The sequence below is a fragment of the Asticcacaulis sp. genome (genome assembly GCA_024707255.1).
Lineage (GTDB): Bacteria > Pseudomonadota > Alphaproteobacteria > Caulobacterales > Caulobacteraceae > Asticcacaulis.
Genome location: JANQAC010000001.1, coordinates 570,745 through 686,087 on the forward strand (window position 1 = coordinate 570,745; position 115,343 = coordinate 686,087).

98 protein-coding genes, 1 other RNA gene and 8 pseudogenes (2 of these 107 only partly in view) are annotated in these 115,343 nt (G+C 61.2%); 47 read left to right on the forward strand and 60 right to left on the reverse strand.

Annotation, left to right across the window (positions count from 1 at the left end; genetic code table 11):
• Together NVV72_02785 and ilvC are read right to left on the reverse strand one after the other, a co-directional pair.
• Nucleotides 1-1,181 carry the 5' portion of an acyltransferase gene (locus tag NVV72_02785; protein MCR6658306.1) on the reverse strand. Its footprint begins 673 nt before the window's first position, so only the first 1,181 of its 1,854 coding nucleotides appear in the window; it begins with the start codon at nucleotides 1,179-1,181; its stop codon lies off the left edge, out of view.
• The gene (gene ilvC, locus NVV72_02790; protein ID MCR6658307.1) at nucleotides 1,171-2,172 is read right to left on the reverse strand and encodes a ketol-acid reductoisomerase; all 1,002 of its coding nucleotides are present in this window, start codon (nucleotides 2,170-2,172) and stop codon (nucleotides 1,171-1,173) included. Before ilvC ends, NVV72_02785 begins: the two co-directional genes overlap by 11 nt.
• A gap of 205 nt (nucleotides 2,173-2,377) precedes the next feature.
• Between ilvC and NVV72_02795 the strand changes: the two genes are divergently transcribed.
• Both NVV72_02795 and NVV72_02800 read left to right on the forward strand, forming a co-directional pair.
• The gene (locus tag NVV72_02795; GenBank protein ID MCR6658308.1) at nucleotides 2,378-3,184 is read left to right on the forward strand and encodes a thymidylate synthase; all 807 of its coding nucleotides are present in this window, start codon (nucleotides 2,378-2,380) and stop codon (nucleotides 3,182-3,184) included.
• Nucleotides 3,181-3,704, forward strand: a pseudogene (locus NVV72_02800) (dihydrofolate reductase). Before NVV72_02795 ends, NVV72_02800 begins: the two are co-directional and overlap by 4 nt.
• Nucleotides 3,705-3,865: 161 nt before the next feature.
• On the opposite strand, the gene NVV72_02805 reads toward NVV72_02800, so the two are convergent.
• The 4 genes and pseudogenes from NVV72_02805 to NVV72_02820 form a co-directional block, all read right to left on the reverse strand.
• Entirely contained in the window at nucleotides 3,866-5,068 is a 1,203-nt protein-coding gene (locus NVV72_02805; GenBank protein MCR6658309.1) for a hypothetical protein, read from the reverse strand.
• Between the two features lie 156 nt (nucleotides 5,069-5,224).
• Nucleotides 5,225-6,320, reverse strand: a pseudogene (locus tag NVV72_02810) (NADH:flavin oxidoreductase).
• Between the two features lie 93 nt (nucleotides 6,321-6,413).
• Nucleotides 6,414-6,770 (reverse strand): zinc ribbon domain-containing protein YjdM, encoded by a 357-nt coding sequence (locus NVV72_02815; GenBank protein ID MCR6658310.1) that lies wholly within the window; start codon nucleotides 6,768-6,770, stop codon nucleotides 6,414-6,416.
• Nucleotides 6,771-6,813: 43 nt separating this feature from the next.
• Nucleotides 6,814-7,917, reverse strand: coding sequence for an Mrp/NBP35 family ATP-binding protein (locus tag NVV72_02820; GenBank protein ID MCR6658311.1), 1,104 nt, complete (start codon nucleotides 7,915-7,917; stop codon nucleotides 6,814-6,816).
• Nucleotides 7,918-8,001: 84 nt separating this feature from the next.
• Here NVV72_02820 and miaA point away from each other — a divergent pair, with 84 nt between their 5' ends.
• From miaA to NVV72_02840, 4 genes are all read left to right on the forward strand, one after another.
• Nucleotides 8,002-8,871: a tRNA (adenosine(37)-N6)-dimethylallyltransferase MiaA gene (gene miaA, locus NVV72_02825; protein MCR6658312.1), complete on the forward strand. Its 870-nt coding sequence runs from the start codon at nucleotides 8,002-8,004 to the stop codon at nucleotides 8,869-8,871.
• A 72-nt stretch (nucleotides 8,872-8,943) separates the two neighbouring features.
• A complete protein-coding gene (locus NVV72_02830; GenBank protein ID MCR6658313.1) occupies nucleotides 8,944-10,674 on the forward strand; it encodes a prolyl oligopeptidase family serine peptidase in 1,731 nt (576 codons plus the stop codon).
• Complete coding sequence (locus NVV72_02835; protein ID MCR6658314.1) at nucleotides 10,658-10,927, forward strand: prolyl oligopeptidase family serine peptidase; 270 nt, start codon at nucleotides 10,658-10,660, stop codon at nucleotides 10,925-10,927. The genes NVV72_02830 and NVV72_02835 overlap by 17 nt, the downstream gene beginning before the upstream one ends.
• A 115-nt stretch (nucleotides 10,928-11,042) precedes the next feature.
• Nucleotides 11,043-13,025, forward strand: a complete 1,983-nt coding sequence (locus tag NVV72_02840) for a S9 family peptidase (protein ID MCR6658315.1) — start codon at nucleotides 11,043-11,045, stop codon at nucleotides 13,023-13,025.
• Between the two features lie 50 nt (nucleotides 13,026-13,075).
• Here the strand turns inward: NVV72_02840 and gguC are convergent, their stop codons facing one another.
• Nucleotides 13,076-14,071, reverse strand: coding sequence for a GguC family protein (gguC, locus tag NVV72_02845; protein MCR6658316.1), 996 nt, complete (start codon nucleotides 14,069-14,071; stop codon nucleotides 13,076-13,078).
• A 151-nt stretch (nucleotides 14,072-14,222) separates the two neighbouring features.
• On the opposite strand from gguC, the gene NVV72_02850 reads away from it, so the two are divergent.
• The 4 genes from NVV72_02850 (at nucleotide 14,223) to NVV72_02865 (ending at nucleotide 20,049) form a co-directional block, all read left to right on the forward strand.
• Entirely contained in the window at nucleotides 14,223-15,017 is a 795-nt protein-coding gene (locus NVV72_02850; protein ID MCR6658317.1) for a FadR family transcriptional regulator, read from the forward strand.
• A 224-nt stretch (nucleotides 15,018-15,241) separates the two neighbouring features.
• Complete coding sequence (locus NVV72_02855; protein MCR6658318.1) at nucleotides 15,242-16,441, forward strand: galactose mutarotase; 1,200 nt, start codon at nucleotides 15,242-15,244, stop codon at nucleotides 16,439-16,441.
• 18 nt (nucleotides 16,442-16,459) lie between these two features.
• Nucleotides 16,460-18,256 (forward strand): dihydroxy-acid dehydratase family protein, encoded by a 1,797-nt coding sequence (locus NVV72_02860; GenBank protein ID MCR6658319.1) that lies wholly within the window; start codon nucleotides 16,460-16,462, stop codon nucleotides 18,254-18,256.
• Between the two features lie 152 nt (nucleotides 18,257-18,408).
• Entirely contained in the window at nucleotides 18,409-20,049 is a 1,641-nt protein-coding gene (locus tag NVV72_02865) for a beta-xylosidase (GenBank protein ID MCR6658320.1), read from the forward strand.
• A 123-nt stretch (nucleotides 20,050-20,172) separates the two neighbouring features.
• Here NVV72_02865 and map read toward each other — a convergent pair whose 3' ends face one another.
• Nucleotides 20,173-20,934, reverse strand: a complete 762-nt coding sequence (gene map / locus NVV72_02870) for a type I methionyl aminopeptidase (GenBank protein MCR6658321.1) — start codon at nucleotides 20,932-20,934, stop codon at nucleotides 20,173-20,175.
• Nucleotides 20,918-21,148: a ParD-like family protein gene (locus NVV72_02875; protein MCR6658322.1), complete on the reverse strand. Its 231-nt coding sequence runs from the start codon at nucleotides 21,146-21,148 to the stop codon at nucleotides 20,918-20,920. Before NVV72_02875 ends, map begins: the two co-directional genes overlap by 17 nt.
• A 181-nt stretch (nucleotides 21,149-21,329) precedes the next feature.
• Here NVV72_02875 and NVV72_02880 point away from each other — a divergent pair, with 181 nt between their 5' ends.
• Both NVV72_02880 and NVV72_02885 read left to right on the forward strand, forming a co-directional pair.
• On the forward strand, nucleotides 21,330-22,670 hold the full coding sequence (locus NVV72_02880; protein ID MCR6658323.1) for an MFS transporter: 1,341 nt from the start codon (nucleotides 21,330-21,332) through the stop codon (nucleotides 22,668-22,670).
• 132 nt (nucleotides 22,671-22,802) lie between these two features.
• Complete coding sequence (locus tag NVV72_02885; GenBank protein ID MCR6658324.1) at nucleotides 22,803-23,645, forward strand: MCP four helix bundle domain-containing protein; 843 nt, start codon at nucleotides 22,803-22,805, stop codon at nucleotides 23,643-23,645.
• A 6-nt stretch (nucleotides 23,646-23,651) separates the two neighbouring features.
• Here the strand turns inward: NVV72_02885 and NVV72_02890 are convergent, their stop codons facing one another.
• The gene (locus NVV72_02890) at nucleotides 23,652-24,050 is read right to left on the reverse strand and encodes a YccF domain-containing protein (protein ID MCR6658325.1); all 399 of its coding nucleotides are present in this window, start codon (nucleotides 24,048-24,050) and stop codon (nucleotides 23,652-23,654) included.
• A gap of 370 nt (nucleotides 24,051-24,420) precedes the next feature.
• On the opposite strand from NVV72_02890, the gene NVV72_02895 reads away from it, so the two are divergent.
• The 6 genes from NVV72_02895 (at nucleotide 24,421) to NVV72_02920 (ending at nucleotide 30,059) form a co-directional block, all read left to right on the forward strand.
• Nucleotides 24,421-24,618, forward strand: a complete 198-nt coding sequence (locus tag NVV72_02895; protein ID MCR6658326.1) for a DUF4169 family protein — start codon at nucleotides 24,421-24,423, stop codon at nucleotides 24,616-24,618.
• A gap of 159 nt (nucleotides 24,619-24,777) precedes the next feature.
• On the forward strand, nucleotides 24,778-25,026 hold the full coding sequence (locus NVV72_02900; GenBank protein MCR6658327.1) for a ribbon-helix-helix domain-containing protein: 249 nt from the start codon (nucleotides 24,778-24,780) through the stop codon (nucleotides 25,024-25,026).
• Between the two features lie 260 nt (nucleotides 25,027-25,286).
• Nucleotides 25,287-27,563: a UvrD-helicase domain-containing protein gene (locus NVV72_02905; protein ID MCR6658328.1), complete on the forward strand. Its 2,277-nt coding sequence runs from the start codon at nucleotides 25,287-25,289 to the stop codon at nucleotides 27,561-27,563.
• 68 nt (nucleotides 27,564-27,631) lie between these two features.
• Nucleotides 27,632-28,897 (forward strand): cytochrome P450, encoded by a 1,266-nt coding sequence (locus NVV72_02910; protein MCR6658329.1) that lies wholly within the window; start codon nucleotides 27,632-27,634, stop codon nucleotides 28,895-28,897.
• Nucleotides 28,894-29,706, forward strand: coding sequence for a peptidylprolyl isomerase (locus NVV72_02915; GenBank protein MCR6658330.1), 813 nt, complete (start codon nucleotides 28,894-28,896; stop codon nucleotides 29,704-29,706). Before NVV72_02910 ends, NVV72_02915 begins: the two co-directional genes overlap by 4 nt.
• Nucleotides 29,707-29,765: 59 nt before the next feature.
• Nucleotides 29,766-30,059, forward strand: a complete 294-nt coding sequence (locus NVV72_02920; protein ID MCR6658331.1) for a RusA family crossover junction endodeoxyribonuclease — start codon at nucleotides 29,766-29,768, stop codon at nucleotides 30,057-30,059.
• Here the strand turns inward: NVV72_02920 and NVV72_02925 are convergent.
• From NVV72_02925 to NVV72_02940, 4 genes are all read right to left on the reverse strand, one after another.
• On the reverse strand, nucleotides 30,049-30,219 hold the full coding sequence (locus NVV72_02925; GenBank protein ID MCR6658332.1) for a DUF72 domain-containing protein: 171 nt from the start codon (nucleotides 30,217-30,219) through the stop codon (nucleotides 30,049-30,051). The genes NVV72_02920 and NVV72_02925 overlap by 11 nt on opposite strands.
• Complete coding sequence (locus NVV72_02930; protein MCR6658333.1) at nucleotides 30,191-30,934, reverse strand: DUF72 domain-containing protein; 744 nt, start codon at nucleotides 30,932-30,934, stop codon at nucleotides 30,191-30,193. Before NVV72_02930 ends, NVV72_02925 begins: the two co-directional genes overlap by 29 nt.
• A gap of 44 nt (nucleotides 30,935-30,978) precedes the next feature.
• Complete coding sequence (locus NVV72_02935; protein MCR6658334.1) at nucleotides 30,979-33,285, reverse strand: beta-lactamase family protein; 2,307 nt, start codon at nucleotides 33,283-33,285, stop codon at nucleotides 30,979-30,981.
• Between the two features lie 144 nt (nucleotides 33,286-33,429).
• Nucleotides 33,430-33,978 (reverse strand): ClpXP protease specificity-enhancing factor SspB, encoded by a 549-nt coding sequence (locus NVV72_02940; protein ID MCR6658335.1) that lies wholly within the window; start codon nucleotides 33,976-33,978, stop codon nucleotides 33,430-33,432.
• A gap of 224 nt (nucleotides 33,979-34,202) precedes the next feature.
• On the opposite strand from NVV72_02940, the gene NVV72_02945 reads away from it, so the two are divergent.
• Nucleotides 34,203-35,555 carry a globin-coupled sensor protein gene (locus tag NVV72_02945; GenBank protein ID MCR6658336.1) on the forward strand — a complete coding sequence of 451 codons (1,353 nt, stop codon included), beginning with the start codon at nucleotides 34,203-34,205 and terminating at the stop codon, nucleotides 35,553-35,555.
• Nucleotides 35,556-35,566: 11 nt separating this feature from the next.
• On the opposite strand, the gene NVV72_02950 is transcribed toward NVV72_02945, so the two are convergent.
• The gene (locus tag NVV72_02950; protein MCR6658337.1) at nucleotides 35,567-37,648 is read right to left on the reverse strand and encodes a family 43 glycosylhydrolase; all 2,082 of its coding nucleotides are present in this window, start codon (nucleotides 37,646-37,648) and stop codon (nucleotides 35,567-35,569) included.
• 212 nt (nucleotides 37,649-37,860) lie between these two features.
• Nucleotides 37,861-38,217, reverse strand: a transfer-messenger RNA (tmRNA) gene (gene ssrA, locus NVV72_02955).
• A 117-nt stretch (nucleotides 38,218-38,334) separates the two neighbouring features.
• Between ssrA and NVV72_02960 the strand changes: the two genes are divergently transcribed.
• The 4 genes from NVV72_02960 to NVV72_02975 all read left to right on the forward strand — a co-directional run bounded on the left by NVV72_02960 (nucleotide 38,335) and on the right by NVV72_02975 (nucleotide 41,903).
• Complete coding sequence (locus tag NVV72_02960) at nucleotides 38,335-38,934, forward strand: DUF4142 domain-containing protein (GenBank protein MCR6658338.1); 600 nt, start codon at nucleotides 38,335-38,337, stop codon at nucleotides 38,932-38,934.
• Between the two features lie 212 nt (nucleotides 38,935-39,146).
• Entirely contained in the window at nucleotides 39,147-39,854 is a 708-nt protein-coding gene (locus tag NVV72_02965) for a hypothetical protein (protein ID MCR6658339.1), read from the forward strand.
• Between the two features lie 118 nt (nucleotides 39,855-39,972).
• Nucleotides 39,973-41,286, forward strand: a complete 1,314-nt coding sequence (locus NVV72_02970; protein MCR6658340.1) for a M48 family metallopeptidase — start codon at nucleotides 39,973-39,975, stop codon at nucleotides 41,284-41,286.
• Nucleotides 41,283-41,903 carry a hypothetical protein gene (locus NVV72_02975; protein MCR6658341.1) on the forward strand — a complete coding sequence of 207 codons (621 nt, stop codon included), beginning with the start codon at nucleotides 41,283-41,285 and terminating at the stop codon, nucleotides 41,901-41,903. The genes NVV72_02970 and NVV72_02975 overlap by 4 nt, the downstream gene beginning before the upstream one ends.
• A 75-nt stretch (nucleotides 41,904-41,978) precedes the next feature.
• On the opposite strand, the pseudogene NVV72_02980 reads toward NVV72_02975, so the two are convergent.
• Nucleotides 41,979-43,494: pseudogene (locus NVV72_02980) on the reverse strand (aldehyde dehydrogenase family protein).
• A 272-nt stretch (nucleotides 43,495-43,766) separates the two neighbouring features.
• On the opposite strand from NVV72_02980, the gene NVV72_02985 reads away from it, so the two are divergent.
• The 5 genes from NVV72_02985 to NVV72_03005 all read left to right on the forward strand — a co-directional run bounded on the left by NVV72_02985 (nucleotide 43,767) and on the right by NVV72_03005 (nucleotide 48,548).
• Nucleotides 43,767-44,813, forward strand: coding sequence for a helix-turn-helix domain-containing protein (locus NVV72_02985; protein MCR6658342.1), 1,047 nt, complete (start codon nucleotides 43,767-43,769; stop codon nucleotides 44,811-44,813).
• A gap of 306 nt (nucleotides 44,814-45,119) precedes the next feature.
• Nucleotides 45,120-46,187, forward strand: a complete 1,068-nt coding sequence (locus NVV72_02990) for a DUF2807 domain-containing protein (GenBank protein ID MCR6658343.1) — start codon at nucleotides 45,120-45,122, stop codon at nucleotides 46,185-46,187.
• Nucleotides 46,188-46,506: 319 nt separating this feature from the next.
• Nucleotides 46,507-46,893 (forward strand): hypothetical protein, encoded by a 387-nt coding sequence (locus NVV72_02995; GenBank protein MCR6658344.1) that lies wholly within the window; start codon nucleotides 46,507-46,509, stop codon nucleotides 46,891-46,893.
• A gap of 368 nt (nucleotides 46,894-47,261) precedes the next feature.
• Nucleotides 47,262-47,387 (forward strand): hypothetical protein, encoded by a 126-nt coding sequence (locus NVV72_03000; protein ID MCR6658345.1) that lies wholly within the window; start codon nucleotides 47,262-47,264, stop codon nucleotides 47,385-47,387.
• 378 nt (nucleotides 47,388-47,765) lie between these two features.
• Complete coding sequence (locus tag NVV72_03005) at nucleotides 47,766-48,548, forward strand: EAL domain-containing protein (GenBank protein ID MCR6658346.1); 783 nt, start codon at nucleotides 47,766-47,768, stop codon at nucleotides 48,546-48,548.
• Nucleotides 48,549-48,606: 58 nt separating this feature from the next.
• Here the strand turns inward: NVV72_03005 and fumC are convergent, their stop codons facing one another.
• Nucleotides 48,607-50,001 carry a class II fumarate hydratase gene (gene fumC, locus NVV72_03010; protein ID MCR6658347.1) on the reverse strand — a complete coding sequence of 465 codons (1,395 nt, stop codon included), beginning with the start codon at nucleotides 49,999-50,001 and terminating at the stop codon, nucleotides 48,607-48,609.
• A 463-nt stretch (nucleotides 50,002-50,464) separates the two neighbouring features.
• On the opposite strand from fumC, the gene NVV72_03015 reads away from it, so the two are divergent.
• Entirely contained in the window at nucleotides 50,465-50,944 is a 480-nt protein-coding gene (locus NVV72_03015; protein MCR6658348.1) for a hypothetical protein, read from the forward strand.
• 40 nt (nucleotides 50,945-50,984) lie between these two features.
• Here the strand turns inward: NVV72_03015 and NVV72_03020 are convergent.
• Nucleotides 50,985-52,794, reverse strand: a pseudogene (locus NVV72_03020) (ABC transporter ATP-binding protein/permease).
• 364 nt (nucleotides 52,795-53,158) lie between these two features.
• Nucleotides 53,159-53,935, reverse strand: a complete 777-nt coding sequence (locus NVV72_03025) for a hypothetical protein (GenBank protein ID MCR6658349.1) — start codon at nucleotides 53,933-53,935, stop codon at nucleotides 53,159-53,161.
• Between the two features lie 117 nt (nucleotides 53,936-54,052).
• Between NVV72_03025 and NVV72_03030 the strand changes: the two are divergent.
• Both NVV72_03030 and NVV72_03035 read left to right on the forward strand, forming a co-directional pair.
• Nucleotides 54,053-54,918: pseudogene (locus tag NVV72_03030) on the forward strand (50S ribosomal protein L11 methyltransferase).
• 174 nt (nucleotides 54,919-55,092) lie between these two features.
• A complete protein-coding gene (locus tag NVV72_03035; protein ID MCR6658350.1) occupies nucleotides 55,093-55,605 on the forward strand; it encodes a hypothetical protein in 513 nt (170 codons plus the stop codon).
• Between the two features lie 3 nt (nucleotides 55,606-55,608).
• Here the strand turns inward: NVV72_03035 and NVV72_03040 are convergent, their stop codons facing one another.
• On the reverse strand, nucleotides 55,609-56,115 hold the full coding sequence (locus NVV72_03040) for a hypothetical protein (GenBank protein ID MCR6658351.1): 507 nt from the start codon (nucleotides 56,113-56,115) through the stop codon (nucleotides 55,609-55,611).
• A 122-nt stretch (nucleotides 56,116-56,237) separates the two neighbouring features.
• Between NVV72_03040 and NVV72_03045 the strand changes: the two genes are divergently transcribed.
• Nucleotides 56,238-58,067, forward strand: coding sequence for an aminopeptidase P family protein (locus tag NVV72_03045; protein MCR6658352.1), 1,830 nt, complete (start codon nucleotides 56,238-56,240; stop codon nucleotides 58,065-58,067).
• Nucleotides 58,052-58,648, forward strand: coding sequence for a hypothetical protein (locus NVV72_03050; GenBank protein MCR6658353.1), 597 nt, complete (start codon nucleotides 58,052-58,054; stop codon nucleotides 58,646-58,648). The genes NVV72_03045 and NVV72_03050 overlap by 16 nt, the downstream gene beginning before the upstream one ends.
• Here NVV72_03050 and NVV72_03055 read toward each other — a convergent pair.
• The 13 genes and pseudogenes from NVV72_03055 to NVV72_03115 form a co-directional block, all read right to left on the reverse strand.
• Nucleotides 58,642-58,869: pseudogene (locus NVV72_03055) on the reverse strand (NAD-dependent DNA ligase LigA). The gene NVV72_03050 and the pseudogene NVV72_03055 sit on opposite strands and share 7 nt — an antisense overlap.
• Nucleotides 58,870-59,133: 264 nt before the next feature.
• Nucleotides 59,134-59,901, reverse strand: a complete 768-nt coding sequence (locus tag NVV72_03060; protein MCR6658354.1) for a hypothetical protein — start codon at nucleotides 59,899-59,901, stop codon at nucleotides 59,134-59,136.
• 14 nt (nucleotides 59,902-59,915) lie between these two features.
• Nucleotides 59,916-60,644, reverse strand: a complete 729-nt coding sequence (locus NVV72_03065; GenBank protein ID MCR6658355.1) for a transporter — start codon at nucleotides 60,642-60,644, stop codon at nucleotides 59,916-59,918.
• Between the two features lie 53 nt (nucleotides 60,645-60,697).
• Nucleotides 60,698-62,017 carry an ATP-binding protein gene (locus NVV72_03070; protein MCR6658356.1) on the reverse strand — a complete coding sequence of 440 codons (1,320 nt, stop codon included), beginning with the start codon at nucleotides 62,015-62,017 and terminating at the stop codon, nucleotides 60,698-60,700.
• Nucleotides 62,014-62,667 carry a response regulator transcription factor gene (locus NVV72_03075; GenBank protein ID MCR6658357.1) on the reverse strand — a complete coding sequence of 218 codons (654 nt, stop codon included), beginning with the start codon at nucleotides 62,665-62,667 and terminating at the stop codon, nucleotides 62,014-62,016. The genes NVV72_03070 and NVV72_03075 overlap by 4 nt, the downstream gene beginning before the upstream one ends.
• Nucleotide 62,668: 1 nt before the next feature.
• Nucleotides 62,669-64,816 (reverse strand): NAD-dependent DNA ligase LigA, encoded by a 2,148-nt coding sequence (gene ligA, locus NVV72_03080; GenBank protein ID MCR6658358.1) that lies wholly within the window; start codon nucleotides 64,814-64,816, stop codon nucleotides 62,669-62,671.
• Nucleotides 64,817-64,968: 152 nt separating this feature from the next.
• Nucleotides 64,969-65,244 (reverse strand): hypothetical protein, encoded by a 276-nt coding sequence (locus tag NVV72_03085; protein MCR6658359.1) that lies wholly within the window; start codon nucleotides 65,242-65,244, stop codon nucleotides 64,969-64,971.
• A 37-nt stretch (nucleotides 65,245-65,281) separates the two neighbouring features.
• Nucleotides 65,282-67,000, reverse strand: a pseudogene (locus NVV72_03090) (DNA repair protein RecN).
• A gap of 95 nt (nucleotides 67,001-67,095) precedes the next feature.
• The gene (locus NVV72_03095; GenBank protein MCR6658360.1) at nucleotides 67,096-67,977 is read right to left on the reverse strand and encodes an outer membrane protein assembly factor BamD; all 882 of its coding nucleotides are present in this window, start codon (nucleotides 67,975-67,977) and stop codon (nucleotides 67,096-67,098) included.
• 97 nt (nucleotides 67,978-68,074) lie between these two features.
• Entirely contained in the window at nucleotides 68,075-68,968 is an 894-nt protein-coding gene (gene lpxC / locus NVV72_03100) for a UDP-3-O-acyl-N-acetylglucosamine deacetylase (protein ID MCR6658361.1), read from the reverse strand.
• Between the two features lie 149 nt (nucleotides 68,969-69,117).
• Entirely contained in the window at nucleotides 69,118-70,797 is a 1,680-nt protein-coding gene (ftsZ, locus tag NVV72_03105) for a cell division protein FtsZ (protein MCR6658362.1), read from the reverse strand.
• A gap of 410 nt (nucleotides 70,798-71,207) precedes the next feature.
• Nucleotides 71,208-72,595: pseudogene (gene ftsA, locus NVV72_03110) on the reverse strand (cell division protein FtsA).
• A gap of 20 nt (nucleotides 72,596-72,615) precedes the next feature.
• Nucleotides 72,616-73,554 carry a cell division protein FtsQ/DivIB gene (locus NVV72_03115; GenBank protein ID MCR6658363.1) on the reverse strand — a complete coding sequence of 313 codons (939 nt, stop codon included), beginning with the start codon at nucleotides 73,552-73,554 and terminating at the stop codon, nucleotides 72,616-72,618.
• Nucleotides 73,555-73,804: 250 nt separating this feature from the next.
• Between NVV72_03115 and NVV72_03120 the strand changes: the two genes are divergently transcribed.
• The gene (locus NVV72_03120) at nucleotides 73,805-75,235 is read left to right on the forward strand and encodes a hypothetical protein (protein MCR6658364.1); all 1,431 of its coding nucleotides are present in this window, start codon (nucleotides 73,805-73,807) and stop codon (nucleotides 75,233-75,235) included.
• Between the two features lie 9 nt (nucleotides 75,236-75,244).
• On the opposite strand, the gene NVV72_03125 is transcribed toward NVV72_03120, so the two are convergent.
• From NVV72_03125 to NVV72_03200, 16 genes are all read right to left on the reverse strand, one after another.
• Nucleotides 75,245-75,793, reverse strand: a complete 549-nt coding sequence (locus NVV72_03125) for a dihydrofolate reductase family protein (protein ID MCR6658365.1) — start codon at nucleotides 75,791-75,793, stop codon at nucleotides 75,245-75,247.
• Nucleotides 75,790-76,146 carry a DUF2200 domain-containing protein gene (locus NVV72_03130; GenBank protein ID MCR6658366.1) on the reverse strand — a complete coding sequence of 119 codons (357 nt, stop codon included), beginning with the start codon at nucleotides 76,144-76,146 and terminating at the stop codon, nucleotides 75,790-75,792. The genes NVV72_03125 and NVV72_03130 overlap by 4 nt, the downstream gene beginning before the upstream one ends.
• Nucleotides 76,147-76,268: 122 nt before the next feature.
• On the reverse strand, nucleotides 76,269-76,631 hold the full coding sequence (locus tag NVV72_03135; protein MCR6658367.1) for a ribonuclease E inhibitor RraB: 363 nt from the start codon (nucleotides 76,629-76,631) through the stop codon (nucleotides 76,269-76,271).
• A 73-nt stretch (nucleotides 76,632-76,704) separates the two neighbouring features.
• On the reverse strand, nucleotides 76,705-78,606 hold the full coding sequence (ftsH, locus tag NVV72_03140; GenBank protein ID MCR6658368.1) for an ATP-dependent zinc metalloprotease FtsH: 1,902 nt from the start codon (nucleotides 78,604-78,606) through the stop codon (nucleotides 76,705-76,707).
• Nucleotides 78,607-78,786: 180 nt separating this feature from the next.
• Nucleotides 78,787-80,085, reverse strand: a complete 1,299-nt coding sequence (gene tilS, locus NVV72_03145; protein ID MCR6658369.1) for a tRNA lysidine(34) synthetase TilS — start codon at nucleotides 80,083-80,085, stop codon at nucleotides 78,787-78,789.
• 230 nt (nucleotides 80,086-80,315) lie between these two features.
• Nucleotides 80,316-81,275, reverse strand: a complete 960-nt coding sequence (locus tag NVV72_03150; protein ID MCR6658370.1) for a tetratricopeptide repeat protein — start codon at nucleotides 81,273-81,275, stop codon at nucleotides 80,316-80,318.
• 156 nt (nucleotides 81,276-81,431) lie between these two features.
• A complete protein-coding gene (locus tag NVV72_03155; GenBank protein MCR6658371.1) occupies nucleotides 81,432-82,391 on the reverse strand; it encodes an SH3 domain-containing protein in 960 nt (319 codons plus the stop codon).
• Nucleotides 82,392-82,641: 250 nt separating this feature from the next.
• Complete coding sequence (gene pal / locus NVV72_03160) at nucleotides 82,642-83,190, reverse strand: peptidoglycan-associated lipoprotein Pal (GenBank protein MCR6658372.1); 549 nt, start codon at nucleotides 83,188-83,190, stop codon at nucleotides 82,642-82,644.
• A 281-nt stretch (nucleotides 83,191-83,471) separates the two neighbouring features.
• Nucleotides 83,472-84,797 (reverse strand): Tol-Pal system beta propeller repeat protein TolB, encoded by a 1,326-nt coding sequence (gene tolB, locus NVV72_03165; protein MCR6658373.1) that lies wholly within the window; start codon nucleotides 84,795-84,797, stop codon nucleotides 83,472-83,474.
• 33 nt (nucleotides 84,798-84,830) lie between these two features.
• Nucleotides 84,831-85,661, reverse strand: a complete 831-nt coding sequence (locus tag NVV72_03170) for a hypothetical protein (GenBank protein ID MCR6658374.1) — start codon at nucleotides 85,659-85,661, stop codon at nucleotides 84,831-84,833.
• A 4-nt stretch (nucleotides 85,662-85,665) separates the two neighbouring features.
• A complete protein-coding gene (locus tag NVV72_03175; protein MCR6658375.1) occupies nucleotides 85,666-86,154 on the reverse strand; it encodes a biopolymer transporter ExbD in 489 nt (162 codons plus the stop codon).
• Nucleotides 86,155-86,158: 4 nt separating this feature from the next.
• Nucleotides 86,159-86,884, reverse strand: coding sequence for a protein TolQ (gene tolQ / locus NVV72_03180; protein ID MCR6658376.1), 726 nt, complete (start codon nucleotides 86,882-86,884; stop codon nucleotides 86,159-86,161).
• Nucleotides 86,885-86,989: 105 nt separating this feature from the next.
• On the reverse strand, nucleotides 86,990-87,397 hold the full coding sequence (gene ybgC, locus NVV72_03185) for a tol-pal system-associated acyl-CoA thioesterase (protein MCR6658377.1): 408 nt from the start codon (nucleotides 87,395-87,397) through the stop codon (nucleotides 86,990-86,992).
• Nucleotides 87,398-87,656: 259 nt separating this feature from the next.
• Nucleotides 87,657-89,351, reverse strand: coding sequence for a carboxylesterase family protein (locus NVV72_03190; protein ID MCR6658378.1), 1,695 nt, complete (start codon nucleotides 89,349-89,351; stop codon nucleotides 87,657-87,659).
• Between the two features lies 1 nt (nucleotide 89,352).
• Nucleotides 89,353-90,273, reverse strand: a complete 921-nt coding sequence (locus NVV72_03195; GenBank protein MCR6658379.1) for an ROK family protein — start codon at nucleotides 90,271-90,273, stop codon at nucleotides 89,353-89,355.
• A 112-nt stretch (nucleotides 90,274-90,385) separates the two neighbouring features.
• On the reverse strand, nucleotides 90,386-91,762 hold the full coding sequence (locus tag NVV72_03200) for a sugar MFS transporter (GenBank protein ID MCR6658380.1): 1,377 nt from the start codon (nucleotides 91,760-91,762) through the stop codon (nucleotides 90,386-90,388).
• Between the two features lie 268 nt (nucleotides 91,763-92,030).
• Between NVV72_03200 and NVV72_03205 the strand changes: the two genes are divergently transcribed.
• Genes NVV72_03205 through NVV72_03220 form a run of 4 tightly spaced genes read left to right on the forward strand, consistent with a single transcriptional unit; the run spans nucleotide 92,031 to nucleotide 96,240 of the window.
• Nucleotides 92,031-92,234 (forward strand): hypothetical protein, encoded by a 204-nt coding sequence (locus NVV72_03205; protein ID MCR6658381.1) that lies wholly within the window; start codon nucleotides 92,031-92,033, stop codon nucleotides 92,232-92,234.
• Nucleotides 92,215-93,714: a pyruvate kinase gene (pyk, locus tag NVV72_03210; GenBank protein ID MCR6658382.1), complete on the forward strand. Its 1,500-nt coding sequence runs from the start codon at nucleotides 92,215-92,217 to the stop codon at nucleotides 93,712-93,714. Before NVV72_03205 ends, pyk begins: the two co-directional genes overlap by 20 nt.
• Before the next feature lie 58 nt (nucleotides 93,715-93,772).
• Nucleotides 93,773-95,035, forward strand: coding sequence for a DUF2029 domain-containing protein (locus NVV72_03215; protein MCR6658383.1), 1,263 nt, complete (start codon nucleotides 93,773-93,775; stop codon nucleotides 95,033-95,035).
• Nucleotides 95,035-96,240 (forward strand): DUF2029 domain-containing protein, encoded by a 1,206-nt coding sequence (locus tag NVV72_03220; protein MCR6658384.1) that lies wholly within the window; start codon nucleotides 95,035-95,037, stop codon nucleotides 96,238-96,240. Before NVV72_03215 ends, NVV72_03220 begins: the two co-directional genes overlap by 1 nt.
• Here NVV72_03220 and NVV72_03225 read toward each other — a convergent pair.
• The 3 genes from NVV72_03225 to NVV72_03235 form a co-directional block, all read right to left on the reverse strand.
• Nucleotides 96,237-96,800 (reverse strand): hypothetical protein, encoded by a 564-nt coding sequence (locus tag NVV72_03225; protein MCR6658385.1) that lies wholly within the window; start codon nucleotides 96,798-96,800, stop codon nucleotides 96,237-96,239. The two genes, NVV72_03220 and NVV72_03225, sit on opposite strands and share 4 nt — an antisense overlap.
• 50 nt (nucleotides 96,801-96,850) lie before the next feature.
• Nucleotides 96,851-97,795 (reverse strand): Gfo/Idh/MocA family oxidoreductase, encoded by a 945-nt coding sequence (locus NVV72_03230; GenBank protein MCR6658386.1) that lies wholly within the window; start codon nucleotides 97,793-97,795, stop codon nucleotides 96,851-96,853.
• A gap of 71 nt (nucleotides 97,796-97,866) precedes the next feature.
• Nucleotides 97,867-98,226 (reverse strand): L-rhamnose mutarotase, encoded by a 360-nt coding sequence (locus NVV72_03235; protein MCR6658387.1) that lies wholly within the window; start codon nucleotides 98,224-98,226, stop codon nucleotides 97,867-97,869.
• A 197-nt stretch (nucleotides 98,227-98,423) separates the two neighbouring features.
• On the opposite strand from NVV72_03235, the gene fucP reads away from it, so the two are divergent.
• The 8 genes from fucP to NVV72_03275 all read left to right on the forward strand — a co-directional run bounded on the left by fucP (nucleotide 98,424) and on the right by NVV72_03275 (nucleotide 104,644).
• The gene (gene fucP / locus NVV72_03240) at nucleotides 98,424-99,650 is read left to right on the forward strand and encodes an L-fucose:H+ symporter permease (protein ID MCR6658388.1); all 1,227 of its coding nucleotides are present in this window, start codon (nucleotides 98,424-98,426) and stop codon (nucleotides 99,648-99,650) included.
• On the forward strand, nucleotides 99,650-100,477 hold the full coding sequence (locus tag NVV72_03245; protein ID MCR6658389.1) for an amidohydrolase family protein: 828 nt from the start codon (nucleotides 99,650-99,652) through the stop codon (nucleotides 100,475-100,477). Before fucP ends, NVV72_03245 begins: the two co-directional genes overlap by 1 nt.
• A 9-nt stretch (nucleotides 100,478-100,486) precedes the next feature.
• Nucleotides 100,487-101,242 carry an IclR family transcriptional regulator gene (locus NVV72_03250; GenBank protein MCR6658390.1) on the forward strand — a complete coding sequence of 252 codons (756 nt, stop codon included), beginning with the start codon at nucleotides 100,487-100,489 and terminating at the stop codon, nucleotides 101,240-101,242.
• Nucleotides 101,243-101,328: 86 nt separating this feature from the next.
• Complete coding sequence (locus NVV72_03255; GenBank protein MCR6658391.1) at nucleotides 101,329-101,646, forward strand: aldo/keto reductase; 318 nt, start codon at nucleotides 101,329-101,331, stop codon at nucleotides 101,644-101,646.
• 64 nt (nucleotides 101,647-101,710) lie between these two features.
• Nucleotides 101,711-102,370, forward strand: a complete 660-nt coding sequence (locus tag NVV72_03260) for an aldo/keto reductase (GenBank protein MCR6658392.1) — start codon at nucleotides 101,711-101,713, stop codon at nucleotides 102,368-102,370.
• Complete coding sequence (locus tag NVV72_03265; protein ID MCR6658393.1) at nucleotides 102,367-102,669, forward strand: UxaA family hydrolase; 303 nt, start codon at nucleotides 102,367-102,369, stop codon at nucleotides 102,667-102,669. Before NVV72_03260 ends, NVV72_03265 begins: the two co-directional genes overlap by 4 nt.
• A complete protein-coding gene (locus tag NVV72_03270) occupies nucleotides 102,659-103,876 on the forward strand; it encodes a UxaA family hydrolase (protein ID MCR6658394.1) in 1,218 nt (405 codons plus the stop codon). Before NVV72_03265 ends, NVV72_03270 begins: the two co-directional genes overlap by 11 nt.
• Before the next feature lie 39 nt (nucleotides 103,877-103,915).
• Nucleotides 103,916-104,644: an SDR family oxidoreductase gene (locus NVV72_03275; GenBank protein ID MCR6658395.1), complete on the forward strand. Its 729-nt coding sequence runs from the start codon at nucleotides 103,916-103,918 to the stop codon at nucleotides 104,642-104,644.
• A gap of 99 nt (nucleotides 104,645-104,743) precedes the next feature.
• Here NVV72_03275 and NVV72_03280 read toward each other — a convergent pair whose 3' ends face one another.
• From NVV72_03280 to NVV72_03310, 7 genes are all read right to left on the reverse strand, one after another.
• Nucleotides 104,744-105,595 carry an aldose 1-epimerase gene (locus NVV72_03280; GenBank protein MCR6658396.1) on the reverse strand — a complete coding sequence of 284 codons (852 nt, stop codon included), beginning with the start codon at nucleotides 105,593-105,595 and terminating at the stop codon, nucleotides 104,744-104,746.
• 105 nt (nucleotides 105,596-105,700) lie between these two features.
• Nucleotides 105,701-107,131, reverse strand: a complete 1,431-nt coding sequence (locus NVV72_03285) for a sugar porter family MFS transporter (protein ID MCR6658397.1) — start codon at nucleotides 107,129-107,131, stop codon at nucleotides 105,701-105,703.
• A gap of 260 nt (nucleotides 107,132-107,391) precedes the next feature.
• Nucleotides 107,392-109,179: a dihydroxy-acid dehydratase family protein gene (locus tag NVV72_03290; protein ID MCR6658398.1), complete on the reverse strand. Its 1,788-nt coding sequence runs from the start codon at nucleotides 109,177-109,179 to the stop codon at nucleotides 107,392-107,394.
• Nucleotides 109,172-110,128 carry an SMP-30/gluconolactonase/LRE family protein gene (locus NVV72_03295; GenBank protein ID MCR6658399.1) on the reverse strand — a complete coding sequence of 319 codons (957 nt, stop codon included), beginning with the start codon at nucleotides 110,126-110,128 and terminating at the stop codon, nucleotides 109,172-109,174. The genes NVV72_03290 and NVV72_03295 overlap by 8 nt, the downstream gene beginning before the upstream one ends.
• A gap of 130 nt (nucleotides 110,129-110,258) precedes the next feature.
• Nucleotides 110,259-111,020 (reverse strand): SDR family oxidoreductase, encoded by a 762-nt coding sequence (locus NVV72_03300; protein MCR6658400.1) that lies wholly within the window; start codon nucleotides 111,018-111,020, stop codon nucleotides 110,259-110,261.
• Nucleotides 111,021-111,067: 47 nt separating this feature from the next.
• Nucleotides 111,068-112,261, reverse strand: a complete 1,194-nt coding sequence (locus tag NVV72_03305; protein ID MCR6658401.1) for a fumarylacetoacetate hydrolase family protein — start codon at nucleotides 112,259-112,261, stop codon at nucleotides 111,068-111,070.
• A 232-nt stretch (nucleotides 112,262-112,493) separates the two neighbouring features.
• On the reverse strand, nucleotides 112,494-113,510 hold the full coding sequence (locus tag NVV72_03310; GenBank protein MCR6658402.1) for a LacI family DNA-binding transcriptional regulator: 1,017 nt from the start codon (nucleotides 113,508-113,510) through the stop codon (nucleotides 112,494-112,496).
• A 243-nt stretch (nucleotides 113,511-113,753) separates the two neighbouring features.
• Here NVV72_03310 and NVV72_03315 point away from each other — a divergent pair, with 243 nt between their 5' ends.
• Nucleotides 113,754-115,343: the 5' portion of a sialate O-acetylesterase gene (locus NVV72_03315; protein MCR6658403.1), read on the forward strand. 390 nt of this gene lie beyond the right edge of the window; only the first 1,590 of its 1,980 coding nucleotides appear in the window; the start codon lies at nucleotides 113,754-113,756; the stop codon falls past the right edge of the window.

The following is a 115,343-nucleotide window of genomic DNA, read 5'->3' on the forward strand; positions in this document are numbered from 1 at the left end:
TTCTGGGCGATATGACAGCGCTTGCGATCCGGGCTGAAATCGTCGGTAGCGGCAAAAGCGGCCCGTTCGGCGGCATTGAAGCGCTGCGGCAACCCCTTGGCGCCGAAGACCAGAAGGGCGCTGACGATCGAAAGCGCCATGACGCCACCGGCCAGAAGCCACAGCCGGCGCGGGCGCCTTTCCAGAAACGGCTGTTCGATATAGCGGCGCGACAGGGCCGCGAGACCGAAGGCCGCGATCACCACCGCAAGCGCGATCCACCACGCCTCGCCAAGGACGAGCCGCGCAAAGACAAGCAATGGCCAGTGCCAGAGATAAAGCGAATAGGAGATATCGCCGGTCCAGACCAGCGGCGGCGCGCTGATCAGCTTATTGCCCCATCCATCTTTGCTGATCAGCAAAAGCGCTGCGCCAAGGCAAGGCGGCAAGGCCCAGAGGCTGGGAAACGGCACGCGATCACTCAAAATGATCAGGCTGGCAATCAGCAGACCGATGCCGAGCAAGGATAAGACTCGTCTGGTCTTTTCGCTAAGTGTAAGGCGGCCCTGCGCCCAAACGGTCAGCGCACCGATCAGCAGTTCAAACGCGCGTGTGGTTGGCAGGTAAAAGGCGGCTTCAGGTCGCGTCGTCATTTGCGCCACGATTAGCGACAGCAGGGCCATCCCGGCGAGAACCGGCCACAGAAAGCGTCTTGAAAACCGTCGCAAACCCAGCAGAAGCAGAGGAAAAACGAGATAAAACTGCTCTTCAACACCCAATGACCAGGTGTGCAGTAGCGGTTTCAGGCTGGCGGAAGCATCGAAATAATCCGCCAGCCGCGCAAAGGCGAAGTTGGACAGGAACAACGTCGTGAAAAACTGGCTGTAGACCAGTTCACTCAGCAGTTTCGGCGGCAGAATCGCCAATCCGCCCACCAGGGTAAACGCCAGCACCGTAAACAACGCCGGAAACAGCCGCCGCACGCGCCTTTGGTAGAAATCGCGTAGCCGAAAGGCGCCCACCTCCATATCCCGCAGCAGAATCTGCGTGATCAGATACCCCGAAATAACGAAGAAGATATCGACACCGGCAAACCCGCCGGGCAAGGCGTGATGGCTGACATGAAACAACACCACGGCCAGCACGGCGATGCCGCGCAGTCCCTGAATATCGGCGCGTTTTATGTGCGCGTCAGCCGTCATTCGCCGCCTTCGCCACGCCATCGAGATAGCGCTTGGTCGCATCCAGCCGGTTGTCTTTCAAGCTGGCACGACGGCCAAGCAAATCCGGGCTGCCGGCATTGTAGTCACGCATCAACTGGCGGACAAAATCGCCTGATTGCACGTCCTTCAGCACAGCCTGCATGGCCTGCTGGCTGGCGGCGTTGATGATGCGCGGACCTGTGAGATAAGCCCCATATTCGGCGGTATTGCTGATCTTCTCGAAGCCGCCGGACATGCCGAGTTCCCACAGCAGATCGACCACCAGCTTCAGTTCATAGCAGGTCTCGAACCACGCCACCTCCGGTGGATAACCAGCATCGACCAGGGTCTGGAAACCCTCGGTCACCAGATTGCGCGTACCGCCGCAAAGCACCACCTGCTCACCGAACAGATCGCTTTCGCATTCGTCCTTCATGGTCGTTTCCAGAATGCCCTTGCGGCCGCAACCCAGAGCAGCCGCAAACGACAGGCCCAGCGCCTTCGCGTTGCCGGTGGCGTCTTGCTGGACGGCGAAAAGGCAGAACACACCCTCGCCCGCCACATAGATATCGCGGATACGCGGGCCAATACCCTTGGGCGAGACCAGCAGCACATCGACATCAGCCGGCGGCGTCACCAGTCCGAAATTACAGGAAAGCCCATGCGCGAATATCAGAGCCTGACCGGCGCGCAGATGCGGATTGATCTCTTCGGCAAAGAGTTTCTGGTGCGCCTCGTCCGAGGTCAGGATGACCAGCACATCGGCCCACGGCACACCCTCCGCCACCGTCACCACCTCGAAGCCATCGGCCTCGGCCTTTGCACGGGTTTTCGATTCCGGTTTCAGCGCCACCCTGATCTGCGTCACGCCGGAATCGCGGGCATTCAGCGCCTGGGTGCGGCCCTGCGATCCATAGCCGATCACCAGTACCTTGCGCGCGCGAACGACGGAGAGATCACAATCGCGGTCGTGATAAACGGGCAGTGGCATGGGAAACTCGCAAAAGAATCGTACAAGGATGCTTGTTTTAGGCTATTAAGGTACGCCCCTCCACCACTTCGTGGTCCCCCTCCCCAAACCTGCGGTTTAGGGAGGAGAGGCAGGATCGTCACCCTCCTCCCTAGCGCGAAGCGATGGGGAGGTGGCACAGCGCGAAGCGGTGTGACGGAGGGGCGCTTCGCAGTCGGATGCCACCATGTTTGATCACCCCGAATACCAGTATCTCAATCTTGTCCGTGATATCATGGATAACGGCGTGGCGCGCTCAGACCGCACGGGCACCGGCACGCTGGGGCTTTTCGGTCGGCAGATTCGTTTCGACCTGTCGAAAGGCTTCCCGCTCCTGACCACCAAGAAGGTGCACTTCAAGTCGATCGCAGTCGAGTTGCTGTGGTTTCTGCGCGGCGATACCAATGTCAGATACCTGCACGATCACGGCGTCACCATCTGGGACGAATGGGCCGATGAAAACGGCGACTTAGGCCCGGTCTATGGCAAGCAATGGCGTTCCTGGGCAGCGCCGGATGGCCGCGTCATCGACCAGATGAAAAACCTCGTCGAGAACCTCAAGACCAATCCCTATTCGCGCCGTCACGTCATTTCCGCCTGGAACCCGGCCGAGGTCGATGACATGGCGCTGCCGCCCTGCCATTGCCTGTTCCAGTTCTTTGTGGCTGACGGCAAGCTGAGCTGCCAGCTCTATCAGCGTTCGGCGGATATCTTCTTAGGGGTTCCATTCAATATCGCCTCCTATGCCCTGCTGACCCATATGGTGGCGCAGGCCGTGGGCCTGGAGGCCGGTGATTTCGTCCATAGCTTCGGCGATGTCCACCTCTATACCAACCATATGGAACAGGCGAAGACCCAACTGGAACGCACGCCGTTCGCCTTCCCCAAGCTGGTGATGGCCCCAAAGACGGACCTGTTCGGCTTTGACTATGCCGATTTCGCCATCGATAACTATCAATCACATGGCGCGCTCAAGGCCAAGGTCGCGGTATGAGCCTGAAAGTGAGACTGGCCCTCGTCGTGGCCATGAGCGACAACGGCGTGATCGGCAAAGACGGTGGCCTGCCGTGGCATCTGCGTTCCGATCTCAAGCGCTTCAAGGAAATCACCCAGTTCAAGCCGATCATCATGGGCTCGACCACCGGGACTCGCTGCCGAAGAAACCCCTGCCCGGCCGGCTGAACATCGTCCTTAGCCGCGATCCGCGCATGGAGGCTGAGGGCGGCATTATCTGCACCAGCCTGATGGAAGCGCTCGATATCGCCCGCGAACACGCCGCCGATGACGGGGCAGACGAAATCTGCGTGATCGGCGGCGCCAATGTCTATGAACAGACCCTGCCGAAGGCCGACCGGCTCTATGTCAGCCATGTCCATGCCGATGTCGAGGGCGATGCGCATTTCCCGGCCATTGATCCGGCGGTGTGGCAGGTGACGTCGGAGGAGTCTTTCTCGAAAACCGAAAACGACGACCACGATTTTACCTTGTGTGTCTATGATCGGGTAAAAAAGTAAGACACCCCACCACCACGCCCGAAGCCGGGCGCGGTCCCCCTCCCCAGTAAACTGGGGAGGTATAAGTATGGAAATTTCTTATACCTCCCCGACTTGTCGGGGAGCCGGGCGGCCGGTGGCGGGGACCGCACGACGCTAGATGCGGTGGTGGGGTATCTTGCTTACGGAATCAGCCCGGCACCAGACTTGAGCATATCCCCCAGGCCGAAACCCTTTTTCTTCTTTTTCTTGTCACCGGCCGGCGCGCTGTTATCCCCCTGATTGCCCCCCATCATGCCGGCCATATCCTGGCCCAGCATCCCGCCGGTCGAGGTCTTGTAACGCACCTTGGTTTCCCAGGCGATGTTCCACGGCATCTTCGGATCGGCCGGGCGCGGCGGATAGCTGAAATTGGCTTCCCCGCCATAGGCCGTAATGCCGTAGATCGCGCCCTGCACGTTCTGCCCTACCTCGGCCGGCACGGTGCAGGTGGTCGTCTCGCCGGGCAACAGCGCCTTGTTGCCCAGCAGACGGTCGATATCACCTGGCGTCAGGTAATCCGGCGCCATGCCCATCCAGCCGGTCTGCACCTGGGCCGAGGTCCACATCACCATCACCGTCTCGCCGTTCTGCTGGCCGCCACCCATGGCCGTAGCGACAATGCCCTTCGCGCCGGGAATGGCGGTCCAGGTCAGGCGCGTGGCGCCGCTGGCATCGGTCGCATTGCCGGTGACATCGATCGGTTCCATGAAATCCTGCGCCTGAGACAGGGTGAAATCGATCTGCGGGCTGTAATTGCCCTTCACCGTATGGGCGCCGGCGAGTGATCCCTTTATGTCCTTCGCGCTCTGGCTGTTCGGCCATTCGCCATAGGTCTTGGCTGTCGTTGGCGATGGCGGATGCACGGCATCGAGGGCGATCGGCTTGAACATCGACAGTGCCATAGTCTGGCGCTGCGCCGGGTCGGTAATCTTCGCCAGGTCGATGATCAGCGGCTGGCCGGCCGGCGCATGGGCACCGCAGCCCCAGAAGATCAGGATCTTGCCCTTGGGCGTTTCATGATCGGTCGTCTCGCCCGGCGTATAGTCACGCTTGACCGGCGTACCCGGCGTATAACGCAGCGGCAGATTACCGGAGCCCAGGCCCGCCGGCGGCAGGTGATCGGCCGCCGCCTGTCCGCTGGCGGCCTGGCTGGAACCGAGACGCAGGTAAAGGCTGTGATGGACATTATCGCCGCCGCCCATCATACTCATCATCGAACTCATGGAGGGCTTGCCGCCGCCGAAGCTCATGCCGCTGGCGGTGGCGGTATCGACCCAGTAGCGCGCCACCGGCCCGGTGACCACCTGCTTGACGGGGGCCGCCGCCTCAACCGGTCTAAGCATCACGCTTGCCCCGGCAATTACGCATAAAACTGACAGACGCTTTACTGAACGCATAGCCACCTCCGCGCCGATCGGCATTTCCAGTTCGCAATTTAAGAGAAGAATTACAGACTGGATACGCCGGATCGGTGCGGCTGGCAATGTCAAAGAACGCCGTTAGACGAGCGAACCCAGGAGGGCGCGTTCAAAGCCCTTGGCTTCCGTACCACGGCCGGCGCGGATCTTTTTCCACCCATTCCGGATCGGCCAGAAGCGCACGACCCACCGCCACAAGGTCGAATTCGCCGGCATCGAGCCGCTTGAGCAGGCCGTCGATCGAGGCCGGTTGCGACACCTCGCCGCCGAACGCGGCAATGAATTCACCCGACAGCCCCACCGAACCGACGGTAATGGTCGGCGCGCCGGTGATCTTCTTGGCCCAGCCGGCGAAGTTCAGGTCCGAGCCTTCGAATTCCGGCTCCCAGAAACGACGCTGCGAGCAGTGCAGGATATCGACGCCGGCATCGAGCAGCGGCGTCAACCATTGTTCCATTTCGTCGGGCGTGCGCGCCACCTTGGCGTCGTAGACCGGCGACTTGAATTGCGACAGGCGGATGATGACCGGGAAATCCTGACCGACCGCGGCCCGCGCCGCCTTGACCACCTCGACGGCAAATCGCGTGCGTTCACCGATAGTGGCGCCGCCCCATTTATCGCTGCGCTTATTGGTGCCATCCCAGAAAAATTCGTCGATCAGGTAGCCATGCGCGCCATGCAGCTCGATGGCGTCGAAGCCGATCCGCTTCGCATCACCAGCCGCACGCCCGAAGGCGGCAATCGTATCGGCGATATCGGCCTCGCTCATCGGCGCACCGACCGTACCGCCATTCACCCCGATGCCGGAGGGCGAATCCATCGGCGTCGGGCGATAGTCCGGGTTATTGCCGAAGGCCGCGCCGGTATGCCAGATTTGCGGCGCGATCTTGCCGCCCTTGGCATGGACGGTCTCGACCACCTTTGCCCAGCCATTCAGGGCTTCGCCGTAGATATTGGGGATATTGGCTTCATTCTTGGAGGCCGGACGCTCGATGACCGTCCCCTCAGTCAGGATCAGCCCGACATTGTTTTCGGCCCGACGCTCATAATAATCGGCCACCGCCTGGTTGGGGATACCCCCCGGCGAGAAGTTCCGCGTCATCGGCGCCATGACGATGCGGTTTTGCAGGGTCAGGTTCTTCAGGGCAAAGGGCGAAAACAGGGTATTTAGTGACATGCAGCGACTCCGTAAGCGTATCAGTTGCTGATATGGTTACGGTATGCTGCGGTGCAAGGTCACATGGCACAAGAATGCGCGGCACCCTGCCCCCTAATCCGAGACCTTCTTTACGAATTCCGACTTCAGCCCCATCGCGCCAATGCCGGGCACCTTGCAGTCAATATTATGATCACTGTCGACCAGGCGGATATTCCTGACCTTGGTGCCAACCTTGACGACATCCGAAGAGCCCTTCAGCTTCAGATCCTTGATGAGCGTGACGGTATCGCCATCCTTCAGCACCGCGCCATTCGCATCGCGGACAATAAAGCCACCCTCATCCGTGGCTTCCGCCGAACCGGCAGCAGTCCGCGGCCACTCATGGGCACATTCGGGACAGATCAGAAGGGCCCCATCTTCGTATACATAGGTGGACTGGCACTTGGGGCAGGGCGGCATTTCACTCATAACAGCTCGCTATTCAGAGGATGAACAATTCAAGTGGGGTATCTTATGTCAAGGCTTTCAAAATCCGCTCGGCCATCGCCCTGAACCGCGCAGCCATATCGCTCTGCGGCGCCAGTGCCGTCACTGGCTTGCCTTCATCGCAGCCCTTGCGCATGGCGGGATCAAGCGGCACTTCGCCGAGGAACGCCACGTTCAGCGCCTCGGCCATCTGTTTCGCACCGCCACGACCGAAAATCTCCATTTCCGAGCCATCCGGCGCCACCAGATAGGCCATGTTCTCGACCACGCCGAGTACCGGAATCGCCGTCTTGCCAAACAGGGTGACGGCCCGGCGGGTATCGCTGAGCGCCATTTCCTGCGGCGTCGAGACCACCACCGCGCCGTCGATCAGCGTCTTCTGCGTCAGGGTCAGTTGCACATCGCCCGTGCCCGGCGGCAGGTCGACCACCAGCACATCGAGCGGGTCTTCCGCCGTGCCCCAGCGGCTTTGGGTCAACAATTGCGTCAGGGCCTGCGAAGCCATCGGCCCGCGCCAGATCATCGCCTGGTCGGGATCGACCAGAAAACCGACCGAATTGACCTTCAGGCCAAAGGCTTCCGGCGGCACCATCAGCTTGTCGGCCCCAAACTCAGGCGGATGACGCAGCCCCAGCATGACCGGGGCCGAGGGGCCATAGATATCAGCGTCGAGATAGCCGACACGCAGTCCGAGTTGCGACAGGCCGATGGCCAGACCAAGCGATACGGTCGATTTGCCGACCCCGCCCTTGCCGGAGCCGACCACGATCACCTTCTTCACATGATGCGGACGCACACTGGCCACCGGCGCCTTGGGGCGGCTATCTTCCACCGCGCGTTCGGAGAGCTTGGCGGAAGGCTGCTTTTGCGGCTGCGGATGGGGCGCCAGTTCGGCGGTCAGCACCACCTGCGCCTTGGTCACGCCCTCAAGCCCGGCCAGGCATTTTTCGGCCGCCAGACGCACCGGCCCGTATTGCGTCACCAGATCCTGCGGCACTTCCAGCATGAAACCGACGCGTTCCGGCGAGACGATCAGGGCGCGCACCAGTCCGGCATCGCTTAAGCCCTGGCCACTCACCGGATCGATGACGGTATTCAGCGCGGCCAGGACGGTTTCCTTATCAGTCATGGACTATCTTTCGGGAAGGCTTGGTTGTAGAAATCGCGTTCCACATAGGCTCTAAGCGCCGCCAGTTAAAGTCCAAAAGCCTGCATGATGCAAAATGACGCGCCTCTTTACCTGCTGGCCGGCCCGACCGCTTCGGGCAAGTCGGCAAGGGCGCTCGAATGGGCCCAAAAAACCGGCGGCACGATTCTCAATGCCGATTCGATGCAGCTCTATGGCGATGTGCCGACGCTCACCGCCCGGCCCGACGCGACCGATACCGCCCGCGCCCCGCACCGGCTTTACGGACATCTTGAAGGCCGCACCCTTTGGTCGACCGGCGACTGGCTGCGCGCCGCCCGCCCCTTTATCGCCGAGGCCCTTAATGGCGGCCCGCCCCTGTGCATCGTCGGCGGCACCGGTCTTTATTTCAACGCCCTGGTTCACGGCCTGGCGGAAATCCCCGATATCGAAGACACCGTGCGAGCTCAGGCGCGGGCGGCCTATGACGAGATGGGCGAAGAGGCCCTGCGCGCGCAATTAAAGCAGCACGATCCGGAAGCCGAGGCCCGCATCATGGCCAATGACCAGCAGCGCCTCTCGCGCGCCTACGAGGTCTGGCTGCAAACCGGCCGCGCCCTGACCTGGTGGCAGACCCATACCGTGCCGGAACTGGCGCCGGAGACCTACAGGTTCGACATCCTCCATCCCGATCGCGCCTGGCTTTACGACCGCTGCGACCGCCGCCTGCAGATAATGCTCGATCACGGCGCGCTCGATGAGGTCCGCGCCCTGATGGACAAGGGCCTTGAGCCAGACTGGCCGATCATGCGCGTCTTGGGTCTGAGCGAATTCGTCGCCTATCTGAAAGGCGAAACCCCGCTGGAAGACGCGCTGGCCCTGGCCCGGCAAAAAACGCGCAACTACGCCAAGAGGCAATCGACCTGGTTCCGTAATCAGTTCAAACAACCGGGATAAGTCTTCCGCCCCGCTTGCGCCCCTGACGGGAAAGAGATACCTTTTCCTTCTGTAAAACCTGTGGGGGGTTCCATGACATTGAAACTAGACCGCCGTTCCCTGTTGCGGCTTTCCGGCGCCGTATCCGCGCTCGGCTTTTTGCCTCAGGCCGCGCGGGCGGACGACAAGACCGCGCCGGCTTCCAGCACGCCGCCGCCGATCGAAATCTATGCCGCCACGCCGCAGGTTGATAACATCGCCCTGTCGCCCGATGGCAAGCGCGTCGCCGTCATCAGCCAGACCGGCGATGACAAGATGCTGATCTATTTCGATGTCGCCGAACCCACCGGCAAAAGCATTCGCCTGGGGCCGGCGAAGATCCGCAACCTGTTCTGGGGCAGTAACGACCACGTCGTCATCGTCGATTCGCAGACCACCTCCCTGCCCCAGTTCACCGGCAGCAAACAGGAACTAAGCCTGGCGCGTGTGCTCGACCTGCGCACGGTCAAGCTGCGCACCCTGTTTGACAAGGAGGATGATTTTTACGGCATCGTCATGGGGCCGGTCTATCGCGTCAAGATCGACGGCGCCTATCAACTGATGGCGGCGAATTACCGTATGCAGGGCGAATATAACTATTGCCTCTATCAGTTCCCGCTGGATAGCGGGCGTGGCAAGCTGGCCTTTGAGTCGTCACGCGATACCGAGGGTTTCGTTGTGGCGCCCGATGGCTATCTGGTTGCCTATTCTGAATTCGACGACACGCGCAAGGAATGGCGGCTCTATTACAATATGGCGCCGCGCGGCAAGATGGAGAATTTCAAGGTCATCCACCGGATGAAGGAGGCGCTCGATTATCCGTCGCTGGAGGGCCTCGGCCGCGACGGCGCCTCTGTGGTCGTCTATTTCAGCAAGGGCGAGGCCAAGGGCGAATATCATGAAATTTCCGCCGACGGGGTGCTGGGCCCCTCGCTTGATACCAGCGACTATATCAGCACCTCGCCCCTGTACCATCCGGTGACCCGCCGCCTGGCCGGCTTCTCCCATCATGACGACTGGGTGGGCTATGATTACACCGATCCGCTGCTGAAAAAGATCGCCGACGCCCTGCCGGAACTGATGGGCGCCGATTATCGCACGGCCATCGTTGAATTTGCCGAAGACCCGCGCAAGATGATCCTCTACGGCGAAAACGCCGAGGATGCCGGCACCTATTATTACGCCGACCTCTCCACCGGCGCGCTTCAGGTGCTGAGCCAGAATTACGAAAACCTGCCGGTTGAATGGATTACCGAAAAGACCGCCATCACCTACAAGGCGGCCGACGGGCTGGAAATCCCAGGCTACCTGACCCTGCCGCACGGTAAGCCGGCGAAAGACCTGCCGCTGATCGTCCTGCCGCATGGCGGTCCGCAGGCGCGCGACTATATCGGTTTCGACTGGCAGACCGAGGCGCTGGCCTCGCGCGGCTATGCGGTGCTGCAACCCAATTTCCGCGGCTCTGGCGGCTACAGCAGCGGCTTTGCTAATGCCGGACATGGCGAATTCGGCCGCAAGATGCAAACCGATCTGTCCGATGGCGTACGCTACCTGGTCAAAAAAGGCATGGTCGATCCGAAGCGCGTGGCGATCATGGGCGCCTCCTATGGCGGCTATGCGGCCCTGGCCGGCGCCACGCTTGATCCGGGCATCTATAATTGCGCCGTATCGATCGCCGGCGTCAGCGATCCGAAAAGCTTTATCAGCTTTGTGGCCGAAAAAGACCGACAGCCGCAGCAGTTCGGGCGTTCTCTACTGGAAACAGTTCATGGGCGATCCGGATAGCTATGACGAGATATCCCCGGTGAAGCAGGCCGCCAGGGCCTCCTGCCCGGTCCTGCTGATCCACGGCACGGACGATACGGTTGTGCCGATCACACAAAGCCGGAAGATGGAAAGCGCCCTGAAACAGGCCGGCAAGCCGGTTGAATTCGTCACCTACAAGGGCCAGGACCACTGGGAAACCGTCGGCTCGTCCCGCATCGAAATGATGAAGGTGGCATTGGCCTTTATCGAAAAGCATAATCCGGCGGTATAGCAGGGCGGCATGCTTCAGGATTCAGTCCGTCTTGCGAAAATAGTGAATTACGGTTAGCGTTCACCATATAATCGGGGGGATTAATCATGAATGGAAAACCAATCGCCGCGCCTTCATGGCGGCCAGCGCCGCCACATTCGCCGCCATAACCACTGGCAACGCCCGCGCCGCTGATGCGCTGGCCGCTTCCGGACCGCCCGCCATCGAGATTTATGCCGGCTCGCCACTCGTGGACAGGGTTGCCCTGTCGCCCAATGGGCAGCGCATCGCCATCATCACGCAAAAAGGCGATGACAAAAAGCTGCTGTACTACGATATAGCCAATCCGGCGCCCAGAACCATAGCCATCGGTCCGGACAAGGTGCGTGACCTGTTCTGGGGGGACAATGAACATGTGGTTCTTGTCGATTCACAGACCCGAGCCCTTGCCGGTTTCGCCGGCTACCGTCACGAATTCTTCCAGGCGCGCAGTATCAATGTCAACACGGCCCAGATAGCAACCCTGTTCAATAATATGGGCGGTTTTTACAATGTCGTACTCGGTGCCGTACAACGTATAAAAACGCCTGACGGTTATCGGGTCACCGCCTCAAATTACCGTCTCCAGACGGATGATGGTACAGTCTCAGTGCCAGACGGCAAGCTGTATCTGTATAGTTTCAGCCTGGACAAGGCGGCGGCCCACATGATCTGCGACGCCTCTGAAGACGCGACAGGCTTTCTCGTCGCACCGGACGGAACGCCTGTCGCCTACGTCGAGCACATCCCCCTGCATAACGAATGGCGCCTCTACATCAATGCCACGCCGGACGACAAGAACGAGCATTTCCAACTCGCCTACAGTCTTCAGGATCCGGCCGATTTGCCCAGCCTTCAAGGCATAGGCCGTGACGGGCGATCCGTCGTCGTATACTTCAACAAGGGCGACAACCAGGGCGAATTCCGCGAAATCTCGGCCAACGGAACCGTCGGCCCGGCGCTCGATCCTGACGCGAGGCTTGACCGATCACCGCTGTTCCATCCCGTCACGCAACGCCTGGCCGGCTTTCGATATGCCGATGACTGGCCGCGAGACGACTATTTCGATCCGGTGCTGAAAAAACTGGCTGAGGCCTTGCCGCAGGTCGTCGATCCCGGCGACCGTGTACGGATTGTCGATTTCGCCGAAGACCCGCGCAAAATGATTGTCTATATCGAGAACGCGCATAATGCCGGGAATTACATCTTTGTTGATTTCACGACCGGTGGCGGCGCAACTATCGCCACCAATTATCATGCCCTGCCGCCGGAATGGATCAGCGAGAAGCAACCGATCGATTACAAAGCGGCCGACGGGCTTAATATTCACGCCTACCTGACCCTGCCACCGGATGCCGCCCTGAATGGCCGGCCGGCGAAGAACCTGCCACTGGTCGTCCTGCCGCATGGCGGGCCGTGGTCGCGTGATTTCGTCGATTTCGACTGGCAGCCTCAGGTTATGGCCTCGCGCGGCTATGCGGTGTTGCAACCCAATTTCCGCGGCTCCAGCGGCAACGGACGCGCTTTTGAAGACGCGGGCAACGGCGAATTCGGCCGCAAGATGCAGACCGACCTCAGTGACGGCGTGCGCGAACTGGTGAAGCAGGGCCTTGTCGATCCGAAACGTGTGGCTATTCTGGGTGCTTCCTACGGCGGCTATGCGGCGCTGGCGGGCGCCACGCTCGATCCAGGTGTTTATAACTGTGCCGTTTCCATCGCCGGCCTGTCCGACCCACGCGCCTTCGTCAGCTACTTGCTGGAATCGACCAATAATATGGATACGCCCGGCATCGTGCATTGGCGTCAGATTCTGGGCGACAAGGCGCCCTGGGACGATATTGCTCCGGCCCGCCAAGCGGCGAAGGCGTCCTGCCCGATCCTGCTTATTCACGGCACCGATGATACGGTTGTGCCCATCTCGCAAAGCCGGAAGATGGAAAGCGCTTTGAAGCAAGCCGGCAAGCCGGTGGAATTCGTTACCTATACGGGCCAGGACCACAGGGAAACCGTCGGCTCCGCCCGCATCGAAATGATGAAGGCCGCCCTGGCCTTCATCGAAAAATACAATCCGGCAGGATAAAAAAAGCCGCCGGATCGCTCCGGCGGCTTTTTTGTTCCAGGTAACGCACCTTACAGTACGTTCACGGCGACCTTTTCTTCGGCGCGCGTGATCAGCGGGTTGCGCAAGCCATAAGCGTAAGGCGCGGCGGTGATTTCGAACACATCGCCGTCCCTCGTCTGGACGCCGTCGGCGAACGAGGCCGTGGCCGTGCCGAAGCAGTGGACATGGACATCGCCCGGCTGGCGGAACAGGTCGTACTTGAAGTGGTGATGCTCCAGGTTGGCGAAGGTGTGGGACATATTGTCCTCGCCCGAAATAAACGGCTTTTCCCAGATGATCTCATTGCCGCGCCAGATGCGCGAGGTGCCGCGCACGTCCTTCGGCAGTTCGCCGGTCAGGATTTCGACGCCGAGCGAGGCCGGACGCAGCTTGGAATGGGCCAGCCACAGATAGTTCTGCTTTTCGGTGACGTGGTCGGAAAATTCGTTGGCCAGGGCATAGCCGATGCGGTACGGCGCACCGTCATCGCCGATGACATAGATGCCGGCCATTTCCGGCTCCTCGCCGCCGTCTTCAGCGAAGGATGGCGACTGCAGTTCGGCGCCGGGGCCGACCAGTTGCGTGCCGTTGCCCTTGTAGAACCATTCCGGCTGCGCGCCGACCTTGCCCGCTTCCGGCTTGCCGTCCTTCACACCCATCAGGAACATGCGCATGGAGTCGGTCTGGGTTTCGGCGGCAGCCGCTGCCTTGTGCATCTTGTCACGCCCCTCGGCGGAACCCAGGTGGGTCAAGCCGGTGCCGGTGACGTGCAGGTGGGCGGCGTCCGGATGATCGATCGGCGCCAGCACACGGCCTTCGGAAAGCGCCAGGGCGACATCGACCTCTTCGCCAAGCCCCTGAACCGCGACCTGCGCATCGAGCGATGTTTTGGCGGCGATGGCCTTGCGCGCCAGTTCATAGGTGGAACTGACGCCATTGATGGCGCGCGCGGAACCATCGTCCTGGCCCGCCAGAACGCGGCGTTCGCCTTCCTGGGTAACAATCTGTATAAGGCGCAAGGTCATGACGGTTTTCCTCTTTTTGCAGGCATGGCTTCTTTCGCCCACCATTAACTCAGACAAATGGCTATAACAGCCGCTCTTTAACTTGTAAATTCACTTTGTCAAACAGACAATTCAATGTCATGTGTGGACTATGAGGAAACCTATATCGAATATGCCCCAGGACGAACGGTCTACAGGCAACCGGTTGAAGATCAGCAACCCCCGCCCCCTTCGCGGCGAAGCCCATAACGCCGCCACTCATGGCCATACCATGTATCAGGGCCGTCTGCACGGCGCCCTGGCGCATCGGCTGGGCGTCGATATCCTGCGCGGCACCTTCAAGTCCGGCGAGATCCTGCCCAATGAAATCGAATCGAGTTCCAAGCTCGATATCTCGCGTTCAGCCTACCGCGAGGCGATTCGCATCCTGGCCGCCAAGGGCATGGTGGAAAGCCGTCCCAAGACCGGCACCCGCGTCACCGAACGCGAGCGCTGGAACCTGCTCGACCCTGAAGTCCTCGGCTGGATGTTCGAGACCGAACCCAGCCAGGACTTTATCAAGGCCCTGTTCGAGTTACGCCTGATCACCGAGCCGGCCGCCGCGGAACTGGCCGCTATCCGCCGCACCGACGAACAGGTCGAGACCATGCGCTCGGCGCTGGAAATCATGAAGCGCGATACCCTGCAAACCGAAACCGGCCGCCGGGCCGATCTCGAATTCCACCATGCCCTTATCCAGGCCACCGGCAATGAGGCGCTGGCTTCGCTCTCAAGCTCGATAGAAGCCGCCGTTTCCTGGACCACACGCTACAAGGCCCGTCGTAACGCCCTGACCCGCGACCCTGTGCCCGATCATGAGCGCGTTTTCGAGGCGATCGAACGCCGTGATGCCGGCGGGGCGCGCTGGTGCATGGAATCACTGATCCGGATGGCGCACGAAGATACGCAAAAAACGTTTCACCCTTAAGAAGAGGGTGGCGACGCGCGCAATCCCTCTGTCCGCGCGGCGGCTTTGATTGTTTTTGCGCTTAATTTTGTACGATATATGCTTTTTTTATTGTCCGACTAATGTCCAGGCAGTATGACAGGGCACGATAATCATAAGCGCTCGTCCCAAAGGACGCTCGCCCTGCAGGAATGAACAACCGGCGCCCCAAGGCGTCACAAACGGTTTCAGAGAGGATGTCCCGAATGTCAGTTACGAAAAAGATGGTGCTGGTCGCCAGCCTGAGCGCCCTGAGCCTGGGCGCGATGCTCAGCCTGAACGCGTGCAGCAAGCCTGCCGCTACGGACAGCGCCGCCACGGCCACGGCCGGCGTCACCGCGGTCCGCGGCGATTTTGGCAAGCTGTCTGACGGCACGGCCATCGAAAGCGTCACCCTGAAGAACACCAAGGGCATCACCCTCAAGCTGATCACCTACGGCGCCGCCATGCAAAGCCTGATGGTGCCTGACAAGACCGGCACTCCCGCAGATATCATCATCGGCTATGATTCGATCGAGGGCTACGAAAAGACCCCGAACTACACCAATGTCACGGTCGGCCGTTACGCCAACCGCATCGCCGGCGGCAAGTTCACCCTCGACGGCAAGACCTACACCCTGCCGCTCAACGACAAGACCAACACCCTGCACGGCGGCCCCAAGGGCTGGGACAAGCACGTCTGGACCATCAAAGACGTGACGCAAGGGGCCGGTTCCGCCTCAGTCACCTTTACCCTGACCTCGCCGGACGGCGATGAAGGCTTCCCCGGCACCGTGGTCGCCGAAGTCACCTATACGCTGAACGAAAACAATGACGTCGCCATCTCCTACAAGGCGACGACCGACAAGCCGACCGTCATCAACCTGACCAACCACGGCCTGTATAATCTGGGCGGCATCCCGGCCACCCGCCCGGCAACTGATGCCGAACTGAAGATCGAATCCGACGCCATCCTGCCGGTTGACAAGGCGCTGATCCCGACGGGCAAGGAACTGCCGGTCAAGGGTACGCCGTTCGACTTCACCGCGCCGGCTCTGATCACCGACCGCGTCAAGATGTCCGATCCGCAGATCACCCTGGCCAATGGCGGCATCGACCACAATTACATCATCCGTGGCGGCGTGACGACGACACCGAAGCTGGCCGTCACCCTGGAAGACAAGATCTCCGGCCGCGGCATGACCATCTCGACCACCGAGCCGGGCATCCAGATGTATACGGGCAACTTCCTTGACGGCAAGATCGTTGGCAAGGGCGGTCAGTCGCTGGTGAAATATCAGGCCATCGCCTTCGAAGCCCAGCGCTACCCGGACAGCCCCAATCATCCGGCCTTCCCGACCACGCGTCTCGATCCGGGCCAGACCTATACCCAGACTACCGTTCAACACTTCTACACCCTGAAATAACCACAAAGTAAAATCCTGATGTCCGACTCCTCAAAACCCAAACTGCGTTCCCGTGCCTGGTTCGATAATCCGGAAAAGCCCGACATGACGGCGCTTTATGCCAGCTGGTATATGAATTACGGGCTGTCGCTCGATGAACTGCAGTCCGGCAAGCCGATCATCGGCATTGCCCAGACGGGGTCGGACCTCAGCCCCTGTAATCGCCAGCATATCCAGTTGGCCCAGCGCATCCGTGAAGGTATCCGGGAAGCCGGCGGTATCGCCATCGAGTTCCCGGTCCACCCGATCCAGGAAACCGGCAAGCGCCCGACAGCGGGCCTTGACCGCAACCTGGCCTATCTCAGCCTGGTCGAAACGCTGTACGGCTATCCGCTTGACGGCGTCGTGCTCACCATCGGCTGCGACAAGACCACCCCGGCCTGCCTGATGGCCGCCGCCACGGTCAACATTCCGGCCATCGCCCTCTCGGTCGGCCCCATGCTCAATGGCTGGTATAAGGGCGAGCGTACCGGTTCGGGCACCATCGTCTGGAAGGCCCGCGAAATGATGGCGGCCGGCGAGATCGACTACCAGGGCTTCATCAAGATGGTGGCCTCCTCGACCCCCTCGCCCGGCTTCTGCAACACCATGGGTACGGCCACGACCATGAACTCCCTGGCCGAAGCTCTTGGTATGCAACTACCCTACGCCGCTGCCATTCCCGCGCCGCACCGCGACCGTTCGGAATGTGCCCGGCGCACCGGCCTGCGCATCGTCGACATGGTCAAGGAGGACCTGAAGCCTTCGGACATCCTGACCAAGGAAGCCTTCATCAACGCCATCCGCGTCAACTCGGCCATCGGCGGCTCCACCAATGCGCCGATCCACCTCAATGCCCTGGCGCGCCATATCGGCGTCGATCTCAAGGTCGAGGAATGGCAGACCTATGGTGAAGAAGTGCCGCTGCTGGTCAATCTCCAGCCCGCCGGCGAGTATCTCGGCGAGGACTACCACCATGCCGGCGGCGTGCCGGCGGTCGTCAACCAGTTGATGAAGCACGGCCTCATCCATGAAAACGCCATGACCGCTAATGGCAAGACGATGGGCGAAAACTGCCGAAACGCGGTAATCGAAGATCCGAATGTCATCAAGACCTTCGAGCAGCCGCTGAAGGAACGCGCCGGCTTCCGCGTGCTGTCCGGTAACCTGTTCGATTCCGCCGTGATGAAGGTATCGGTCGTCAGCCAGGAATTCCGCGAGCGTTATCTGTCGAACCCCGCCGATCCGGAAGCCTTTGTCGGCCGAGCCGTCGTCTTTGACGGTCCGGAAGACTATCACCACCGCATCGACGACGAATCGGAAAACATCGACGAACACTGCATCCTGTTCATGCGTGGCGCCGGCCCGATCGGTTTTCCGGGCGCGGCCGAGGTCGTCAATATGCGGGCGCCGGATTACCTGATCAAAAAGGGCGTCCATAGCCTGGCCTGTATCGGCGACGGCCGCCAGTCGGGCACATCCGGTTCGCCTTCGATCCTAAACGCCTCTCCGGAAGCGGCGGCGGGCGGCAATCTCGCCCTGCTGCGCAACGGCGACATGGTCCGTGTCGACCTGCTGAAAGGCACTGTCAACGTCCAGATCAGCGACGAGGAACTGGCCGAGCGCCGCTCCGCCCTCGAAGCTGCGGGCGGTTACAAATACCCCGCCAGCCAGACCCCGTGGCAGGCCATCCAGCGCTCGATCGTCGGCCAGATGGGCACCGGCGCCTGCCTGGAAGACGCCGTCCCCTTCCAGCGCATTGCCCAGACCAAAGGCTTGCCGCGCGACAACCACTAGCCTAACGCGCCCCGCTGGTCTGCAAAGTCTCATCCGGCTGCGATACGTTCCTCACGTACAAGAGTACGCTGCGGTACGTTTCTCGCCGGCTAACACTTTTCGCCACAGCGGAACGCGTTATGCGCTGCGGCGCCCTATAAGGAGAAACGCCGATGTCGCTTTTCAAAACCGCCTTGCTGACGGTCGCGCTTTTCATGAGCGCGGCCGTTTCCGCATCCGCCGGCAGTTTTCCGGTAAAGATCGAGGTGGATGCCGCGAAGAGCGAAGGCCCGGTCGAGCCGATCTGGCGCTTTTTCGGCGCCGACGAGCCCAACTATGCCACCATGAAAGATGGCCGTTCGCTGCTGACATCACTCGGCGCGCTGGCTCCTGGCCATGTCTATTTCCGCGCTCATAATCTGCTGACCTCCGGCGATGGCACGCCGGCCCTGAAATGGGGCAGCACCAATGCCTATACCGAGGATGCAAAGGGCAATACGGTTTATGACTGGCATATCATCGATCATATTTTCGACACCTATCTGGCGCGCGGCGTCAAACCCTATGTCGAGATCGGCTTTATGCCCGAAGCCCTGTCCACAAATCCTGAACCCTACCAGCACAACTGGCGGCCAGGCAGCGGCGACCTGCGCACCGGCTGGGCGTATCCGCCGAAGGATTACGGCAAGTGGGAGGAACTGGTCTATCAGTGGGTGAAACACTGCGTCGAGCGCTATGGCCATGACGAGGTCGCGAGTTGGTACTGGGAAACCTGGAACGAGGCCAACCTGCCGCAATATTACTGGGGCGGCACCCGCGAGGAATTCTTCAAACTGCATGAGGTCAGCATAAAGGCGGTCCGCCGCGCCCTGCCTGAGGCCCGCGTCGGGGGGCCGGACATGGCCGGGGCCGACAAGAATTTCCTCACCGGCTTCATGGACCATATGGAGCAGACACAGACGCCCACCGACTTCCTGTCTTTCCATGCCAAGGGCGCGCCGGAGTTTGTGGATGGTCCAAATGGCGGTCATGTCCGCATGGGCATCGCCCAACAGCTAAAAGGGGCCGACGACGCCTTCGCCACTATCGCCGACCGGCCGGGTTTCAGGGACAAGCCTATCATCATCGGCGAATTCGATCCGGAAGGCTGTGCCGCCTGCCAGGGCCCGGCCAATGCCTACCGCAACGGCACCATGTATTCGAGCTATACCGCCGCCAGTTTCCCGCGCGTCGCCGAACTGGCACAAAGGCGCGGCGTGAAGCTGGAAGGCGCGCTCAGTTGGGCGTTTGAATTCGAGGACCAGCGCTATTTCGCCGGTTTCCGCCAACTGGCCAGCAATGGCATCGACATGCCGGTGCTCAATGTTTTTCGCCTGTTTGCCCAGATGAAGGGCCAGCATCTGGCGGCCACATCAGATCACGAAACCCCGCTCGACGCCGTTCTCTCCGGCGGTGTGCGCGGGGATGCTGATGTGGGCGTCACGGCAGCGCGTGATGGCGACACTATAACCGTGCTTGTCTGGCATTATCATGATGACGACGTCGCCGGCCCTGACGCGGCGGTCTCACTGGCGCTCGATCATCTGCCGGCGGCGTTCAAAAAGGGCGTCGTGACGACGCGCTACCGTGTCGATGCCGTCCACGCCAACAGCTTCGCCGCCTACCAGGCCATGGGCTCGCCGCTGGCGCCGGATAACGCGCAATATGCTGCTCTGAAAAGCGCCGCCGAACTCAAGCCAGACGCGCCTGTGGTCGTAAAGGACGGCCACCTGACCTTTGACCTGCCGCGCCAGGGGTCACCTTGCTGGTCCTGACGCCAGCGCCATAAAACATAAGCACCTCCCCTCCTGGAGGGGAGGTGGCGAGCAAGCGAGGCCGTCAGGCGAAGCACGTCGAGACGGAGGGGTAAGATCACCGCCGCCGGAAGCAATGGCGTCTTAAGCCGTCTCATCCTGCCGCAGGGTCAGCACCTGCACACCCGTGGCGGTCACGGCCACCGTATGCTCCCACTGCGCCGACAGCTTGCCATCGCGCGTCACCACCGTCCATTCGTCGTCCAGCGTCATCGTTTTGGCGGTGCCCTGGTTGAGCATGGGTTCGATCGTGAAGGTCATCCCCTCTTTCAGGGTCTGACCGGTGCCGGCGCGGCCAAAATGCAGGATGCTCGGTTCCTCGTGCATGTCCCGGCCGATGCCATGACCGCAAAAATCGCGCACCACGCTGTAGCCGTGCGCCTTGGCGTGTTTCTCGATGGCATGGCCGATATCGCCAAGCGTCGCGCCCGGACGCACGGCGCGGATGCCTTTCCACATGGCCTCCTGCGTCACGCGCACCAGCCGCTTCGCCGCCACAGACACATTGCCGATCAGGTAGGTCTTGCTGGAGTCAGCGATAAACCCGTCCTTTTCTAAGGTGATGTCGAGATTGACGATGTCGCCATCCTTCAGCACGTCCCTGGCCGACGGCACGCCATGGCAGATCACCTGGTTGATCGAGCTGTTGAGCACATAGGCAAAACCATACTGCCCCTTGCTGGCCGGCCGCGCCTTCAACTCATCAACAATGAAACGCTCAACCTGGTCATTGATATCGAGCGTCGACCGCCCGATCAGCACCTGCCGGTCGAGCATATGGAACACCTCGGCCAGCAGCTTCCCGCTTTGCGCCATCAGGCGCAGGTCATCAGGCGTCTTGATCATGCGCCAATCCTGCGACGTGAAGCCCATCTATGCGGACACCCGCGCTGCGAAACTGCTGGCGGACAATCTCATTGAAGGTCAGGCCGGGATTGGCCTCGGCGATCATGCCGATGCGCATCCAGAATTCCGCCTGCGCATTGATCGACCGGCACATGACGCTGCCAGCCTTGCGCACCTCCTCATGTAGGTCGTCATCGATCTTCAGAATGCCCATTACACGATCCGTATATGATTTATATATACATCATATAAATTTTTCCGCCTTTTCCGCAAGTCTGAGCCAACGAAGAAAAAGTCTTGAGCAACGGTTGCAACCTATTTTATTCGGCGCACATATTGACACCGGTGTCACATTCAAGCCTATTGGCGGGATAGATAGAATACAGGGATATGCCATGACGCCTGCCAGCGCTCCGCCATCATCCGGCGCTCAGAAACCCAGCCATTACCGCTGGACCATATGCGGCCTGCTGCTGGCAGCCATCGCCATCAACTATGTCCACCGCCAGATGATCGGCGTCCTGAAAGGACCGCTGTCCGCCGAAATGGGCTGGACCGAAGAAGGTTATGCCGACGTCGTTTTCTGGTTCCAGGCCGCCTATGCCCTGGGCTTCCTGGCCTGGGGACGCATTCTCGATAAAATTGGGGCGCGCATCGGCTATACCCTCGCCTTCTCGGTCTGGACCCTGGCCCATATGTTCACCGGCGCGGTGACCTCCGGCCTGCAATTCACCCTGGCGCGCGTCGCGCTTGGCATCGGGGAATCAGGCAGTTTCCCGTCCAGCCTCAAGGCGGTGACCGAATGGTTCCCGCAGCGTGAACGGGCCCTGGCCACCGGCATCTTCAATGCCGGCTCCAATATCGGCGCTATTATCGCGCCGCTGATCGTGCCGATGATTGCGCTCGGCGCCGTGAGCCTCAATTTCGGTTTCGGTCCCATCAATCTGCCGGGCCTCGACTGGGGCTGGCGCGGCGCCTTCTATGTCACCGGCGCCCTCAGCCTGATCTGGGCCGTGGTCTGGTGGATGATGTACCGCCGCCCGACCGAACATGCCCGTGTCAATGCCGCCGAGCTGGCCCTGATCCAGAGCGATCCCGCCGATCATGTCGATAAGGTGCCGTGGTTCAAACTGCTGTTCGTCAAGGAAACCTGGGTCTTTGCGCTCGGCAAGTTCTTCATCGATCCGATCTGGTGGTTGTGGCTGTTCTGGCTGCCCGATTTCTTCCAGAAAAACTACGGCCTCGACCTGAAATCCTTCGGCCCGCCGGTCATTGCCGTTTACCTGCTGTCCGATGTCGGCTCAGTGGCCGGCGGCTGGCTGTCCTCGACCCTGATCAAGCGCGGCATATCGGTCAATATGGCGCGCAAGGTAACGCTTCTGATCTGCGCCCTGTGCGTCCTCCCGGTCCTGCTGGCCCAGGGCACCAGCAATCTGTGGCTCGCGGTGCTGATCATCGGTGTGGCGGCGGCCGCCCACCAGGCCTTTTCAGCCAATCTCTATACCCTGCCGTCAGACCTGCTGCCGCGCTCCGCCGTTGCCTCCGTCATCGGCATCGGCGGAATGGCCGGCGCCGTGGGCGGCATGTTCATGTCGAAGTTCGTCGGCTACATCCTCGACAAGACGCACAACTATTCCATCATCTTCATGATTGCCGCCTTCACCTATCTGGTGGCTTTTGGCGTCATTCATCTGCTGAGCCCCAAGCTAAAGCGCAACCAAACAATTGGCCAATAGCACTTCTATAATAAGTAGCGCTTCTTTAAAATCTGTGTATTCCTTTAGGTTCAGGGGAGAGTCTCAGGCCGGCGGCGCCTGCGGCATCCCTGACAAGGCCGCGAAAAGCGGCAGATTACGGAGGGGTATGTCGTGTCTATTCGCGCGCGGATTCTGATCCTGGTCGGCTGTTTCGCCCTGATGGCGTTTACCGTTACCGGCCTTGGCCTCCTGACCATCAGCGATTACAATCGCATGATGAAGGACTACGACCACGCCTATGACAGCACCTGGCGCGGCGAACGCTTCAACCACCTGATCAGCAATGTCGTCATGGAAACGCGCGGCATATATATAGCGGTCGATGACAAGCAGCGCGACGGCTTCCTCGGCAATATGGCCGCCGATCTCAACGAGATGGAAAGCTTCATCCACCAATGGCAGATCGAAGCCACGCCGGCCGAAAAGCCACAGATTGATTCCCTGGCCGCCCAGGCCACGCGCTTTATCAGCCTGCGCCGCCACGTCATCGAACTGGCCAGGAGCGGCGATATCGCCGGCGCCGAAACCCTGAGCACCAGCAATCGGGATGACCGCATCGGCTTCCAGGTCCAGGTCGAGAACCTGGTGCAGAAGACCCGCAAGGATCTGGCCGCCGCAAAGGCCGAAGCCGACCATTTCAACAAGCGCCGCGCCAGCGATTTCCTGCTCACCGCCTTAATCGGCATTGCCATCATCATGGCGCTGTCTTTGTGGATCGTGTCGCATTTCATCACCGATCCGCTGCGCAACCTGGCTTCGGCCATCATCCGGACCTCCAAGGGCGAATACGATCAGGTCATAGAGGAAACGGACGGCCAGGACGAGGTCTCATCCGTCTGGCGCGCCCTGGCCGTGCTCAAGGAACGCGCCCAGGAGGCTGAGCGGTTGGCCGCTGCCAAGGCCGCCGAGGAACACGAGAAAGAACTCAAGCTTAGAGAAATCCTTCTCGACTAACGCAGACTAAGGCTTGTCGACCACCATCTTGCCGATCGGCGCCAGGGCCAGTTGCGCCAGTTGGATGTCCTTGAAGGCGAACGGAATGCCGATGATGGTCACGGCTTCGGCAATGGCCACCAGCACATGCGACAGGGCGATATACCAGCCGGCGAACACGAACCAGATGACATTCAGGAAAACGCCCAGGCAGCCCGTGCCGAGGTCGCTTTCGCCGGTATGAGCTTCCCGGTCCACAATCTGACGCCCGAAAGGCCAGAATACGAACCCGGCGATCCGCCAGGCGGCGAAAGCCCAGGGTAGCCCCACTACGGTGCAGGCCAGGACCAGCCCGCCGAACAGCCACAGGCAGCCCGATATAAAGCCACCGAAAATGAACCACAGGATGTTGAGCAGCAGCGTCACGAAAGCGCCTCCGGGCTGGAATGATAGCGGGTGCAGTATGCCCGTCCGGGCGCGAACGTCATCTTAATTTTCCGTCACTTAAGAGATTGCCGCAGCCAGCCATCCGCGCGCACCCGGTTACCTGTGATCACAGAACCGTGCGATGGACTCCGCCCCTCATGAAGCATATACTTAAACGAGACTGATAGCCTTCGCACCCGCAGTGCGAAAACCTTGAAAACGCTTCAAAATGCGCGCGAAGACTATGGCCCGCCCACCTCGTTTACTTGAGTTTGCGAATTAAAATCTCAAGTAACCGAACAGTACGGTACGGTAATTGGAGATATCCGAAAGCCGGATTTTAACATGTCTTTACCGGAGCCCCATGCCCATGGCCGACCTGATCAACCTCAACAAGGTTAGAAAAGCCAAGAAAAAACAAGACGAAAAAAGCAAAGCCGAGGAAAATCGTATTGTCTACGGCATTTCAACCACTGTTAGAAAACAGGAAAAGCTAAGGCAAAAAAGAGATGCGCAAAAACTTGGACAGAAACGCCTCACAACCGAGGCTGACAATAAAAAAGGTTGACGACATTCAATAAAAGACCCCAGATTAACTTCACTCACCAGTGTGAGGTTAAATAATACCAGAGGTCATCATGAATAAACTGACCCCAGTGAAAGCCGGAGGCCCATCAGGCGTTTCACACCAAGCGGAGGCATGTCTTCATGAAATCGGAGGAAAACAATGCCTGGTCTAAAAAAACGTTCCGTAAACCTCGCCGGCCATGCCACATCGGTCGCCCTGGAGCCCGAATTCTGGGCGGTTCTGGAGACGATCTCGAAGGACCGTCGAATCAGCCTGGCCGCCCTGATAGCCGAGCTTGACTCAAAACGCGGGGAGAGCCTGCTGGCCTCCTTCTGCCGTTTATCGGCCCTTGCCTATGTGCAAAACAAGGGCGGCGCGGCCCGGCGCAAAAAATCTTCCGAAGGCTGAGAAACCGCCGAACCTCACTTCCGTATCGCGGAAAAGTTGAGAACGGCGGTATTTTTAAACTCCGGGGAATAACGCAGTTACGCTAAATGAGGCATCCGCAGCCCGGATATGTCAGAGCCGGGACTTGGGATGCTGCACCCTCGTTCACTTTTTGTGCCAATTCCGGTGCTCACGGCCATTTCGGACTTGGCGCGGCCCGCAACTGCGATTAACTGAGGGCCATGACCACATCGCCCCAAAACGCACAAAGCATAAGCCAGATGGCTGCCGCCCGTCCCGACTTTTTCACCGGCCTCAACCCGGAGCAGGAGGCGGCTGTCCGCACCGTGCAGGGCCCCGTGCTGGTGCTGGCCGGCGCCGGCACCGGCAAGACGCGCGTGCTGACCACCCGCATCGCCCATATTCTGGCGCAGGGGCTGGCGCGGCCGTGGGAAATCCTGTGCGTCACCTTCACCAACAAGGCCGCCCGCGAAATGCGCGAACGGGCGCAGAAACTGATCGGCGCCTCGGCCGAGGGGTTGCAAAATCTTGGCACCTTCCACTCGATCGCCGCGCAAATATTGCGCCGCCACGCCGAACTGGTGGGGCTGAAATCGAGCTTCAATATCCTGGATGACGACGATCAGGTGCGCCTGCTGAAAGCGATCTTCGAGCAGGAAAACATCGACCAGAAGCGCTACACGCCCAAGTCCTTCGCCTGGCATATCGACCAGTGGAAGAACAAGGGCCTGACACCGGACAAGGTGCGCAATGATGAGGGCTCGGAATTCGCCGGCAATCGCGGCGTCAGGCTCTATCAGATGTACCAGGACCGCCTGCGCATCCTCAATGCCTGCGATTTCGGCGACCTGCTGCTGCACAATCTCGAAATCCTGACCAAATACCCGGACATTCTGGAAACCTATCACCGCAAGTTCAGATATGTGCTGGTCGACGAGTACCAAGACACCAATGTCGCCCAGTATCTCTGGCTGCGCCTCCTGACTAACGCCGACCGCAATCTGTGCTGCGTCGGCGACGACGACCAGTCGATCTATGGCTGGCGCGGCGCCGAGGTCGATAATATCCTCAAGTTCGAGCGCGATTATCCCGGCGCCAAGGTCATCCGGCTGGAGCGCAATTACCGCTCGACACGGCATATCCTGGCCGCCGCCGCCGGCCTGATCAAGGCCAATACGGCGCGCCTCGGCAAGACCCTGTTCACCGACCAGGAAGGCGGCGACAAGGTCCAGGTTCAGGGCCTGTGGGATGGCGCGGCCGAAGCCCAGTTCGTCGCCGAAGACATGGAGCGCCTGCATAAGGGCAGCCGCGACGCCAATCCGCGCAAGTGGTCGGACATGGCCGTTCTGGTGCGCGCCTCCTTCCAGATGCGCGCCTTCGAAGAACGCTTCGTCATGCTGCAAATCCCTTATACGGTGGTCGGCGGCCCGCGTTTCTTCGAACGTGCCGAAATCCGCGACGCCATCGCTTACCTGCGTCTGATCCAGTCGCCGGACGACGACCTGGCCTTCGAGCGCATCATCAATGTGCCCAAGCGCGGCATCGGCGACGCCACGGTGCAAAAGCTGCTGCAACAGGCCCGACTGGCCGGGGTTTCGGTTATGACCGCCGTGCGCGACCTGATCCAGACCGATGAACTGCCCGCCCGCGCCAAGACGCCGCTGGTCGGTTTCATGCGCGATTTTAACCGCTGGCTGGATTTGAGCAAGGACATGCAGGCCAATGTCCTGCTCGATACCATCCTGACCGACAGCGGTTATTACGACATGCAGCGGGCCGACAAGACTTCCGGCCAGACGCGTCTCGATAACCTGAAAGAACTGGGCGACTCAATGGCCGCCTTTGACGACCTGGCGGCCTTCCTGGAGCATGTCTCGCTGGTCATGGACCTGGAGCGCGACAATGGCGGCGACAGCGTCCGCCTGATGACCCTGCACGCCGCCAAGGGGCTGGAATTCCCGGTCGTCTACCTGCCGGGCTGGGAGGAAGGTATCTTCCCGTCGCAGCGCTCTATGGATGAAGGCGGCCTTAAATCGCTGGAGGAAGAACGCCGCCTCGCCTATGTCGGCATCACCCGCGCTCGTGAGCAGGCGCGCATCAGCTTCGTGGCCAACCGTCAGGTCTATGGCCGCTGGACCAACCAGATACCCTCGCGCTTCGTTGATGAGTTGCCGATCGAGAACGTCGAGGCCACCTCACAGACCGGCTATGCCTCGCAGGGCTGGCAATCGCAGCAAAGCCGCTGGGACCGCGCAGGTTACGAGCCGAACTATACCAAGAAAGCCGCTGCTCCCGCCTATGGCGGCGATCTCAGCGGCGTCGATATGAGCCGGCTGGAGACGAAGCCACGCCCGACCCCGCACCGCCAGCCCGCGCCCACCAAGCCCTCTGCCAAGAATTTCAAACTGGGCGAGCGCGTCTTCCATATGAAGTTCGGCTACGGCCTGATTGTCGAGATCGAGGGCAACAAGCTTATCGTTAATTTTGAGACCTCGGGTGATAAAAAGGTCATAGACAGCTTCGTTGAGCGGGCATAAGGAAGAGGTTTGCACCTGCGAAGACGGTACCGGGGGGTACGTCGCTCGCGGAGGCAACGGAGAACCTGATGCCCGATTCACAAGATCCTGGCGCGAGACAACCTGCCCCTCCCCGCTTCCTGCTGTTTGAATATTCCGAACTGAACCCGGCCATGCGCGCCGATCCGCATACGCTCTTCGATCCGCAGCGCCGTGAGCGCCCGGTCGAGCACGACGGCATGATTCCGGCCATGCTGATCAGCGCCTATGGCGTCGGCCGCGAAAGCCTGATGGACCGCTCGCTGTCGCGCAATTTCGACGATGCGGCGCCGGAAAATCCGGTCATCGCCAATGTCCGCCGGCTGAATGCCGCCATGGCCGCCGAATTCGGCAAGCACGATTCCATGCTGACCCTCGATGATCCCGATCATGGTCGAGTGCGCGGCATCGTCGCCGAAGCCTTCCTGAAACGGGCGGCGGGCGCGCAAGGTTTGGTGGCGCAGATCATCGATGCGCAGATAGATACCCTGGCCGGTCGTGATAGCTTCGATGCGGTCAATGACTATGCCGCCCGCATTCCGATCCAGGTGCTGGGCACGATCCTCGGCTCACCGCCGGAGATGTTCGAGTCGCTGAAGGTGTGGACCGAGGCCGGGCAACTGGCCTTCGACCCCACCAAATCCGCCGAACAGGAAAAGCTGGCCCTGGATGGCCGCCGCGGAATCCTGAGCCATTTCAAGGCCCTGATGGAGGCACGTCGCGCCGAACCGCGTAACGACCTGGTCAGCGACCTGCTGGCGGCGCAAGGCAATGGCGCACCGATCGATGACAATGAAATCTTGTTCAACCTGTTCGCCCTGCTGGTGGCCGGTCACCTGACTACGGCCGACCTGATCGGCAACGGCATCTACCTGTTGCTGACCCATGATGAGGCCCGTCGGGCCATTCTCGCTGATCCGAAGCTGATCACCAGCGCGGTCGAGGAAATCCTGCGCTACGAGCCGCCGATCTCATTCTCGGCGCGCTTCGCCAAGGCGGATGGCAAAGCCGGCGGCTGCCCCTATCACAAGGGCGATGCCCTGGTGGTCAGCCTGATTTCAGCCAACCGTGACGAGGACCGCATCGACGATCCGCATCGCTTCGACATTACGCGCCGGCCCAATCCGCACCTGTCGTTCGGCGCCGGCGCGCATATCTGCGTCGGCGCACCGCTGGCCCGCATCGAAGGCCAGACGGCGATCCTGAAGCTGCTGCAACGCTTCCCCAACCTGCGCAAGGCCGATGACAGCCCGCCCGACTGGCGCGTGGTTCCCGGCGTGCGCGGCCTGGCGAAGCTGGACGTCACGACCGTATGATCCGCACTGCACTTCTGCTGACGGCCACCCTGCTGGCATCCCCGCTTCAAGCGGCGGAATCCGACTGGCGGGCGGCCGATCCGCAGAATGTGCTGGTCATAGACACCGAAAAGGGCCGGCTGTACGTCGAACTGCACCCGGAAGTGGCGCCCAAGGCGGTGGAGCGCGTCAAGCTGCTGGCGCGGCGCGGCACCTATGATGGCCTCCTGTTCCACCGCGTCATTCCGGGCTTCGTGGCCCAGACCGGCAACCCGAACAACCACGACAGCGGCAAGACCGAACTGCCCAACCTCAAGCCGGAATTCCGCTTCCGGCTGAATGCCGCCGTGACGCATACCGTGGTCGCGCGGCCGGCGGGTCTTAATGAGGGCTTCATGAGCGCCTTGCCCTATATCTCGGTCGATGAAACCCGTATGTCCGCCAATCCGGATCACGCCGTACATGCCTGGGCGACGCACTGCACCGGCACGATGGGCATGGGCCGTGACGACACGCCGGTCGATTCCGCCAATTCCGAGACCTATTTCATGCTGGCGCCCACGCAACGCCTGGATCATGAATATACCCTGTTCGGCCAGGTGATCGCGGGTGGTGATGTCCTGCAATCCCTGGCCTCTGGCGAGCCGCCCGCGCATCCGGATTCGATGATCCATGTCCGGGTGCTGGCGGATATGGCCAGGGCGCCGCGCATCGAGATCCTGAAAACCGACAGTGCGGCCTTCAAATCCCTGTCGGATCAGGTCCGCGCGGCAAAAGGCGCCGATTTCTCGATCTGCGACCTCACTGTACCGGCGCGGGTGATCCCGTGACGGAGTGGATTACGTCAGGCAAGGTCCGGGCAAGGGAAACACCCGATGGCATCGAGATCATGATCGACGGTCTGACGACCCAGGCCAAATATTACAAGCCTCTGGTCTATGAGTTCTTCCGCAAGGAATGGCGCGGTTCACGCGCCGCCTGGGGCGATTACGCCGTCGAAATCCGTATGGAGCATATCGGTGATCCGCCGTGGATGGACCTCGACAACCTCGCCAAGGCCCTGCTCGACGCCATCAAGGGCTTCGTCTTCCATGATGACAGCCAGGTGGCCCGCCTGCTGGTCGAGCGTCATCCCGGCGAGCGCGAGCAGATACATATCCGCGTCTACGCGCTTAAACGCTAAGCAGTCGCCTCAGGGTTTCTGCATTGCGCACGGCATTGGCGCCGTAGTCGTTATTGAAATAGGCCCAGATGCGTTTGGCGCCGCTGGCCTTTATCCGCGCCGCCCAATCCGCCAGTTCGGCGTCGGAATAGTCATAGCGATACCATTTTTTCCGGGCCATGAAAGCGGATATAGACGTCATCGGCCGTGCGGATCATGTCATCCGGCAGTTTCGGCCCGCTGCACGAACAGAAGATGACGTCTTTGGCGCGAAAGGCGGCATAGACCTCCTCGTTCCACCAGCTTTCATGGCGGAACTCGACGACATTGCGCCGGCTGTGATCGAGCTGTAACACAATCCGCTCCAGCCTTTTCGGCGCATAGTGGAAACTGGCCGGAAACTGAAACAGGAAACAGCCCATGCGCTCGCCCAGGATGTCGGCGATATAGCCAAAGTCCTCCACCAGTTTTTTCACATCCTCGAATTGGCGGATATGGGTGATCAGTTCGCAGACCTTGACTGTGTAAACAAAATCCCGCCCCTCGGCCTGTTTGAGCCAGGTTTTCACCGTATTGACCGTCGGCCAAGAATAGAAGGGCGCGTTCAGCTCGACCGTGTCGAAGTGGTCCATATAGTATAGAAACCACTCTTTCGTCGGCATCTGCGTCGGGTAAAACTTGCCGCGCCAGTCCCAGTAAAACCAGCCGGAACAGGCGACATTCAGCGCCGGCGGATTGGAAATGACCGGCTTGGTCTCGGTATCAGTCAGCCGGGCCTTGTGCATCTTTTCCGCACGCAGGGCGTTGGCGGCGCGCTGCTTCGCCCGGCGTTCGGCTTTTCGTGACCGTCGTTCTTCCGGCGACCGTTTTGGTTTGTCTGTCGGGCTTCCGTCCATGCCGTCAGCATCGGACCACCACCATCAGATTTCAATTATGACTGCTACCAGCTCCAGGGTTCCAGCGCCCCCCAGATGGTCAGTATGAAGATATAGAACAGCCAGTAGAGCAGCATCAGGCCGTGCGCCACCTTCTGCCAGGTCGGCCAGTCGTCGCCGTAGCGCCCGCGGCCGCTGTAGACGAGATAATAGGTCGCCACCTGATAAAGGGTGCCGAGCATGGCCACGAAGGCCAGCGCCGAGGCCAGGCGCACCTGCCCCGCCGGCCAGTGGGTGAACAGGCTGCCGGGATTATCGGCCAGGGCCTCATGCCAGGTGTGGAAGATAAAGATGGCCGCCAGCCACAGCAGCGACAGGCAGGCCGAAATGACCGTGGCGCGGCCCTGTTCCTCGGTCGGGTGCTCATTGCGCCCCGGCCCCTTGGCCAGCATGATCCAGACAAAAATACAGGTGGCGATCATCAGTGCCGTCAGCAGGGTCACCACCGACGGATTATACCACCAGCCCACGCGCTCATAGCGCGCCACATTGCTGGCGGTCTCGAAACCATCTACGTTCGTGCCATTGGCATTGAACAGAAAATGCAGCCCGCCGGTGGCCGAAGCCGGACCAGAATCTTCCGCGTCCTGCGGCGTGAAAAACCCGGTAGCCGAGGCCGGCACGAAGGCCGACAGGCCGTTCGGCGTGGTCAGGATCAGGCGGCCATCGCTGTCGACCGTAATATCGACCGTATTGAGCAGGCGGGTGACGGCGCCTTCAAGGCCGCCATAGGCGCGGCGGGTCGAGACATACTGCCCGGCGATCGCCCGGTAATAGTCACGATGCTGGGCATAGGCATTGGCGGGTGATGGCATCAGCGGCGGCTTGACCGTATCGCCGCTCAGATGATCGAGCAGCAGGTTCGGATAGCTGGCAGTCAGGGCCGCGCCGGTCTGGGTATTGGCGCCGATAAAGATGCCGAGGTTCATTTCCGGCACGATGACCATATTGGCATTGAACCACAGGGTCGCGCCGCCGTGGCCATAGGTGGTGAAACCCGCCGGCGCCTGGCGTATCATCAGGCCCGATGCCCAGCCATTATAGCCTTCCGGCATTTTCAGCAGCGGCTGGCGGAAGGCACTGGCGGAATCGGCATTGAAAAGCTGGATGCCGTCGATCTGGCCATTGCCGAGCATCATCGCCATCAGCCGCGCCATGTCCTGGGCGGTCGAGGAGGCGCCAAGCGCACCGGAGAGCGGAATGGCGTGCTCGAAGGGCTGCGCCTCATAGGTGGCGCCATCCCAGACAAAACCGTCGGACAAGTCCTGCGTCAGTTCTGCCGAGAGCGGTGTCGGCAGGTCTTCCAGATCGAGCCCTTGCGGGCTGTAGGGTTCGCGCAAGGACGTATGGGTCATGCCAAGCGGCTGGAAGATGCGGGTTTCCATCAGGGTCGGCACATCCTTCGCCCGCGCCGTCTGCTGCAGCGCGCGCGCAGCCAGGGCCGCGCCGAAATTAGAATAGGCGGAAAATTCACCAGGTTGGCGCACGCGCTTCGGGCGGTGAACACGGAAATAGCTGTCCGCGCCGATCAGGCGGGAACCATTGAGCTGGAACAGATGCCCCAGACTGGTATCCTCATAGCCGCTGGTATGATCCATCAGCTCGCGCAGGGTAATCGGCTTGAACCGGCGGTCCTCGCTGTAGACATCGGCCGGCAGGTAATTACCGATCGATGAGTCCATCTGGATACGGCCGGCTTCCAGTTCCTGGCGGGCCACGATCCAGGTAAAGGTCTTGGTCACCGACCCTATGCGGAACAGCGAACTGTTGGGATCGACGCGGCGCAAGGGGGCCAGGCGGTCATAGCCATAGCCCTTGAGCAGCAGCGGCGTATTGCCCTGCACCACCGCGACCGTAGCGCCCAGCACATGATCGCGCTGCATCAGGGTGCGCACCACGGAGTCGGTGAAGGTTTCGATGTCCTCCGCGCTGATCGGAGTCGCGGCCGTGCGTGGCGGCAGGGCGGACGTCACCACCATCGGCATGGCCGGTTTAACGACGGCGCCGGGCAGGGTTGTCTGGTAACCAATCGGGCCGCTCGCCGGAACCGCCGGCGCGGGCACGGGCGAAGCCGCAGGCGTTACAGGCTTCGGTCTCAGGCGCGGCCTTACCGGCGCCGCGCTGGAAGAAGCTGCCTCGGAGGCCGGCGTCGGGATGTAGGGCTTGAGGTCAAGCTCCGGCGTGCTGGCCGACGTACTCGCTGGCGTTGGCACGGTTTCTGGTGCGGCAGGCTTCACATCGGCGGTGGGCGGCGTGGACTGGGTAACCGCCGGGCCGGCGGCGCCACAAACCAGACCCAAGGCCAGCAGCACAGCCGCCGCTTTGCTCTTTGGTCCAAATCTGTGAACGAAACCCCGAAAAGCCATCTTCGATTCAATCCCGGAACGCGCATTCGTCTGTTATGCGAATTTAGGCGATTCTGGTGACAGGCGTAGCGTCTTTTTCGGTTTGCCCGCTTATTTCTTGCGGAACTGATCCAGCGAAACGATCTTGGGGGCATCACCATCGGGTTCGGGGGCTGCGGCGTCCTTTTTGGGACGTTCCGCCGGCGGCGCCAGTTCGGTGACGATATCGCCTATTTCCTCGCCCGCGCCGAGATCCTGGTCCAGATCCTGAGACAGGGCCGCCGGATCATCGACCTCGAACTCCAGCATGAACTGGGCGTGCGGATCGTGGAAACGGGTGATGGCGTTATAGGGCACGGTCAGGATCTTGGGCGCGCCGCCGAAGGTGAGGGTGACGCGGAAGAAGTCGTCGGTGACGCGCAGGTCGCGGAACTGGTGCTGCAATACGATGGTGATGTCGTAGGGATAGCGCGCCAGCAGATCGGCCGGGATCGAAACGCCGGGCGCCTTGGTCAGGAAGGTGATGTAGAAATGATGCTCACCCGGCAGCCCTTCCACCGAGGCGGCCCGCAGCAGCCCCTGCTTGATGACGCCGCGCAGGGCGTTCTGGGTCAGGTTGGCGTAATCCATCTGGTCGATGATCATCTGATCTTCGGACATGCGTTCGGAGCCTCTGCAAAACTGGTATTGTGCGCTGCGTTCAGCCTTAGCATGACCGTCTGAAAACGAAACCGCAAATTGCCGTGAAGCGGCAAAAAAGCCATATCCACATATTTGATACGGATTTTGGTTCTTTCACAACATTTGGTTAACCATTGGTTGAGTAAATGCAACTCAGATATCAGCGTTTTTATAAAAAACGTAATAGTAAGGAGTGCCTCGAAATGGCTAACAGCGACACCTATCAGCATCGTCTTGATTTCGCTCGTATCACGCCTGAGGACACCGCCCTGCTGCGACAGGTCTGGCCGCGCATCGCGCCCGCCCTGCCCCGTATCCTGACCGCCTTCTATGCCCATATCATGCGCGAGCCACACCTGGCGGCGATGGTCGGCGCCCACGAAAGCCGCCTGCAGGGCGCGCAGAGCCGCCACTGGCACATGCTGTTCACCAGCGGTTTCAGCCAGGATTATTTCGACAACGCCCTGCGCATCGGCCAGACACATCACCGCATCGGTCTGGAGCCCAAATGGTACATTGCCGGCTACCAGTTCGTGCTCGATGAACTAACGGCCACCCTGACCGCCGCCTATCGTTTCAAGCCGAAAGCCCTGACCAGAGCGCTCATCGCCGTTAACAAGGCGGTATTTCTTGATCTCGATATCGCCATCTCCACCTACCAGGCGGCCAGCGAAGGCGCCATCATAGAAAAGGCGCGCAAAACGGAAACCGCGATCGATCAGTTCCGTGGTGAATTCGAAACCATTGTCGGTCAGGTCTCCGAGCGGTCCTCAAGCCTGCAATCGACCTCGCGCGACCTGGGCCAGGTGGCCGACAGCGCGCAATCGACCTCGGAGACCGTGGCCGATGTCGCCAGCCGCGCCTCGATGGACTCCCAGTCCGTGGCCGCCGCCGCCGAGGAACTGACCAAGTCGATCCAGGAAATCAGCAGCCAGATCAGCGGCGCCTCGACCGGCATTCGGTCCGTGGTCCATATGGCGGAAACCTCCAGCGCCGAGGTGGGCCAGCTCTCCGGCGCGGTCGATAAGATCGGCGACATTCTGGGCATGATCCAGGGCATTGCCGCCCAGACCAATCTGCTGGCGCTCAACGCCACCATAGAGGCCGCCCGCGCCGGGGACGCCGGCAAAGGCTTCGCCGTGGTCGCCACCGAGGTCAAGGCCCTGGCCGATCAGACCGCCCGCGCCACCACCGAAATCTCTCAGCACATCAAGGAGATCAGAGGCTCCACGGATCGCGCCGTCGCCTCGATCGGCGACATAGTCAATGCGATCACCGAGGTCGAAGCGTCAAATACCTCGATCGCTGCCGCCGTCGAGGAACAGAGCACGGCCACCAACGAGATCGCCGCCAGCATCCAACATGTGTCGGACGCTTCTTCCAGCCTGTCCGAGCACATTGTCAGCCTGAACAGCGCCGTGAAACAGACCCAGATGGCAACGGAATCGGTGGATGAGTCCGCGCAATCCCTCGGCGGCGCAATCCGGCGAACTGACCCGCCACGCCGAACAGTTCTTCATCAATCTGCGGGCGTCTTGATCCGCTTCATAGTGTAAGGACGCCCGCATTATTTCGACCAGGTAAAGCGCGCACCGTCGCTGTCGTCCGGCATCGGCCCCGGACTGTCGGCCCGGATATCCCCGGTCTGCGGATCGATGCGCAGGAAGCGGTTGGTGGCCAGTGACATCAGCACCAGTTCCCCCGTCGGCGTTTCAATCCACTGGAAGGTTTGCGCCGGGCCGGACTGGCCGGCCACAAGTGTCACCCCGCCATCCGCACCGACCGTGACATAGCGCCCGCCTGATCGCAGGGCTATGCGGCCTAATTTGCGATCAATGATCTCGAACCGCGTTGGAACAGCCGAAGTCACGCCCGCAGGGCTGGCCGCCAAGCCGGTTGAAGCGTGAAAAGAGGTCAGCCGGATCGATCGGCCATAGGGAATGGGTCGCATCAGGCCGTGGGTATGCGGCTGATAAACGTCGATACTGTCGAAATCGGCAAAACCGCCTTCGGCGCCGGTCGTATTGTAGCTGAACAATCCATAGCGAACCCCCTGGAAGGTGAAGGTCTGGTAGGTCAGCGCGACCTCATCACCGATAGGGGTAAAGGTGACTCCATCGAACGAATAGCTGAAGCGCGCCCGTTCGTTGAGAAAATCGCAGTCAGCCCGAAGCCAGATGCGCGTTCCAGTCATCTTCACCCGCACCGTCTTGTCGGGCAACTGGTCATAAAAGACGACATCGAGCCCGTCAGCGCTTTTTTCGACGCCCCCAGCACTTTTGTCGACGCCAAGGGTCGCATAGGGCAGATTGAGCAGCCCCAGGCCGGCCGTGTCGCCCGGTTTCAGGTTCGATACATCGAGCAAGACGGTCGGCGTCGACATCGGCCCGATCGCCCGCTGCGTCAGCGTATCGCGCGCCTCATAAAACGAGTTCGCCGGCAGGGCGTGAAGCCTCAGGAAGCCCGGCCGTTCCGACAACGACCACTTACCATCGACCGGGACATGGTTCCACTGCCACAGGGGCTGGAGCTGCGGCGCCGAAAAATCATCGCTGCGCCGATAAGGCACACTGATCGGTTGCGGCGTGGCGGTCTTCGGTTTCACCCAGGTTCGCGGGGTGCGCGTCAGGTTACCCGGCAGGCCGAACCAGGGCCAGCCGTCCTTCCAGGTGATCGGTGACAAGTCCGTCAGCCGGCCCACAGAATTGAAATCCATCATGGAAAAGCCCCACCATTCGCCCTCAGGCGTCTGGACGATGCCGCCCTGGTGCATCGCCAGGCCATGACTGGCAGCGGAGCCGGGCGCCCAGAACTTGAACGGTGGCTTGGGCGAACCCGTGCGCGGGCCTGCCGCCATGCCGAAGTCCTCATGCAGGCTGATCGCGCGATTGACCTCGTAAGGCCCCAGCACATGATCGGCCCGCGCCGCCGGCATACGAAAGCCGCCGGCATATTCGGCGCTGATGATGTAGTACTTGCCGTCGATCTTGTAGAAATGCGCCCCCTCGCCCATCCCGGCGTCATCGGTGAAGAGGATGCGCTCAGTGCCAGGCACGATGTCGGTCAGGTCGTCCGTAAGCTGGGCCAGGTGCATCCCCTGGTGCCCCCAGACGACATAAGCCTTGCCGTCGTCGTCGAACAGAACGGACAGGTCATGAAAGCTGCGTTTCATCGATGTGTGCGTCCACGGCCCCTTCGGATCGGCGGCCGTGAACATCTGGGTGTTCTGGCCGTTGACGTTCGAGAAGATGTAGAATTTGCCGTTGTGGTAACGGAAGCACGGCGCCCAGATGCCCTGGCCGTAGATATTTTCGCCGTCCTCCAGCCGGTAGGCCGGGCCCAGGTCGAGCTTGTCCATGGCATAGGCGACGAATTCCCAGTTGACCAGATCCTTAGAACGCAGAATTGGCAAGCCCGGCATGGTGTGCATAGTGGTGCCGGTCAGGTAGAACCAGTCGCCGACGCGGATCAGGTCCGGGTCTGAAAATTCATCATAAAATAAAGGGTTGGTGAATGTGCCGTCGCCGTTATCCGGCGTCCAGGTCGCGCTCGACAAGCTGTTGGACGCACTGACCATCGGAGCGTCACGAGTAAGCGCAGATGCCGGCAAACTCAGCGCCAACACCAGGCATGACGCCAGTCCGGACATGACCGCTCCGGAAAATTTCAACCCATGCCGCATGACGTCTTTTCCCTTTTTGCGCTGTGATACCATATCTGAGACAGCGTCAACAATAGGGACGCCAATATTTAGTCAGACAATTGATATCGCGGCCGTGGCATCCGAATAGCAAAAACGAGAGGGTGCTTTTTTAGGCCAGTTTTTCATTAAGATTGGAAGCGCCTTAACCGCCAGGCGTAGGTGGCAGCCTTCTGTTGCAAGGCGGCTGCCGGGCCCCGCCTGAGAGGCTTATTTCCCAGGAGTTGTAGGCTGGATTAACCAGGCCGCATTACGCAGCGATGGCTTGATCCGAAGCGAAGTTATCGTTCGCAGTTAAAAAATGAGGCGATCACAGAGCCTCACACTGAGGGAAAGCTTCACCTTTACACGCCTGTCGATGCTGATCGGCCCCATGATCTCTAAGCCTGAGATTGATGGTGGAGCCGCCGGGAATCGCACCCGGGTCCAGTTCGCTTATTACGTGGGCGTTTATCCCCATAGTCGAACCTAAGCCCGACATCTCCAATATAGGCGCTTCGCGTGGCCAGGGGAAGAGTGTGGCCAGGAAAATCGTCCTTATGGAATTTTTGTCACAGCCCCGTGAAGTCGCGGGGCAAATTTATGCGCCCTGCCCTAGCTTCCGGACATCCAAACCCACGCTGAGGAACTCCATCATGTCCAGATCAAGCCATCTTCGTGCCGCCGCCGCCTGTGGCGCCATCTTCGTCCTGTCCCTTGGTGGCCCGGCCGCCTGCAGCAAGACCACCACCGACAAGGTCGAGGAAACCACCACCAGTGTGGTCGCCGACGCCTCGGCGGCGGTCAGCAGCATCGGCGCCGATATGGACGCCAATAAGACGCAGGATTTCGTCACCAAGGCGGCGATTGCCAATATGTTCGAGATCAAGACCAGCGAACTGGCTGTCAAGACCTCGAAAAACGCCGATGTCCTGGCCTTCGCCAAAATGATGATCAAGGACCACACCGCCGCCGGCGACAAGTTCAAGACCGCCGTCGCCGCCACTTCCGGCCTGACCCCGCCGGCCGCGCTCGACGACGATCACCAGAAGAAGCTCGATGACCTGGCTACCAAGACCGGCACTGACTTCGACAAGGCCTATGTCGATATTCAGCAGAGCGCCCATGCCGAAGCGGTCAGCCTGTTCGACGACTATTCGAAGAACGGCAAGGATGCGGCCCTGCAAACCTTCGCCACCAATACCCTGCCAACCCTCCAGGCGCACAAGGATAAGATCGACGCTTTCAAGGAATAGGCGCCGGCAAGGAATAGCCGTGACAGGCCCGTCCCCGCTCAGGAGGCGGGCCTTGTCATGCCGGCATGGGAATCTCTGAAAACCGTTTGATTTGTTACGATTTTCAAACATTTCACCCTTGAAATTTATCTTGCGGCGGAACCGAAACCCATATAGTCTTACCTTACATGGCGCCGGGGGCGGTGCCTGATCTTTGAGGGGGAAATCCTGATATGCGTCGTTTGATGACCGCGGCAGTCCTGTCGCTCGGCCTTGCCATGACGGCTGCGCCAAATCTGGCCCAGGCGGCTGTTTATGCCAACCGTGTGGAAATCACCAAACCTGCCGAAGGCACGCCGGTCCTGGTTGTCATGCCTGAGGTCTCGCTGGGGATGCTGACCGCCGGCGGCACCGTCGAGCCAAAGGAAGAGTGGTCGCAGAATACGCGCAAATATCTGAATGACAGCCTGACCAAGGCGCTGCAGGGCAAAAAATTCGCAACGGCCTCGACCGATCTGGCGGCCTACGAGGATTCGCAGGATCAGCAGATGCTGAAGCTCAACGACGCCGTGACCGATTCGATCGCGCAGAATATCGGCCTCATGGCCCTGCCGACCAAGACCACCTTCGACTGGACACTTGGTGAAGGCGCGGCCGGACTGGTGCCGGCTGATTCCGCCACACCGCCCGCCTACGCCCTGTTCGTGCGCTGCAAGGGAAGCTGGTCCTCCGGCGGCCGGGGCGCGGCCTTTATTGCCGCCGCTGCCTTCGGCGCCTCCATTCCAATGGGCGGCCAGTTCATCACCGCCACCCTTGTGGACCTGAAAACCGGCCAGGTGGTGTGGTATCAGTTCAACATGGTGGGCATGGGCACCGATATCCGCACGCCGGAAGGCGCCGCCACCGCGGTCGATAACCTGTTCAAGACCCTGCCGCTGTAAGCGCGCGTCATGTTCATGTCCCCATCCCGCCGGCGCCCCTGGATAAACCGGGCCGCCACAGCCCTGGTCCAGGCCAGCCTCGGCCTCTGCCGCCCTTCCGGTCGGCACGCTTCCGGCCATGGCCCAGGAACAAACGGCCGCCAATCTCGACAGGGACATGCCCGAGCGCATTCCCGGCGCCAGACCCGATCCCAAATCGCTGGAAGGCGGCATCTGGGCCGACAGCGCCAAGGCCGAGCGGTTAGCCAAAACATCCGGCGAGCGTGACACCGATCCGGCTTTGGAAGCCTATATCTCCGGCGTCGAGGCCGGGGTCGCCGGGCCATTTGCCGGCGACATCCGCATGTATGTGATGGACCGGCCCTTCTTCAATGCCAGCGTCAGCCCCAATGGCTATGGCGAGGTATGGTCGGGCCTGCTGCTGCGCTGCGAGACCGAGGATGAACTGGCCTTTGTCCTTGGCCACGAAACCGGGCACTTTCGCCATTCGCACGGCCTGAAACGCTATCAGGAAGTCAAGTCAGGCTCGAACGCCGCCATGGTGGCCATGCTGGTGATCGGCGTCGCGGCGGCCGCCTCTGCCGCGGCCTCCACGCCTGCCGGGACCACCTATCGGCCGGTGGGCGGCTACTCAGGCACCCTGATCGACCTCACCTATCTCGGCACCATCGCCGTGCTGATGGGCTATTCGCGCGATACCGAGGCCCAGGCCGATGCCTATGGCCTGATCTATGAAAACAAGGCCGGTTACTTTACCGGTTCCGGCGCCGCCTTGTGGACACGCATGATCGAGGAAACCCAGGCATCGGACTACGAAAAGGTGCGCCGCCTGCCCACCCGCACCAATGTCTTCGGCAGTCACCCGCTGGAGAGCGACCGCATCACCCTGCTGAATGCGCTCGACAGGCAGCTTCATGGTGGTGCCCTGGCCTCCCAAGACGTGGCGGAAGCGAAAGCGGCGCGCGCCGCCTACCGCGCCCATGTCCGCCCCTATCTGGGCCGCTGGTTGAAGGACGACCTGCGTCGCCAGGATTACGGCCAGACCCTGTATCTGATCGACCATCTGAGCGTCGATGGCGAGGATGCCGGCCTGCTGAACTTCTATCGCGGCGAGGCCCTGCGCCTGCGCGGCCATACCGACGACCTGCCCCAGGCGCTGGCCGCCTATAAAGCGGCGCTCAAGAGCCCGGACGCGCCGGTCGAGACCTGGCGCCAACTGGGCGATGTCTACCGCCATGCCGGCCAGACGACTGAGGCGCAGGATGCCTACAGGGCGTATCTGGCCGCCGCGCCCACGGCCAGCGACGCCTGGATGATCCAGGACGAAATCGACACCATAGCCAAGACCACGCCGGCCGAAACGCCACCACCGGTATCTGGCGCAGCACCCGCGCCCGAAGCCGCACCATCCAACGGGGGAGCCACCACATGACCATCAACCCACTGATCAGACCGGCCCTGGCCGGCATCATCGCCGCCCTGAGCCTGACCGCCTGCACCACCGCGCCGGTCCCGGCACCCACCGGCGCCTATACGGTGGCGCCCAGCTATTCGGTCAAGCTGGACCGCAACTGGTCCGACCTCTCGCAGGCGACCCTCTTCAAGAGCAGCACGGCCCCCAAGGTCCGCCTGCTGAGCATTGACGGCCTGCAACTGAACCGCCTCTACATATCCGAGGGCCTGACGCCCGACGATCCGCTGATCGCCAATCCGGCACGCCCCGATACCAAAACGACGCCCACCCTGCGCGGCAAGAGCGACATGTCGCTCTCCGAACAGATGGAATTCGTCTCCCAATCCGTGGCGGCGCTCGATTATCACAAGGTCGAGACCCGCAATCCGCAGCCGATGTCTGTCGGCAGCGTCAAGGGGGTGCGCTTTGAACTGACCGCCAGCACGCCCGAGGGCCTGCACATGCACGGACTGGCCCAGGCGGCGGCGAAGGACGGCAAAAGCTACTACATCGTCTATCTGGCGCCGGAAGAGCACTATTACGCTGCCAGCCTGGCCAGCGTGACCGCCATTATGGACAGTGCCAAACTGCCGTAACCGGTATGGTCCGCCGCAAGAAAAACGCCTGCCTCCGGTATCAGAGGCAGGCGCTTTCGTTAAAGGCCGGCCTGATCAGAAGAAGCCAAGCTTGCCCGGCGCGTAGGAAACCAGCAGGTTCTTGGTCTGCTGATAGTGGTCCAGCATCATCTTGTGGGTTTCGCGGCCGATGCCCGACTGCTTGTAGCCGCCGAAGGCCGCGCCCGCTGGATAGGCGTGGTAGCAGTTGGTCCAGACGCGACCGGCCTGAATGCCGCGGCCGGCGCGATAGGCCATGTTCATATCACGCGACCAGACACCGGCACCCGGGCCATAGACCGTGTCATTGGCGATCTCGATGGCCTCTTCCACCGTCTTGAAGGTGGTGACCGAGACCACCGGCCCGAAGATTTCCTCCTGGAAGACGCGCATCTTGTTGTGGCCCTCGAAGACGGTCGGCTTGATATAGAAGCCGTTATCAAGGTCGCCACCCAGACGGCTGGCCTCGCCACCGGTCAGCACCTTCGCGCCTTCGTTGCGGCCGATCTCCAGATATTTCAGGATCTTTTCATATTGTGCCTGCGAGGCCTGCGCGCCGATCATGGTGCCGGTATCGAGCGGATCCCCCGGGCAATGGCCTCGACGCGCTTGATGGCGCGTTCCATGAAGCGGTCATAGATCGATTCCTGCACCAGGGCCCGCGACGGACAGGTGCAGACCTCGCCCTGATTCAGCGCGAAGAAGGCGAAGCCCTCCATGGCCTTGTCGAGGAAGGCGTCGTCCTCCGCCATCACGTCGGCGAAGAAGATGTTCGGCGACTTGCCGCCCAGTTCCAGTGTGATGTTGGTGACGTTATCGGCGGCATAGCGCATGATCTCCTTGCCCACGGCGGTCGAGCCGGTGAAGGCGATCTTGGCGATACGCGGGCTGCGGGCGAGCGGCGCGCCGGCTTCCAGCCCGGTGCCGGAGACGATATTGAGTACGCCCGGCGGCAGCAGGTCGTGGATCAGTTCCATGACGACGAGGATCGAGGCCGGGGTCTGTTCGGCGGGCTTCAGGATGACGCAGTTGCCGGCGGCGAGCGCCGGGGCCAGCTTCCAGGCCGCCATCAGGATCGGGAAGTTCCACGGAATGATCTGCCCGACCACGCCCAGGGGCTCATGGAAATGATAGGCCACGGTATCGTTATCCAGTTCGCCGATCGAGCCTTCCTGCGCCCGGATGCAGCCGGCGAAATAGCGGAAATGGTCGATGGCCAGCGGGATATCGGCGGCGGTGGTTTCACGCAGCGGCTTGCCATTGTCCAGGTCTCGGCCTCGGCGACCAGGGCGAGATTGTCCTCGATGCGCTGGGCGATCTGCAGCAGGATATTGGAGCGTTCGGTCACCGAGGTGCGGCCCCAGTTTTCGCGGGCGCGGTGCGCGGCATCAAGCGCCAGTTCGATATCCTCCGCCGAAGAGCGCGGCACTTCGCAGATCTTGCGGCCATTAACCGGCGAGGTGTTGTCCATGTAGCGGCCGTTCACCGGCTCGATCCACTGACCGCCGATATAGTTGCCGTAGCGTGTCTTGAAGGGGGCGCCGGCCTCGATGATGCGCTCGAATTTGGTCATGTTGGGTCTCCTTGCCTGTTTGGTTGTTGTGCCCCGAGGCTGCGCGCCTGTGCGGTGCAGCAACAAGCGTCAGGTGGCTGTATGAGGCGGTCTCGACCAGGTTTTGGAGCGCTTTTCAGACCGCCTGTCGCGGCGCACGACATGATATTTACGCCTGTCGCAGTTTGCGACACCGATGGCGGGTTTCGCATCAAAATGGGCGTGAAAACGGCGAATGCGCTTGCATCAGCAAGCCAAAGGGTTTTCTCTTTCCCTAAAGACAGGGAATAGAGTTGACCGCTGCCGAGCCATCGCAAATCCAGAAAGCCCGCGAGGTCTTCTTCGCGCGCAAGGGCCTGCCTGTGGATCAGATCGGTCATTCCATCCTGCGCTCATGGATACGCTGCGCCGACATGGGGCTGGATGAGCGAGCGCTCCCGGCCATAGACGCGCCCACGGCGTCCGAAATCCGCCTGCTGCATGAAAAGCACGAAGCTCTACGCCGCATTTCGCGCCCCGAACTGGACGCGCTTTATTCCGAAGCGCGCGAAATCTCCGGCATCGTTATCCTGACCAATGCCAAGGGGGAAATCCTTGATGCCGTGGGCGACCCCGGCTTCGCCGACAAGGCGGCCCAGGTGGCGCTCAGGCCCGGCATATTATGGAGCGAGGACGGCACCGGCACCAATGCCATAGGCACGGCCCTGGCCGAACGCCGCTCGGTCGTCGTCAATGGCGGCGAACACTATTTCCAGAGCCATCAGGTACTGACCTGTTCGGCCACGCCCATCATCGATCCGCGCGGCGCCACGCTTGGCGTGCTTGATATCTCGGTGCCGGCCACCCAGCAGAGCGGCCATGTGCTCGGCATGGTGCGCATGGCCGTGGAGCAGATCGAGCACCGCCTCTTCCGCAACGGTTTCGATGGCTGTCGCACCCTGCGCTTCCAGACCGACCCCAACCTGCTGGGCGCCGCCCGCGAGGGTATACTGGTGCTGAAGGACGGCATAGTGGTGGCCGCCAACCGGCGCGGCCTGTCTCTCGTCGGGCGCACCTGGGACGGCCTTGACCAGCTTCATGTCGAGGAGATTTTCGATACCCGCGTCGCCCATCTGGCTTCCGGCCGCCTGAGGGCGCAGGACGGCCGCGACTTCTTCGCCCAGTTCGAGGGTGAAAGCGCAGGCCCGACCTTGAGTACCGCCCCGCAGCAGAGTCTGGAAGACATAGAACTTTCCAGCATCCGCCAGGCACTGGAAGCCCACGGCGGCAATGTCAGCGCCGCCGCCCGCCACCTCGGCATCCACCGCAGCACGATTTACCGGCGGATACAGGGCATTTAACACAGGCTCTCCTGACAGGAACCTCCAAATTTCTCGTGAAATTTGGCAAGCGCGACTGCGCGCCCGAGCTGATGCGAGGTAAGCCCGCGCGGCACTTGAGCGCAAGAAATGTCGCTTCGACGGTTACATCTCATTCATGAACCCCTTTTAATTTGATTTCGGGGGGGGCTTCCTTCACTTTAGCGTCAAGTTCGATCGCTACAGATCGATGTTTTCCGGCTTCGGCTCAACGCAACAGCCCTGTTCTGGCGCTTCCTATACCGCGACAGTGAACAGGACAAATGCCGCAGCCTTTGGAGGTTTAGTATGCGTACCCAAATCATTTACCCGGCCATTGGCGCGGCCAGTCTCATGGCCCTGCTGGTCGCCACCGGCGCCGCCGCCCAGTTGCGCCTTCTGAGCGACGGCCCGCAAATCGAACTGCGCGACATGGTCGCCCGCGTCGTCGTCACGCCGGAAGACCGCAGCGATATCGATATCCGCGTCCGTTACGGCAGCGTGAAGGTGCCGACCCTGATGGTTTCGCAGCGCGGTTCCACCACCGTGCTCAATGGCCACCTCAGCTCGGGCCGCCAGCCGAATTTCAGCTTCCGCATCAATGTCAATGACGATGACCAGGTCTCGGCGCGCAATGGCAAGGTCCATATCGCCGGCATCGGCCTGGTCAATGTCTCCGACCTGCCGCTGGTCTTTGTCCGCGTGCCGGCCAATGCCGTGGTCAAGGATTCGGCCTATACCTTCGGCCGCGTCGCGCCCAGCAAGAGCCTGGACTTCATCATGAACGGCGGCGGCGAATGGGCCATCGAGCCCGTGGCCGGCCCGCTCAACATCATCAACAGCGGCTCGGGCCGGATCTCGGTGGCCAGCGCCGGCGACAGCATTGTCGACAATATGGGGTCCGGCGACATCAATCTCGGCACGGTGCGCAATCTCCAGGCCGTCCTGACCGGCTCCGGCAATTTCAATGTCGAGCAAAGCGGCACGACCGCCCTGCAAAACCAGGGCGCCGGCGATGTCAGCATCAAGCGCAGCGGCGCGCTGAAGGTCCAGCTCAATGGCTCCGGCGACCTGACGCTCGGCGATATCATGGGGGGCTTAAGCGTCGTCAATAACGGTTCCAGCGACATCGCCGTCCAGCGCGTCGGGGGACCGGTCAATCTCGATATTTCCGGCTCCGGTGATGTTTCGATCGCCGGCGGCCAGGTGCCCGCCTTCGTTCTGCGGGGATCGGGCTCCGGCGATGTCAGCTATGGCGGTATCACCAACACGGTCAATGTCGATACCAACGGTTCCGGCGATGTCAGCATCATGAAGGCGACCGGCGCGGTCGTTACCAAGGTGGTCGGCTCCGGCGAAATGCACATCGGGCATTGAATTTATCCCCGGCCGACGACTGGCAGTCTGTGGCAAGGTTTTATTTAAGAAGGGGAAGCCACAGATTGCACAGATGAACACAGATTAAGGAAGCCAGAATTTCCCCGGAAATCCGTGCCTATGCTCAGCCGATTAAAGAGCGCAAAGCGCTCAAACAGGCAGGCCCTGGCACATCCGGAAAACCAGGCACAAACCAATCGCCTTCCTTTCTTAATCTGTCTTCATCTGTGCAATCTGTGGCCTCCCTTTTTTCTTTAGGCCGCGGCCCCACACTCAGGCAACTTATCCCCATAATCCAGCCATGGGATAGGCTATGCCCATGACACAGATAGAGACACAGATACAGGCGCACCCTCACCGCCCCGACCTGCGCCGCCGCGCCGAACGCCTGATCGCCGCGCTGGACGCCACGCCCGCGCCGCAGACCCTGTCTGACATTATGCGCGCCGCCCGCACCCTGATGGTGATTGACCGCCTGCTCACCCAGCTATGGCCGACGCCAACCGCCAAATCCGGACGGCAGCCAATGGCCGAGCCCGTGGACGTGGCGCCAACCGTGCCGGATGACAACCGCACGCCTGACATAGCCACCCCACCACCGCTAAACCGCCACCAGCGACGGCTGCAGGCCGCACAGGAGCGCCACGTCCGCACGGATGCCCCCTTATCCGCGGTGAAACCGGTTCCTTTCCCCCTCTCCCCATGACGATGGGGAGAGGACGGGAGCCGAACGAAGTGAAGGCGACCGGGTGAGGGGCGTGTGCATCTGCCTGCGAAAATGCGTTCCAAAGGATGCGTCCGTCATATGTTGCGCCCCCGACCATAGGAAACCAGTCTCGTCGGTGCTCATAAACAGGCCAGGTGCGACAGCCTGCCGCACACATTTCATCCGAAATTACCGCTCGATTTTCGGAAATTTTCCCAACCCGCGCAACCACACGCATAACTCTTGTTGCGACGCACAAAGAATTTCAAATATTAACGTTTTGTAATTTTAACTTATTGAATTTGTTAGATTATTACATCTTATTCATGACATGGTATTAATTTGAACTATGCACGTTGAAGGCGCATATGAGGGTCATCGCAGCAAACACACAGGAGATTTTAGCGATGACTGCCCAGTTCTACACCGCCACCGCCCTTGCCGCCGGCACGCTTTTCATGATCGCCGCCCTGCTCACCATCGGCCAGTTCTAACCCTCCCCGAAAGGATCACTCCCATGACCAATACCTACGCCCCTCTCGCCGCCGTTTCCGCCCTCGCCGCCTTCACCCTGTTCATGGTGATCGCCCCGGCCACGGTCGGCCTGTAAGCCCCTCCCTCAGATAAGGAAACAGATCATGTCCCTCTCCATCCCCGCCGTCTCCGGCCTGGCCGCCTTTACCCTGTTCATGCTGGCCGCCCTCTTGAGCCTCGGCCACATCTAGGCCAATCAGTCCCCAGCCTCGCGTAAGCGTAAATAAGGCGCGGAGAGCCCAGACATTCTGGAACGCTCCCGCGCCTATTTCTTTGGCTTAACGCCGCCTTGAGCTTTTAAGCTAGGCTCCGAAGCGAACCCGCCGGAGCATGTGCTGATGAATACCAGAGTAACCTGTCAAGGCTGCCGTGATGGCGCCGAACTCCCCTTTGCCTTCACCATGGCCTTCCAGCCTATTCTCGATGTATCGCAGGGGCGCGTGTGGGGCTATGAGGCCTTGGTGCGCGGACCGGAGGGCCAGGGCGCCGGCACGGTGCTGAGCCAGGTCACGCCAGAGATCATGTACAAATTCGACCAGGCCTGCCGCGTGCGCGCCATAGAGCTGTTTGGCCGCCTGTCCCCCCAGGATGACACGCGCCTGTCGATCAATTTCATGCCCAATGCCGTCTATGAGCCCTCCGCCTGCATCCGGGCTTCGCTGGGCGCCGCGGCCCGCGTCGGCCTCAATCCCAAACGCCTGATGTTCGAATTTACCGAGCAGGAGCATGTCACCGATACGGCCCACATCTCAAAGATCGTCGCGGAATACAAGCGCCAGGGCTTCATGACCGCGCTCGATGATTTTGGCTCCGGCTATGCCGGTCTGAACCTGCTCGCCAATCTCCAGACCGACCTGATCAAGATCGATATGGACCTGATCCGCGATATCAACACGGACCGCGTGCGTCAGGCGATTGTGGCCGGGATTATGTCGATCGCCCGCGCCCTGGATATCCAGGTCATCGCCGAGGGTATCGAATCCGAAGCCGAACTGACCACCCTGCGCGCCGCCGGCGTGTCGCTGTTCCAAGGCTACCACTTCGCCAAGCCGCAGGTCGAGGCCCTGCCGATGGTGATCGGCTTTGAAGCAAGTCCTCGCACACAAGCCTTGCGGGCTTAATGAAAAAGCCCCGTTCAGCATTGAACGGGGCTTTTTTATATCTGTATCAGAGCTTTAATCAGCCCGGATGGACCATGTTTTCCGGGCGGACGAACTGGTCGAACTCCTCATTGGTCAGGTAACCGCCACCGACGGCTTCTTCACGCAAGGTAGTGCCATTCTTGTGGGCGGTCTTGGCGATCTTGGCACAGGCGTCATAGCCCAGCTTGCCATTGAGCGCCGTCACCAGCATCAGCGAGTTTTCCAGGCCGCGCTTGATATTGTCGAGGCGCGGCTCGATGCCGACCACGCAATTGTCGGTGAAGGAAACCGCCGCATCCGCCAGCAACCGCACGCTTTGCAGGAAGTTATAGGCCATGACCGGATTGAAGACGTTCAGCTCGAAATGGCCCTGCGAACCGGCAAAGGTCAGCGCGGCATTGTTGCCGAAAATCTGCACGCAGACCTGCGTCATCGCCTCGCACTGGGTCGGGTTGACCTTGCCCGGCATGATCGACGAACCTGGCTCATTTTCCGGCAGGGCCAGTTCGCCGAGGCCAGACCGCGGGCCGCTCCCTAAGAAGCGGATGTCGTTGGCGATCTTGAACAGCGACGCGGCCACCGTATTGATGGCGCCGTGGCTGAAGACCATGGCGTCATGCGCGGCCAGGGCCTCGAACTTGTTCGGCGCCGTGGTGAAGCCCATGCCGGTGATCGAGGCGATCTTTTCCGCCACGCCTTCTGCGAAACCGATCGGGGCGTTAAGGCCGGTGCCGACGGCGGTGCCGCCCTGCGCCAGTTGCATCAGCTTCGGCAGGGTCTGGTTGATGCGCTCGATGCCGTTGGTCAGTTGCTGGGTATAGCCGCCAAATTCCTGGCCGAGGGTGAGCGGCGTCGCATCCTGCGTATGGGTGCGGCCGATCTTGATGATGTCCTTCCAGGCTTCCGCCTTGTCGTTCAGGGCGTTGCGCAGGGTTTGCAGGGCCGGCAGCAGGCGGTGGACGATCTCCTCGGCACAGGCGACGTGCATGGCGGTCGGATAGGTGTCGTTCGACGATTGCGACATATTGACATGGTCATTGGGGTGGACGGGCTTTTTCGTGCCCATCTCGCCGCCCAAAATCTCGATGGCGCGGTTCGAGATGACCTCGTTGGCGTTCATGTTCGACTGGGTGCCGGAACCGGTCTGCCAGACGACCAGCGGGAAGTGGTCGTCGAGCTTGCCTTCCATGACCTCATTGGCGGCCGTGATGATCGCCTGGCCGATGGCCGGATCGAGCTTGCCGAGCGCCATATTGGTTTCGGCGGCGGCGCGCTTGACGATGCCAAGGGCGCGCACGATCGGCAAAGGCTGCTTTTCCCAGCCGATCTTGAAGTTGCCGAGCGAGCGCTGGGCCTGCGCGCCCCAATATTTGCCGTTATCGACCTCGATCGGGCCAAAGGTATCGGTCTCTAGGCGGGTGGTCTTGGTCATCTTGGGGGGCTCCGTGGGCGGTGTCGGATCGGATGGGCCGGCTTGAATGGTGGTGTTGCTTTCCAATTCCGGCGTGAAACTGGTGGCGGTGATCCGTCGCTTTTTCTTCGAACCGGACAACCAGTCTAACAACCCCATAAAGCCCTCCATAACCGGCAAAAAACGTGCGCCTATCCGTTATGTCCACAGGGCTTAAAGCGCAATGAATTTATGTAAAGCGGCGAATATTTTCCTCTTATACCTCCCCACCTTTGGTGGGGAGGGGGACCATGAGCGAAGCGAATGGTGGTGGGGTATCTTACTTTTTTGTAGAAGTAAGAAACCCCACCACCACGCCTCAAGAGAGGCGCGGTCCCCTCCCCGGCATAGCCGGGGAGGTATAAGACCGGCATTCTCTGGCAGTAGCGTGACGTTAGCCGGCAAATCTGTGTAATCTGGTGATTGTTCTCTTAAGGCAAAGTCAATGGGTCTAAAATTTAGTGCCGAAAAAAGGCGAGGCTGGGCCGGTCTCTATCTCAGTCTAGCTGACTGGCCGGATCGCATTCGCGAGTGTCATCGCTCATCCAACCGGATGCGGGATGAACTTACATTCTATCTATGCTTCTTCTCTCAGGCCTATGCGATCAGAGACTGGCTTGCCAAGCAAGGTATTATGAAGTCCCATGAAATCGACATGGCCATCGCCAGCAATGAAGCGATGAAAATTTGCCGCGATATATGCAACCGTTACAAGCACTACACTCTAACTAATCCAAGCATAGATGCAGATTGGTCCATTCAAAGACGAATTTCAGACCCTTTTCTTACCAACGAATGGGAATGGACAGTGATTGCCCATGACCACAATATAGCTTTATGGGATTTAATGTTAGACTGTATTGGTTTTTGGGAAGCGCTAGTTGCAGCTTACGGGTTAGAGCCAGATTTCGACACGATAAGCTGAAAACTTACAATTTTAATAAGTCACCGGCCACAAATCGTTATCACACACTCTCCGCCAGAAAACCACCGGTCTGCCTGGCCCACAGCCTCGCATAGAGACCGCCTGCCACAATCAATGCCTCATGCGTGCCGGTCTCGATAATGCGGCCGCCATCGATCACCACCAGCCGGTCCATGCGGGCGATGGTCGAGAGCCGGTGCGCAATGGCGATGACCGTCTTGCCCTGCATCAGATCGAGCAAGCTTTCCTGGATCGCCGCCTCGACCTCGGAATCAAGCGCCGAGGTCGCCTCATCGAGCACCAATATCGGGGCGTTTTTCAGCAGCACCCGCGCGATGGCGATGCGCTGCCGCTGGCCACCGGAGAGCTTGACGCCGCGTTCACCGACATGGGCGTCATAGCCGGTGCGCCCCTGACCGTCATTCAGATCGGGGATAAAGCCCGCCGCATGGGCCCGCGCCGCCGCCCGGTCGATCTCCGCCTGTGAGGCGCCCGGCGAACCATAGGCGATATTGTCGCGGATCGAGCGGTGCAGCAGCGAGGTATCCTGCGTCACCATGCCGATATGAGCACGCAAACTCTCCTGATTGACCCCGGCGATATCTTGGCCATCAATGCGGATATGCCCGCTTTTCAGATCGTACAGGCGCAGGAACAGGTTGACGAGCGTCGACTTGCCGGCGCCGGAAGGCCCGACCAGACCGATCTTCTCCCCCGGCGCAATGGTCAGGCTAAAATCCTGTATCGCCGGCAGGTCGCCGTAAGAAAACCCGACATACTCGAAGCGGATTTCGCCCTGGCGCACTTCCAGCGCCGGCGCCGCTGCCACATCCACCACCGTATGCGGACGCGAAATGGTTTCGATGCCGTTCTGCACCGAGCCGATATTCTCGAAAAGGCTGGTCACCTGGAACATCACCCAGTTCGACATGCTGATCAGCCGCTGCGTCAGCGCGCCGATCAGGGCGATAGCGCCGACCGTGATTAGCCCCTGGCTCCACAGCCAGATCGCCAGCGCCGCCATGATGATCAGGAGCAGGGCATTGATGACGGCGGTGCTGTTATCCAGCCCCGTGATCAGCCGTTCCTGCACCTGCCATTTGCGGCTGTTGGTCAGGAGCCCTTCGCGGACATAGTCATCCTCGTGGCGCGTGCCGGCGAAAAGCTTGACCGTCTGGATATTGGTGTAGGTATCGACAATGCGCCCGACAAGCGCCGAACGCGCCTCCGCCCCTTCGCTGGCGGCCACGCCAAGCTTCGGCACGAAAAAACGCGCAGACCAAACCATAGACGATGCTCCACACCACCAGCGGGATCACCAGCCGCCAGTCGGCCTGAAAGAACAGCACGATGGCGCTGCCGAAATAGATGACGACATACAGCAGGGTATCGCACAGGGTCGTCAGGGTATTGCGCACCGCCGAGGCGGTTTCGACGACCTTGGAGGCGACCCGCCCGGCATAGTCATTGGTGAAGAAACCGATCGATTGCCGCACCACATGGCGGTGCGATTGCCAGCGGATCAGATTGGGGAAGTTGCTGGTGATGGCCTGGCGCAGGAACAAAGAATGGATAAAACCGATCACCGGCCAGGCGATGCCGATGATCACCGCCATGCGGATGAAATCAGTGCCATGCGCGCGCCACAGATCGGCGGGCTTCGTGTGGGTCAGGTAATCGACAATATCCGCCATGAAGCGGAACACCGCAACCTCGGTAATCGTATAAAGAAAACCGGCGATCAGGATGGCCAGAAAGAGCGGCCAGGCCTGTTTGAGAAACTGCCAGAAGAAGGGCAGCAGCTTATCGGGCGGCGGGCCGTCTTCATGCGGGCCGAACGGATCGATCATCCGCTCGAAGCGGCTATAGAGGGCATTGATCAGGGACATGCCCTGCATATGCGCTTACCTCAGGCAAAAAGAAACCCGCTAATCAATGCGGATAAATGGCATATATGAGTTCTATGCCGAACGTAAATCCCCTCTCCCCACCTGTGGGGAGAGGGTTAGGGTGAGGGGCTTAAACGATCTGCCGCGCGTGATTTTGTTCGCTTTCATGCCCCTCACCCGGTCGCCTTCACTACGTTTGGCTCCCGTCCTCTCCCCATTGTCATGGGGAGAGGGGAAGGTTTGAACCACAAAAAGAAACCCCGCCGATGATACACCGACGGGGCAACTTCAAACTTGCAGGTGCAGGGACTTGTCCCTGCGAACCTTACTTTGCGCCGAAGAGGCGCGCCCAGAAACCGGGCTTCTTCTTGGCGGCGGTCGCCGTGCTGTTGGCAAAATCGCTGGCCTTTTGGGTCACCGAGGCGGTGACGTCATCGGCCTTCTTGGCGAGATCGTCGATCACCGGCTTGGCGGCTTCAACAGCATCATCGATCTTGTCCTTGGCGGCATCGACAGCGGCTTCGACCTTGGCGGCCGCGTCCTTAACGGCCGGGTCTGCGGCCGCCTTCAGATCGGCGACCTTTTCAGCCACATCGGCCTTGGCTTCGGCAGCCGCCGCTTTCACGGTTTCAACAGCCTTGGTCACCTTGGCCTTGGCTTCGGTCACGGCCTTTTTGGCAGCCGGCTTCTTGGCCGCAGCGGCCTTGGCGGCAGGCGCGGCAACCGCCTTGGTGGCCTTGGCCTTGGTGGTGGCGGCAGCGGTCTTCACGGCCTTGACGGCGGCTTCAGCCTTCTTCTCGACCTTCTTGGCTTCGGCAACGACGGGTTTCTTGATATCGGCAACCATCGACTTGCTGGCGGCAGCGGCCTTCTTCGGCGCGGCATTGACGGCGGCGGCGGTCTTGGTCGCCGCGCTCTTGGTGGCGGCAACGGCCTTGGCCGGCGCGGCTTTCGCCGTGGCAACGGCCTTCTTGGCAGCCGGCTTTGCAGCAGCTACAGCCTTTTCGACCGGCGCCTTGCGCGCCAGGGTCTTTTTCACGCCGGCGTCAGCCGGGATGTCTTTATTTTCACCAGTCGTTGATTTTGTGGTAGCTCTCGCCATCGTCTGTCCTTAAATGCCCCGTTCAGGAGTGCGCAACCACCGCGCATTGAAGTGAAGTTACCCGAATCGGCTGATCAAATCAAATAGAGCCTATTCTTAATCTTATCGCAGAGCAATATGACCTACAATCCGCAGCAAATCATCGCCCGTGGCCCCCGTCTAGTCTCGGAAAGCGCCGCCGAAGCCATTGATGGCGACGTTTTGCTGGAAGGCGCCACCTATTCGATCCTGGAAGAGGACGAAGACCGCAATATCTGGCGCATCGACGCCTTCCCGACCACCGAGGAAGAAGATACGCGGCTTCAGGAAATCCTCAGCGGTTTTCCGGAACTGACGGTCACCGCCGATCAACTGGCCGATGCCGACTGGCTGGCCATGGCGCTTTCGGGCCTGCCGCCGGTACGCGCCGGACGTTTCTTCGTCTACGGCATCCATGATCGCGGCCGCGCACCGGATAACACCGTCAACCTGCGCATCGAAGCGGGCGCCGCCTTCGGCACTGGCCACCACGGCACCACGGTTGGCTGCTTGATCGCCTATAACGACCTGCTGAAATCGAAACGTTTCAATCGCGTGCTCGATGTCGGCGCCGGCACCGGTGTGCTGGCCATCGCCGCCGCCAAGACCGGCACCAAAATCGCGGTCGGCACCGATATCGATCCGGTGAGCGTGCGCATCTCCAATGAAAATGCCAAGCTCAACAAATGCCACGCGCGCTTTGTCTATGCCAATGGCCTCGATCACCGCCTGGTGCGTTCCGATGCGCCCTATGACCTGGTCTTCGCCAACATCCTGGCGCGCCCGCTGGTCGGCCTGTCCATGGCCATCCGGGGGCGCTCAAGCCGAAGGGCCTGGTGATCCTCTCCGGCCTGCTGCGCACCCAGGAGCGCTTCGTGAAGGCGGCCTATCACAGCAAGGGCTTCCGAACCGTCCGCCGCATTCATCGTGATGCCTGGTGTACGCTCGTTATGCAGAAGGTCTGACTCTCTCCTCCCCTGCAAAGCGGGGGAGGATCAATTGCCAAAAAACCACAGCCCACGGATAATTTTGAACACCGTTTTCTGAACGCTTGAAATTGTATGATTTTCCGGCAAAATAAATAAATCAAATAAAAGAAACCCGCCAAATGGGTTTTCACCGGGAGAGCGCCAATGTTCATGCAAAAACTCATCACCGCCACACTTGCGTCCGCCGCCCTGCTGGCGGCCGTCCCCGCCATAGCCCAAGAGACCAAACAAGAGACCAAGCCGGCGCCCATGGTCATCTATGACGATGAGCTGAAAAACGACTGGCAGAACTGGAGTTGGGGCGTCACCCTGCAAATGTCCGTGCCCGCCGGACAGGTCAAGCCGATCAAGGTCGAAGGGACGCCGTGGTCGGCGCTGGACCTGCACCATTCGGCGATATCTACCAAGGGCTATACTAAGCTGACCTTCTATATCAACGGCGGCACCGACGGCGGCCAGCAACTGATGGTCAAGGTGAAAGCCCCCGGCGGCGTGGCGATCGAGTCCAACTATACTATCGCGCCCAAGGTGAAGACCTGGGAAGTCGCCGAGGTGCCGCTGAAGGATATCGGCGCCGACGACAAGATGATCGAGGACGTCTTCATTCAGGGCGGCGCCGATGCCTACAAGCCCTATTACATCACCAAGATTCAGCTTGAGTAGCCATTAAAGATGACGGTGACGCTTTTGCCAGCGCTTGTACGTAAGATCGCGCCACCAGTCCACAATACTATCAACCGATGACGGCCCACCGCCTTCGTCGTGGTATTCGCCATCCCACATCTCAGGTTTTAGAGCATATTGAAAGGGCCAGACGCGCTTGCGACTGCGCCCGCATATGTAGCACCACTCTGCATTTGGCCCGCCACGCCAGCGTCGATCTCGTATGGCAATGTGTGTCGTGCAGCGCGGACATCTCGCCGCAATGCCAATCAGCAACAGAAACGTGCCCGCAATGTGCAGCGCGGCTGCGACGACGTTGATGTCGCCCATGACCATACGTGCACCAAGCATACCGGCCGCCATAACCACCATCAGTCGCAATCTGCCTGATGCCGCAGGAAGCAGTATAGCCGGAAGAAGCAAAAACAACCAGGTAAGGCGGGAAGTTGAAAAAGCTACGAAAAGACCAAACATACCTGGAATGATGAAAAAAGCCGGATAGATGATCATGCTGCCCCCTCGTCCGCTTACGGCCCACGCCAGAATAGATCAGGTCATGACATATTGCCATTGAAAGCGATCGCCGCGCGCCTATAGTGCCGGGCGATAATTTCCATCGTTACGAGATTCCCATGACCGCCGATTCCGCACATTTCCAGCATTTCGATGTCACCACCCAGCCGTCGCAGGGCGTGACCAACGTGGCCGCCCTGCGCGGTGAGATGCGGAAACTGGGGCTCGATGGTTTCATCGTCCCCCACGAGGACGAGCACCAGAACGAATACCTGCCCGACGCCAATGAGCGCCTGGCCTGGGTTTCCGGCTTCACCGGCTCGGCCGGCGCGGCAATCATCTTCATGGACCGCGCCATTCTCTTCGCCGATGGCCGCTATACCCTGCAATCGCGCGAACAGACCGATCCGTCTGTCTTTACAGTTGAGGATTTCAACGCCGGTTCGCTGGCCGATACGGTGGCGAAAGCCCCGCGCGGATCGGTCATCGGCTATGATGCCGGTCTCATCAGCCCGTTCAGCCTCAATGCCCTGCAAACCGCCGCCGATGGTGCGGGCGTCACTCTGAAATCGGTCTCGCCCAATCCGCTGGATATCGCCTGGGGAAGTGCAAGGCCGGCCCAGCCCATGGCCCTGATCGTGCCGCAGCCGCTGGAATATGCCGGTGTCGCCTCGGCCGACAAGCGCGCGCACCTGGCCGCCACGCTGAAGGCGAACAACATCGCCGCCGCCCTGATCACCGCGCCGTCCTCTCTGGCTTGGCTGTTCAATATCCGTGGCGGCGATGTCATCCGCTCGCCGCTGCCGCTGGGCCAGGCGATCCTGAAAAGCGACGGCTCGGCAGACCTGTTCATCGAACCGGCCAAAATCAGCGATGGCCTGCTGGAATGGCTCGGCAATGAGGTCAGCGTCGCCGGTCCCGGCGATGTCGTCCCGGCGTTGAAAGCCTTCGCCGGCCAAAGCGTGCTGATCGACGCCAATCTCTCCTCGGCCTACTGGCTGGAGTCTATAAAGACGGCCGGCGCCACGCCGCTGACCGCCGATGACCCCTGCCTGCTGCCGCGCGCCTGCAAGAACGATGTCGAGATCGCCGGCACCACCACCGCCCATATCCGCGATGGCGCGCTCCTGACCACCTTCCTGCACTGGCTGGCCACCGAAGCGCAGGAGACCCTGCCGACCGAGATCGAGGTGGCGCGGAAACTGGAGAGCATCCGGAAGGCCGGAAGCGATACCCGCGACCTGTCGTTCGACACCATTTCCGGCTTCGGCCCGCATGGCGCCCTGCCGCATTACAAGGTCAATGTGTCGAGCGACCTGAAGACGGCGAAAGGCAATCTGCTGCTGGTCGATTCAGGCGGCCAGTTCCTTGACGGCACCACCGATGTGACGCGCACCGTGGCGATGGGTGAGCCGACCGCCGAACACAAACGCATGTTCACCCTGGTGCTGAAGGGCCATATCGCCCTGGCCACGGTGAAATTCCCCGCCGGCACCACCGGCACGCATCTCGATGCCCTGGCGCGGCAGTTCCTGTGGGCCGAGGGCTTTGACTACGACCACGGCACTGGTCATGGCGTCGGCGTCTATCTCGGCGTCCACGAAGGGCCGCAGCGCATCGCCAAGGCACTAAACCGCTATGCCCTTCAAACCGGCATGATCGTTTCCAATGAGCCGGGTTTCTATAAGGCCGGCGAATACGGCATCCGCATCGAGAACCTGCAATATGTCACCGAGGCGGAAATCCCCGCCGGCGGCGAACGGCCGATGCACCGCTTCGAGAACCTGACCTGGGCACCGATAGACCGCAAGCTGATCGACGTCGCCCTGCTCACCCCCGCCGAGCGCGCCTATATGGACAGCTACCATACTCGGGTTGTGGAACTGGTCGGCCCGCTGGTCTCCGATGAGGTACGCGGCTGGCTTATGGACGTGTGCGCGCCGTTGTAAAAATGACAGAGAGTTTTCAATCGGCCTGGCAACAATTTCACCCAAATAGTCAACCTATCACCCACCTTGTCAGAGATTCGGAAAACGACAATTGGTTGCGCTTCCATTCCTTACCAGAATCAAAGCGTTACGCCGAAAATGATGACGAGATGGCCATAATCCTCAACAGGCAGAATATTATTGCCGGTGAAATTATTGGAAATGGCAAAGCTTGTTGGATGGTAAGCTATCTCTACGTATACGACGAAGACGATAGCAGCGATCATTTTTGGCGGAACAACCACACGAGCCTCTTCGAGAAATACGCTTTGACTCCCGTATTTCGCATCTATGTTCCGGAAGACGAATGCCACTTTGATATATTCGCCAGGAAAACCGTTTGGCTAGCCGATACGTTTGACGAAGCGCTCCGTGACATTGCGAATGACGAGGTACGGGCTTTATGGATGTCCGATACAGACGGAGCTATATTTGCACCATATGACGGCGGAATGGACCTGATCCTGCCTGATCCCCTTAGTATCACAAATTTGAGTCTCAAATTCAGCGACTGGCTTTCAAGTTATCCGGGCGGCTACTGATCGATCATCGCCAGCCACTCGTCCTCGGTGAGCGTAGTGACGCCCAGTTCGGCGGCCTTTTTGAGCTTGGAACCGGCGCCCGGACCGGCCACCAGGTAATCTGTCTTGGCGGAAACCGAACCGGCCACCTTGGCGCCCAGACGTTCGGCCTGCGCCTTGGCCTCGTCGCGCGTGAAGCGTTCCAGTGAACCGGTGAAGACGACCGTCTTGCCGCTGACGGCATGATCGCCGGCCACGGCCTCGGCACCCTGCACGCGCACCTGCTCAAGAAAGCGCTCATAAATCTCGCGCTGGTAGGGATGGGCGAAATAGCTGACCAGGGCACCGGCCACCACCGGGCCGATCTGGTCCTGGTGCGAAATGCCCTCGCGCGCGGCCTCGTCACCGCCGGCGGCCGCCACCATGCGCGCTGCGTGGAGCTGCTCAGCCCGCTGGTCACCGATGAAGTACGTGGCTAGCTGGTTGAGGTCTGCGCCCCGCTCTGATCAGGCGCCGATGGCCTTACCGGGATGGCTACCGGCGCGCTGCGGCAGGAGGGCGATCAGGGCGATAATGGCCACCGCCAGAACCGCCGAAGCGATCGGCCGGCTGAGATTCAGGCCGCCGTGATCCAGCGGCTTGTCGAGGAAATCACCCACCGTGGCGCCCAGTGGCCGCGTCAGGATAAAGGCGGCCCAGAACAGCAGCACCCGTGACACCTGCGTGCGGAAATACAGCAAGGCCACCACAGCCAGGGCCGCGGCGAAGACCGCCGCACCGCCCAGGAAGCCCAGGCCGGTATCATCGGCCATCCAGTCGCCCAGGGCCGTCCCCAGGGTTTGCGAAAAGGTGATGGCCAGCCAGTAAAAGGCTTCGACCCGCGGCGTATTGACCGTATCGACCGAGATCGATTTTTCAACGGCATACCAGATAGCCAGAACCGCCACCACGCAGGCCAGAAGCACGGCCGAGCCGCCGGTATAGCCGATGCCCAGCGAACGATCGAAGAAATCGGCCATGGTGGTGCCGGCCGTGGTCGAGGCGATGATGGTCGCCCAGTAAAGCCAGGGATGGAACTTTTTCGCCACGATCTGCGCGATGACCAGCACGACCAGCAGCCCCAGGAAGATGAAGGTGCCGGTCAGGTAACCGAGGTTCATCGTCATGGTGACGGTATCGCCGCCGGTTTCGCCCAATGTGGTCGCCAGTATCTTGATAATCCAGAAGCCGAGCGTCACCGCCGGCACCTTGCTCAAAACCTCATCGCGGCTCATCTGTTCGCTCCTGATCAAAAGGTGGTCTGAAGGGTGGCGTACCAGTTGTAGCGCGCGGTTTCGCCCGTGTTCTGAAGATTTGGGCCGGCATAGGCCAGCAGGTGATAGTGGTCGTTCAGGTCGTAGGTCAGGCCGGCGCCCAGCGCGGTGGAGGCCCGTCCGCCTTTTGCATCCGCCGTCTCATGAATAATCTCGGCGCCGATGTGCAGGTAGGGCGCCAGATCACGCGTCACCACCCAGCCAACCTGGCAGAAGTTGCGGGCGTCGCCGCCGTGATTATAGAGGCAGCCGCCGCCGCCAAAGGTCGACCAGCCGTCGCCGCTGCGGCCGATCCACACCGGCAGGAAAAAGGCGGCGTGATCATCGCCGACCCTGTCGCTGGCGCTTTTCAGGACGACGCGCGGATAGACGGCCACGTCCCAGCCAGAGCTTTCCTGATGCAGGAAGCGGTACTTCGCTGCCAGTTCGATATTGCCGATTCCGCTGGCGGACCCACCGCCGTTCTGGTGCTCATATTCATACGGCACGGCGATATTGATATGCAGATCGCGCGCCAGGCCATAATTGAAATCGATGCCCGATGCACTGCCGAAGCCATCGCGCGTCGTCGAACCCGCCGTGAAATAGAAGGTCTCGAAATGATGCAGTTCGACCGGCACCGGATCATCGGTGATGAAGGGCGGACCGGCAAAGGCGGTGGCCGGCATGAACAACAGCGCAACGAGCAGGGAATGGTCTTTCATGACACCTTGTTAAAGCGGCAAGCTGAAGCCAGGATGAGCGAATTAAGGCGAAATCAAGGCAACCGAATATGTACGCCAAGGCCAATACTGCCTGACGGAGTGAACAGATCGACCTCGGCAGCCAGACTGTCCGCGATAGTGCGCACAATTGCCAGGCCAAGCCCGCTGCCCGGCTTGGCCGCATCCAGGCGATGGAAGGGCCGGAACGCATCCGCACGCCCCTGCGGTGGAATGCCTGGCCCCTGATCAATAAGCGTAATAAGGGCGGGAGCAGTCTCTATACGGATCTCACTGGCTGGCGGCGCGTATTTGATGGCGTTGTCGAGCAGGTTACGCAGCATAAGGAATAGCAGCACAGGCTGACATTTAACCATGCCGGCACCACTGCCCCCCACCTCAATCGTCATGCCCTTCCCGGCGGCCAGCGATGCGACATCGGTGATGACATCCGTTAAAACCCTGTCCACGTCGCAGGTTTCATCCTGATCAGTCGCCTGCCGGACCCGCGCCAGGGTCAGTAACTGGTCCAGCAGACGCGATACCCGGTTTATACCCTTCCCCATAGCATCCACGGCCTGCTTGCGCTCGGCGGCGGTGCGCGCACCGGCAATGACCTCGGCCTGAAGGCTGAGCGCCGCCAGCGGGGTACGCAGTTCGTGAGCCGCATTGTCGGTAAAGAGGCGCTCCTGCTTCGCGGCGAGGCTTAGTTTCGCCAACAGGGCATTGAGCGCGTCCGCCAGCGGCATCAGGTCGCGCGGCAAGCCGCTGGCCGAAACCGGCGACAGGTCACCGGGTGATCTCTGCGCCACGTCACTGGCGAAATGCTCAAGGCCGCGCAAGCCCCAGCGGCTGCCGCGCCAGATGACGAGCGCCGATACCGGCAGGGCCAGGAACAAGGGCAGCAGCAGGCCATACAGGACGCGCCTTACCACTTCATCGCGGGCACGCAGCTTTTCGCGCACCTCGACCACGCCGCGCCCTTCAGGCAGCACGCGCGTATAGACGCGCCAGGCGCCGCCCTCCATCATGACCGTATGAAACCCTTCCGGCAGGGGCACGCTCAGGGCCGCATTATCGGACGCCAGGGCCAGGCGTCCGTCACGCCAGACGCGGAAGCTGCGCCAACGCGCGTAATCGTCAAAGGCGGCGCGATCGGCGGCAGCAAGTCCCTGCCCCGTCACGGTAACTTTATTATCGGCTGACTGGCTAAGCAGCCACAGTTCGCTGGCCGAGGTAATCAGTTGTGAATCGTAGACCTCGTTGATTTCATCCCTGGCCGAAACAAAGGCGATGACGCCGATCAAAGCGATCACAAGGGCCAGTGGCGCGCCAATACCGATCAGCAGTTCGACGTGCAGCGGCCGCCGGGTCATGACCGCACCGTATAGCCGACGCCTCTAACGGTCTCGATCAGCCCGGCGCCCAGCTTGCGCCTTAGGGTATAGACGGCCGCCTCGATGGTGTTGCTTTCGGCGCCGGCCTCCCAGCCATAGATGCCGGCTTCGATATCGGCGCGGCCCACTACGCGGCCCGCCCGTTCCATCAGCAGGACCAGCACCTGGTATTCTCGCGCCGTCAACCGGACCAGATCGTCTGACTTTCGGACCGAACGCGCGGCGGTGTCGATCTCGATATCGCCACGCCGCAGGGTCGGTCTTGCCCGTCCGTGACTGCGGCGGCCGACGGCGCGCAGCCGCGCCATGAGTTCGGCCAGGGCAAACGGCTTGACGATATAATCATCGGCACCCAGATCGAGTCCTTCGATGCGCGCATCCAGGGCGTCGCGCGCGGTCATGATGATCACGGGCAGGTCTGCCTTCACCCGGACCGCGCGCAGGACATCAAGCCCCGACAGACCCGGCAGGTTTATATCGAGAAGGATGGCATCGAAGCCATCCGTGCGAACCGCCGCCAGGGCACTTTCGCCATCTCGCACCCAGTCCGGCATGTGTCCGGCCTGAGCCAAACCGGCCTTCAGCGCGGTCCCCAGCAGATCATCGTCCTCGACCACCAGAATGCGCATGTCAGGTCCCGATCATCGCCAGCCATTCGTCTTCGGTTAACACCGTCACCCCCAGTTCGGCGGCCTTTTTCAGCTTGGAACCGGCGCCGGGACCGGCCACCAGGTAATCGGTCTTGGCCGAGACCGAACCGGCCACCTTGGCGCCCAACCGCTCGGCCTGCGCCTTGGCCTCGTCGCGCGTGAAGCGTTCCAGCGAACCGGTAAAGACCACCGTCTTGCCGCTGACGGCGTGATCGCCGGCCACCGCCTCGGCATCCTGCACCCGCACCTGCTCCAGAAAGCGCTCGTAAATTTCACGCTGATAAGGATGCGCAAAATAGCTGACCAGGGCACCGGCCACCACAGGGCCGATCTGGTCCTGGTGCGAAATACCCTCGCGCGCCGCTTCATCGCCCTCAGCCGCCGCCACCATCACCTCATGGAAATGGCGCTCGCTGCCATAGGCGCGGGCCAGCAGGCGGGCGGTGGTTTCGCCGATGTGCTTGATGCCCAGCGCGGCGATAAAGCGATCGAGCGGCAATTCGCGGCGCGTCTCGATGGCGTCGAACAGCTTGTCGATCCCGGCGAAGGCGCGGTCGGAATCGGACAGGGCCTTGGCGGTGGCCTCGCCCTTCTTTTCTTGGCGCAGGGCCGATTGCCGCTTGCGTTCCTCCAGCACGGCAGCGCGAACCTGATCGGCGCGCTCATGCAGGCGGAAGATATCGGCCGGTTCACTGAGGATACCGGCGCGGTGGAATATTTCGATATTGCTTTCGCCGAGGCCCTCGATATCGAGTACGCGGCGGCTGACGACATATTTCAGGTATTCGATGCGCTGGTGCGGACAGGCCTGATCACCGGAACACTTGCGCGCCACGCCTTCCTCGCCCTTGGCATTGGTTTCGCGCACCACCTCTGTGCGAAACGGACACGGGCAAACGGTTGGGAATTCATATTTCGGCGCACCGGTCGGCCGTTCGCTGAGTTCCACGCCGACAATCTGCGGAATGACATCACCGGCGCGCTGCACGCGCACCATGTCGCCGATATGGATGTCCTTGCGCGCGATCTCGTCGGCATTGTGCAGGGTGACATTGGTGACGACCACCCCGCCGACATTGATCGGTTCCAGCCGCGCCACTGGTGTCAGCGTGCCCATGCGGCCAACCTGTATATCGACGGCCTGAAGGCGGGTCAGGGCCTGCTGCGCCGGGAACTTATGGGCGATGGCCCAGCGCGGCGAGCGCGACACGAAGCCCAGCCGGCGCTGCCAGTCGAGCCGGTCGACCTTATAGACCACCCCATCGATATCGTAACCAAGGCCGGAGCGCATCAAACCGATATGGTCATAGACCTCCAGCAGCCCTTTTGCCCCCTCGACACGCCGGGAGTTCGGATTGACCTGGAAGCCCCACTGGCGGAACTTTTCCAGCGCCTCGGACTGGGTGGTGACGAAGTTCTCATCACTGACCTCGCCCCAGGCATAGGCGAAAAAGCGTAAGGGGCGCGAGGCCGTAATGCTGGCATCAAGCTGCCGCAGGGCGCCGGAGGCCGAATTGCGCGGATTGGCGAAGGTCTTGGTGCCCTCCTCTATGGCGCGGGCATTCATTTCGGCGAATTCCTTGAGCGGCATATAGACCTCGCCTCGGATCTCGATGCGGTCGGGGAAGCCGGTGCCGCTCAAATGATGCGGCACATCCCTGATCGTCTTGGCATTCTCGGTGATATCCTCGCCGGTGCGGCCATCGCCGCGCGTGGCGGCCCGCACCAGTTCGCCCTTCACATAAAGCAGGCTGCACGATACGCCGTCGATCTTTGGCTCCGCGGCGAAGGCAACCACCTCGTCTTCGGGCAGGCGCAGGAAGCGGCGGATGCGATCCTCAAAATCGGTCACGTCTTCCGCAGCGAAGGCATTATCCAGCGACAGCATGGGCACGCCATGCTGAACCGGTGAGAACTTGGCCGAGGCCACACCCCCGACGGTCTGGGTCGGGCTGTCTGGCGTCTTCAGGTCGGGACATTCGGCTTCCAGCGCCCGCAGTTCGGCTTCCAGCGCGTCATAGTCCGCATCGGTCAATTCCGGCGTTTCCTGATTATAGTACAGGTCGCGGTGATACTGAATCTGTGCGGCAAGCTCGGCATGGCGGGCGCGGGCGTCATCGATAGTCATGGGAAGCGGACTGTCCATTGGCTTTAGGAATCGAACCACGAATGAACACGAAACGAAGTTCGACACCAGTCAATAGACACGAATTTAAAGTCCATCACTTCCTTATTCGTGTCTATTTGTGTTCATTCGTGGTTTCTCATTATGTGGAGCTATCACCCCAGATTGTCAGTATTGTTCCATGGTTCATCCCCGCGTGTTTCCAGGCTGCGGCGCGTCAGCAGATAGCAGAGGATGATCAGGCAATAGAGCGCCCCAACCACCAGGCCGAAATTGATATAGCTGTGCAGCTTGCCGGCAAACTCCGGCGTGTCGCGGTATTGCAGTCCATAGGTATGCAGGGTGACGCCAACGCAAATGCCCACGGTCAGCAAGGCACTGTAGGCAAAATGAACGACAAGCAGGATAATCTCGCGGATAAACCTGAGCATGGCCGCCTCCTGGCGCTCTGTCAAAAGAGCCCGGCTATTATACGCCTTCCGGGGCCTTAAGTCGAATGGCGGCCGCGCGGGCTTCCGGCGTGATTTCGGCGCCGGAAAGCATCCGCGCCAGTTCTTCCAGCGCAGCATCGGGCTCGAGCACGGTCACGGTCGAGCGCACGCTGTCATTATGCTCGGCCTTGGAGACCTTGAGGTGCTGATCGCCGCGCGCCGCCACCTGCGGGCTGTGCGTCACCACGATTACCTGCTGGTTCTGCGCCAGGCGCTTGAGCCGCAGGCCCACCGCATCGGCCACGGCGCCGCCAACGCCCTGGTCGACCTCATCGAAAATCATTACCGGACCTGCGACATCCTCACCGCCGCGAGACGCCAGCGCCGCTTTCAATGCCAGGGCAAAACGCGCCAGTTCACCACCGGAGGCGATGGCGCCCAGACCACCCCACTCTGCGCCCGGATTGGTCCTGACCTCGAACTCGACCACATCGCCGCCGATCTGGCCATAGCGTTCCGGCTCCAGCGGCCGCAGGGCCACGCGGAAGCGCGCCTTATCGAGCTTGAGCGGCACCAGTTCGCTCATCACCGCCGCCGCCGGGCCTCACCGGCCAGCGCGCGTCTGGCGCGCAGGGCCTCGACGGCGGCGTGGAAATCCTTCTGCGCCGCGTGCATGGCGATGGTCAGGCGGCTTAAGTGCGCATCCAGGTCTTCGATCTGGTTCAGGCTGGCGGCGATGCGCGTGCGCTCGTTCGGCAGGTCCTCGACCAGTACGCCGAGCTTACGGGCCATGGCGCGCAGGGCGAACAGGCGTTCCTCGACGCGATCCAGTTGGCCCGGCTCGACATCAAGACTATCGGCTGCCTGATCCATCAGGGCGAGGGCCTCGTCGGCGGCGATCAGGGTGCGATCGAGCGCATCGGCCGCCGCCGTCAGCCGCGCCAGGACCGGATCTTCCGAGGTAGCGCCGGCCTGCATGGCGCGTGTGCGGGCATGATCGAGCGCGCGGAACGCCTTGACCAACCGCTGCGACAACTGCTCGCCACCGACGGCTGAGCGCGCCTCACTGATATCCTCCAGCGCCCGCTCACCGGCCCCCAGCAGGGCCCGCTCCGAAGCCGAGGGTCGCTTCTTCATCGGGCTGAGGATTGAGCCGGTCGAGTTCCTGCAGACGCAGGGTCAGGGTTTCCAGTTCGGCCTTGTCGGCACTCGCCCGCTTCATCAGGTCGCGGTGTTCGTCGCGGATCACCTTCAGCGCCTTCCAGCTTTCGGACACCTTCGCCAGTTCCGGCCCGCAGGCGCCATAACTATCCAGCATCCCCAGATGCGAGCGGGCATCGAGCAGGCCCACGGTTTCGTGCTGGCCGTGAACTTCCAGCAGGCTGTCGCCCAACGCCTTGAGCACCGCCACACTGACCGGCTGATCATTGACAAAAGCCTTGGAACGGCCATCGCGGCCGACCACGCGACGCAGCAGCAGGGCCTCGCCAGGTTCCAGCGCCAGGCCCTTGTCTTCGAGGAAGTCATAGAGCGGATGCGTCGCCGCAATCTCGAACTCGGCCGTCACTGATGCCTGCGGCGCGCCGGCGCGAATCAGGCCGGTATCGGCGCGCGCACCCGTGGCCAGGCCCAAACTGTCGAGCAGGATCGACTTGCCCGCACCGGTTTCCCCGGTCAGCACGCTCAGTCCCTGGCGGATATCCAGTTCCAGCCGGTCAACCAGGACCACATCGGCAATCGTCAAACGTGTCAGCATCGGGCACCGAATCAAGAAGGCGACTGCCGATTCATCGGCAGCCGCCCCATACAATCACACAAATGAGAACAATTCAAGAACTCAGATATTTCGGTTTAATTGAACTTCCAGAAGCTCAACCAGCTTTTCTTCTTTTTCAGGTCCGGCGCCTCCGGCCCTTTCTTGCCCTTCGGATCGGGGGCAACAGCCGGCGTGGCGCCCTTTTCCTTCAGGAGCTTGTAGGCCGCCGAATACCAGCGGTCGCCCGGATAGTTATAGCCGAGCACAGCGGCATCGCGCGTCGCTTCGTCGTGCAAACCCATCATTTCATTGGCTTCGACCAGGCGGTAAAGCGCTTCCGGCGTGTGGCTGGTGGTCTGGTAATCGCTGGCCACGGTCTTGAAGCGGCCGATGGCGGCCAGCGGCTGGTTGTCGTTCAGATACCAGCGGCCGACATCCATTTCCTTGCCGGCAAGCTGATCCTGCACCATGTCGAGCTTGATGCGCGCGTCCTTGGCATATTCGCTGTCCGGATAGCGGCGCACCACATCAGTCAACAGGGCCTTGGCGCTGTCGGTATAGCCCTGGTCGCGGCCGACATCGACGATCTGCTCGAACGCGCAAATCGCCTTCATGTAATAGGCATAGGGGGTCAGTTCGCTGCCCGGATAGAGCTTGATGAACTGGTCGGCGGCGGCGGTCGCCTCGACATATTTATCAGCCTGGTAGTTGGCGTAGATGGTCATCACGATGGCGCGGCGCGACCACTCGGAATAGGGATGCTGGCGCTGGACTTCCTCGAAATAGGTAACGGCGTCGGACCAGCTCTTTTCGTCCAGCTTCTGCATACCGGTCTGGTAGAGCAGTTCCACCGGACGCTCCTCATAGACCAGGTGCTCTTTCGGTCCCTTGCCGGCGCAGGCGGTCAGGCCGGCTACGGAGACACTGGCCAGCAGGATAACTATGGCCGATTTCTTGAGAAGCCCCACAACGCTCACGGAATATCCCTCTTGCTGACGCTTTACGCCATTTGAATCTTATGTGCGAGGATACATCTACACGAGCGCAGCGCGCGCGCCAACCGTAATTAACCAGTCAGCCGACATCCGCCAGAGCCGCGCCGCGGGTGACGATGCGGTAGGCATCCGGACGCGACAATAGGGCACGGACCAAGGCATTATTAAGGCCGTGACCGGCACGGATTCCTTCAAACCTGCCAAGAATGGGCATACCCAGCACATACAGGTCGCCAATGGCATCGAGCGCCTTGTGGCGGACGAATTCGTCGGCGAAGCGCAGGCCGCCTTCATTGAGGATCACGTCGCCATCGATGACGATGGCATTATCCAGCGAACCGCCGCGGGCCAGGCCGGCCTTGCGCAGGGCTTCGACACCTTCGAGGAAGCCGAAGGTGCGCGCCGCCGACAGCTCGTCGCGGAAGGACTGCTCGGTAATGGCGAGATCGACCACCTGATGGCCGATGGGGGTGCCCGGAAAGTCGATTTCAAAACGGACTTCAAACTGGTCGGCCGGCAGCAAAGCCGCGCGCTTGTCGCCTTCGATGACTTCCACCGGCTTAAGGATTTCAATGACCTGCTGCGGCACAGCCTGGCGGCGGAAACCGGCCTGGTCAAGCAGTTGCACGAACGGCAGGGCCGAACCATCCATGATCGGCACTTCCGGACCATCCAGTTCGACAATGACGTTATCGATGCTCAGGGCGGCGAAAGCGGCCATGACGTGTTCGATGGTCGAGACGGACACGCCGGCGGCATTGGTGATGACGGTGCCCAGAGTGGTCTTGGTGACGTTATGGGCCAGGGCCGGAACGCGGTTATCGCGGTCGGTGATATCGGAGCGCACGAAAACGACACCGGCGCCGGCGGGCGCCGAACGCACGACCATACGCACAGGCACGCCCGTATGCACGCCAATACCGGCGATTATGGCCGCATGGGCCAGGGTCTGTTCGTTCTGATCAGGTAACATGACGCTCACCTTCTTGCCGCCCCCGCGTACATAGATCCGGCGCAAAAAAAATGCGGGCGCATTTCTGGCCCGCATTCGATATCTCATTTTTGGCGCCCGTTCACAAACGAACTTCTATTTCCGTTTGTAACGCCTTGCTTAACAAGCTTTTAATTAGCGAGGCGCCTTAAGAAAGAAGGGATTTCCAGATCGTCCTCCGTATCCATCGACGGCTGGACTTCCGAGCGCGTGGCCGGGTTGAGATTCGTCTTCGGCTGGGCCGAAGCCTGACCGGGCACATAGCGGTCGGCCTCGTCCTGGACCGGCGCGGATTGTGCCACCGGTGCGGCCGGGGCACTCTGGCGCTGCGGGAACAGGCCGCGCCAGAAGGATTCGCGGCCTTCTTCCTCGGTGTTCAGGCGCGGCGCGGGCGCTGGCTGGCTGGGACGCGGCGCCGCGGTATGGGCGTAGGGATTTGGCCGCTGGATCTGCGGCGCGACGGCAGGACGCGGTGCGGGAGCCGGTGCAACCGCAGCAGGCGATTCCTCGTCTTCGACCATCGGATCGACGATCCGGCTGATGACGCGCGGCTCCTGTGCCTGGACGGGGGCCTGAACGGGCGCAGCCGCCGGCGTGATGGTCGGCTGGGCGGGACGCTCCTCAAACAGGCTTGAGCGGGCGGCGGGCTGGGCAGCGACAGGCGTCACGGGCGCCGAGGCGACCGGTGCGGGACGTGCTTCCGCCACAGGGGCTGGAACGGGTGCCGGAACCGGAGCAGCAGCAGCCGGCGTTTCGGTGCGCGAACCATAGCCGAGGCCGAAGGTCGGGGCCTGGGTGGTGGTTTTCGGCGTCGAATTGGCGTTGGTCAGCGGGGTTTGCAGGGCCACACCGTCCATGCCGGTGGCAACGACGGACACGCGCAGCTTGCCTTCCAGGTTCGGATCGAAGGCGGCGCCGAAGATGATATTGGCTTCGGGATCGACTTCCGAGGAGATAGCATTGGCCGCCTCGTCAACTTCATGCAGGGTCATGTCGAGACCACCGGTGACGTTCACCAGCACAGCCTTGGCGCCCTTCAGCGAGGTTTCATCGAGCAGCGGGTTCTGGATAGCATTTTGCGCCGCCAGCAGCGCACGGTCTTCGCCGGAGGCTTCGCCGGTGCCCATCATGGCCTTGCCCATATCGGACATGACCGAACGGACGTCAGCGAAATCGAGGTTGATCAGGCCCGGCAGGACCATCAGATCGGTGATCGAGCGGACGCCGGCGTGCAGCACCTGGTCGGCCATGCCGAAGGCTTCGGCAAAGGTGGTGCGCTCGTTGGCGATGCGGAAAAGGTTTTGGTTCGGGATGACGATCAGGGTATCGACATAGCGTTGCAGTTCGGAGATGCCGGCATCAGCCAGGCGCATCCGGTGACGGCCCTCGAAAGTGAAGGGCTTGGTGACCACGCCGACCGTCAGGATGCCGCGCTCGCGGGCGCACTTGGCGATTATCGGGGCCGCGCCCGTGCCGGTGCCGCCGCCCATGCCGGCGGTGATGAACACCATGTGCGCCCCTTCGAGGTGCTCGGTGATCATGTCGGAAGATTCTTCGGCGGCGGTCATGCCGACTTCGGGATGCGCGCCCGCACCCAGCCCCTGCGTAATGCCGACGCCAAGCTGAATGCGCGCTTCCGTGCGCGAAAACTGAAGCTGCTGCGCGTCGGTATTGGCGACGACGAACTCCACACCTTCGAGGCCGGCTTCGATCATGTTGTTAACGGCGTTGCCCCCGGCTCCGCCCACTCCAAACACGACGATACGCGGCTTCAATTCTGTTGCGCGCGGCGCAGAAAGATGAATTGCCATGTTATCCAGTGAACCTTTCATGATCTCTCCCATTCGGTTCTCCGTCCGGGATGAACGAATGAGTTTTCCGATCCCCGATGCCAGGGTCTTATGAGACTACAACTATGCTTAACGAATAGTTACCCGATAACTTGAGTCGGCTAAAAAGGAACCTGTTTTGGTAAGATTTTTTAACCAAAGTTACCGAAGTATGACTTTTTACACAGGCATTGAGTCAGAAAGGAGTCACGCGGGTTGCGTTTTTCGCGCGGAGCGTGAGCATCCCTTTCCAGAGGGTTAACACATCGCTTTGATGGACGGTAAGCGCTTAGTGATTTGCGAACGCCCAGGAAGCGCAAGAACGGACACAATGAACCCTCTCCCGTTTCCGGAAGAGGGTTCATTCAGATAAGCTGTTTGCGCCTGTAAGCCTAAAGATTGCTCTTCAACCAGTCGATGACGCGGGCGATGATATTGCCACTGCCGCCCGTGGGCGCGTCCTTCGGACCGATCTTGGCGGCCATGATTTTCTTCACCGGCACCACGTCGCGCGGGCCGTAGAGCGTGCGCAGGATCACCCCGGCCGTGGCGGCAAAGGAAGGCCCTGCGGCGGCGTCACCCAGATGTGGCACCCGCATCGGGCGGCCCAACCGGCAAGGCCGGTCGAAGACGCGGATGGCCAGTTCGCGGACGCCCGGCAGTTGCGAGGCGCCGCCGGTCAGCACGATACCCGCGCCGGGCTCGATCTGGACGCCGGACGCCTTGATCTTCTCACGCAGCAGCTCGAAAGTTTCCTCGACGCGCGGCGCGATGATGCCTTTCAGGATGGAGCGCGGCACGGTGATCGGTGCGCCGCCGCGGTCATCGCCGCGCGGCGGGGCTTCGACCGTTTCGCGGTCTTCGTGAGCCGAGGCGATAGCCGAGCCATGCAGGGTCTTGATACGCTCGGCACCGGCCAGGGTGGTCGAAAGCCCACGTGCGATATCGGCCGTGACATGGCTGCCACCGACATTCAGGCAATCGACATGCACCAAGGTGCCATTGGCGAAGATGGCCGCGGTCGTGCTGCTGGCGCCCATATCGATGCAGATGCAGCCCAGTTCCTTCTCGTCTTCTTCCAGGGCGGCCACGGCAGCGGCCAGCGGGGCACAGACAATGGCCTGCACTTCGAGGTGGGCAAGGCCGACGCAGGTATTGATATTGTTGAAGACGCTTTCGTCGATGGTAACGACCAGTAGCTCGAGGCCAAGATTGCGCCCGTTCAGGCCGCGCGGATCGCGCACGCCATACTGGTCATCGACGCTCCACGAAACCGGCAGCAGGTGGATGGCGCGGCGGTTGGGGAAGCGGACCTGCGCCAGGGCCGAGGCGATAGCGCGGTTGAGATCCTGGTCGGAGATCGGCTTGAGGCCCAGCGATACCGGGCCGACACCTTGTGCGAGGCTGTCTGCGCACCGGGAATAGTGACGCGCACGCCCTGGATCGACACATTGGCCATGGCTTCGGCGCGCTCCACCGCCTGGGCGATGGCCTGCGAGGCTGCCTCCATGTCGATCACCGAACCGGCGCGGATGCCCTTGGACTGGACATAGCCGACGCCGGCGACGCGGATCGACTGATCGGACTGGCGCGCGCCTTCGGGCCGCATGATGAAGCAGCCGATCTTCGAGGCGCCGAGATCGAGCGAGGCAATCAGCCCCTGCGAGGCGGGCGGACGACCGGCGGCTTCCCCGCCGGTCGCAGGCGCGAGGCGGGCTTTTGCCACCTCGGGATTGATGGCGGCGGCTTTAGCGTTTTGGCGATCTTCAAATCTGGACATGAGTTTTCTACTTGTCAGATCTAGGGGAGGACAACGGCGGCGGGCGGTGTGGCGGGGTGCGCTTCAAGCGGCACCACGACGAGGGAATCGGGATCGAGCAGGTCGATGGAGGCAAAGCCCTGATCCAGCACACGCTGCTGGCTCATCAGGACATCGAGACGCGCCATCGCCTGTTCCTGGTTGAGCGCCGGCAACTTGATGACCGCGCCATTCTTCAGCAGGATATTCCAGCGGCGCGTATTGACGCGCTGCAGGGCGTAGGTCTGTTCCAGCAGGGCCGGACGCTGGCGCATCAGTTCGATAATGGGGGGCGCGGCTTCATTGGCCCCCTCACCCACCACGAACGGCAGGTCGGCGAAGCGCGTCGATACGGCTTCGGGGATGATATTGCCCTCGTCGTCGATGACGGTATTCTTGCCGTTATACTGCCAGACAGCCAGACGCGGCCGCTCGACCACCTCGATAATCAGCACGCCGGGAAACTGGCGGCGCACGGTGGCGGATTTCACCCAGCCGACATTCTCGACGGCCTTCTGGACATCGGCGAGATTCATCAGGGCGAAGGGCTGGTCCTTCTCGAACTTGAGCGCCTGGCGCACATCGGGCGAGGCTTCGGGGCTGACATTGACAAGCTGGATTTTTTGCAGTTTCAGGCCGATGGAGGCCAGGCGCGCATCGGCAAAATTGGTGATGACGCTGCCCAGGGCTTCGGCGCGATGGCCGGTCAGAAGCACGACGGAAAGCAGGCCGGCGATCACCAGAACCGCCAACCAGGCCGTCAATTCGTTGGGCATATGGACGGTGCCGATGACGCTCGCCTTGCCCGCCGGCGCGCCCTTGCGCCCGGAAGACCGGCCTGCCGCGCGCGGCTTCGCCCCGGCGCGGCCCGCAGGCTTCGCCGCCGGTTTCGTGTCGGCGGGGCTGGCTTGACGTCTGCCACCTCGGACGACAGCGGGCATGGGCACTCTCCAATTCATCTTGGCCAAGTGTTCTCTGGCCACAGTCTGTCCGGAAAAAGAGCATATTCGCCGCGCGCTCGATCAAGCACGCTTCGTCAAATACTCCCGCCCGGCTGGTAAGCGCCTATAAAAGCCAGAACGTCCTTAATAGAGTGATAACGCCTGCGAAAATCGTAAGGAAATTGTAACGATATTTACCGGAATTCCGCTGCGGCTTGTATCGCCGCGCCTCTGCGCCTACCTTGGCGGCATGGCATCCAAGACGACCCTCAACGCCCAGAACCTGGAAACCCTGGGCGCCGCGCATCTGGCCCGGCTGCTGATCGAGATCAGCGAGGGCAATGCCAACGCCAAACGCCGGCTGCGACTCGAGCTGGCCGGCAGCGAAAGCCCGTCGAAACTCGGCAATGAAATCCGCAAGCGCCTGACCGCCATCGGGACTGCGACCACTAATGTCGGCTGGCGGACACTGAAGGGTTTCCGCGCCGACCTGAATACCCAGCGTCGGCTGATTGCCGAGCAGGTGACGACCGCAGCGCCGCAGGATGCCCATGACCTGATCTGGCAGTTCATTGCCCTGGGGGATGCGGTTATCGAACGCACCAGCGATGCCTCGGGCGGCGTGCGCGAGATCATGGCCGGCGCCTGCCAGGATGCGGCGGCGATTGCAGCCGTGGCCAGACCCGCCGTGGACGATATGGTGACGCGGATCACCGCCACGCAGATGGCCAACAGCTATGGCCAGAACGACGGGCTTATCCCGCTCATGGCCCCCTACCTCGGTGAAGACGGTTTGATAAAACTGCGGGCCGCTGTACTGGCTGCCGCCAGAGAGCCTGCGGCTTCACCGGCCACGCGGCCGCGACCGGTAAAACGATGGCGCAAGCGGGTGCTGGCCGCGTCCGAAGCCCTGCGCAAACGCACGCGGGCCGAAAGTACGCGGGCGGCCCTGCTGGCGATCGCCGATGCCCTCGGCGATGTCGACGCCTTCATCGCCCTGATGGCCGACGCCTACCTGCCAGCCACCGCCGCGCAGATCGCCCTTCGTCTGCTCAAGGCGGGCCGCGCGGCCGATGCGCTGAAGGCACTGGACGCCGCCCGGCAAAACCCGCGTTTCGAGATGCCGACCGAGTGGATCAATGCCCGGATTGAGGCGCTGGAAATGCTGGACCGCAAGGATGAGGCGCAGGATGTGCGTCTTGAGTGCTTCCGTCGCACTTTACAGGCGGATTATCTGCGCGCCTACCTCAAGCGCCTGCCCGATTTCGACGATATCGAGGCGGAGGACGCGGAACTGGACCGGGTCAAGGCCTGGCCCGACGCCAATGCGGCGCTGGCGCTGCTCATCGGCTGGCCCTCGTTTGATAGGGCGGCACATCTGGTCATTGACCGGGTGCGCGAGATGGACGGAAACGACGGCGAACGCCTGACCTATGCCGCCGACCGCCTGTCATCGCGCTATCCGCTGGCGGCCCTGCTGCTCCAGCGCCAGATCGTCGAGGCGCGGCTGGCGTCCTTCAGTGAAGCCACGCACGAAGCCGCCGTCCTGCCTTTTCTCGAAGCCGAGAGCCTGTCACGGCATATCGACGACTTCGGCCGCCACGATCCGCATGACATCTGGCGGAAAAAGCTGGCAAGCAGCTATGCGCGCCGTACGGTGTTCTGGAAGGGCGTGCCTTAGACCAAAGCCTTAGCCAATGGGCGCGTAAACCAGATGCAGGGTGTCGTCGTCGATCCTGGCACTGGAAATCAGGCGCAGCGGTGGCGGCACAGTGTGGAAAAACGGCTTGCCCTGGCCCAATACAGAGGGCCGCATGACGAGATGATATTCGTCGATCAGCCCCAGACCGGTCATCAGGCCGGCCAGTTCCGGGCCGGACACGCTGATCGTGCCGTCGATGCGGGTCTTCAGATCGCGGACCTGCGCCGCGATGTCGCCGGAAATAAGCGTAGCGTTCGGACCAACCTCCGTAAGCGCGCCCGATACCACCCATTTCGGCAGTTTGCGCCAGGCATCGGCGAACGCCCGCAATGGCGCGTCCCATTCCGGCCGGTCTTCCTCCCAGTATCGCATAAGCTCGTACATGCGCCGCCCATAGATCGCCGCCGCCTGATCCCGCACGGTCGCGGTCCAGAACTCAAATACCTTAGGGCTGGGTGGCCCCATCACCAGTGTGCCGGCGAGATCATCGATATAGCCGTCGATCGAGACATTCATTGCCAGTATAAGCTTGCTCATGATGGACTCCGCAGGATTTTCGCCATTGGCCGCCCCCTGGCCAGTTCATCGATCAGCTTGTCGAGATAACGGATTTCCCGCATCAATGGCTCTTCGATATCCTCGATGCGAACACCGCAGATGACGCCGGTAATCAGGCTGCGCGCCGGATTCAGCCGAGGCGCGGCGGTCAGGAAGGTTTCAAAATCGGTCCCGGCTTCGAGATGCTGCTGCAATTCCGCCTGGCTGTAACCGGTCAGCCAGCGGATGATCTCGTCGACCTCCTCCCGGCTGCGCCCCTTCTTTTCCGCCTTGGCGACAAGGTGCGGATAGACGCTGGCAAAACGCATAGCATAGATGCGGTGACCGGTCATTAGAGCACTTTCCGAAAAGTGTGACGCACTTTTGACTTCGCCGAACTACGTTTCGGATTAAAAAGTGCGTTAAGCAAAAAAACCAGAGCGCCGATCTGATCCAATCAGATCGGCGCTCTGGGTCAGACCTCATTGACCTGGAAACAGCCCCAGCCGTCATTGCGGCCGTTAAGCGGTGCGGCGGCCTCGTGCAATTCCGCTTCAAAGGCGGTGATGGCGGCATGATCCGGCACCATGTGGTGAACGACCTGGACATTCCACTTGCCGAAATTGAGGTCGGTGACATTGTCGTGGTCGATCTCCCACGGGCCATAATCGACCTCATAGCCCTTCTCCGCGAAGATCACGCAGAAGGCTTTCGCCGACTCCTCCTCACCGAACAGCAGCGAGAAATCGATGTCGCGCGCCACGGACAGGTCGTCGCCATCGGCCTGCATGGCGCGCAGGACATCGCCGGTTTCATCGGCGGGTAAATCGATTGGCATGACAGAACTCCAAAGAAAAAAGGCAGGCGGGATGCGCTCCCGCCTGCCTTTAGCACATATATATCCGGAAAACCTACTCAGCGATCACAGGAACCGCCGTCGGGGCCGCTTCGGTTTCCGGCACTGCTGAATTGGCGCTCAGTTCGATCGCCACGCCGGTTTCCTCGTCGCGGACGATTTCCTCGCCATTGAGAATCTTGGCGATTTCATCACCGGTCAGGGTTTCCAGGTCGAGCAGGGTCTTGGCCGGGCGGTGCAGGCCGTCGAGGTTTTCCAGCAGGATGCGCTTGGCCTCTTCATAGCCGTCATTGACCAGACGCTTGACCTCGTCGTCGATGATCTGCTGGGTCGCTTCCGAGGTATCACGGCCGAGCGCGCCATACTCATCCTCGCCCTGCTTGTAATCGACGAAGCCGAGCTTGTCCGAGAAGCCCCAGCGCGTCACCATCGACTTGGCCAGGCGTGTGGCGGCCTGGATATCGGACGAGGCGCCCGAGGTGATGTTGTCCTTGCCCATGATGATTTCTTCGGCCACGCGGCCAGCCATCATGATGGCCAGGCGCGAGGTCATCTGGGTGAAGTTCATCGAATAGCGGTCACCTTCGGGCAACTGCATGACCATGCCGAGCGCCCGGCCGCGCGGGATGATCGTCGCCTTGTGGACGGGATCGGCCTGCGGGGTTTTGAGCGCCACGATGGCATGGCCGCCTTCGTGGTAGGCGGTATTGCGCTTTTCCTCCTCCGACATGGCCATCGACTTGCGCTCGGCGCCCATCATGACCTTATCCTTGGCATCCTCGAAATCACGCATGGTGACGAGCTTGCGGTCCTTGCGCGCCGCCATCAGCGCCGCTTCATTGACCAGGTTGGCGAGATCGGCGCCGGAGAAACCCGGCGTGCCGCGCGCGATCACCTTGACATCGACATCGACCGCCGGGGGCACCGGCTTCATATGCACGCGCAGGATGGCTTCGCGGCCGGTCAGGTCGGGGTTGGACACCGTCACCTGGCGGTCGAAACGACCCGGACGCAACAGGGCGGAATCGAGCACGTCCGGACGGTTGGTGGCGGCAATCATGATGATGCCTTCATTGGCCTCGAAGCCGTCCATCTCGACCAGCAACTGGTTCAGCGTCTGCTCGCGCTCGTCATTGCCGCCGCCATGACCGGCGCCGCGGTGACGGCCGACCGCGTCGATTTCATCGATGAAGATGATGCACGGCGCGTTCTTCTTGGCCTGCTCGAACATGTCACGGACGCGCGAGGCGCCGACGCCTACGAACATTTCCACGAAGTCCGAACCGGAGATCGAGAAGAAGGGCACACCGGCCTCACCGGCCACGGCGCGGGCCAGAAGCGTCTTACCCGTACCCGGAGGGCCGACCAGCAGGGCGCCTTTCGGAATCTTGCCGCCCAGCTTCTGGAACTTCGACGGATCTTTCAGGAAATCGACGACCTCCTGCAGTTCTTCCTTGGCCTCGTCCACGCCGGCGACATCGCTAAAGGTGACGCGGTTCTTGTGTTCTGTCAGCAGGCGCGCCTTGGACTTACCGAAGCCCATGGCCCCGCCGCGACCGCCGCCCTGCATCTGGCGCATGAAGAAAATCCAGATGCCGATGATCAGGATGACCGGCAAAAGCGTGGTGACGACATTCATCAGCAGCGACGTCTTGCCGCTTTCCTTCTTGGTCGGCACCTTCTTCTGGGCCAGGGCGTCATCCAGATCCTTGTGATCGAAGCCGACCACCGCATGGAACTTCTTGCCGTCGGCGGTCTTGCCCGCGGCCTCGTCATTATGAATGACGATTTCCGTCACCTTGCCGTCATTCACATTCGCCACGAGTTCGGAATAAATCATCTCGACCGGCTTGTTGCTATCAGGCACCAACGCGCCATGATTGGCGTTCATGACGACGTAAATGCCCAGCAGAAAGGCCAGTATCACGCCGATAATCGCCATGGACTTCAGGTTCATGCCAGTGTCTATCCTCAATAAGGCCCTGAAAACGGGCCGCCCCTCCGCGGGGTTTTCTTACATTAATCAGACGCCTCATGTTTATCCAAAAAGCGGCAGTCCACTTTTTGGCATGAGGCTTTTCTTCCATATAGGACGTGCCGAGCGGTTTCGCTACACGCCATTTATCCGCGTAAAGACTCAATCGTTTTTTGCCCGTACCAGGTCGCTTTCCGTCGTGATCAGGCCCAGGGCGGCCCGCAGGCGCGATCCGACCAGGCATCGTGTCTCGATGACCTTATAATCACTTTGTCTTAAGGCCGGGTTTGTCAGCAAGCATTTATTTTGATTATCTTTTTGAATCGTCGACACAAAAACCGGCTGGCTTTGGCGGATATCCGCCGGCAGGCGCATCAGCCAGGCTTTGTCGTTTGCCGGCAAATCGCCGCGTAAACGACCGGAGGCTACGATTTCCCCTGGCTGCGACGAGCGAACCGCAAAACGGCCATCCCAGACCGCTTCACCCGTTTCGCTGATTGACAGGGTGCCGGGCCGATTTCGGCCGATATCCCCGGCTTCGCGGCTGAGGGTGATCACGTCTTCCCGCCGGCAAACACGGGTGCCGGCCAGGGTCAGGGGCTTGCCGGAAGACAGATTTTCCAACAGAGCCGCGACCTTCTCACGCCCCGGCAGTTTATCGCCACCACCGGCACAGACCGCGGCAGTCGCCAGCAGCTTCAGCGCCGTTTTCCGCGGCAGGGCATCGAATGCCTCCGCCCTGAAAGCGACCATGCCAAAGGGAATAAGCATTTCCGGCAGGTGCAGCAGGGCCTGCAACTGCGCTGCCGTTAGGGATGTTTCACCTTCCGGCGCTTGCGCTTCCATCGGCTTTTCGCGCAAATGCTTTCGTGTTCGGGCGCGCAGGGACTGCGGACTTTCGTTGGCCGGGTCATCGATCCACACCACGCCGATCCCCCGCAGGTAATCGCGCAAAGTCTCCCGCCTTATATCGAGAAATGGCCGGTAAAGGAATATATTCCGCCCCTCCGGCCAGACCGGTGACGGCGCCCAGGCTTTCGGCGCGCCGACATTGGAGCCCTGCGCGCGCATGGCCTGAGCCTCGGTGATATCATCGGCAGTATGGGCCAGGCAAAGCACGGACACGCCCTTTTCCCGCGCCGCTTCCGCCAGCAGGCGATGCCGCGCCAGGCGCGCCGCTGCCGCGAGACCGGTCAAAGGTTTTTCGCCTTGCCAGTACAGGGCCGTAAAACCGGCGCCGACTCGCGCCGCATGATCGCTCACGGATTGCGTCCATTGCGCGCTTTGGGGGTTCAGCCCGTGATCGACGCAGAAGGCTTCCAGCGGTCTTTGGCCCCATTCCGCCAGCGCATAGAAAAGCGCCACGGAATCGCCGCCGCCGGAGACGGCCACGCCGATTGGCCCGTCACCATCGAGACGGGCAGCGAAGTCGGGGAATTTATCTGAAACGGCCTGGCTCATTATGCGCGGGCAACTTAAAGGCAAAAAAGAAGTTTGACCACGGATAAGGCACGGATGCCGCTTCGCGGCGGCACGGATAAGGCACGGATTTCAGGATATATTTCCAAACATGGTGGGGACGATACATCATCGACGGCAAAGCCGTTATTCAGGGAAATATAGCGGAAAGCATATCTGATTGGGAAAACAGACCCTGAAATCCGTGCCTTATCCGTGGCAAACCTTAAGGTTTAAACCGCCCCGCACCTGTTCTTGTCCTTGAGAGCCTTGGCCTGGTTGCGCATTTCATTGGTGGCCAGCTTGGCATAGACCTTGTCGAACTGGGCCAGCGAGGCGCAGACATCCGCCGGACGATTGCTGTCATTCAGCGCCTGAGCCAGCCTGACCGTGGCTTCCGGCGCCCACGAGGTCTTGGGCCAGCCCTTGAGCGAAGTGGCAAAGGCCGAAACGGCACCCGATGGATCGGACTTCATGGCGCGGACCTGCCCCAGGCGAAACCAGGCTTCCGGAGTCTGCGCCGATTGCGGCCAGGCCGTGGTGAAGGCTTCGAAGGCGCGGCCGGCATCATCCGTCTGCCCGGAACTCATCAGGCTGAACGCCTGGTCGAAATCACCCTGGGCGCTGCCGGTCGAAGCCGGAGGCGGCGGCGGCGGCGCCAGTTGCGCCTCCAGATCCTTGATATGGGCGTCGGCGAGATCAGCGCGCTTGGTCAGGGTATCCATGCGGGCCGTCTGATTGGTCAGCGCCTGCTGCAGCAACTGGTTCTGGTGCTGCAACTCCTCGACCTGGCCGATCAGGGTGGTGATCGAGCCGGCCTGCTGGTCCAGCTTGCGCGCCTGGCTGTCGACCGTGGCCTGTAGCGCCACCACTTCGGGATCGGGCTCGATCAGGATCGGCGGTGCACCCTTCTTGTTCTCGACGCGCGACACCGCACGTTCCAGTTTGCGGACATTGCGATCCAGCTTTTGCAGCTTCTTGGCGTCCCAGACCGTGTTGTCGGTCGGCTGCTGGCCGGGGATTTCTTCATCATCGTCGTCGCCGAATATCTGGGCATGGGCGCCGGCGGGCGCAACGACAGACAGGGTAATCGTCGTCAAAGGCAGGAAAAGCGCCAGAATGGACAGGCCGGCGGCCATCTTGCCACGTAAGCCTGTACGCAAACCACGGCGGGTCATATTACTATCCGTCATGTGCAGATCGCCCTTTTACTCGAAAACCAGGGAATTATCTTATAACTAACAACATAGTCAGGCTGAAATAAGACGCAAACCCTAAATTGCATCCGGCGAAATAAAGGGCGCGAACCTCACGGCCGCGCCCTTTATTGCAGCTCAAACGCCTTGCGCTTACTGCGAAGCCGCCAGGCTGTCGTTCTTCACCCAGCCGACATTATCATTGTCGTCAGCCACTTCCCAGTACATGCCGTCCTTGTTACCGGTCGGGTAAACTGTCAGCCCCACCGGCAGGGCGCGGATCACCTTGCCCGTGGTATTTGGCGCCGAACGCAGGGTGGTCGCGGTCTGGACGGTGAAGCTGCGGCTCGGCGCCGCTTCCTTGCCGCCGACATCGATGCCGCCGAGATTATTGACCATTTCGGCATAGGCGACGATGAACGCCTGGGTCACGATCTTGCCGATATCGGTATCTTCGTAGCCGCCGCCGACCGCGCCGCCGAAGCCGATACCGCCACCGGCGCCCCAGCTCAGGTCATTCTTGGCGGCATGGCCCTCAAACGAATTGGACTCAGATGTGCGCACATCGGTCAGCGACAGGACCACATCGGCCTCGCTCTTCTTGGTGCGGAAGCCTCCGACGATCGCCCCGGCCCGGCCGCCGACCAGACCGCCCAGAAGGCCCGCCGCCCCGCCGCCACCGGTATTGGAATCGGCGCTGCCGACCTCGGCCACCAGCACGAAATCCGCCGCCTTGATCTGGCCCTTGCCCATGTTCGAGCCGTGTTGCAGACCCAGGCTGCCGCCGATATCGCGTTCGCGCGCCGCCGCATCCATGCCGGCGCCGCGATCGACCAGCGAGAAACAGCCCGATTTCTGGACGATGACCTTGAGCAGCTTTTGCGGCGCCGCCAGACTGTTATTGGTCCAGCCCGACGGGTCATCGCCATTGACGACCGAGATGGTGCCGAGTTTGGCCGAACAGTGCGGCAAACCGGCCATCATCTTGTCCTGGGTTTGTTGCGCCTTGCTGGCCTTGGCCTGGGCAAAGGCTGGCTCAGTCACGGCCAAGCCAAGCACGGCGGCGATCGCCGCACCGGCTGCCGCGGATTTGCGGATGGAATTGAATGTCATGGAACAGCTCCCCAATAATCGATTGAAAACAGGTGGACAACCCGCCGCAACGGCTATGCGCAAGCCGAAGGCAGGATGACCGGAAAATATCAGAAATACGCGAACTGACTGGCGGCCTATTGGGCCGAACTGAACAGGTGTGACAGCGCCGGGAACGGATGCCCCCTGAAACGCATCATGCCCCCTGACCTTACGGCCAGAGGGCATGAGTTTCAATCCAAAAACCGACAGATTAAGGCCGGTTTGAAGCTTATTGCGCGCCTGAGGTCAGGCTGGTGTGGGCGTTACGGTTCTTGGCCCAGGCGTCTTCACCCGAACCGTTGTCGATCGGGCTTTCCTTGCCGTAGGAGATGGTCGAGATACGGCCGGCGGCTACACCCTTGCCGGCCAGGAAGTCCGAAACGGCCTGCGCGCGGCGGGCGCCCAGAGCGAAGTTGTATTCGCGGGTGCCGCGTTCGTCGGCATTGCCTTCGATACGGATATTGACCTGCGGATAACGGACGAGCCAGGCGGCCTGGGCGGCCAGGATGCCCTGCGCGTCAGAGCGGATGTCGGAGGAATCGGTGTCGAAATAGACGCGGTCGCCGACATTGACGACGAAGTCCTGCTGCGAACCCGGAACGATGCCCGGCAGCGGCGCTTCGGCGACTGGCGGTTGCGGAACCGGCTGCGGCGCGGGCTCAGGGGCCGGAGCCGGGGTCGGCTCGATCACAGGCTTCGGCTTGCTGGTACAGGCCGCCATAGACGCCATAACCAGGGCCATTACGGCAAACTTTGCTACGGACTTGGTCGATACCATGATGTTGAATCCTCTCATTTCAATAGAATGCGCTGAACATATCTCTGTTCTGTGACGGGATTATGCACAAAACTTATAAAGATACGATGATATGGCTGTTAACTTTTGTCAAACGGGCGTTGTCATTTTTCCAGAGAACTGGATATTTTTTCCATCTTGCGGCGGAATTGGGCAATTTCACGACCGCCTTACACCAAATCTGATGAATTTTCGGTTTGTGGACATGGTTGCCCAATCCTTTCACAGCTTATAATTACAAAGCTTCCATCCTGTTCAGCCGCCTACTTCAACCGCGGCGACCAGGCGGGGTCGGAGGCGCCACCGGGATAGGGCACGGCACGCTCGACACGGCCGGTGACCTCGACCATCCACAGCGACGGATTGCCGCCCTGGCTCTCGCGGAAGAACATGATGTAGCGGCCATTGGGCGCCCAGGTCGGCCCCTCTTCGAGATAGGAGGAGGTCAGCAGCTTGGCATTGCCGCCGCCGGCATCCATGACGCCGATGGAGAACCGCCCGCCCGACTGCTTGGTGAAGGCAATCTGGTCGCCCTTCGGCGAGAAGACAGGCGTGGAATAGGAGCCGCCACCGAAGGTGATCCGGCGCACATTGCCGCCTGAGGCGTTCATCAGGTAGATCTGCGGCGAGCCGCCGCGATCGGAGGTGAAGGCGATCGTGCCGCCATCAGCCGAGAAGGACGGCGAGGTATTAATGAAACCGCCGCTGGTCAGCTTGGTCATAGAGCGGGTGCGCAGATCCATGACATAGATATTGGTGGCGCCGCCCTGGCTGACCGAGAAGGCCAGCTTGGAGCCATCGGGTGAGAAGCGCGGCGCGAACGCCATGCCCTTGATCTGCCCCACGGCCTCCTGACGGCCGGTTTCCAGATTATAGATATAGATGCGGGCGCTGTCGGCGGTCAGGGCCATATAGGCGATTTCCTGGCTGTCGGCCGAGAAACGCGGGGTCATGACCTTGGTATTGTTGCCGGCCACCGGCAGGTAGGACGGATTGGCCCCGTCCTGGTCCATGATAGCCAGATGCTTGATACGCGCCGTCTTGTAGCCGCTTTCGGCCACGAAGACGATGCGGGTATCGAAATAGCCCTCCTGGCCGGTCAGCTTTTCATAGATGGCGTCAGCGATCTTGTGGGCGATGCGGCGCCAGTTCTCCGGCGTGGCGGTCAGGGATTGCCCCAGAAGCTGGTTCTGCGAGAAGATATCCCACAGGCGGAAATCAACCTGCAACCGGCCGTCGGAATCAACAAAGGCGCGGCCATTGCTGAGATATTGCGCATTGATCGTCTTCCAAGCCGCGAATTCCGGCTGGACGGCGACATCGGGGTTCTGCTGGATAAAGGCGGCCGGATTGATCGGCGCGAAATAGCCGGAGCTTTCCAGGTCGTTCATCACCACCTTGGAAATCTTGTTGCCCAGATCGCCGCCCGAAGCGTCATTGCCGCCAATGGCGATGGCGATCGGCAGGGGCTGGATATTGCCCTGATCAACCGTGCCGGTCAGTTCATCCTGCGCATGAGCAAAAGCGGGGATACATACCAGCATCAGCGCGCCGGTCACCGCCGCCAGAATTTTGTTCATCAGTTTCATGGTCGCTCCTTTGGTCGGGTTCGGTCGCAAACTTTAGCGTCCCTGGCAGGCCTTTCGGGCATCAAAAATAATCTTCAACGGGCGGTTATAGAGACCATCCGGCAGGTCGGTGAATGCATTGGGTTGCCCCTTGTTGACGGCGGCCAGGGCCAGATTAGCGCCTGCCTGCCAGACCGGGTCATTACGTTTGTTCACCCACTCCGGCCCCTGGGTAACACGGCCATTGGGCGAAAGTGTGAAGCGGATTTCCGGCGCCACATTCTGGCTGCCCGGCACATCGCAGTTGAGCAGCCACAACTTGTTGAGCCGCTGGGTCAGGGCATTCATTTCCGTTTTCAGGCCGGCATCGGCCGGGCCTGAGCCAAAAGCGGAAGCGCCGGTCGTCTTTTGTGTGCTGGCTGAAGGCGCGCGGCGCGTCGGCGCCTGGGAGGGCGTGGCGGCGAGACGGCTCAGGAGATCATCCTGCGGCTTGGCCTTGGGCGCCGGTTTGGCGGGCGTTGGTTTTTTCGCGGGCGGTTCCGGCTTTTTCAGGCCGTTCTTGTCGGGTGGAACCGGCGCGGGCTTGGGCGGGGTCGGCGTTGGCTTCGCCGCCGGTTTGATCGGTTCGGGCACCGGTTGCGGCGGGGTCGGCACCGGCTGCGGCGGCACAGGTTCGGGCTGCGGTATCGGTTCCGGCGCCTTGACCGCCAGTTCATCGACCGGGGCTTCCGCCATCTGGCGGCTCGGCATGTCGGAGATGATCGTCACCGGCACGGACGACACCTTGAGCGGCGGCGGCGTCAGGTGCAGGCTGATCAGGGCAAGCAGGATCAGGCCGACGTGCAGCAGCAGGGAGACTAGAAAGGACGGTCCGAATTTCTTCATGCGTCTATGGGGTCACGCTTTCGGGCTCAACAGCGGTCGTAGAGGCAGGCTTGCCCATGGTATCGGTGACCAGGCTGATCTTGCTGAAGCCGGACGAGGACAGCTTGCCCATGACGCGGGCGACGGACTCCCGTGTCGCCTCGCCCGCCCCGCGGACATAGATCTGAGTTTCGGTATCGCCGCGGGTGATGGCCAGAAGGCGCGGCGCCACCTGGTCATAGCTGGCCGGATCGTCATTGACGTAAAGCTGGCCGGTCTTGTCGATCGACACGGTGACGGGCTCGCCCTCGTCCTTTAACGCAGCGGCCTCAGTCTTTGGCAGGTTGATCTTGATGCCCGAATTGAGCAGCGGTGCCGAGATCATGAAGATGATCAGCAGCACCAGCATGACGTCGACCATCGGCGTGACGTTGATTTCCGACAGGGCGGCGCGGCGGCGCGTGCGGCGTCCGCGGCGGCTGCCCCCTCCGTGGCCTGAACCTCCCATTGCCATGTGATCAGCCCCCCAGTTTGTCGCCGAGACGGCGGGTCAGGGACACCATCAGTTCATCGGCGAAGCCTTCCATGCGCGAGGTGAAGCGCGCGACCTTGGAATTGAACAGGTTGAAGGCGATATAGGCCGGGATGGCGGCGAAAAGCCCCATGGCCGTGGCGAACAGGGCTTCGGAAATGGCCGGAGCCACGGTGGTCAGGTTGGTATCGCCCTGACTGGCAATGGCCGAGAAGGCATTCATGATGCCCCAGACCGTGCCGAACAGCCCCACAAACGGCGAGGCCGTGGCGATGACCGCCAGGATGCTCAGGCCGTCTTCGATGGTGTCGGCTTCATTGGCGATGATATGGTTCATTTCGCGGTCGACCTGGGAGACCAACAGATCGCCCTGAACGGCGCTCATGGTCTTGCCCTTGTAGTCCTTCCAGGCGGCAGTGACGGCGACCAGCAGCTTCTGGAACGGTTCTCTCGGCTGAGTGCCGAGCGTGGCGGCAATATCATCGAGCGCGCGGCCGGAATTGAGCGCGCCCTCGAAGCCGTCGGCCTCCTTGTTGACGCGGTTAAGCGCACCGGTCTTCTGGATGATGATGGCCCACGACCACAGCGACGACAGGGCCAGGCCCACCATGATCACCTGGACCACGATATCGGCGTGCAGGAAAAGCTGAAGGAAATTCAGGGCGCCGGGAAGGCTGTCGGTAGCTGAGCTGGCGGCGGAACTGGCGCTCATGTCGCATCCTCGGATTAGGTTAAGATGAATAGTGAATCTGTAATGGCCGTACCATGCCCGACAATTGGCGACATTTCTATGGCACCGGAACAGAAAAAGACGCTTTTACAGCGTGTTTTCCGCAGCGACACGCGCCTTGATGGCGGTTTGCAGGTCTTTCGGCAGCCGTTTCGGCCGGCCTTTCAGGTCGATGCAGACGACCTGGACCTGGGCTTCGGCGAGCCTTTGACCGTCGCGTTCGACCCATTGATCGAGGGTGAAGCTGGCGCCGCGCGCCGCGCTCAGGCGGCTTTTGACCAGCACCAGATCATCGATCCGCGCCGGGGTCAGGTAACGGATATTGATCGCACTGACGGCGAAGGCCAGCGGCTCATCGAGCGCGGCGAGCTGATGGTGATGCACCCCGATCAGGCGCATATATTCGGAGCGGCCGCGCTCGAAATATTTGAGATAGTTGGCGTGATAGACGACGCCGGAAAAGTCGGTGTCCTCGTAATAGATACGCACCGGCAGTTCGTGATGGTCGCCGGTGATCCGGCCGGAGAGCGGAAAGTCTGAGGTCATACGACCGTTCTAGCGGCAGTTTGCCTCGGCTGCCACCCCCTTATGCCCTCCCACCTCTGGTGGGGAGGGGGACCGACGCGCCCTTGCGCGTTGGTGGTGGGGTATCTTACTAAAAAAAGCGCGTGGCTCGTATTTCAAAGCAAGAAGCCCCACCACCACTGCGCTTCGCTTGTGGTCCCCCTCCCCGGCAAAGCCGGGGAGGTATAATTTATGGCCGGGCCAGCAGCGCGCAGATGTCCGCGCGCATATCATCCTTCGTCTGGCTACCCTTGCGCGTGAACTCGATATAACGGCCTTTACGGCCATAAGATTTCCAGTCATCCAGCCCCTTGCGATTGGGATCGCCTGTTTTGGCAAATTGCACCCAGTAATCCATGAGGCGCGGCCAGCGGTCCTTTTTCACGCCTTTCGGACGATCATTGAAGACAAAGCTCAGTTCCGAACCATGATGTACATCGGCTTTCGGGTCGGCGTCGATATCGAGTTGGTAAAGCCACGCTTCCTGCCCGGCGGCGGTCGCCTGACGTGCCATCCAGTCGGCCGGGCAGCGTAGCATCAGGTCGGTCGATAATTGCATGGCGGCATCACCCAGGACCGGATCGGACTTCGGGGTCTTGTCGATATCGAGTTTGTAAACGCGCAGCACCTTGCCACGGTCTTCACCAAAGCGCGTGGCGATGGCGCCGTAGAGCGAGGCGCTGACATCGGCCAGCATGAGTTCGCGCGCCGAAACGCCGATGATCAGCGGCACCTTCGCCGCCTCGCCGGCCCGGAAAATCTCCGCCGGCGATTTTGGCAACACACGGCCATCGATCGTCGCCTGGTCCCATATAAAGCTGGCGTCCTCCATCGGCGGCTCAAGCTTGTCGCCCGCCTGTTGCAGCGCCATTGCCGGCGCCCTGCGCAGATCAGCCAAAGCTTTCGCACTATCGGCGGGATCGTTGCTGAACTGTTCGGCCAGCCGGAGGCCCAGCGTTTCGTTCTGCGCCAAAGTGCGCGGCGCAAAGCCGAATTGCGGTGTGCCGCTTTCCTCGATGGCCTTGTTAAACAGGCCGCGCGCCAGCGGCGAGGCCAGCATCAGCCCGACATCCTGCCCGCCGGCGCTGTGACCGAAGATCGTCACATTATCCGGATCACCGCCGAAATGGGCGATATTATCGCGCACCCATTGCAGGGCCTTGATCTGGTCCATCAGGGCGTAATTGCCTGACGCGCCGTTTTGTTCGGCCGTCAGGGCCGGATGCGACAGGAAACCGAAGACGCCCAGCCGGTATTGCAGAGTGACCAGCACCACATCGCGTTTGCCGAGGCCGGAAGAAATGGTCCCCTCGCCAGCCCCGGCGCGATTGGCCCCGCCATGGAAAAAGACCATGACAGGTTTTTTCGCTTCGCGGCTCAGCGACGGCGTGCGGATTTCGAGATAGAGGCAGTCCTCCGAACTCGCCTGTGAGATTTTCGTCTGCCAGCCGTAATCGGCCTGCGAACAGCCGGGCGCGCTGGTTTTACTGAAGCGCACGCCTTGCCAGGCCGGCACATCCTGCGGCGCGGTCCAGCGTAAAGGCCCAACCGGCGGTTTCGCAAACGGCACGGCCTTGAAGGCGAATGTGCCGTCGCTCCACGCCTCGCCGCCAAGCTGTCCGCCGGTGACCGGCACGATGACATCGGGCTGCGGACCGGCGGGTACCGGCGCCGGTGTTTCGATCTTAGGCGCCACAAGGCCGCTTTCGGACGGCGCAGAACTTATGACCGGCGGCGGTAGCGCAGGCTGAACCGGTTTCGATGGCGCTTTTCCTGGCAGCACCATGCGGTAGCGGCCATCGCCCCCCCGCATAGGCTGCTGAGCGAAAACGGGAAAGGCCGCGAGCGCCGCCAGCAGACACAGCCCGGCCAGCCCCGCCTTCACCCTAGTGGCCCTGTGCCCAGAGATAGGCCGCGCCGCGCACGCCCGACGAATCGCCCCAGCGCGCTGGCACAAAGCGGGCTTCCCAGCGATCGGTGAAAACCAGCGGTTCTATGCGCGATGCCAGGCGGTCATACATTTCCGGCACATTCGACATGCCGCCGCCAAAGACAAACACGTCCGGGTCGAGAATATTGACGACAACGGCCAGGGCCTGTGCCAGGCGGCGCACCCAGCGGTCGAAACAGGCGTCGGCCTCGGCATCACCGGCACGCATGGCGGCGATAATCTCCTCGCCCTTTAGCGAGCGGCCCGTTACGGCATGGAAATCGCGGGCAAAGCCGGAGCCGGAAATCCAGGTTTCCAGGCAGCCATGCAGGCCGCACCAGCATTTCGGGCCGGGATTTTCTTCCGGCAATGGCCAGGGCAGCGGAATATGGCCCCATTCGCCGGCCAGGCCATTGGCGCCTTCGACCAGATGGCCATTGACCACCACGCCGCCGCCGCAGCCGGTGCCGATGATGACGGCGAAGACATTTGCCTCGCCGGCGCCGGCGCCATCCTTGGCCTCACTGAGGGCCAGGCAGTTGGCGTCATTGGCCAGGCGGATCGGCTGGCCCAATACGGCTTCGAGATCGGTCTTAAAAGGCCGGCCATTGAGATAGGTGGAATTGGAATTGCGCATCAGGCCGTGACGCGGCGAAGCCGAACCCGGCGAACCGATGCCGATGGTCTTGGCCCCGAGGCCGGGCTGTTTGGCGCGGGCTTCGGAGTCGACGCGGGCGATCAGATCACGCACCAGGGTCAGGGCGGCGTCATAATTACCGGGGTTCGGCTCCCGGTGGCGGGCCAGGAACTCACCGGAGGGCGACAGCGCGGCCGCCTCGATCTTCGTTCCGCCGAAATCAACGCCGATATGCAACATGTCTTTTGTCTCGTCCCCAGTTTTTCTTATTTTTATTTTATTTAATACAAAAAGCAAACCCCTGAAAACGCCGGGCCGGCATTTTCAGGGGCTTTATTTCCGGCCATGGTGTTTAGTGGCCGACGCTCACGCCTTCTTCGATGACGTGGACATGAGCCTTCTTGGCGGCCTGCGAGAACCACAGGACGTAGAGATAGCAGATCAGCGGCACGCCGAAAGCGAGCGAACGCGCGCCGATCGGGAAATGCGCCACAAGCTGGTCAACCGTGAAGCCGTACAGGATCGAGATAAACCCGCCGCCGCAGATCGCCATGCACATCAGGCCGGAGGTGGCCGAGGCCGGGGCCGTCGAGCGTTCGAGCGTGATGGTGAAGATGGTCGGGAACATGATTGAGTTGAACAGGCCGATCAGGATGGCGGCGCAGCCCGGAATGAAGCCCATGGTCAGCGGCGCGATGAAATCACCCGGCAAGGTCACCGAACCACCAAGCGGCGTGGCCGGCATCGAATAGGTGGCGATGACGATCAGGCAGAGAATCGAGGCGCAGGTGGCGACAAAGGCCAGCATGGTGGTGGCCTTGAAGTAGCGCAGCAGGACCGAGCCGCCGAAACGGCCAAACATGGCGAACAGCATGAAGATCGGTCCGACATAACCGGCGACCTGCGACGGCACGTTGAGGATTTGCGCCTGCTCAAGGAAAAAGATCATACCCGAAATCACGCAGACCTCGGCGCCGACATAGAGGAAGATGCCGAGCGAACCGAGATTGGCCCACTTTGACTTAAGCGCCGAGAATGGCGATTCGGCGTGTTCGGCCATCTTGGGCGCGTGGTGCGTGATGGTGTTGCGCACCAGGAACACGGCCAGGGTAAAGACGGCGAAAACGACGGCCAGCAACAGGTAGACATTGGTCACGAAGCTGAGCCCAGTGTCCTTCATCGCCTGGGTGATTGTGGCGTTCTGAACGAACAGGTCACCCTTGAGCAGGAAACTGGCGCCGAAGATACCACCGAGATAAGCCCCCATCGAGTTAAAAGCCTGCGACAGGTTGAGGCGGAAGTGCGAGCCCTTCGGATCGCCCATCGAGGCGATCAGTGGGTTGGCCGCGACCTGGAGCAGGGTGATGCCCGAAGCGGCGACGAACAGGCCGAGCAGGACGGTGATGAAGTTGTGCGAATAGGCCGTCGACCAGGCGATCAGGCAGCCGGCGACGATGCCGACAAGGCCGAGCACGATCGACTTGGCGTAGCCGTTCTTCGCCAGATAGGCCGCCGACGGAATCGACATGATGCCATAGGCGATGAAGAAGGCGAACTGGTTGAGCTGGGTTTCAAAATCGGTGAGCGTATAGATGACCTTCATGCTCTTGACGAGCGGGTCGATCAGGTTGGTCACGAAGGCCCAGATAAAGAAGAGACACGTGACGTAGATAACCGCCAGTAAGAGGCCACCGCCTCCTGATTTTGGCGCTGTTGAGGATTCGGACATATGACCTGCCTGTTGCACTGTTATGGGTGAAGTGCGCGCAAGCTGCCTTCACCGGTTAAATAAATCAAATTGCAAAAAACGTGTTTTTGCGGTGTTGGCAAATGAAAAACGTTGCGCAGTGCAGCAATTCCACATCCAACCGGACGACAGAGGTATATTCAAAATAATTGTCTGACAAGTGGTCACGCCTCTTCGGCGAGCGATCCGCCTTGCCATAAAAGGAAAAAACGAGGTACGGGTAAATAATAAGCCTTGCCGCCGGTTAAGTATGACAATTTTTCAACAAAAAAATAAATTTAGACAGCGCTGTCACACCTTGCGGCGCAGCATAAAATTAAACTTGACCCGGCGGGAGAATAAAGGCTTTGTCGCACGCGAAAAACGCCCTGCGCGCAATGCCCGGCAATCCGGCGAAAAGGCCATGGCCAAAGCTTTGGCCAATGCTATGGCCAATGCTATGGATTGTCTTTAAATCCGTGAGATCTGAATTGAAAATCCTCCGCCGCCGTAAAACCAAGATCGTCGCCACCCTGGGGCCTGCGAGTTCCAACGCCGAGATGCTGGCGCAGCTTTTCCAGGCCGGTGCCGACGTTTTCCGGCTCAATTTCTCGCACGGCAGCCACGAAGATCACGGCCGCAATATCGAGCTGATCCGCGACCTCGAAGCCCGCTCTAAGCATCCGATCGGCATCCTGGCCGATGTCCAAGGCCCGAAGCTGCGTGTCGGCCGCTTCATGGGCGGCGCCGTGGTGCTGACCAATGGCCAGAACTTCCGCCTCGACCTCAATCCGACGCCGGGCGATTCGCGCCGAGCCAACCTGCCCCACCCCGAAATCATCGCCGCCGCCCAGATCGGTTCGCACCTGCTGCTCGATGACGGCAAGCTGAAACTGCGCGTCACCCATGTGCGCGAGGATCACCTGGAAACCATCGTCGTCAATGGCGGCCGCCTCTCCGACCGCAAGGGCGTCAATGTGCCGGACGTGGTTCTGCCGATCCCCGCCCTGACGAAAAAGGACCGCGAGGACATGGCTTTCGCGCTGGAACGCGGCGTCGAATATATCGGCCTGTCGTTCGTGCAGCGCCCGGAAGACGTGCTGGAAGCCAGGGAAATCATCCAGGGTCGCGCCTGGGTGCTTTCCAAGCTGGAAAAGCCGCAGGCGCTCGATAATCTTGACGAAATCGTCAGCCTCAGCGACGCCATAATGGTGGCCCGCGGCGATCTTGGCGTCGAACTGCCGCCAGAAGAAGTGCCGCTGGCCCAGAAGCGCATCGTTCAGGCTTCGCGCGCCGCCGGCAAGCCGGTCATCGTCGCCACCCAGATGCTGGAATCGATGATTTCAGCCCCGACGCCGACGCGCGCCGAAGCCTCTGACGTCGCCACCGCTGTGTTTGACGGCGCCGATGCCGTCATGCTCTCCGCCGAAACCGCCGCCGGCCAGTTCCCGGTCGAGGCCGTCACCATCATGGACCGCATCGTCGCCCGCGTCGAAACGGACGACGGCTGGCGCACCATGACCGACCGCCGCCGCCCGGAACCGGAAAAGACGACCAATGGCGCCATCGCCGCCGCCGCGCGCCAAGTGGCCCAGACCATCGACGCCGTGGCCATCGCCGCCATGACCAATTCGTCCAGTTCCGCCCTGCGCGTCGCCCGCGAACGCCCGACCGCCCCGATCATGGGCCTGACGCCGAACGTCGAAACCGCCCGCCGCCTGGCCCTGACCTGGGGCGTGCATCCCATCCTGACGCCGATCACCCATTCGATGACCGAGACCGTGGCCGTCGCCTCCAAGCTGGCGCGCTCCGAAGGCATAGCCGAGCCCGGCCAGGATATCGTCATCGTCGCCGGTATGCCGTTCGGCAAGTCGGGCTCGACCAACTCCTTGCGCGTTGCCCGCGTTTCGCGCACCAATACCCAGGAAGCCGAATTCGACGACAGCGAGAAGTAACGCTAAATCAAAGCTTTCGCTTTAGGCTCCGGAAACCAGATTTCCGGAGCCTTTTTTCATGTCGCCAGTTCGCCTTACAGATGCGCTCCGCCGCGCCGACTGGCTGAATGGCGAACGCGGGCGCGTCTACAGCCTGATGGGCCTGGTCGCCTTCCTCCTCATGGCCCTGTGGTTCTGGCTGCGCTTCGCCGTCATTGCCCCCGGCCCGGACCCGCTGGGCGGCGATTTCACCAGCTTCTATGCCGCCTCAAAACTGGCCCTGTCCGGCCACCCGGCCGATGCCTGGAACCCCGCCGCCCACGCCCATGCCGAAGACAGCCTCTTCCGCGGGCCGCATGACTATCTCGCCTTCTTCTATCCACCGCCCTATCTGCTGCTGTGCTGGCCGCTGGCGCTTCTGCCCTATGGCTGGGCAGCGCTGGCCTGGATGACGGGCACAACCGCCCTGGCGGTTGGTCTGCTGCGCGCTTTCTTTCGCCGCGTGCGGCCAGAAGGCGCCATGCCGCTGGTGGTGATGCTGGCCTTCCCGGCCCTGTGGATCAATATCGCCTGCGGCCAGAATGGTGCCGTGACCCTGGCCATCCTGACCGGCGGCTTCCTGATGATGGACCGCCGTCCGATCGTGGCGGGGCTGATCCTGGGCCTGATGATTATCAAGCCACAATTGGCCATCGGCCTGCCGTTTGTACTGGGCGGCGCGGCGCTGGCGGAACCGAAACGCTGGCGGATCTTTTTCGCCACAGGCTTCGGTGCCCTGGCCTTGTGCGGCGTGGCCTGGCTGGCTGTGGGGACAGCGGGCTATGCGGCCTTCTTCGCCAACAGCGCCTATGCCCGCGAAGTGCTGAACCAGGGGCTTGTCGATCCCGCCCTGATGCAGAGCCTCTATGCCGGCCTGCGGATGCTGGGCGCGCCGATGAGTGCCGCCTATGCTGCGCAAGGGGCGCTGTCCCTCGCCGTGCTGGCCGTGGCGGGCTACACCGCCTTCCGGTATCGCCCCTCCGGTCTGGCACTCGGCGCGCTGACGATTTCGGCCGCGGTGCTGGCCACGCCCTTCCTGCTCGATTACGACCTGCTGGTCACGGCCCTGCCGCTCGGCTGGCTGGTGCTGACCGGTGCGAAGGATGGCTTCCGCAACTGGGAAAAACTGCTGCTCCTGCTGGTATTTCTGTTTCCGCTCGCCACGCGCAAGCTGGCGCAACTGGCGCATCTGCCGATGGCACCTTTGCTCCTGCTGATCGTCTTCGCCTTTGTCATTCGGCGCATCATTGCCGCTGAAACCGTGCCGGCCGCTTTGCCGGCCGCATCCGCTTGCGCCGCCTGATGGCCAGCCGCTTTCTCACCTTTTTCAGGGATGCCTGCTGGCTGGACCGGAAACGGATCCGGGCCTACACCCTGATCCTGTTCGCGGCGCAGGTCATTGGCTTCGCCGTCTGGGTCGGCTTGGCACGCAGCGGTCTCGATCCCACTGGCAAGCCGCTGGGCACCGACTTCATGAGTTTCTACGCCGCCTCGAAGCTGGTGCTTGCCGGCCATGCGGCGCAGGTGTGGAACCCGTATGCTCACCAGGCGGTGCAGGATGCGATCTTCGGGCGGCAACTGGGTTTCTGGGCCTTTTTCTATCCACCAGCCTATCTGCTGGTCTGCGCACCGCTGGCGCTGCTGCCTTATGGTGCGTCGCTATCCCTCTGGCTGGCGGGCACAACGGCTGCGACCGTGGCCCTGGCCCGGCACTGGCTGCGGCAACAGACGCCGCTGGTCATCGGCCTCATCCCGCTGCTGGCTTTCCCGGCCTTGTGGATCAATATCGGCAACGGCCAGAACGCCGCCCTGACCACGGCGCTGTTTCTCGGCGGCTGCCTGTGGCTCGATCGCCGGCCATTCGTCGCCGGGCTGATCCTCGGCCTGCTGGTCATCAAGCCGCAACTGGGCCTGGCCCTGCCGTTCGTTCTGGCGGCGTCCGGGCGGTGGAAGACCTTCGCCGGTGCGGCTGTGGGCGCGGCGGGCTTAAGCCTGGGTGCCTGGGGTTTGGTGGGTACGGATGGGTATGTGAACTTTCTGCACAACAGCGAACTGGCGCGTCGGACTCTGGAAACCGGGCTGGTGTCGCCCGGCCGGATGCAAAGCCTGTTTGCCGCCCTGAGACTGTGGAACCTGCCGCTGTGGCTGGCCTATGGCGCGCAGATTGTGCTGGCGCTGGGCGTGATCGCGTCGGCTTGCCTGATCATCCGACGCTACCGGCCAGACTGCTTCGGCCTGAGCGCGCTGATGGTTTCCGCCACCCTGCTGATGTCACCCTTCATGCTCGATTACGATCTGCTGCTGAGCGCCATTCCGCTCGGCTGGCTGGTCATGAGCGGTCTGAAAGACGGCTTCCGGTCCTGGGAAAAGGTCATGGCCCTGGTGGTCTTCGTGCTGCCGCTCTTCGCGCGCTCACTGGCACTGAACCTGCATCTACCGCTGGCGCCTCTGGTTCTGCTGGTGTTTTACGTGTTGGTTGCGCGCCGGATTGTCAGCGCGCCCGTTTAATAGCCAACCTGCTCGTAAGGTCCTTCGGTTTCATCAAAACACATGATCGGATGGCTCAATATCCATCGGCCACTGGTGTCATCGAAGTTACAGACGAAGAACGTCTTCATATAGTCGCTTTCGAGATAGGTTCTGTCTTCCAGGCGGTTAGCAAAAGGCTTGCGGTAGAACAGAACCGAAAAGATATGTCCTTCGCGCGACATCTCCCTTCCATCCATTGCCCCCTTGGCAATTAGCGGCCTGAGCCTGTCACGAATAAACAGCATATCCGGCGCGTCCGGCTTCAGTTCGACTTCCGGATAATCTGACGGGAAATAGGCGCGAATAATTGCCGGGTCATCTGCCTTGAGCGCCGTGATAAATGCCGCCGCTTCGCGTGACACGACCTCTTGAGGCAGAGGCGGAACAACCTCCGTTACGGAACTCACGTCATTGTGGCTGGCTGTTTGAGATGCCTCAGCAACATCTTGCGGCTTGTCAGGTGCCTGGGCCTGATGCTGATTACAGGCTACCAGCAGGCAAAACGACAGAACCGGCGACAGGCTGATAATATAACGCATATGTCCCCCCGAAACGCTTCGAGGAGACTAAACATGGTGCGGGGATGCGTCTACTCAATATATTCCGGGGCAGCGATGCGCTTGCCGAGCAGCATGGCGTCGGCCACGAGGCGCAACGGTGAGAAATCGGCGTCCGATTCCTTTTTGTGGATCAGGTTGTAGAAGTGGGCATAGAGGCCGGCGTATTCGGCTTCCTTTTCCTTGATCACAGTCTTGCTGTCGATTTCCAGTTCCGTGCCGCCCATCGAGAGGGTCAGCTTCTCGCCCGCCGCCGATTCGATATATATGCTCCAGGTCTGGATGCCGGTCTGCAAGAAATCATATTCGGCGCAGATCGGGAAACCGGCCTCGGTCTGCATGTCCATCTCGACCTGGATCGGCGCGTCGCAATTGACCGGGATATGCAGGTCGGCTTTTTTCACCATCACCGCGTCCTTGAGGATGCGGGTCAGGATGGACAGCGAGTTGATGCCGGGATCGAAGACCCCCATGCCGCCAGCCTCGAAAATCCACTTCTGGCCGGGGTGCCACTGGCGGACATTTTCCTTCCAGTGGATGGTGATGCTCTTGATCGGACGCTCAGACACCCACTTGCGCGTCGTTTCCACGGCCGGGGCGAAACGCGAGTGCCACGAGGCCAGGAGGGAGACGCCCTTCGCGGCGGCCAGGGTTTTGATGGCTTCGGCTTCACCGAGCGTGGCGGCGGGTGGCTTTTCCAGGAAGACGTGACGGCCCGTGGCGATGACGGCCTTGGCGATTTCATGCCGGATCTGGGGCGGGGTGCAGATGGCGATCGCCTCGATTTCCGGGTGCGCCTTCAGCATGGCATCCATGTCTGGATAGGCGTTGATGCCTTCGGGGCGGGCGTGAGGCGAACAGCCGGCCACCAATTCCAGGTTTCTGTTGCCGCGGATCGATGGGATGTGCTGGTCAACGGCGATCTTGCCGAGGCCAATCAGGCCGATTTTCAAAGGTTTTTTGCCGAATAGTCCCATCGTCGCGTTTCCTTAGTCGTCTTTGCGGCGTCCTTTAACGTGGCCGCATTCATTTGTAAATTGTAGTATAATTAATTCTGCTCGGCGAGCGAATAAATCCGCTCCATCGGCAGCCATTTTTCGCCCGGCGCGGCGAATGGCAGGGCCTGCTGGAAGTCCCACATCAGGGTCTCCCATTTCTGCACGTCCTCGCTGGCCGCATCGGCCGCCGCCTTGGCTGCCGGATCGAAATCCGGACCGGGCGTCAGGATCATGAACATCCGATTGCCGACCAGATAGATTTCCAGCGCCTCGATACCGGCCTTGCGGATCGACTCATTGATCGCCGCCGGCACCTGACCGGGGGCGTGCCACTGTTTGTAGCGTTCGATTAGCGCCGGATCATCTTTCAGATCAAGGGCATAGACCAGTTTTTCGGATGAGACAGTCATCAGTGTTTCCAATTTTGTCTGAGTATATATTGAACTTTTCGCATGAGCGCAAATGGTTCAGGAGATTTCATATTTGACGTTCCGATTCATATGTGATGTTAAATGAAGCCATAAAGGGCCCGCAAGGCTGAAAATACAGGGATATCGTTGCATGGATCTCGACGCCAGATACCAAAGCACCAAAAGGTTTCGCCGCCATATGGCCGATCATATTGATTACCGCCCTGTTCTTCTTCTGGGGCATGGCCAACAATCTCAATGACATCCTGATCCCGCAATTCAAGAAAGCTTTCACCCTTACCGATTTCGAATCGAGCCTGGTGCAGCAATCCTTCTATCTTGGCTATTTCCTGATGGCCGTTCCCGCCGGCCTGCTGATGCGGCGCTTTGGTTATAAGGCGGCTGTCGTCACCGGGCTGATCATCTTCGCCATTGGCGCCTTCTCCTTCTATCCTGGCGCGGAAATCCGCCAATATCCCTGGCTGCTGGGCGCCCTGTTCGTTATCGCCGCCGGCCTGGCTTTCCTTGAAACGGCCGCCAATCCGCTGATGACCATTCTGGGAGACGAAAAGTACGCGGCGTTCCGGCTGAACCTCGCCCAGGCTTTCAATCCGCTGGGGTCTCTGGCCGGTATCTGGGTGGGCAAGACCTTTATTCTTTCAGGCATTGAACACATGAATGCCACCGCCGATCTGGTGCGCGAAACCAAGGCGGTACAGATGCCATACATCGCCATCGGCTGCGTGGTGCTGGCCTGGGCGGTGCTGGTGGGCTTAAGCCGGTTCCCGGCTGCCGCCACGAAAGCCGCGCATGACGCCGAAGAAGCGAAGATTTCCGCCGGACAGGCCCTGACGGGTCTGCTGAAGCACGGCCACTTCCTGACCGGTGTAATGGCGCAGTTCTTCTATGTCGGCGCGCAGGTAGGCATCTGGAGCTACACTATCAAGTACGCCCAGAGCGAAATCGGCATCACCGACAAGGCGGCCGCCGACTATGTTTTCGCGGGGCTGGTACTTTTCGCCATCGGCCGCTTCGCCGGTACGGCCCTGATGCGCGTCGTGCCCGCCACGAAGCTGCTGGGTGCCTTTGCACTGATCAACATCGCCCTGACCGCTTACGCCGCAACAGTCGGCGGGCAGAACGGCCTCTATGCCCTGGTGGCCGCCTCCTTCTTCATGTCGATCATGTTCCCGACCATCTTCGCCACCTCCTTGCGGGGCTTAGGCATCCTGACCAAGACCGGCGCCTCCCTGCTGGTCATGAGTATTATCGGCGGCGCGGTCCTGACCGCCGCCATGGGCTATATCTCCGACATCAGCCACATTAGGACCGCGATTTTCGTGCCCCTGGCCTGTTTCGTGGTCATCGCGCTCTACGGCCTCGGCTCGAAATCGGCAAAGGTCGACATGACCAAGAGCCATTGATGACTATCGACTCCCACCAGCACCTGTGGCGGATCGGCCAAAACGGTCACCAATGGCCGACGCCGGATCTGGACGCAATTTATCGCGATTTCGTCCCCGATGATCTGGCAGCCGCCTGTACGGGGCTGGACATCACCGGCACCGTTCTGGTGCAGTCGCAACCCGCCGATGCCGATACCGACTGGATGCTGGCGGTCGCCGCCGCCACGCCCATGATCAAGGGCGTGGTCGGCTGGGTGGATTTCACCGCGCCGGACGCTCCACAGCGCATCGCTTATCTCGCGCGACAGCCTAAACTGAAAGGGCTGCGGCCCATGCTCCAGGGCCTGGCTCAGGATGACTGGATCCTGCGCGACGATGTCCGCCCGGCGCTGGAGGCCATGATCGCGCACGGCCTGACCTTCGATGCGCTTGTCTATAGCCGGCACCTGCCCTTTATCCACCAACTGGCGCACCGGTATCCGGGCCTGTGCATCGTGATAGATCATGGCGCCAAGCCGCCGCTCGGCGATCCGGACGGGATGAAACGGTGGCATGAGGAAACAGCCGCCGTGGCCCAAAACCCGAATGTCACCTGCAAGCTGTCCGGCCTGCTGACCGAGATGGCCGCCGAACAGGGCGAAGACATTCTGACGCCCTGCGCCGATCATCTGCTGGCTGTCTTCGGGGCCGATCGCCTGATATGGGGCTCGGACTGGCCCGTTGTGCTGCTGAAAGACAGCTATCACCACTGGCATGACTGGACATTGCGCTGGCTGGACGGCAAACCCGAAACCGCACAGAATGCGATTATGGGCGAAACCGCCCGCCGATTCTACAAACTGTAAGGTCATACCATGTCCGATAAAGCCACCAGCAAATATCGCGCCCCGGCGCTGGAAAAAGGTCTCGATGTCCTCGAACTCCTGGCCACCGCCAAATCGCCCATGACCCTGTCGCAGATATCGGCGCGGCTGGACCGGTCGGTCAGCGAACTGTTCCGCATGGTGCAGGTGCTGGAAATCCGCGGCTATGTCGGGATGTCGGCCAGCGGCGAAGGATTTGAGCTGACCAACAAGCTGTTTTCGCTGGGCATTTCGCGCGGACCAAGCCAGAACCTGCTGGCCAGCGCCCTGCCCCTGATGCAATCCTTAAGTGACCAGACCCGCCAGGCCTGTCACCTCGCCATCGCCTCGGATGACCGCATGGTGGTCATCGCGCGCATCGAAGCGCCGGGCGATGTCGGGTTTTCGGTGCGCGTGGGTTATCAGCGGCCGCTGGCCCATTCGACCTCCGGCCTGCTGATCTATGCCTTCCAGAAGCCGAAGATCCGTGAGCAGTGGCGCGCCCTGCTCAAGCCCGGCCTGTCGCCGGACGAATGGGCCACGTTCGAGGCCCAGGCGGACAAGGCCCAGGCCCAGGGGCATTTTTCCGCCCCCTCAAGCTATATCGACGGCATCACCGATATCTCATGCCCGGTCATCAACGATGTTGGGGTCATCGCCGCCCTGACCATGCCGTGGATTCATATCGAGGACGGCATTACCCTCGATGACGCTTTGGTGCGCCTGAAAGCCACAGCCAAAACTTTAAGCAAGACACTCGGCGGATAGCCCTTGATTCAGGGCGGCGCTATCGTTATTAATTTCACATATAAGAACAGTTTCAAACTTAAACAGACCAGAGCAGACGCCGCAAAGTGACGACCGCGTACCCCTTTCCCCGCCGCAGGCTGGGCTCGACCTCCGTCGAGGTGACGGCGCTTGGCTTCGGCGCCGCGGCGCTCGGCAATCTCTTTCGCGCCATTGCTGACGATACGGCGCAGGCCTGTCTCCAGGCCGCGCTCGACAGCGGCATCGCCTATATCGACACCGCACCGCACTATGGCCAGGGGCTTTCGGAACGCCGCCTCGGCCAGGCCCTCGGAAAGTCGCTTTTTAGTCGGCCTCCCCTCACCCTTTTCCACCAAGGTCGGCCGCGTCCTGACACCGGTAGCGCCGCCTCCGGCCGGGACTGAACGCCACGGCTTCATTGATGGCGACCCGTTCGAGCCCGTCTTCGATTACAGCCATGACGGCGTCATGCGGTCTTTCGAGAGCAGCCTGAAGCGCCTGGGGCGTGAAAAGATCGATATCCTGCTGGCCCACGATCTGGGCACGGTGACGCATGGTGATGACGCCGCCGGCCATATGAAAGCTTTCCTGGACGGTGGCCTGCGCGCCATGCAGGATCTGAAGGCCCAGAGGCTGGTGGGCGCGATCGGTCTTGGCGTCAATGAATGGCAGGTGTGCGAAGACCTCCTCGCCCATGCCGACCTGGATGTCGTGCTCCTGGCCGGCCGCTATACCCTGCTGGAACAGGGCGCGCTTGATAGCTTCCTGCCCCTGTGCGAGGCGAAAGGCGTCTCGGTGATCGTCGGCGGACCGTTCAATTCCGGCATCCTGATCGGTGGCAATCATTATGATTATGGACGCGTGCCGCCGGAAATCTGCGACCGCGTCACGGAACTGAAAGCCGCTTGCACCGCGCACAATGTGCCGCTCGCCGCCGCCGCCCTGCAATTTCCGCTCGCCCATCCGGCTGTGGCCTGCGTCATTCCCGGCATGGCCAACGCCGCCGAGGTAGCCGCCAACGTGGCCCTGTTCGCTCATGATATTCCGTCCGCCCTGTGGGACGATCTTAAAACCGGAGGGCTGCTGCACGACCGCGCGCCCATACCGAAAACACGAGTGCTGTCATGAATACCGGCCCCTTCATCCTGCTCCATCCGGACGACAATGTGCTGGTCTGCCGTCAGCACGCCTTCCGTGGCCAGTCGATCACGCTTGATGGCGACATTGTCGTTCTCCCCGATGAGATAACGGTCGGCCATAAGATCGCCCGCCGCGACCTGAAGGCCGGTGAAAAGATCATCAAGTACGGCGCCCCCATCGGCTCGATGAAGACCGATGCCGCGCGCGGCGCCCACATCCACATTCACAATATGCAAAGCGATTATATCAAGAGTCACACGCGCGAGGTCACCGGTCATGGACATTAATACACCGTTCCAGGCCTGGCTGCGTCCCGACGGTCGCAAGGGTATCCGCAACGTTATCTGCGTCGTCTATCTCGTCGAGTGCGCCCACCATGTGGCGCGCCAGATCGTCAATAAGTGCGACGACAGCGAAGTCCACCTGATCGGCTTCCCCGGCTGCTACCCGAACGACTACGCCTACAAGATGATGGAAGCCCTGTGTACCCATCCCAATGTCGGCGGTGCGGTTCTGGTGTCGCTCGGCTGCGAAAGCTTCAACCGCGAGGCCCTGAAGCGTCATATCGAAGCCTCAGGCCGGCCGGTTGAGACCTATGTCATCCAGAACGAGGGCGGCACGCTGGAAACCATCCGCAAGGGGGTCGAGGCTGTCCGCCGTATCCAGGCCATCGCCAAACAGACGCCGCGCGGCGACATGAACGTGTCCGAACTGATTGTAGGCACCATCTGCGGCGGCTCAGACGGCACATCGGGCATCACCGCCAATCCGGCGGTCGGCCGCGCCTTCGATACCCTGGGCGCCGCCGGCGCCGCCTGCATCTTCGAGGAAACCGGCGAACTGGTCGGCTGCGAGAAGATCATGGCCTCGCGTGCGATCACGCCGGAACTGGGCGCCGAGCTGGAAGCCTCGGTACTCAAGGCCGAAAAATACTACACCATCATGGGTTTCGGCTCCTTCGCGCCTGGCAATGCCGAGGGCGGCCTGACGACCCAGGAAGAGAAGTCGATGGGCGCCTATTCCAAGTCGGGTTCGGCGCCGATCTGCGGCATCATCAAACCGGGCGATGTGCCCCCCTCCGGCGGTCTTTACCTGCTCGACGTGGTGCCGGATGGCGAGCCGCGCTTTGGCTTCCCGAATATCTCCGACAATGCCGAGATCGTGGAAATGATCGCCTGCGGGGCACACCTGACGCTCTTCACCACGGGCCGCGGTTCGGTGGTCGGCTCGGCCATTTCACCGGTCATCAAGGTCTGCGCCAATCCGGAAACCTATCGAAAGCTGTCAGGCGACATGGATATCGATGCCGGCCGCATTATGGAAGGCCGCGCCACACTCGATGAGGTCGGCGCCGAGATCACCGACCGGGTGCTGCGTGTCGCCGTCGGCGAGCCATCCCTGAGCGAACAGATGGGCCATCAGGAGTTCATCCTGACCTATAAGGCGTTTGATCCGGTGGGTCCGGCGTGTCTGCCCCTAAGGACGGCCAGATAGTTTTTTGAACCGTTTTCTTTTGAATATGAGGCACCAGACATGGGACGTTTAACCGGCAAGACCGCTTTGATCACCGCCGCCGGGCAGGGCATTGGTCGCGCCACGGCCGAACTCTTCCTGAAGGAAGGCGCCACAGTTATTGCCACCGACATCAATGCCGAGGCCCTGACCGGGCTTGAAGGTGCCATAACACGCGTGCTCGATGTCACCAGTGCCGAGGCGGTTAAGGCCATCGCTTCCGAATTTTCCGAAGTGAACGTGCTCTATAATTGCGCCGGCGTTGTCCATGCCGGCACTATTCTCGATTGCGACGAGGATCAGTGGCAGTTCGCGCTCGACCTGAACGTGACGGCGCAGTACCGCATGATCCGCGCCATCCTGCCGAACATGCTGAAGACGGGCGGCGGTTCGATCATCAACATGTCGTCGGTCGCCTCCTCGATCAAGGGCGTGCCCAACCGCTTCGCCTACGGCGCCACCAAGGCGAGCGTGATCGGGCTCACAAAGTCGGTGGCAGCGGATTTCGTTACCAAGGGTGTCCGTTGCAACGCCATCTGCCCCGGCACGGTCGAGACGCCGTCCCTGCTGCAGCGCCTGCGCGACACCGGTGATTTCGACAAGGCCTATGCCGAATTCAATGCCCGCCAGGCGATGGGCCGCCTCGGCCGGACGAGCGAACTGGCGAATCTGGCGCTTTACCTCGCCTCGGATGAATCGAGCTTCACCACCGGCCAGATCCATATTATCGACGGCGGCTGGATTAACTAGCAAGGGGCACAGCCCCTTGACCCGTTACTCGACAGAGCAAGCGTCCCCCCGACCTCCCCTCCGTAACGCCGACGCCATCACGGGGAAAAAGAACCGCGTTTAGCCGTGGAAAGCGATATCCATCCACACCATCGCCGTATCATCGTGCTTCAGGCACTTCAGCCCTGAATTGGGCTGGTTGAACGGATCGGGCATATGATTGACCGGTTCGATGCAGAAATAATCCCCCTCCACCGGTACGAAGACATGCAGCCAGTGGCAGTCCGGTGAGGCGCGCATCGTGTGCGTCAGGCGGTTACCCTCGTAGATTTCGGCACGGCCCTTGAAGCCGGTATAGGCATTGTCGATGGTTATCTCGTGCGCCAGCGTATCGCCATGCGTCCAGTCTTTTTTCAGCACGCCGGCGTGCCAGTTGCGCGGCAGGGTTTCCTCGTCGGAAATCCACACGCCATCCACCGCCGCCTTCAGGCGCGAGTCCGGCTTTCGGTTGAAATAGGGATGAAAGCCCAGGCCCACAGGCATGGTCGCTTTCGACAGGTTCTTGACATTGAGGAAGGCGCGCAAGCCATCGGTGCGCAGTTCGTAGATCAGGGTCGCTTCATATTCCCACGGCCACTCATCGGCGAAATGGTGATAGCCCAGCACAGCACGCGATGAGGTCGCCTCGATCACTCGCCACGGCCGGCGCCAGCCTTGGCCGTGCAGCGGATGCGGGTGGCCATCGCCGAGATTGGGGGATAGCTGAACCTTGTGGCCCTCGAAAACAAACTTGCCATTACGAATGCGGTTGCAGAAAGGCACCAGCGGAAAACAGGCGGTTTGCAGGGCGTCAGTGGCCCCTTCCGGTGTTGGCCGCATCACATCGACACCATTCCGGGTCAGGCGCGAAATGCTGCCCGCCACATCGGGGTTGATGTCGAGAAGGGTATCGCCGGAGCTTAAGCGCAGCATTTTATCTCTTCTTTGTTATGCGCTACCGCTATCGCTGCCTGAGCGCTTATCGCTTAACTGAAAAACAAAGGGCGGCGCCTTTCCCTTGCGCCGCCCCGGAGTCTTTTAGGACTTCTTCCAGAGGCTTTCAATGGCCTCCAGCGTCTTGCCCTTGGTTTCCGGCACGAACTTCCACACGAACAGCGCGGCCAGGACCGAGCAGGCGGCGTAGACGTAATAGTTCAGGCCGTGATTGAAGACCGCATTGATCGCCGTATCGCCATCAACCACCTTGAAGGAGGCGGTGACGATATAGTTGGAGATCCACTGCGCCGCGACCGCGACCGCCATGGCCGGTCCCTTGATCGAGTTCGGGAACATTTCCGACAGCAGCACCCAGACCACCGGTCCCCACGACAGGGCGAAGCCGGCGATATAGAAGATGGCGGCGTAAAGCAGGGCCGTGCCTTCGGTGTGGGTCTGGAAGAAGTAACCGAGCGCGGCCATGGAAACGGCCATCATCAAGGCGCCCAGAATCAGCAGCGGCTTGCGGCCCCAGCGATCGACGGTGACGGTGGCGACCAGCGTGAACAGCACATTGGCCGCACCGACAATGACGGTTTGCAGCAGGGCCGTATCGGTGCCGGAGCCCATGTTCTTGAACATCAGCGGGGCGTAATAGAGCACGGCATTGATGCCGACGAACTGCTGGAAGACCGAGAGCAGGACGCCCACCACGATGACGCCGGCGCCGAAGGAGAACAGCTTGCCGGAATGCTCCTTGAGGCTGTCCTTGATTTCACTCATCGTATTCTGCGCGACTTCCGGACCATCAAGAGAGGTCAGCAGCTTCATGGCCTTTTCTTCGTGGCCTTTCATGACGTACCAGCGCGGTGTATCCGGCATGAAGAAGGCAGCCAGGAAGAACAGGGCGGCCGGGATGGCACAGGAGGCCAGCATGTGGCGCCAGCCGGTGGCCAGCACCCAGGCGTCATCGCCCATTTCGCCGATCTTCAGATTGACGAAATAGACCAGTAACATGCCGCCGACGATGGCGATCTGCTGGAAGGTGACCAGCAGGCCGCGCTGCTTGGCCGGGGCGATTTCGGCGATGTAGAGCGGTGAAATCAGCGAGGCCATGCCGATGGCGCAGCCACCGAGGAAGCGATAGACCATGAAGGGGGTCAGGGCATCAGGCCCCATGCCGCCGATCGGGCCCAGGCCCAGTTCCGGATAGCCGGCCATGATCGACGAGATGAAGAACAGCACGGCGGCGATCATCATGCCCGTGCGGCGGCCGATGGCGGTGGCCAGGGGGCCAGCGATCAGCGAGCCCAGGAAGCAGCCCCACAGGGCGATGCCGACGGCATTGCCGGTCATGGCGTTGCGGGCCAGTTCGCTCAGTTCGGTGCGCGGCTGGACAAAATTATGATCGATGGCTTCGACGGCGCCGGAAATGACGGCGGTGTCGTAACCGAACAAAAGACCGCCCAGGGCCGCGCCGATGGCGAGACCCATGACCAGTCCCATGTTCACGGACTTGGTTGTTGAGGACATACCCCTAAAACTCCCTTGTGAGCGGACGACATGCCCGCCTTCCCTAACCTGACGCGCCCTCGCCGGATCTTTCCCTGTGTCCGGTGTTATTGGCCCGCTTAATCAAAGCTTAATTCGCTCTTGCCTTTTAAGCAAGCACATCAACCGAAAAGAGCGATATAATCTAATAACTTAGGCGAAAACTCGCCTGTTTACACGCGAAAATTGTTAACGCTAACAATGGCGAAGGGATGATGCACCGCACCATCCCCTCATTGTTATTAGTGATTATGCCGGGGCATTTTCTCGGCGATCTTCCTATATTTCAATGCCGGCTCCATCACTCCGCCGGTGTGCAGTTGCGATACCGTGGCGCGGTAGATTTCCTGCCAGGGCGTTTGGCTCTCCGGAACCGGCGGCAAACCGTCCTTTTTGCGTGTTTCGATAACATCAGGCTCGACCAGCATGTCGCAGGTGCCTTTGTTCAGGTCAATGCGGATGATATCACCGGTACGGAGCCAGGCCAGGCCGCCACCCACCGCCGATTCCGGCGAGGCGTTGAGGATGGACGGCGAGTCCGAGGTGCCCGACTGACGGCCGTCGCCCAGGGTCGGCAGCGACGTGATGCCGCGTTTCAGCAGGGCGTCGGGCGGCTGCATATTGACCACCTCGGCGGAACCCGGCCAGCCGACCACGCCGGAGCCGCGGATGACCAGTATGGTGCGCTCATCGATGCCGAGCGACGGGTCGTTGAGGCGGTTATGGTAATCGGTCGAGCCATCAAACACGACCGCCTTGCATTCAAAGACATTTTCGTTGCCCGGCTCGCTCAGGTAACGGTCGCGGAATTCCTTCGAGATCACCGAGGTCTTCATGATGGCGCAGTCGAACAGATTGCCCTTCAGCACCATGAAGCCGGCGCGTTCCATGATCGGATCGGCGACCGTCCGGATCATTTCGCGGTCCTTGCTGTTTTTACCGGTATTGTTCTCGGTAATCGTCTTGCCGGTGATGGTGGCGGCAGAGCCATCGATCAGCTTGGCGTCCAGCAGTTCGGCCAGGATGGCAGGCACGCCGCCGGCGCGGTGGAAACGCTCGCCAAGATATTTGCCCGAAGGCTGCATATTGAGGATCAGCGGAATGTCATGCGCCTGCATCCAGTCGGCGTCGGTCAGCTCAAAGCCGGCGTGGCGCGCCATGGCGATGATATGCGGCTGGGCATTCGTCGAGCCGCCCATGGCCGCCACCGCCGCGATAGCGTTTGTGAAAGAAGACCGGCTCAGGATTTTCGACGGCTTCAGGTCTTCATAAGCCATTTCGACAATGCGACGGCCGGTTTCATAGGCCATCTGCCCGCGCTCACGGTAAGGCGCCGGAATGGCCGAGCAACCGGGCAATGACAGGCCCATGACCTCGGCAACGGCGTTCATGGTCGAGGCCGTGCCCATGGTGTTGCAATGCCCCGCCGAAGGGGCGGAAGCCGCCGCGAGATCGATGAATTCTTCCTCGGTGATCTGCCCCGCCGCCAGCTTGGCGCGCGACCGCCAGATAATGGTGCCGGAGCCGACAAGTTCGCCTTCATGGTGGCCGTCAAGCATCGGCCCGCCAGACAGGACGATGGCGGGAATATCCATGGCGGTGGCGCCCATGATGCCCGCCGGTGTGGTCTTGTCGCAGCCGGTGGTCAGCACCACGGCATCGAGCGGATAGGCGTGCAGGATTTCGATCAGGGTCATCATCGACAGATTGCGGTCGATGGCGGCCGTCGGGCGGCGGCAGTTCTCAAAAATCGGGTGAACCGGAAATTCCATGCAGATGCCGCCGGCGTCGCGGATGCCATCGCGGGTGCGCTTGGCCAGTTCGAGATGGATGCGGTTGCACGGCGCGATATCAGAGCCGGATTGCGCGAAGCCGATGATCGGCCGGCCGGAACGCAATTCCTGCGGCGTGATGCCGTAGTTCATGAAACGCTCCAGATAGAGCGCTGCCAGGTCGATATGACCGGGCGCCTCGAACCAGTCCTGTGAGCGGAAACGGCCATTGGGCGTGGCGGGGATTCTTTTAGACATGGCTGATCTCGTTCATAATTTCATTTTGGGGCAAGCCCGCGATATCGGTCTGGAAAGTAAATAGTCCGCCGGCCAGCGGCTGCGTTTGCAGGTCTTCGGGGCTTAAGCCCTTTGCCGCCGTGGTGGCGTAGACGGTCCTGAGGTCGGGGCCACCGAAGGCGATCTTGGTGACATTGGAAACCGGAAACCTGACACGGCGGATCAGGCGGCCATCAGGCGCGTAACAGTTGACGCCCCAGCCGAAGAACAGTGCATTCCACACATTGCCGGCGCTGTCGACCACCGGGCCGTCCATATAGCCATCGCCGTGCTCGCCGTGGCGCTCGAACTCACCGGCATAGCAGACGGGGCTTGAGGCATCGGCAGGCGCTTCCTGATCGAGTTGGGCGAAGATACGTTTGTTGAACAGGTGGCCGTCAGGGCTGAGGTCGAAGGCGTAGATGATCTTTTTCAGGGTATCGTTGTGATAGAGCGTCTTGCAATCGGGCGAGACCGCCGGGCCATTGGTGATGACATAGTCATCGTCCATCGTCTTCAGGCCGCGCGCGTCGTAGCGATAGAGCTTACCGGTCGGATGATTTTCGTCGTCGTCCATCGAGCCGAACCACAGACGGCCTTGCGCATCGACATAGCCGTCATTCAGGCGGTTGCCGGGCAGGCCAGGTTCGACATGGGTGAGGAAGGTGAAATTGCCGGAAATGGGATCGAAATCGTAAAGACCGGTCTTGCAGCCCACAATGAAGCCGCCACGCTTTTTCGGGGCGATAAAGCCGCAGGGGCTGGGGGCGTTGAAGGTCTGATGGCCGCCGGTACGCACATCATAGCGATGAACGTGCTGCTTCTTGATATCGACAAACCAGACGGCGTGGTCCTTCGCTGACCAGACAGGGCCTTCGCCGAGGGTGGCTTTCAAATCCCAGATGCAGGTGGGTTGGAATAGGTCGGTCATGTTTTTCTCTTTGAAAGTCAGAAACCCCGCCACCGCATCCGCATCGGCGGTCCGATCACCGCTTCGCAGCTCGTGTGGTCCCCCTCCCCGACAAGTCGGGGAGGTACAAGAGAGAAGCTTTGCGCCAGGTCTACCGCCAGCCGGCGTCGATCCAGTAGCCGTGGCCGGTGCAAAGCGCGGCGTCGTCCGAGGCCAGAAACATGGCCAGGGCCGCCACGTTTTCCGGCACGATACGGCCGGGCAAGCACTGCGCTTCCACGATCTGGCGCTCGCCCTCCGGCGTGTACCACTTTTCCTGGCGCTTGGTTTTCACATTGCCGGGAATGATGGTGGTGACGCGGATATTATCCGGGCCCAGTTCGCGGGCCAGGGCGCGGGTGAAGCCCTCGATCGCCGCCTTGGCGGTTTCGTACAGCACCAGGTCCGGCAGGCCGAGATGCCACGAGATCGAGCCAAAATTGAGGATGGCGCCGCCGCCGGCCGCCTTCATGCCCGGCGCCACGGCGCGGGTACACATGGCCATGTGCTTGAGATTGACGGCGATATTCGCGTCGAAGAATTCCGAGGTGACTTCGGACAATGAATGACGGTCATCGCGCGCGGCGTTATTGAGCAGGATATGGACAGGCCCATCGGCCAGGATGGCGGCCAGGGTTTTTTCCAGCAAAGGCGTATCGGTCAGGTCGCATTTGTGGAAGACCGGCTTCTGGCCCAGCACGCCGGTATCGAGCGAGGCACTAACATCATCGACCAGGTCGATGAAATGGACAATCGCGCCCTGGCGGACGAAACCGGTGACCAGCCCCGCGCCGATGCCGGAGCCGCCGCCGGTGATCAACACCTTGCGGCCCTTGAGACTGGGATAGATGGCAGACGGCGCGGGGGTAGTCATGTGGACTGTACTCACTTTTGCAGGAGGTATCTTCTCAAGCTTATTTTTTAAGCGGTTTTCTTATGGGTCTGTTCGCTGTTGCGCGCCTTCAGCAGACCGCGGTCGGCCAGGTTTTGCATCAGGTCGGCAATGCCGAAATTCCAGTGGCGCGCGTCCTTCGAGGTGGTCACGCGATTTTCCAGGCAGCCGAGCTTCGGCGATGACACCTTCACGACATCGCCCACCTTGTGCGTGAACCCGCGGCCCGGCGTATCACGGTCCTGGGTCGGCGCGAACAGGGTGCCGAGCATCAGGACGAAGCCGTCCGGGTAGTGATGCTCGCTCATCGCCTGGCCGATCAGGTCAAGCGGATCACGGCTGATCTCGCTCATGGTCGAGCGGCCGACCAGTTCATAGCCTTCCGGACCATCGATCTTGAGGTCAAGCACGGCGGAGCGCACGTCATCGATGGTGAAGCTGTCGTCGAACATGCGGATAAAGGGGCCAAGCGCGCAGGAGGCGTTGTTGTCCTTGGCCTTGCCCAGCAGCAGGGCCGAGCGGCCCTCGAAGCAACGCAGGTTGACGTCATTGCCGAGCGTGGCGCCGACGGCGCGGCCTTCCGGCGTGACAACCATGACCACTTCGGGCTCCGGATTGTTCCAGGTCGAATCCGAACGCACGCCGACCTCATCGCCCCAGCCAACCGATGACAGCACTGGCGACTTGGTGAAGACCTCGGCGTCGGGGCCGATGGCGACTTCGAGATATTGCGACCATAGGCCATCGGCGATTAGGGCGGCTTTCAGGCGCGCCGAGGCTTCCGAGCCCGGCTTGACCGAACGGATATCACCACCGACGCGCTCAGCCAGGTCGTTGCGGATGGCCTGGGCCTTGTCGGCATCGCCACGGGCGCGCTCTTCGATGACGCGCTCGACGGCCGAGACGGCGAAAGTGACGCCGGCAGCCTTGACGCATTGCAGGTCGATCGGGGACAGAAGCTGGTTGCCGGTACGGTGGGCGGCCGAGCCGTCCTTCGTCCAGGTCTTGGAAAATTCGAAATCCTCGAAACCGCCAAACGGCAGGCCGCCTTCGGGTACGCCGGATTCCGGCCAGATCTTGAGCAATTGTGAAACGGTGGGTGCGATGGCGCTCATGTCGAACACTTCGCCATTCTTGATCATGATCGGCGTCGGGCCATCGGCGGTCTCGATGCGGCCGACGAGGGTGGCTTCACGCCAATCCACAGGCAGAAAATCAGGCATTATCTCACTAAATCCTTCAATGCTTGGGCGGATGACCTCATCCGCATCTTCTCTACCCGTTTACAGCCGTCATTAAACCTTCGCAGGTCACAGCCTGTTTGTTAGCGCTACCAATCTGGCAGACAGCCTCTTATGTCAAGCAGAAATACACTATTTCCTGCCCATAAATATAATTTTATCTGCGCAAATCAACTGGAAGCGCTTCCGATATCGGCGGACGACTGACGCTCGATCAGCGAGAGAAGTCCCGGACCTCGCGCACGGCCTCGAATGGACGGCCCGAGCGGTGCCCCTTGATCTGGTCGAGCAGCAGGCGCACCGACAGACCGGCCATGTCGGAGATCGGCTGGCGTACGGTCGTCAGTTCCGGCCAGACGCTGGAGGCCATGGCCGTATCGTCGAAGCCCACCACGCTCAGCTTCTCCGGCACCTCCAGGCCCAGCCTGTGTGCGGAAGCCACGGCGCCGGCGGCCATATCGTCATTGGAGGCGAAGATGGCCGTGGGGCGCACCTTCTGGCTCAGCATCCGCTCGGCGGCATCGAAGCCGGAACGATAGGTGAAATAGCCCTGCGCCACATGGCCGGGATCGATCTTCAGGCCGGCCTTTTCCATGGCCGCGGCAAAGCCATCGTAACGGATCTGGCTGGCATAGGCATTCGGATGCCCCTTGATGAAGCCGATATCGCGGTGCCCCAGTTCGATCAGGCGGCGCGTCATGGCGGCCGCGGCCTTGAAATCATCGATGGTGACGCAGGAGACGTTCGGGTCGGGCCGGGCCATGGCGACGCCGACGAAGGGCATCTTCATGTCCTGCAATATCTTGGCAACACGGGTGGAATCGCTGAGCGGCGGCGACAGGATGACGCCGTCGCACCCGGCGGCCTTCATCTTTTCCAGGGCGGCGGTGGCGCCTTCGGGGCCTTCGCAGCTCTCAATAAGCAATTGCGCGCCGCTTTGCGAGCTTTCCGACAAAATGCCGAGCAGGAACTCGCTGAGGAAGGCGACGGAGGGATTGGAATAGAGCAGGCCAATGCGCGCCGAATCCTGCGTGGCCAGCGAACGGGCGGCCAGATTGGGCGAATAGTTCAGCGCCTCGACCGAGGCCATCACCTTGGCGCGGGTTTCCTCGCGCACATTTTTTTCGCCATTGATGACCCGTGACACCGTCATCGGGGAGACGCCAACATGGCGCGCCACATCATGAATGGTGACGATATTGCCCCCTCGCCGACCGACCTTGCGCGCCAAACCCAGTACCCCGTTCTATTCCGTTATTTGCAGATCTATAGGATGCAATCGCTTACTTGGCAAATAAATGAGCAAAACCGGTCACCGAGGCAACCGAATTCATCAAATTTCACGAATGAAAATATTTTGGCAAACGAAAAATTCGTGCAGAAAATACTTGAAAACCGGGCTATAATTTGACGCTATGAACCTGGCCGCCGGTAAGAGCGCGCCGCAATCATAATATAGTGAGGGGAGCCCGCCATGAGGCCCGATATCCGCCGAATCATAACCCTGGCCGCAACCACGGGCCTGCTGATCACCCTGCCTTTCGCGGCTCAGGCGCAAACCGCGCCGCAGTTCGCCCGCATCTTCGGCGACCATGCCGTGATACAGCGCGATCAGGCGGTCAATATCTGGGGCACCGCCGCGCCCAATGCCGCGCTTACCGTCAGTGTCAACGGCCAGACCGCCACCACCACGGCCGGCACTGATGGCAAGTGGAAGACCGTCCTGCCGGCGCTCACCGCCGGCGGCCCCTATACGCTGACGGTTTCCGACGGCCAGGCCACTACGACCCTGAACGACATCCTGATCGGCGACGTCTATCTCTGTTCCGGGCAATCCAATATGGAATTCCCGGCGCGTCTCTCGACCGGTGCCTGGGGCGAGATCGGCGCCTCGGCCAATCCGAATTTGCGCTTCGTCAATATCGAGAAGGACAGCGCCGCCAGCCCGCGCGATGACCTGAAAACCGCGCCCGCCTGGAAAGTAACCGGGCCGGACACCACAGGCGAGGCTTCGGCCGTCTGCTACTATATGAGCAAGGCCCTGCAAAAGGAACACAAGGTGCCGGTGGGCTTTATCGGCACGGACTGGGGCGGCACCACGATCCAGAGCTGGATCAGCCCCGCCGCCCTGCGCACCCTTCCCGCCTATACCGCTGGCGTCGATGCCGTAGCGCAGTATGGCGAAAACCCCGAAAAGGCGCAGGCCGCCCACGCCAAGGCACAGGAAGCCTGGTGGGACGCGCATGACAAATCCGCCAAGGCCCAGCGCGCCTGGATTTCGCCGGCCTTCAACGATTCTTCGTGGTCGCGCCTGAAGGCCACCGGCGGCTGGAAGGACAGCGATGCCGCCGATCTCAAAGGCTTCGATGGCGTGGTCTGGCTGCGCAGCCGCGTGACGCTGACCGCCGATCAGGCCGCCAAGGCCAATGAACTGACGCTCGGCCCCATCGATACCTTCGACACCACCTGGGTCAATGGCCAGTGGGTCGGCAGCGGCGGCATCAACTGGGTATGGCGCGATTACAAGGTGGGCGCAGGCGTCTTCAAGGCGGGCGAAAACGTCATCGTCCTGCGCGTATTGGGCAGTAACGGCCTGACCGGCACGCCCGACATGCGCTTCGTCAAGACCTGCGACGGCCAGGCCATTCCGCTCTCCGCTGACTGGACCTACAAGACCGGCATGGCGGCGAAAGGCCAAAATGCTAACTTGCGCATTCCCGCTGCCCCCTGGGATGTACCGACCAGCCTCAACACCCTCTATAACGGCATGATCGCCCCGCTGGCCCCCTATACGGTCAGGGCCGCGGCCTGGTATCAGGGCGAATCCAATGCCGATGCCGCCGCTGAGTATCGCACCTTGCTGCCGATGCTGATGGCCGACTGGCGCAAGAGCTTTGCCGCGCCCGACCTGCCCATGCTGATCGTGCAGTTGTCCAGCTATGGCTCGGTCTCTACGACGCCCGGCGTGTCGCACTGGGCCGAACTGCGCGAGGCCCAGCGCCTGAGTGTGGATGGCGATCCGCACGCCGCCCTGATCGTCAGCCATGATTTCGGCGACCGCAGC

What these genes read in the sequence shown, in the direction of transcription:
- NVV72_03155 (MCR6658371.1), bottom strand. Translation starts at nt 82,391, where the DNA reads ATGACATTCAATTCCATCCGCAAATCCGCGGCAGCCGGTGCGGCGATC.
- NVV72_03150 (MCR6658370.1), bottom strand. Translation starts at nt 81,275, where the DNA reads ATGACGGATAGTAATATGACCCGCCGTGGTTTGCGTACAGGCTTACGT.
- NVV72_03060 (MCR6658354.1), bottom strand. Translation starts at nt 59,901, where the DNA reads ATGAGCCGCGATGAGGTTTTGAGCAAGGTGCCGGCGGTGACGCTCGGC.
- NVV72_03300 (MCR6658400.1), bottom strand. Translation starts at nt 111,020, where the DNA reads ATGACTACCCCCGCGCCGTCTGCCATCTATCCCAGTCTCAAGGGCCGC.
- NVV72_03250 (MCR6658390.1), top strand. Translation starts at nt 100,487, where the DNA reads ATGTCCGATAAAGCCACCAGCAAATATCGCGCCCCGGCGCTGGAAAAA.
- map (MCR6658321.1), bottom strand. Translation starts at nt 20,934, where the DNA reads ATGATCAAGACGCCTGATGACCTGCGCCTGATGGCGCAAAGCGGGAAG.
- NVV72_03230 (MCR6658386.1), bottom strand. Translation starts at nt 97,795, where the DNA reads ATGGGACTATTCGGCAAAAAACCTTTGAAAATCGGCCTGATTGGCCTC.
- pal (MCR6658372.1), bottom strand. Translation starts at nt 83,190, where the DNA reads ATGGTATCGACCAAGTCCGTAGCAAAGTTTGCCGTAATGGCCCTGGTT.
- tilS (MCR6658369.1), bottom strand. Translation starts at nt 80,085, where the DNA reads ATGAGCCAGGCCGTTTCAGATAAATTCCCCGACTTCGCTGCCCGTCTC.
- NVV72_03225 (MCR6658385.1), bottom strand. Translation starts at nt 96,800, where the DNA reads ATGCGTTATATTATCAGCCTGTCGCCGGTTCTGTCGTTTTGCCTGCTG.
- NVV72_03265 (MCR6658393.1), top strand. Translation starts at nt 102,367, where the DNA reads ATGAATACCGGCCCCTTCATCCTGCTCCATCCGGACGACAATGTGCTG.
- NVV72_02920 (MCR6658331.1), top strand. Translation starts at nt 29,766, where the DNA reads ATGATCGACGGTCTGACGACCCAGGCCAAATATTACAAGCCTCTGGTC.
- NVV72_02905 (MCR6658328.1), top strand. Translation starts at nt 25,287, where the DNA reads ATGGCTGCCGCCCGTCCCGACTTTTTCACCGGCCTCAACCCGGAGCAG.
- NVV72_03085 (MCR6658359.1), bottom strand. Translation starts at nt 65,244, where the DNA reads ATGCTCAGGTTTATCCGCGAGATTATCCTGCTTGTCGTTCATTTTGCC.
- NVV72_02940 (MCR6658335.1), bottom strand. Translation starts at nt 33,978, where the DNA reads ATGTCCGAAGATCAGATGATCATCGACCAGATGGATTACGCCAACCTG.
- NVV72_03290 (MCR6658398.1), bottom strand. Translation starts at nt 109,179, where the DNA reads ATGTCTAAAAGAATCCCCGCCACGCCCAATGGCCGTTTCCGCTCACAG.
- NVV72_03045 (MCR6658352.1), top strand. Translation starts at nt 56,238, where the DNA reads ATGACCGCCGATTCCGCACATTTCCAGCATTTCGATGTCACCACCCAG.
- NVV72_03025 (MCR6658349.1), bottom strand. Translation starts at nt 53,935, where the DNA reads ATGGCGAGAGCTACCACAAAATCAACGACTGGTGAAAATAAAGACATC.
- NVV72_03275 (MCR6658395.1), top strand. Translation starts at nt 103,916, where the DNA reads ATGGGACGTTTAACCGGCAAGACCGCTTTGATCACCGCCGCCGGGCAG.
- NVV72_03245 (MCR6658389.1), top strand. Translation starts at nt 99,650, where the DNA reads ATGACTATCGACTCCCACCAGCACCTGTGGCGGATCGGCCAAAACGGT.
- NVV72_03170 (MCR6658374.1), bottom strand. Translation starts at nt 85,661, where the DNA reads ATGAAGAAATTCGGACCGTCCTTTCTAGTCTCCCTGCTGCTGCACGTC.
- gguC (MCR6658316.1), bottom strand. Translation starts at nt 14,071, where the DNA reads ATGACCTTGCGCCTTATACAGATTGTTACCCAGGAAGGCGAACGCCGC.
- NVV72_02880 (MCR6658323.1), top strand. Translation starts at nt 21,330, where the DNA reads ATGACGCCTGCCAGCGCTCCGCCATCATCCGGCGCTCAGAAACCCAGC.
- NVV72_02835 (MCR6658314.1), top strand. Translation starts at nt 10,658, where the DNA reads ATGGGCGATCCGGATAGCTATGACGAGATATCCCCGGTGAAGCAGGCC.
- NVV72_02910 (MCR6658329.1), top strand. Translation starts at nt 27,632, where the DNA reads ATGCCCGATTCACAAGATCCTGGCGCGAGACAACCTGCCCCTCCCCGC.
- NVV72_03220 (MCR6658384.1), top strand. Translation starts at nt 95,035, where the DNA reads ATGGCCAGCCGCTTTCTCACCTTTTTCAGGGATGCCTGCTGGCTGGAC.
- NVV72_03200 (MCR6658380.1), bottom strand. Translation starts at nt 91,762, where the DNA reads ATGTCCGAATCCTCAACAGCGCCAAAATCAGGAGGCGGTGGCCTCTTA.
- ilvC (MCR6658307.1), bottom strand. Translation starts at nt 2,172, where the DNA reads ATGCCACTGCCCGTTTATCACGACCGCGATTGTGATCTCTCCGTCGTT.
- NVV72_03295 (MCR6658399.1), bottom strand. Translation starts at nt 110,128, where the DNA reads ATGACCGACCTATTCCAACCCACCTGCATCTGGGATTTGAAAGCCACC.
- NVV72_03115 (MCR6658363.1), bottom strand. Translation starts at nt 73,554, where the DNA reads ATGCCCGCTGTCGTCCGAGGTGGCAGACGTCAAGCCAGCCCCGCCGAC.
- NVV72_03260 (MCR6658392.1), top strand. Translation starts at nt 101,711, where the DNA reads ATGCGGTCTTTCGAGAGCAGCCTGAAGCGCCTGGGGCGTGAAAAGATC.
- ligA (MCR6658358.1), bottom strand. Translation starts at nt 64,816, where the DNA reads ATGACTATCGATGACGCCCGCGCCCGCCATGCCGAGCTTGCCGCACAG.
- NVV72_03270 (MCR6658394.1), top strand. Translation starts at nt 102,659, where the DNA reads ATGGACATTAATACACCGTTCCAGGCCTGGCTGCGTCCCGACGGTCGC.
- NVV72_03135 (MCR6658367.1), bottom strand. Translation starts at nt 76,631, where the DNA reads ATGCCAATCGATTTACCCGCCGATGAAACCGGCGATGTCCTGCGCGCC.
- NVV72_02930 (MCR6658333.1), bottom strand. Translation starts at nt 30,934, where the DNA reads ATGGACGGAAGCCCGACAGACAAACCAAAACGGTCGCCGGAAGAACGA.
- NVV72_02830 (MCR6658313.1), top strand. Translation starts at nt 8,944, where the DNA reads ATGACATTGAAACTAGACCGCCGTTCCCTGTTGCGGCTTTCCGGCGCC.
- NVV72_03305 (MCR6658401.1), bottom strand. Translation starts at nt 112,261, where the DNA reads ATGCCTGATTTTCTGCCTGTGGATTGGCGTGAAGCCACCCTCGTCGGC.
- NVV72_02965 (MCR6658339.1), top strand. Translation starts at nt 39,147, where the DNA reads ATGCGTCGTTTGATGACCGCGGCAGTCCTGTCGCTCGGCCTTGCCATG.
- NVV72_02970 (MCR6658340.1), top strand. Translation starts at nt 39,973, where the DNA reads ATGGCCCAGGAACAAACGGCCGCCAATCTCGACAGGGACATGCCCGAG.
- NVV72_02815 (MCR6658310.1), bottom strand. Translation starts at nt 6,770, where the DNA reads ATGAGTGAAATGCCGCCCTGCCCCAAGTGCCAGTCCACCTATGTATAC.
- NVV72_02915 (MCR6658330.1), top strand. Translation starts at nt 28,894, where the DNA reads ATGATCCGCACTGCACTTCTGCTGACGGCCACCCTGCTGGCATCCCCG.
- NVV72_03075 (MCR6658357.1), bottom strand. Translation starts at nt 62,667, where the DNA reads ATGCGCATTCTGGTGGTCGAGGACGATGATCTGCTGGGGACCGCGCTG.
- NVV72_03065 (MCR6658355.1), bottom strand. Translation starts at nt 60,644, where the DNA reads ATGAAAGACCATTCCCTGCTCGTTGCGCTGTTGTTCATGCCGGCCACC.
- NVV72_02895 (MCR6658326.1), top strand. Translation starts at nt 24,421, where the DNA reads ATGGCCGACCTGATCAACCTCAACAAGGTTAGAAAAGCCAAGAAAAAA.
- tolQ (MCR6658376.1), bottom strand. Translation starts at nt 86,884, where the DNA reads ATGAGCGCCAGTTCCGCCGCCAGCTCAGCTACCGACAGCCTTCCCGGC.
- NVV72_03000 (MCR6658345.1), top strand. Translation starts at nt 47,262, where the DNA reads ATGAGGGTCATCGCAGCAAACACACAGGAGATTTTAGCGATGACTGCC.
- NVV72_03015 (MCR6658348.1), top strand. Translation starts at nt 50,465, where the DNA reads ATGGGTCTAAAATTTAGTGCCGAAAAAAGGCGAGGCTGGGCCGGTCTC.
- NVV72_02995 (MCR6658344.1), top strand. Translation starts at nt 46,507, where the DNA reads ATGACACAGATAGAGACACAGATACAGGCGCACCCTCACCGCCCCGAC.
- NVV72_03120 (MCR6658364.1), top strand. Translation starts at nt 73,805, where the DNA reads ATGGCATCCAAGACGACCCTCAACGCCCAGAACCTGGAAACCCTGGGC.
- NVV72_02850 (MCR6658317.1), top strand. Translation starts at nt 14,223, where the DNA reads ATGCCCCAGGACGAACGGTCTACAGGCAACCGGTTGAAGATCAGCAAC.
- pyk (MCR6658382.1), top strand. Translation starts at nt 92,215, where the DNA reads ATGCTATGGATTGTCTTTAAATCCGTGAGATCTGAATTGAAAATCCTC.
- NVV72_03205 (MCR6658381.1), top strand. Translation starts at nt 92,031, where the DNA reads ATGACAATTTTTCAACAAAAAAATAAATTTAGACAGCGCTGTCACACC.
- NVV72_03280 (MCR6658396.1), bottom strand. Translation starts at nt 105,595, where the DNA reads ATGCTGCGCTTAAGCTCCGGCGATACCCTTCTCGACATCAACCCCGAT.
- NVV72_02950 (MCR6658337.1), bottom strand. Translation starts at nt 37,648, where the DNA reads ATGTCCGGACTGGCGTCATGCCTGGTGTTGGCGCTGAGTTTGCCGGCA.
- NVV72_03005 (MCR6658346.1), top strand. Translation starts at nt 47,766, where the DNA reads ATGAATACCAGAGTAACCTGTCAAGGCTGCCGTGATGGCGCCGAACTC.
- NVV72_02925 (MCR6658332.1), bottom strand. Translation starts at nt 30,219, where the DNA reads ATGGCCCGGAAAAAATGGTATCGCTATGACTATTCCGACGCCGAACTG.
- NVV72_03175 (MCR6658375.1), bottom strand. Translation starts at nt 86,154, where the DNA reads ATGGCAATGGGAGGTTCAGGCCACGGAGGGGGCAGCCGCCGCGGACGC.
- NVV72_03130 (MCR6658366.1), bottom strand. Translation starts at nt 76,146, where the DNA reads ATGACCGGTCACCGCATCTATGCTATGCGTTTTGCCAGCGTCTATCCG.
- NVV72_02990 (MCR6658343.1), top strand. Translation starts at nt 45,120, where the DNA reads ATGCGTACCCAAATCATTTACCCGGCCATTGGCGCGGCCAGTCTCATG.
- miaA (MCR6658312.1), top strand. Translation starts at nt 8,002, where the DNA reads ATGATGCAAAATGACGCGCCTCTTTACCTGCTGGCCGGCCCGACCGCT.
- NVV72_03235 (MCR6658387.1), bottom strand. Translation starts at nt 98,226, where the DNA reads ATGACTGTCTCATCCGAAAAACTGGTCTATGCCCTTGATCTGAAAGAT.
- NVV72_02960 (MCR6658338.1), top strand. Translation starts at nt 38,335, where the DNA reads ATGTCCAGATCAAGCCATCTTCGTGCCGCCGCCGCCTGTGGCGCCATC.
- NVV72_02795 (MCR6658308.1), top strand. Translation starts at nt 2,378, where the DNA reads ATGTTTGATCACCCCGAATACCAGTATCTCAATCTTGTCCGTGATATC.
- NVV72_03040 (MCR6658351.1), bottom strand. Translation starts at nt 56,115, where the DNA reads ATGATCATCTATCCGGCTTTTTTCATCATTCCAGGTATGTTTGGTCTT.
- NVV72_02875 (MCR6658322.1), bottom strand. Translation starts at nt 21,148, where the DNA reads ATGGGCATTCTGAAGATCGATGACGACCTACATGAGGAGGTGCGCAAG.
- ftsZ (MCR6658362.1), bottom strand. Translation starts at nt 70,797, where the DNA reads ATGGCAATTCATCTTTCTGCGCCGCGCGCAACAGAATTGAAGCCGCGT.
- lpxC (MCR6658361.1), bottom strand. Translation starts at nt 68,968, where the DNA reads ATGTTACCTGATCAGAACGAACAGACCCTGGCCCATGCGGCCATAATC.
- NVV72_02900 (MCR6658327.1), top strand. Translation starts at nt 24,778, where the DNA reads ATGCCTGGTCTAAAAAAACGTTCCGTAAACCTCGCCGGCCATGCCACA.
- NVV72_02805 (MCR6658309.1), bottom strand. Translation starts at nt 5,068, where the DNA reads ATGCTTAGACCGGTTGAGGCGGCGGCCCCCGTCAAGCAGGTGGTCACC.
- fumC (MCR6658347.1), bottom strand. Translation starts at nt 50,001, where the DNA reads ATGACCAAGACCACCCGCCTAGAGACCGATACCTTTGGCCCGATCGAG.
- NVV72_02975 (MCR6658341.1), top strand. Translation starts at nt 41,283, where the DNA reads ATGACCATCAACCCACTGATCAGACCGGCCCTGGCCGGCATCATCGCC.
- tolB (MCR6658373.1), bottom strand. Translation starts at nt 84,797, where the DNA reads ATGAAACTGATGAACAAAATTCTGGCGGCGGTGACCGGCGCGCTGATG.
- NVV72_02840 (MCR6658315.1), top strand. Translation starts at nt 11,043, where the DNA reads ATGGCGGCCAGCGCCGCCACATTCGCCGCCATAACCACTGGCAACGCC.
- NVV72_02820 (MCR6658311.1), bottom strand. Translation starts at nt 7,917, where the DNA reads ATGACTGATAAGGAAACCGTCCTGGCCGCGCTGAATACCGTCATCGAT.
- ftsH (MCR6658368.1), bottom strand. Translation starts at nt 78,606, where the DNA reads ATGAACCTGAAGTCCATGGCGATTATCGGCGTGATACTGGCCTTTCTG.
- NVV72_02945 (MCR6658336.1), top strand. Translation starts at nt 34,203, where the DNA reads ATGGCTAACAGCGACACCTATCAGCATCGTCTTGATTTCGCTCGTATC.
- NVV72_03035 (MCR6658350.1), top strand. Translation starts at nt 55,093, where the DNA reads ATGCAAAAACTCATCACCGCCACACTTGCGTCCGCCGCCCTGCTGGCG.
- NVV72_03285 (MCR6658397.1), bottom strand. Translation starts at nt 107,131, where the DNA reads ATGTCCTCAACAACCAAGTCCGTGAACATGGGACTGGTCATGGGTCTC.
- NVV72_03215 (MCR6658383.1), top strand. Translation starts at nt 93,773, where the DNA reads ATGTCGCCAGTTCGCCTTACAGATGCGCTCCGCCGCGCCGACTGGCTG.
- NVV72_02855 (MCR6658318.1), top strand. Translation starts at nt 15,242, where the DNA reads ATGTCAGTTACGAAAAAGATGGTGCTGGTCGCCAGCCTGAGCGCCCTG.
- NVV72_02865 (MCR6658320.1), top strand. Translation starts at nt 18,409, where the DNA reads ATGTCGCTTTTCAAAACCGCCTTGCTGACGGTCGCGCTTTTCATGAGC.
- NVV72_03070 (MCR6658356.1), bottom strand. Translation starts at nt 62,017, where the DNA reads ATGACCCGGCGGCCGCTGCACGTCGAACTGCTGATCGGTATTGGCGCG.
- NVV72_02860 (MCR6658319.1), top strand. Translation starts at nt 16,460, where the DNA reads ATGTCCGACTCCTCAAAACCCAAACTGCGTTCCCGTGCCTGGTTCGAT.
- NVV72_03195 (MCR6658379.1), bottom strand. Translation starts at nt 90,273, where the DNA reads ATGTTGCATATCGGCGTTGATTTCGGCGGAACGAAGATCGAGGCGGCC.
- NVV72_03125 (MCR6658365.1), bottom strand. Translation starts at nt 75,793, where the DNA reads ATGAGCAAGCTTATACTGGCAATGAATGTCTCGATCGACGGCTATATC.